Annotated in this window: 75 protein-coding genes, 2 tRNA genes, 1 pseudogene and 1 riboswitch; of the genes and pseudogenes, 41 read left to right on the forward strand and 37 right to left on the reverse strand. The window is 70.5% G+C overall.

The annotated features are described in order from the left end of the window. Positions 1-142 precede the first annotated feature (142 nt). The 3 genes from ABD732_RS16215 to ABD732_RS16225 form a co-directional block, all read right to left on the reverse strand. Positions 143-1,768, reverse strand: coding sequence for a DUF5677 domain-containing protein (locus tag ABD732_RS16215; RefSeq protein ID WP_344785525.1), 1,626 nt, complete (start codon positions 1,766-1,768; stop codon positions 143-145). A gap of 122 nt (positions 1,769-1,890) precedes the next feature. Next, positions 1,891-1,964 (reverse strand) — tRNA-Pro (locus ABD732_RS16220). Positions 1,965-2,011: 47 nt separating this feature from the next. Then, positions 2,012-3,436 (reverse strand): amidase, encoded by a 1,425-nt coding sequence (locus tag ABD732_RS16225; protein ID WP_344785526.1) that lies wholly within the window; start codon positions 3,434-3,436, stop codon positions 2,012-2,014. 56 nt (positions 3,437-3,492) lie between these two features. Between ABD732_RS16225 and ABD732_RS16230 the strand changes: the two genes are divergently transcribed. From ABD732_RS16230 to ABD732_RS16255, 6 genes are all read left to right on the forward strand, one after another. Next, on the forward strand, positions 3,493-4,674 hold the full coding sequence (locus ABD732_RS16230) for an acyl-CoA dehydrogenase family protein (RefSeq protein WP_344785527.1): 1,182 nt from the start codon (positions 3,493-3,495) through the stop codon (positions 4,672-4,674). 29 nt (positions 4,675-4,703) lie between these two features. Beyond that, positions 4,704-5,822 (forward strand): acyl-CoA dehydrogenase family protein, encoded by a 1,119-nt coding sequence (locus ABD732_RS16235; protein WP_344785528.1) that lies wholly within the window; start codon positions 4,704-4,706, stop codon positions 5,820-5,822. A gap of 40 nt (positions 5,823-5,862) precedes the next feature. Beyond that, positions 5,863-6,318 (forward strand): DUF350 domain-containing protein, encoded by a 456-nt coding sequence (locus tag ABD732_RS16240; protein ID WP_344785529.1) that lies wholly within the window; start codon positions 5,863-5,865, stop codon positions 6,316-6,318. 102 nt (positions 6,319-6,420) lie between these two features. Then, positions 6,421-6,879: an SRPBCC family protein gene (locus tag ABD732_RS16245; protein ID WP_344785530.1), complete on the forward strand. Its 459-nt coding sequence runs from the start codon at positions 6,421-6,423 to the stop codon at positions 6,877-6,879. A gap of 7 nt (positions 6,880-6,886) precedes the next feature. After that, the gene (locus ABD732_RS16250) at positions 6,887-7,597 is read left to right on the forward strand and encodes a phosphatidylserine decarboxylase (RefSeq protein ID WP_344785531.1); all 711 of its coding nucleotides are present in this window, start codon (positions 6,887-6,889) and stop codon (positions 7,595-7,597) included. Beyond that, the gene (locus ABD732_RS16255) at positions 7,594-8,577 is read left to right on the forward strand and encodes a CDP-alcohol phosphatidyltransferase family protein (RefSeq protein WP_344785532.1); all 984 of its coding nucleotides are present in this window, start codon (positions 7,594-7,596) and stop codon (positions 8,575-8,577) included. The genes ABD732_RS16250 and ABD732_RS16255 overlap by 4 nt, the downstream gene beginning before the upstream one ends. A gap of 24 nt (positions 8,578-8,601) precedes the next feature. Here ABD732_RS16255 and ABD732_RS16260 read toward each other — a convergent pair whose 3' ends face one another. Together ABD732_RS16260 and ABD732_RS16265 are read right to left on the reverse strand one after the other, a co-directional pair. After that, positions 8,602-9,054: a hypothetical protein gene (locus ABD732_RS16260; RefSeq protein WP_344785533.1), complete on the reverse strand. Its 453-nt coding sequence runs from the start codon at positions 9,052-9,054 to the stop codon at positions 8,602-8,604. A gap of 174 nt (positions 9,055-9,228) precedes the next feature. Then, positions 9,229-9,645, reverse strand: coding sequence for a hypothetical protein (locus ABD732_RS16265; protein ID WP_344785534.1), 417 nt, complete (start codon positions 9,643-9,645; stop codon positions 9,229-9,231). A 77-nt stretch (positions 9,646-9,722) separates the two neighbouring features. On the opposite strand from ABD732_RS16265, the gene ABD732_RS16270 reads away from it, so the two are divergent. Genes ABD732_RS16270 through mnhG form a run of 6 tightly spaced genes read left to right on the forward strand, consistent with a single transcriptional unit; the run spans position 9,723 to position 16,434 of the window. Next, complete coding sequence (locus ABD732_RS16270; protein ID WP_344785535.1) at positions 9,723-12,614, forward strand: Na+/H+ antiporter subunit A; 2,892 nt, start codon at positions 9,723-9,725, stop codon at positions 12,612-12,614. Further along, positions 12,611-13,420, forward strand: coding sequence for a Na(+)/H(+) antiporter subunit C (locus tag ABD732_RS16275; protein ID WP_344785536.1), 810 nt, complete (start codon positions 12,611-12,613; stop codon positions 13,418-13,420). The genes ABD732_RS16270 and ABD732_RS16275 overlap by 4 nt, the downstream gene beginning before the upstream one ends. Beyond that, on the forward strand, positions 13,417-15,024 hold the full coding sequence (locus tag ABD732_RS16280) for a Na+/H+ antiporter subunit D (RefSeq protein WP_344785537.1): 1,608 nt from the start codon (positions 13,417-13,419) through the stop codon (positions 15,022-15,024). Before ABD732_RS16275 ends, ABD732_RS16280 begins: the two co-directional genes overlap by 4 nt. Further along, a complete protein-coding gene (locus ABD732_RS16285; RefSeq protein WP_344785538.1) occupies positions 15,021-15,833 on the forward strand; it encodes a Na+/H+ antiporter subunit E in 813 nt (270 codons plus the stop codon). Before ABD732_RS16280 ends, ABD732_RS16285 begins: the two co-directional genes overlap by 4 nt. Further along, on the forward strand, positions 15,830-16,090 hold the full coding sequence (locus ABD732_RS16290; protein WP_344785539.1) for a monovalent cation/H+ antiporter complex subunit F: 261 nt from the start codon (positions 15,830-15,832) through the stop codon (positions 16,088-16,090). Before ABD732_RS16285 ends, ABD732_RS16290 begins: the two co-directional genes overlap by 4 nt. Beyond that, positions 16,087-16,434, forward strand: a complete 348-nt coding sequence (gene mnhG / locus ABD732_RS16295) for a monovalent cation/H(+) antiporter subunit G (RefSeq protein ID WP_344785540.1) — start codon at positions 16,087-16,089, stop codon at positions 16,432-16,434. The genes ABD732_RS16290 and mnhG overlap by 4 nt, the downstream gene beginning before the upstream one ends. 4 nt (positions 16,435-16,438) lie before the next feature. Here the strand turns inward: mnhG and ABD732_RS16300 are convergent, their stop codons facing one another. The 4 genes from ABD732_RS16300 to napA form a co-directional block, all read right to left on the reverse strand. Continuing rightward, positions 16,439-17,578 carry a glutamate--cysteine ligase gene (locus tag ABD732_RS16300; RefSeq protein WP_344785541.1) on the reverse strand — a complete coding sequence of 380 codons (1,140 nt, stop codon included), beginning with the start codon at positions 17,576-17,578 and terminating at the stop codon, positions 16,439-16,441. A 38-nt stretch (positions 17,579-17,616) separates the two neighbouring features. Beyond that, entirely contained in the window at positions 17,617-18,174 is a 558-nt protein-coding gene (locus tag ABD732_RS16305) for a superoxide dismutase family protein (RefSeq protein ID WP_344785542.1), read from the reverse strand. Positions 18,175-18,235: 61 nt separating this feature from the next. Next, positions 18,236-18,760 carry a LytR C-terminal domain-containing protein gene (locus ABD732_RS16310; protein WP_344785543.1) on the reverse strand — a complete coding sequence of 175 codons (525 nt, stop codon included), beginning with the start codon at positions 18,758-18,760 and terminating at the stop codon, positions 18,236-18,238. Between the two features lie 45 nt (positions 18,761-18,805). Beyond that, entirely contained in the window at positions 18,806-19,123 is a 318-nt protein-coding gene (gene napA / locus ABD732_RS16315) for a nucleoid-associated protein NapA (protein WP_344785544.1), read from the reverse strand. Between the two features lie 162 nt (positions 19,124-19,285). Between napA and ABD732_RS16320 the strand changes: the two genes are divergently transcribed. The 7 genes from ABD732_RS16320 to ABD732_RS16350 are packed head-to-tail and all read left to right on the forward strand — an operon-like array spanning position 19,286 to position 24,847. Further along, positions 19,286-19,879: a peptide deformylase gene (locus ABD732_RS16320; protein WP_344785545.1), complete on the forward strand. Its 594-nt coding sequence runs from the start codon at positions 19,286-19,288 to the stop codon at positions 19,877-19,879. Between the two features lie 27 nt (positions 19,880-19,906). Further along, positions 19,907-20,545 carry a GNAT family N-acetyltransferase, cg3035/Rv0428c family gene (locus ABD732_RS16325; RefSeq protein ID WP_344785546.1) on the forward strand — a complete coding sequence of 213 codons (639 nt, stop codon included), beginning with the start codon at positions 19,907-19,909 and terminating at the stop codon, positions 20,543-20,545. Positions 20,546-20,578: 33 nt separating this feature from the next. Further along, positions 20,579-21,094: a guanyl-specific ribonuclease gene (locus ABD732_RS16330; RefSeq protein ID WP_344785547.1), complete on the forward strand. Its 516-nt coding sequence runs from the start codon at positions 20,579-20,581 to the stop codon at positions 21,092-21,094. Positions 21,095-21,099: 5 nt separating this feature from the next. Next, on the forward strand, positions 21,100-21,603 hold the full coding sequence (locus tag ABD732_RS16335) for a barstar family protein (protein ID WP_344785548.1): 504 nt from the start codon (positions 21,100-21,102) through the stop codon (positions 21,601-21,603). 4 nt (positions 21,604-21,607) lie between these two features. Next, on the forward strand, positions 21,608-22,420 hold the full coding sequence (locus ABD732_RS16340; RefSeq protein WP_344785549.1) for an exodeoxyribonuclease III: 813 nt from the start codon (positions 21,608-21,610) through the stop codon (positions 22,418-22,420). 46 nt (positions 22,421-22,466) lie between these two features. Further along, complete coding sequence (locus ABD732_RS16345) at positions 22,467-23,453, forward strand: ABC transporter substrate-binding protein (RefSeq protein WP_344785550.1); 987 nt, start codon at positions 22,467-22,469, stop codon at positions 23,451-23,453. Continuing rightward, positions 23,450-24,847 carry a SagB family peptide dehydrogenase gene (locus ABD732_RS16350; protein ID WP_344785551.1) on the forward strand — a complete coding sequence of 466 codons (1,398 nt, stop codon included), beginning with the start codon at positions 23,450-23,452 and terminating at the stop codon, positions 24,845-24,847. Before ABD732_RS16345 ends, ABD732_RS16350 begins: the two co-directional genes overlap by 4 nt. A 17-nt stretch (positions 24,848-24,864) precedes the next feature. On the opposite strand, the gene ABD732_RS16355 is transcribed toward ABD732_RS16350, so the two are convergent. From ABD732_RS16355 to ABD732_RS16415, 13 genes are all read right to left on the reverse strand, one after another. Next, positions 24,865-29,445 carry an amino acid adenylation domain-containing protein gene (locus tag ABD732_RS16355; RefSeq protein ID WP_425553074.1) on the reverse strand — a complete coding sequence of 1,527 codons (4,581 nt, stop codon included), beginning with the start codon at positions 29,443-29,445 and terminating at the stop codon, positions 24,865-24,867. Next, on the reverse strand, positions 29,427-34,727 hold the full coding sequence (locus tag ABD732_RS16360) for an amino acid adenylation domain-containing protein (protein WP_344785553.1): 5,301 nt from the start codon (positions 34,725-34,727) through the stop codon (positions 29,427-29,429). Before ABD732_RS16360 ends, ABD732_RS16355 begins: the two co-directional genes overlap by 19 nt. Positions 34,728-34,778: 51 nt before the next feature. Then, positions 34,779-35,582 (reverse strand): MTB12 C-terminal domain-containing protein, encoded by an 804-nt coding sequence (locus ABD732_RS16365; RefSeq protein ID WP_344785554.1) that lies wholly within the window; start codon positions 35,580-35,582, stop codon positions 34,779-34,781. 107 nt (positions 35,583-35,689) lie between these two features. Beyond that, positions 35,690-36,496, reverse strand: coding sequence for an MTB12 C-terminal domain-containing protein (locus ABD732_RS16370; RefSeq protein ID WP_344785555.1), 807 nt, complete (start codon positions 36,494-36,496; stop codon positions 35,690-35,692). A gap of 151 nt (positions 36,497-36,647) precedes the next feature. After that, positions 36,648-41,114 carry a beta-ketoacyl synthase N-terminal-like domain-containing protein gene (locus ABD732_RS16375; RefSeq protein WP_344785556.1) on the reverse strand — a complete coding sequence of 1,489 codons (4,467 nt, stop codon included), beginning with the start codon at positions 41,112-41,114 and terminating at the stop codon, positions 36,648-36,650. Further along, the gene (locus tag ABD732_RS16380) at positions 41,111-41,863 is read right to left on the reverse strand and encodes a thioesterase II family protein (protein WP_344785557.1); all 753 of its coding nucleotides are present in this window, start codon (positions 41,861-41,863) and stop codon (positions 41,111-41,113) included. The genes ABD732_RS16375 and ABD732_RS16380 overlap by 4 nt, the downstream gene beginning before the upstream one ends. Continuing rightward, a complete protein-coding gene (locus ABD732_RS16385; protein WP_344785558.1) occupies positions 41,860-42,492 on the reverse strand; it encodes a GNAT family N-acetyltransferase in 633 nt (210 codons plus the stop codon). Before ABD732_RS16385 ends, ABD732_RS16380 begins: the two co-directional genes overlap by 4 nt. Further along, positions 42,489-43,820 (reverse strand): SidA/IucD/PvdA family monooxygenase, encoded by a 1,332-nt coding sequence (locus ABD732_RS16390; RefSeq protein WP_344785559.1) that lies wholly within the window; start codon positions 43,818-43,820, stop codon positions 42,489-42,491. Before ABD732_RS16390 ends, ABD732_RS16385 begins: the two co-directional genes overlap by 4 nt. Then, positions 43,817-47,329 (reverse strand): non-ribosomal peptide synthetase, encoded by a 3,513-nt coding sequence (locus ABD732_RS16395; RefSeq protein ID WP_344785596.1) that lies wholly within the window; start codon positions 47,327-47,329, stop codon positions 43,817-43,819. Before ABD732_RS16395 ends, ABD732_RS16390 begins: the two co-directional genes overlap by 4 nt. A gap of 28 nt (positions 47,330-47,357) precedes the next feature. Further along, a complete protein-coding gene (locus ABD732_RS16400; RefSeq protein WP_344785560.1) occupies positions 47,358-48,185 on the reverse strand; it encodes an ABC transporter permease in 828 nt (275 codons plus the stop codon). Then, positions 48,185-49,018 carry an ABC transporter permease gene (locus ABD732_RS16405; protein WP_344785561.1) on the reverse strand — a complete coding sequence of 278 codons (834 nt, stop codon included), beginning with the start codon at positions 49,016-49,018 and terminating at the stop codon, positions 48,185-48,187. The genes ABD732_RS16400 and ABD732_RS16405 overlap by 1 nt, the downstream gene beginning before the upstream one ends. Beyond that, on the reverse strand, positions 49,015-49,944 hold the full coding sequence (locus ABD732_RS16410) for an ATP-binding cassette domain-containing protein (protein ID WP_344785562.1): 930 nt from the start codon (positions 49,942-49,944) through the stop codon (positions 49,015-49,017). Before ABD732_RS16410 ends, ABD732_RS16405 begins: the two co-directional genes overlap by 4 nt. Further along, positions 49,941-51,287 carry a salicylate synthase gene (locus ABD732_RS16415; RefSeq protein WP_344785597.1) on the reverse strand — a complete coding sequence of 449 codons (1,347 nt, stop codon included), beginning with the start codon at positions 51,285-51,287 and terminating at the stop codon, positions 49,941-49,943. Before ABD732_RS16415 ends, ABD732_RS16410 begins: the two co-directional genes overlap by 4 nt. Before the next feature lie 157 nt (positions 51,288-51,444). Here ABD732_RS16415 and ABD732_RS16420 point away from each other — a divergent pair, with 157 nt between their 5' ends. The 5 genes from ABD732_RS16420 (at position 51,445) to thiD (ending at position 57,003) form a co-directional block, all read left to right on the forward strand. After that, positions 51,445-53,091 carry a (2,3-dihydroxybenzoyl)adenylate synthase gene (locus ABD732_RS16420; RefSeq protein WP_344785563.1) on the forward strand — a complete coding sequence of 549 codons (1,647 nt, stop codon included), beginning with the start codon at positions 51,445-51,447 and terminating at the stop codon, positions 53,089-53,091. A gap of 80 nt (positions 53,092-53,171) precedes the next feature. Next, positions 53,172-53,522, forward strand: coding sequence for a GNAT family N-acetyltransferase (locus ABD732_RS16425; RefSeq protein ID WP_344785564.1), 351 nt, complete (start codon positions 53,172-53,174; stop codon positions 53,520-53,522). A gap of 43 nt (positions 53,523-53,565) precedes the next feature. Continuing rightward, positions 53,566-54,324: a siderophore-interacting protein gene (locus ABD732_RS16430; RefSeq protein ID WP_344785565.1), complete on the forward strand. Its 759-nt coding sequence runs from the start codon at positions 53,566-53,568 to the stop codon at positions 54,322-54,324. Between the two features lie 12 nt (positions 54,325-54,336). After that, positions 54,337-54,449: riboswitch (TPP riboswitch) on the forward strand. Further along, positions 54,440-56,119 carry a phosphomethylpyrimidine synthase ThiC gene (gene thiC, locus ABD732_RS16435; RefSeq protein ID WP_344785566.1) on the forward strand — a complete coding sequence of 560 codons (1,680 nt, stop codon included), beginning with the start codon at positions 54,440-54,442 and terminating at the stop codon, positions 56,117-56,119. It overlaps the preceding riboswitch by 10 nt. After that, complete coding sequence (gene thiD / locus ABD732_RS16440) at positions 56,119-57,003, forward strand: bifunctional hydroxymethylpyrimidine kinase/phosphomethylpyrimidine kinase (protein ID WP_425553073.1); 885 nt, start codon at positions 56,119-56,121, stop codon at positions 57,001-57,003. The genes thiC and thiD overlap by 1 nt, the downstream gene beginning before the upstream one ends. On the opposite strand, the gene ABD732_RS16445 is transcribed toward thiD, so the two are convergent. From ABD732_RS16445 to ABD732_RS16470, 6 genes are all read right to left on the reverse strand, one after another. Continuing rightward, positions 56,963-57,937 carry an AraC family transcriptional regulator gene (locus ABD732_RS16445; RefSeq protein ID WP_344785567.1) on the reverse strand — a complete coding sequence of 325 codons (975 nt, stop codon included), beginning with the start codon at positions 57,935-57,937 and terminating at the stop codon, positions 56,963-56,965. The two genes, thiD and ABD732_RS16445, sit on opposite strands and share 41 nt — an antisense overlap. 109 nt (positions 57,938-58,046) lie before the next feature. Then, positions 58,047-58,742: a hypothetical protein gene (locus ABD732_RS16450; RefSeq protein WP_344785568.1), complete on the reverse strand. Its 696-nt coding sequence runs from the start codon at positions 58,740-58,742 to the stop codon at positions 58,047-58,049. A 102-nt stretch (positions 58,743-58,844) separates the two neighbouring features. Then, the gene (gad, locus tag ABD732_RS16455) at positions 58,845-60,224 is read right to left on the reverse strand and encodes a glutamate decarboxylase (protein ID WP_344785569.1); all 1,380 of its coding nucleotides are present in this window, start codon (positions 60,222-60,224) and stop codon (positions 58,845-58,847) included. Between the two features lie 85 nt (positions 60,225-60,309). Continuing rightward, positions 60,310-62,190 (reverse strand): YhgE/Pip family protein, encoded by a 1,881-nt coding sequence (locus tag ABD732_RS16460; RefSeq protein ID WP_344785599.1) that lies wholly within the window; start codon positions 62,188-62,190, stop codon positions 60,310-60,312. 2 nt (positions 62,191-62,192) lie between these two features. Beyond that, positions 62,193-62,972, reverse strand: coding sequence for an ATP-binding cassette domain-containing protein (locus ABD732_RS16465; protein ID WP_344785570.1), 780 nt, complete (start codon positions 62,970-62,972; stop codon positions 62,193-62,195). Positions 62,973-63,230: 258 nt separating this feature from the next. Next, positions 63,231-64,478, reverse strand: a complete 1,248-nt coding sequence (locus ABD732_RS16470) for an alpha/beta hydrolase family protein (RefSeq protein WP_344785571.1) — start codon at positions 64,476-64,478, stop codon at positions 63,231-63,233. Positions 64,479-64,614: 136 nt separating this feature from the next. Here ABD732_RS16470 and ABD732_RS16475 point away from each other — a divergent pair, with 136 nt between their 5' ends. Then, positions 64,615-65,400: an HAD-IIA family hydrolase gene (locus ABD732_RS16475; RefSeq protein ID WP_344785572.1), complete on the forward strand. Its 786-nt coding sequence runs from the start codon at positions 64,615-64,617 to the stop codon at positions 65,398-65,400. Between the two features lie 97 nt (positions 65,401-65,497). After that, positions 65,498-66,013, forward strand: coding sequence for a hypothetical protein (locus tag ABD732_RS16480; protein WP_344785573.1), 516 nt, complete (start codon positions 65,498-65,500; stop codon positions 66,011-66,013). Here the strand turns inward: ABD732_RS16480 and fgd are convergent. Next, the gene (gene fgd, locus ABD732_RS16485; protein WP_344785574.1) at positions 66,010-67,032 is read right to left on the reverse strand and encodes a glucose-6-phosphate dehydrogenase (coenzyme-F420); all 1,023 of its coding nucleotides are present in this window, start codon (positions 67,030-67,032) and stop codon (positions 66,010-66,012) included. The genes ABD732_RS16480 and fgd overlap by 4 nt on opposite strands. A 153-nt stretch (positions 67,033-67,185) precedes the next feature. Here fgd and ABD732_RS16490 point away from each other — a divergent pair, with 153 nt between their 5' ends. After that, on the forward strand, positions 67,186-71,076 hold the full coding sequence (locus ABD732_RS16490; RefSeq protein WP_344785575.1) for a Pls/PosA family non-ribosomal peptide synthetase: 3,891 nt from the start codon (positions 67,186-67,188) through the stop codon (positions 71,074-71,076). Positions 71,077-71,147: 71 nt separating this feature from the next. Beyond that, positions 71,148-72,515 (forward strand): M1 family metallopeptidase, encoded by a 1,368-nt coding sequence (locus ABD732_RS16495; protein WP_344785576.1) that lies wholly within the window; start codon positions 71,148-71,150, stop codon positions 72,513-72,515. A 103-nt stretch (positions 72,516-72,618) separates the two neighbouring features. Here ABD732_RS16495 and ABD732_RS16500 read toward each other — a convergent pair whose 3' ends face one another. Together ABD732_RS16500 and rfbA are read right to left on the reverse strand one after the other, a co-directional pair. Further along, entirely contained in the window at positions 72,619-73,236 is a 618-nt protein-coding gene (locus tag ABD732_RS16500) for a dTDP-4-dehydrorhamnose 3,5-epimerase family protein (protein WP_344785577.1), read from the reverse strand. 26 nt (positions 73,237-73,262) lie between these two features. Further along, the gene (gene rfbA / locus ABD732_RS16505; RefSeq protein ID WP_344785578.1) at positions 73,263-74,138 is read right to left on the reverse strand and encodes a glucose-1-phosphate thymidylyltransferase RfbA; all 876 of its coding nucleotides are present in this window, start codon (positions 74,136-74,138) and stop codon (positions 73,263-73,265) included. 57 nt (positions 74,139-74,195) lie between these two features. On the opposite strand from rfbA, the gene rfbB reads away from it, so the two are divergent. Together rfbB and galE are read left to right on the forward strand one after the other, a co-directional pair. Continuing rightward, complete coding sequence (rfbB, locus tag ABD732_RS16510; RefSeq protein WP_344785579.1) at positions 74,196-75,200, forward strand: dTDP-glucose 4,6-dehydratase; 1,005 nt, start codon at positions 74,196-74,198, stop codon at positions 75,198-75,200. Positions 75,201-75,211: 11 nt separating this feature from the next. Then, positions 75,212-76,228 (forward strand): UDP-glucose 4-epimerase GalE, encoded by a 1,017-nt coding sequence (galE, locus tag ABD732_RS16515; RefSeq protein ID WP_344785580.1) that lies wholly within the window; start codon positions 75,212-75,214, stop codon positions 76,226-76,228. On the opposite strand, the gene ABD732_RS16520 is transcribed toward galE, so the two are convergent. Beyond that, positions 76,216-77,505, reverse strand: coding sequence for an MFS transporter (locus ABD732_RS16520; RefSeq protein ID WP_344785581.1), 1,290 nt, complete (start codon positions 77,503-77,505; stop codon positions 76,216-76,218). The two genes, galE and ABD732_RS16520, sit on opposite strands and share 13 nt — an antisense overlap. Further along, a complete protein-coding gene (locus tag ABD732_RS16525) occupies positions 77,502-78,140 on the reverse strand; it encodes a GntR family transcriptional regulator (protein WP_344785582.1) in 639 nt (212 codons plus the stop codon). Before ABD732_RS16525 ends, ABD732_RS16520 begins: the two co-directional genes overlap by 4 nt. Positions 78,141-78,289: 149 nt before the next feature. Between ABD732_RS16525 and ABD732_RS16530 the strand changes: the two are divergent. The 5 genes and pseudogenes from ABD732_RS16530 to ABD732_RS16550 all read left to right on the forward strand — a co-directional run bounded on the left by ABD732_RS16530 (position 78,290) and on the right by ABD732_RS16550 (position 82,006). Beyond that, positions 78,290-79,479 (forward strand): annotated as a pseudogene (locus ABD732_RS16530) (NAD(P)-dependent malic enzyme). 63 nt (positions 79,480-79,542) lie between these two features. Next, a tRNA-Thr gene (locus tag ABD732_RS16535) sits at positions 79,543-79,615 on the forward strand. A gap of 158 nt (positions 79,616-79,773) precedes the next feature. Beyond that, on the forward strand, positions 79,774-80,787 hold the full coding sequence (locus ABD732_RS16540; protein WP_344785583.1) for an Rv2578c family radical SAM protein: 1,014 nt from the start codon (positions 79,774-79,776) through the stop codon (positions 80,785-80,787). 44 nt (positions 80,788-80,831) lie between these two features. Continuing rightward, positions 80,832-81,761 carry an LLM class F420-dependent oxidoreductase gene (locus ABD732_RS16545; protein ID WP_344785584.1) on the forward strand — a complete coding sequence of 310 codons (930 nt, stop codon included), beginning with the start codon at positions 80,832-80,834 and terminating at the stop codon, positions 81,759-81,761. Between the two features lie 98 nt (positions 81,762-81,859). Then, positions 81,860-82,006: a hypothetical protein gene (locus tag ABD732_RS16550; protein ID WP_344785585.1), complete on the forward strand. Its 147-nt coding sequence runs from the start codon at positions 81,860-81,862 to the stop codon at positions 82,004-82,006. Positions 82,007-82,012: 6 nt separating this feature from the next. Here the strand turns inward: ABD732_RS16550 and ABD732_RS16555 are convergent, their stop codons facing one another. Then, a complete protein-coding gene (locus ABD732_RS16555; RefSeq protein ID WP_344785586.1) occupies positions 82,013-83,287 on the reverse strand; it encodes a DNA polymerase III subunit delta' in 1,275 nt (424 codons plus the stop codon). An 84-nt stretch (positions 83,288-83,371) separates the two neighbouring features. On the opposite strand from ABD732_RS16555, the gene ABD732_RS16560 reads away from it, so the two are divergent. Together ABD732_RS16560 and ABD732_RS16565 are read left to right on the forward strand one after the other, a co-directional pair. Beyond that, positions 83,372-84,931 carry an adenylate/guanylate cyclase domain-containing protein gene (locus ABD732_RS16560; RefSeq protein WP_344785587.1) on the forward strand — a complete coding sequence of 520 codons (1,560 nt, stop codon included), beginning with the start codon at positions 83,372-83,374 and terminating at the stop codon, positions 84,929-84,931. A gap of 155 nt (positions 84,932-85,086) precedes the next feature. Beyond that, complete coding sequence (locus ABD732_RS16565; RefSeq protein WP_344785588.1) at positions 85,087-85,962, forward strand: DUF559 domain-containing protein; 876 nt, start codon at positions 85,087-85,089, stop codon at positions 85,960-85,962. Positions 85,963-86,048: 86 nt separating this feature from the next. Here ABD732_RS16565 and topA read toward each other — a convergent pair whose 3' ends face one another. Further along, positions 86,049-89,075 (reverse strand): type I DNA topoisomerase, encoded by a 3,027-nt coding sequence (gene topA, locus ABD732_RS16570; protein WP_344785589.1) that lies wholly within the window; start codon positions 89,073-89,075, stop codon positions 86,049-86,051. Between the two features lie 129 nt (positions 89,076-89,204). Further along, positions 89,205-89,720 carry a helix-turn-helix domain-containing protein gene (locus ABD732_RS16575; RefSeq protein ID WP_344785590.1) on the reverse strand — a complete coding sequence of 172 codons (516 nt, stop codon included), beginning with the start codon at positions 89,718-89,720 and terminating at the stop codon, positions 89,205-89,207. A 654-nt stretch (positions 89,721-90,374) separates the two neighbouring features. Between ABD732_RS16575 and ABD732_RS16580 the strand changes: the two genes are divergently transcribed. From ABD732_RS16580 to ABD732_RS16590, 3 genes are all read left to right on the forward strand, one after another. After that, entirely contained in the window at positions 90,375-90,938 is a 564-nt protein-coding gene (locus ABD732_RS16580) for a hypothetical protein (RefSeq protein ID WP_344785591.1), read from the forward strand. Positions 90,939-90,992: 54 nt separating this feature from the next. Further along, a complete protein-coding gene (locus ABD732_RS16585) occupies positions 90,993-91,481 on the forward strand; it encodes a hypothetical protein (RefSeq protein ID WP_344785592.1) in 489 nt (162 codons plus the stop codon). 347 nt (positions 91,482-91,828) lie between these two features. Continuing rightward, the gene (locus tag ABD732_RS16590; RefSeq protein WP_344785593.1) at positions 91,829-92,386 is read left to right on the forward strand and encodes a hypothetical protein; all 558 of its coding nucleotides are present in this window, start codon (positions 91,829-91,831) and stop codon (positions 92,384-92,386) included. A gap of 21 nt (positions 92,387-92,407) precedes the next feature. Here the strand turns inward: ABD732_RS16590 and ABD732_RS16595 are convergent, their stop codons facing one another. Next, positions 92,408-92,989: a hypothetical protein gene (locus ABD732_RS16595; RefSeq protein ID WP_344785594.1), complete on the reverse strand. Its 582-nt coding sequence runs from the start codon at positions 92,987-92,989 to the stop codon at positions 92,408-92,410. A gap of 127 nt (positions 92,990-93,116) precedes the next feature. Between ABD732_RS16595 and ABD732_RS16600 the strand changes: the two genes are divergently transcribed. Beyond that, positions 93,117-95,441, forward strand: a complete 2,325-nt coding sequence (locus tag ABD732_RS16600; RefSeq protein ID WP_344785595.1) for a DEAD/DEAH box helicase — start codon at positions 93,117-93,119, stop codon at positions 95,439-95,441. The last annotated feature ends 97 nt before the right edge of the window (positions 95,442-95,538 follow it).

Below are 95,538 nucleotides of genomic sequence, written 5' to 3' on the forward strand. Positions count from 1 at the left end.
CTGCACTCGGGTCAGCTCACCGAACGAGTCAACGCACTCTGAAATACGAAGAGCCCGAGATGTTGCGGACCTATACCCACGCCCAGCCCGATTCGCTCAAGGCCGTCGGCAGCACGATCCTGGGCGGCGACGAGGCGCTAGCTCAATTTTGCTCCGGATTCGTTGCCATATCGCCGTTCGTCCACGCGAACGCCGACTCGACGGCAGCCGGATCAGTACCCAGCAGGTCGAGACTGCGGCGCATCAGAGCGTTCAGAGTACCGATCCACGAATCGGCCAGAGCAATGTCCGCACCCACTGGCAGCGAAAGACTTGGGATCAGATGCCCCCGATGAAGGATGTTCATGCATCGTTCCATGGCATGCATCTCGACCGACCACCACTCAGAGTGCGTCACCCCGCTCGCCACCGAGTAGGCGTGCCGGTAGTAATCCAGTAGACCTGCTTCCTCCGCCATTTTCCTGAGAGACACCGCAGCGAAGGTGTCCCGAGTATCAACTGTTCGCAGATCAATTCCCGAGTCATTGTGGCCGAGCGCAGCCACCGCATCAATAGACTCACGCACCGCCGGGGTCTTGTAGCGGTCTGGCAATTCTTCGGCTATAAGCGCATTGAGCTTCGCTTTGCCCTCCCCATATTCTTGATACTTGCGGTATATCAAGTGGTCTTGCAGCGCCATCCACTCGATGTAGATCCGGACCTCCACGAGCGTCCGACCAACATGCGCGCCGAACTCGAAGCACCAAAGGTCTGGGCTTCCAAGGACTGCGATAACTTCGCGCGCCGCTCGCATGACCAAACCGGACGTCACCTCCTGTCGCGACGGTTCATGAAGATGTTGTGGCGCAGTCTCGATTGCTTCAGCGAAGCTGCTAGCCAAGTCCATGGCTAGCTGCCTCTTGTCCTCCGGCTGATCGCTGTAGCTGCCCGGAACTGCCGAGTCTTCGTCGCCAGGAGCGGCGTCATTGGCCGAATTCATTTCCTCTGCCCCCTTCAAAGATCGCTCACGGACGCACGGGGTGATGATTGAGTTCACGCCCCAGAACTGGCGTGCCCAGCGGATCGACTGGTCATAGTATTCGGGGTCCTCGTACTGGTTGAGCCCGCGAAAAGAGCCCCAGGAAGCCCGCACCACTGTCTCCGCTCGCGCCCTGGTTTCCGGATCGTTTGGGAACTTCCTGAGGACTTCAATCATCGCTGAATCAGAGGTCTTGAAGACGCCAACCTGGACCATGCCCCAGATAGTTAGGCACTTCACCAACGCCTCCCAGTGCCCTTTGCCGATGACCTCAAGGAGCCCCCGTGACAACAGGTTCACGCCCGCCTGGGTGGGCGGCTCGATATCAGTACCGATCAGCCACCGCGCCGGAACATCGGGATAGACCCGGAGCACACCAACCACTGATTCAGGGAGCAGGCCGTGCTCATGTGCACGCGCACACGCGCTCTCCATCAGCGCCGGATGCGAACTGAGCACAGCATCCAGATTGGTAAGACGCCCGTCTATCGCCCTGGCCAACTCCTTGGGCGTTAAGGCGTCCCCGACGTCAGCAATCACTGACTTCTGCCAGCGGACAAAATCCATCACGCGGTTTGGCCCAGTGTCTGCCATGACAAGAATCGGCCACAGGAGGTCCGGCACGTCGTCTCGGACCCAATCACCCACCTCAATGCCCAGCGCGATCATCGGCGGAGCATAGACCCGGCTTCCCTGCTTGACATGGCCCGCCATCGGGCCAGAACGCTCGATGGGCTGCTGCTTCGCCATTGCTGCAAGCTACTCCAAGCCCCGGACATCTCACCGCGCCTTGGCCCACTGCGGTTCTGCGGGCCGCTGGCCCACCAACGACGAAACCCCCTCCGAGTCTGGTCAGAGGGGGTTTCTGGTTGTCGGGCTGACAGGATTTGAACCTGCGACCACTTGACCCCCAGTCAAGTGCGCTATCAAGCTGCGCCACATCCCCTTGTCTAGTTCTCGGACAGTCCCGCCACGCTAACTCGCCTGCCCCAGTCAGGCGTCCCCTGACGAGGCGTCCTGAATCCGGTAGAACGGCCGGGCGGCCTCGAGCTCGTAGGCCAGCTCCAGGAGCTTGCGTTCCTCGCCCAGGTCGGCCGAGAAGTGGATGCCGATCGGCATGCCGTCGGCCGAGCGGCCGATGGGCACCGAGATCGCCGGGGTGCCGGAGGTGTTGTTGGCCGGGGTGAAGGCGACGTAGCGGATGAGGCGGTCGAAGACCTCGCCGAACGGGACGGCCGGATCGAGGTAGCCGATCTCCGGAGTGGCGTGCGCCAGGGTCGGCGAGACGATCACGTCGTAGTCGGCGAAGGCCCGGCGGAACTTGGCGGTGGATCGTTTGAGCCCGATGATCGACGACGGCAGACGGTAGAACCGGCGCGCGAAGTGACGGGACAGACCGCGGGTGAGCGGATCGAGTTTGGTGCGGTCGAATCCCGGACCGGCCACCTTGCCGCCGAAGCGGTCGAAGGAGAAGGCCAGCAGCGCCCAGTAGTCGGTGAAGTGGTCGATGTACGCCCGATCCACCGGCAGCGGCACCTGTTCGACTCGGTGCCCGAGTTCTTCGAGTAGATCGGCGGCCGCCATCAGTTCGCGGTGGGTGTCGGTGTCCAGCGGCTGACCGGTCACCGAGTCGGCGATCAATGCGACCCGCAGCCGTCGCGCCCCGGGCCCCTGCACCAGCCCGACCGGGTCGAGGCCGGCCACACGGCGCTGTCGTTCCAGGTCGGCCAGGAAGTAGGCGGTGTCCCGCACCGACCGGGACACCACCCCGTTGGAGACCAGGTCGATCGGCGCGTTCGCCGAGGCCGGCAGGCCCGCGGTGCGGCCGCGCGTCGGTTTCAAGCCCACCAGACCGCACGCCGCCGCCGGGATCCGGATGGAACCGCCGCCGTCGTTGGCGTGGGCGATCGGCACTGCGCCCGCAGCCACCAGGGCCGCCGATCCGCCGGACGAGGCGCCGGCCGAGACGTCGGTGTTCCACGGGTTGCGCGTCGGCTCGCGGTCGACGAACTCGGTGGAGGCGTTCAGCCCGAACGGCGGCAGTGTGCTGGCGGCCACCACGTTCACGCCCGTGCCCAGGAACTCGCCGGTGAACGGCTCGTGCGCCGCGGCCGGACGGTCGGCCACCGCGGCCGATCCCTGCCGCGTGGGCAGCCCGGCGTAATCGGTGTTGTTCTTGATCAGCGTCGGCACCCCGGCGAAGGCCCCGGAGAAGCCGTTGGCACCGGCCCGCGCGCGGGCACGTTCCCGATCGTCGACGGCGATCGCCGCCAGCTGCCCGTTCACCGCGTCGATCCGCGCCAGCGCCGCCGCGGTGGCCTCGGCCGCCGTGAATTCGCCCGCGGCGATCCCTCGCGCCACCCCGACCGCATCGCGTTCGCCCAGGACGTCGTCGGTGAAGGCGTGAACGTGTTTCATACCCTCCGAAGCTACTCAGTGCACCGAGTGAGCGGTCGATCAGGTAGGAAAGAACCATGCAGCTGCGTTTCACTCCGGAAGAAGAAGCCTTCCGCACCGAGCTCCGCGAATACTTCACCACGGCGATCCCCGAGGACATCCGCCGGCGATGCGAGGACGGGGAACTGAACTACCCCGACGACGTCGTGGCCACCACCCGGATCCTCAACGAGCGGGGTCTGGCGGTGCCGCACTGGCCGGTCGAAGTGGGCGGTGCGGACTGGACCCCGGTGCAGCACCACATCTACCGCGAGGAGATGGCGCTGAACTTCGTCCCGGACCTGCTGCCGTTCAACGCCGGCATGGTCGGCCCGGTGATCGCGCACTTCGGCACGCCGGAGCAGAAGGAGAAGTTCCTGCCGGCCACCGCGAACCTCGACATCTGGTGGTGCCAGGGCTTCTCCGAGCCCGAAGCCGGCAGTGACCTGGCATCGCTGAAGACCCGCGCAGTCCGCGACGGCGACGAGTACGTGATCAACGGCCAGAAGACGTGGACCACCCTCGGCCAGTTCGCCGACTGGATCTTCTGCCTGGTCCGCACCGACCCGGACGTGAAGAAGCAGGCCGGCATCAGCTTCGTCCTGTTCCCGATGGACACCCCCGGCGTCGAGCTGCGCCCGATCGAGCTGATCGACGGCAGCTACGAGGTGAACGAGGTCTTCTTCAACGACGTCCGCGTCCCGGTGGAGAACCTGGTGGGCGCCGAGAACGACGGCTGGACCATCGCCAAGTTCCTCCTCGGCAACGAGCGTTCGGGCATCGCCCGCGTCGGCTGGACCAAGACCAAGCTGGCCAAGGCCAAGCGGCTGGCCGCACAGACCCCGGCCGCCGGCGGCGGCACCATGCTCGACGATCCGCTGTTCGCAGCGCGCCTGGCCGGACTGGAGAACGAGCTGCTCGCCCTCGAGGTGACGCAGCTGCGCGTGGTGGCCTCCTCGGCCGACGGCAAGCCGAACCCGGCGTCGTCGCTGCTGAAGCTGCGCGGCTCGCAGCTGCAGCAGGAGGCGCTGGAACTGCTCACCGACCTGGCCGGCGCCGACTCGCTGCCGGTGGCTCCCGTCGACCCCGACGAGCTCGGGGACCTGGACTGGGCCGCACACGCCGCACCGGAATACCTCAACTACCGCAAGGTCACCATCTACGGCGGCTCCTCGGAAGTTCAACGCCAGATCATCGACAAGGCCGTTCTCGGGCTCTGACCGAGCGAGAAGACACCAGAAGGAACATCATGGATTTCGAGCTCTCCGACGAGCAGGTCATGCTTCGCGACACCGTGCGCGAGGTGCTGACCCGCAAGTACGACATCGAGACGCTGCGCGCGACCACCGACTCCCCGCTCGGCTGGAGCCGGGACGTGTGGGCCTCCCTCGCCGAGATCGGCGTCCTGGGCCTGGTCTTCAGCGAGGCCTACGGCGGCATGGGCGCCGGTCCCGAAGAGCTGGCCGCGGTGCTCGGCGAGTTCGGCGCCACCCTGGCGCCGGAGCCGTTCCTGGACTCCGTCGTTGTGCCCGGCCTGCTGGTGGAGCGGTCCGGCGCCGATGACGAGACCAAGGCGTCGCTGCTGGCCGCCCTCGCGAGCGGCGAGCGCCTGGCCGCCTTCGCCCATCACGAGGAGGGCGACCGCTGGCCGTCGTACGCGGTCGGCACGACGGTCCGCGACGGTGCCGTCACCGGCACCAAGACCCTGGTGCCGCACGGGGATTGCGCCGACGTCCTGGTGGTCTCGGCCCGCGACTCCGACGGCACCGTCGGCCTGTACCTGGTCGACGCCGGCGCCGACGGCGTCACCCGGACCCCCTATCGCACGCACGACCGCAGCCGTGGCGCGCGGATCGGTTTCGCGGGCGCTCCCGGCGTCCGTCTCGGCGACGGTGACGCCACCGAGCTGATCGAGGACGTCTCGATCAGCGAGCAGGGTGCCCTGTGCGCCGAGGCCGTCGGCGCGATGACCAAGTCGCTGCAGCTGACCACCGAATACCTGAAGCAGCGCAAGCAGTTCGGGGTACCGCTGTCGTCGTTCCAGGCCCTCACGCACCGCGCCGCCGACATGTACGTGGCCCTGGAGCTGGCGAGCGGCATGAGCGTCTACCTGACCGCCGCCCTGGCCGAGGGCAGCGCCGATGCGATTCTCGCCTCCCGGGCGAAACTGCAGATCTGCCGGTCGGGCCGGCTGGTCGGCCAGGAGGCCATCCAGATGCACGGCGGAATCGGCATCACCGCCGAGTACCCGGTGGGGCACTACGTCAGCCGGCTCACCGCGATCTCGCACACCCTCGGCGACGCGGACGCCCACCTGTCCCAGCTGTCGGCGCACCTGCGCGACTGGGACATGGTGAGCGTCGGCTGAGACGCCGCTGCGCGCAGGTCGCGCACAGTAGGGTGAGCCCATGGATTCCCTGACCCTGCTGCGCGAGAACCTCGCCGACCTCACCTCGTACGGCCTGCTGTCCGTCGGCCTGCTGATCCTCGGGTTCGTCGGCCTGGACCTGGTGACCCCGGGCAGCCTGCGGGACAAGATCTGGCGCGAAGGCAATCGCAGCGCGGTGATCCTGGCGGTGGCGCAGGCGCTGGGACTGATGCTCGCCGTCGCGGCCGGAATCGCGGCCAGCACCGCCTTCGAGCTGTGGCGCGGGGTGGTCAACACGGCCGTCTACGGCATCGTCACCATCGCGCTGATGATGTTCTCGTTCGTGCTGATCGATCTGCTGACCCCCGGCAAGCTGGGTTCTCTGCTGCTCGACGGCGAAGACACCGTCGAAGGCAGGCACAACCCGGCCGTCTGGCTCAACGCCGTGACCTTCCTGGCCATCGGGATCTTCGTCAGCGCCGCCCTGTCCTTGTAGGGCCCGGACGACGGGCAGTATTCACCGGACGGGTCTTGTCGCATAGGGTTTGGAACACAGACACCGACCGTCCCCGGTCGGCCGACCCAGGAGTTACCCACCATGGCCGCACCCCTCATCGAAGAATCCATCGACGTCGCCGCCACCCCCGCGCAAGTCTGGTCCGTGGTGTCCGACCTGGCCCGCATGGGTCAGTGGAGCCCGCAGTGCAAGAAGATGTTCATCTTCGGCGGCCCCGTGAAGCTGGGCACCCGCACTCTCAACGTCAACCGCCGCGGCCCGCTGGTGTGGCCGACCTCAGCCAAGGTGGTGGCCTTCGAGCCCGACCGCGAGATCGCCTGGCGAGTGGCCGAGAACAACACCGTGTGGGGCTTCGAGATCACCGAGTCCGGCGACGGCGTGACGGTGACGCAGCGCCGCTCGGTCGCCGGCGGCGAGACCACCAAGGTGTCGTCCTTCCTGGTCGACAAGGTCTTCGGCGGCAACGACGACTTCGAGGTGGAGCTGGCCGCGGGCATGCGGGAGACCCTCGGCAAGATCAAGCGCACCGTCGAGAACTGAGCCGGGCGTGGCACGTCGTCCCTCCCGGCCCGGTGATCGCACCGGGCCCGCCCATCTGATCGACCTGGTTCAGGAGACGGTGCCGCCGATCCACCCGCAGGGTTTGCCTTTCGTGGCCGGTCCGGCCGCCGTTGCACTACTCGGGCGCCGCAGACCGTGGATCGCCCGGCCCGCACTGGCCGCCGCCTCCGCCTCCGCCTTCTTCTTCCGGCATCCGTCCCGGGTCCCACCGCTCACCGCCGGTGCGGTGGCCGCCCCCGCCGACGGCACCGTGGCCCTGGTCGACACCGCCGTCCCGCCCGCCGAGCTCGGCCTCGGCGACCATCCGCTGCCCCGGGTGAGCACCTTCCTGTCGGTCTTCGACGTGCACGTACAGCGCATCCCGATCAGCGGCGTCGTCGAGGCGGTGCAGCACACGCCCGGCGAATTCCTGTCCGCAGACCTGGCCGAGGCCAGCGAACGCAACGAGCGCACCTGCGTGCGACTGCGCACCGACGCCGGCGAGGCGATCGGCGTGGTGCAGATCGCCGGGCTGATCGCCCGGCGCATCGTGTGCGACGTGACGCCCGGCTCCGCGGTGACGATCGGCGAGACCTACGGGCTGATCCGGTTCGGTTCCCGGGTGGACGTCTATCTGCCCGCCGGCACCGAAGCCCGGGTGGCGGTGGGCCAGCGGACCGTCGGCGCGGAGACCGTCCTGGCGGAGTTGCCTCGATGACACCCCGCGAGCGTTCCCGCCGCCGTCAGCGACTCGCCGGCCGTGGACGCCCGCGCCGCCCGCGCGCCGCCCAGGCGGTCAACCGGTCCGGACGGCTCTTCCTCCCGTCGGCGCTGACGATCCTGGCGATCTGCGCGGGTCTGACCGCGATGCGGATGGCCACCACCGGCAACGTCGACCTCGCCTTGATTCTGCTGGTCACCGCGGCGGTACTGGACGGGTTGGACGGGCGCGTGGCCCGGATGATGGACGCCAGCAGCAAGATCGGCGCCGAACTGGACTCGCTGGCCGACGCGATCAACTTCGGGGTGGTCCCGGCGGTCATGGTCTACGCGATCCTGCTGCCCGACACCTCCGACAGCGCCCAGGGATTCGGCTGGGTGGCCGCCCTGATCTACTGTTCGGCGATCGTGCTGCGGCTCGCCCGGTTCAACACGCTGCTCGACGACGATTCGGCTCCCGGCTACACCAAGGACTTCTTCGTCGGAGTGCCCGCACCGGCCGCCGCGGTCACGGTGCTGCTGCCCATCGGCCTGCTCGAGCAGTTCGGTGAGGGCTGGTGGACCGGTCCGGTGTTCGTGAGCTGCTGGCTCCTGTTCATCGCGCTACTGGCTGTGAGCCGGGTGCCCACTCTCAGTTTCAAGTCGGCCAAGATGCGCGCCCGGGTGCTGGCGCCCGGCCTGTTCCTGGTGGCCGTGGCCGCGGCCCTGCTGTTCACCTTCCCGTATGCGCTGATGATCCTGGTGGTGGCGGGCTACCTGATCCACATCCCGTTCGCCTGGCGGATGCAGCGCTGGGTGAGCACGCGCCCGGAGTACTGGGAGTACCCGCCGCGTGACCGCCGCCTGCAGCGCCGCGACGACCGGCGCGCCGAGGTGGCCGCCGGCACCCGCCGCCGGGTGATCCCGGTGCGCAGGTCGTCGGCCCGCCTGGGGCTCCGCCGCCCGCCGCGGCCCGGCGGCGACGCGCCCCGCACCTGACCGGCGCGTCGGCGCCGGCCCGACTCAGCTCGAGGTGGTCGGCTGCTGGGTCTCGCCTGTCGGGGCCTGCTGGTCCGGCATCGGAATGTTCGGGGTCTGCCCCCGCTGCCCCGGGTACTCGCGGCCGCTGCCGCCGCGGGGACCGACCAGCATCGGATCGCCGCCGCGATCCCGGCCGTCCTGCGAGATCCCGCGGGGCCGGTCACCGGTGCCGCCGACCTGGTCGCCGGTGATGTATCCGCAGCCGAAACCGATCAGGAAGACCGCGGCCCCGGCCGCGACCGCGCCGCCGATCAGCCACTTCTTCTTGTCGCCGGCGCCTCCCGCGGCCGCCGGGGCCGCGGCCGGGGCGGATTGCTCGATCGGTTCGATCGGCCGCGCACCGGACTCCCCGGCGGACGCGGTGGAGCCGGCGTCCGGGGCGCCGTCGCCGGATTCGGTCTTCTCGGGGTTCTCGGGGTTCTCGGGATTCGTCACGGGCGTTCCTCGCGGGTCGGTGTCGACCTGTTCGACACGTTGACGCCACGGTGCCGCCGTTTCCTGGGAGGTCGCTGTCCGCCCGGTGGCAGACTCCTGCCAGTTCCCGGCCCCCGACTCCCGGTGCTCAGCGGACGGTGACTGCTATGTGTGGTGACTGCTGTGTACTGACAACTAGGTGACGGTGACCGAATACATGATGGTGGTCCGCGACGCCGAGGCCGCCGCCGAGATGCCGACGGTGACCCAGTAGGTCTTCCCGCCGGTCTCCCGCGACAGCAGCACCGACTTCTCGCCGGTGGTCTCGCTGCGGCTCGACTCGACGTAGGAATCCTGCGTTAGCTTCGTCACGGCGTTGTCGAAGGCGTTGCCCTCGTTGGCCGGCGCCTGCACGGTGATCTGCCATTGCGGGTCGGCGCCCTCGGCACTGAGCACCGCCCCGTCCACCAGCGGGACCTGCGCCGTCGGGAAATCCTTCGGCAGTGGGACGCCCTGGTTCGCAGGCTCCTCGTCTCCACCGCACGCGGTCGCTCCGACCAGCGTCACCACCGCCAGCAGGACCGCGAACAGGACTCTCCGGAAAGACCACATGCCTGGAACGGTAAAGTAAAGCGGGTAATAGTGCCTCCCTGACACCCCGCCCGCCACTCGACCGACGGAGTGCCCTCTTGATCCAGGTCCTGATCGCGCTGGGTATCGGTGCGCTCGCTGCGCCGCCGATCATGCGCGGACTCGGGACCCGTGGCTTCTACGTTCTGGCCCTGATGCCGCTGGGCGCACTGGTCTGGCTGCTGCTGAACTGGCCTTCCGACGGCGAGCCGCTCACCCAGACCTTCGCGTGGGTGCCCAGCCTGCAGATGGACATCGTGCTGCGCCTGGACACCCTGGCCGCGGTGCTGTCGGTGCTGATCCTCGGGGTCGGCGCACTCGTTTTGGTCTACTGCGCCAACTACTTCAACGAGATGCGCCGCCGCGTCGAAGTCTTCGGCGGCGAACTGGTCGCCTTCGCCGGCGCCATGTTCGGACTGGTGCTCAGCGACAACATGCTGGTGCTCTACGTCTTCTGGGAGGCCACCACGGTCCTCTCGTTCATGCTGGTCGGCTTCAACGCGGTCCGTGCCACGTCACGCCGGGCCGCCACCCAGGCGCTGCTGGTGACCACCTTCGGCGGCCTGGCGATGCTGGTCGGCATCATCATGCTGGGCGAGCGCACCGGCAGCTACCTGCTGTCGGAGCTGATCGCCGCCCCGCCGGACGGCACCTTCGCGGCGATCGCGGTGGCGCTGATCCTGGTCGGCGCACTGAGCAAATCGGCCATCGTGCCGTTCCATTTCTGGCTGCCCGGCGCGATGGCCGCCCCCACCCCGGTCAGCGCATACCTGCACGCCGCCGCCATGGTGAAGGCCGGCATCTACCTGGTGGCCCGGCTGGCACCGGCCTTCCACGCCCAGATCAGCTGGCAGGTGATCGTCGTCGGACTCGGCCTGCTCACCATGATCCTGGGCGGCTGGCGTTCGCTGCGCGAGCTCGACCTGAAGCTGATCCTGGCCTTCGGCACCGTCTCCCAGCTGGGCCTGATGATGGTGCTGGTGGGCGTCGGCGACGCGAACGTCGCCATGGCCGGCCTGGCGATGGTGATCGCCCACGCCCTGTTCAAGGCGAGCCTGTTCATGGTCGTCGGCATCATCGACCACTCCACCGGCACCCGGGACATCCGGCGCCTGGCGCGCCTCGGGCATCGCCTGCCGGTGCTCGCGATCACCGCCGCCGTCTCCGGCGCCAGCATGGCCGGGCTGCCGTTCACGCTCGGTTTCGTCGGCAAGGAGACAGCCTTCGCCTCGCTCTGGGACACCGGGGCGTACACGCCGTCGCTGGCCGCTCTGGTCGACCTCGTCGTGGTGCTCGGTGCGATCATCACCTTCGCCTACACCGCCCGCTTCCTGTGGGGCGCCTTCGGCCGCAAGGTCCGTTCCCTCCCGACACGGCCGGTCGCCCAGCTGCACCCGCCGTCGGTGATGTTCCAGGCGCCCCCGATGCTGCTCGCCGCCTTCGGCGTGGCAGCGGCGCTCGTCGCCCCGTGGCTCGGGAACATCCTGGAGCCGTATGCGGAGACGCTGCCGGCCTACGGCCACCCGATCGAGCACCTCGCCATGTGGCACGGCTTCGGTCTGCCGGTGGTCCTGACGATCGTCGTCTACGTCGCCGGACCGGCCCTGTTCCTGATCCTTCGCCGGATCCGCGATCAGCTGTTCGACCACCCACCGCGCCTGAACGCCGACCACGTCTACGACCGCGTGCTGCGCGGCGCGGACACCCTGTCGCTGTGGGTCACCCGGAACACCCAGCGCGGCTCGCTGCCCATCACCCAGGGCGTGATCCTGTCCACCGCGGTGCTGGTACCGCTGGCCGTGCTGTTCCTCGGTGCGCGCCCCGACCTCGAGTTGCACGGCTTCGACAACGTCGAGCAGGCCGTGATCGGCGTCGTGATCATCTGCTCGGCGATCATCGCGACCGTCCTGCGCAACCGACTCGCCGGGGCCCTCACCGTGGGCATCACCGGCTACGGCTGCGGCGCCCTGTTCGCCATCTACGGCGCCCCCGACCTGGCTCTCACCCAGTTCCTGGTGGAGAGCCTGACGCTGGTGATCTTCGTCCTGGTGCTGCGCAAACTCGCCTCCGAGCCGCAGCCCCGGCACAAGACCGGTTTCCGCCCGCTGCGCGCCCTGATCGGCATCGCCTTCGGCACCACGATGGTCCTGGTGGGCCTGTTCGCCGCCGCAGCCCGGTCGACGCAGCCGCTGTGGGTCGACCTCGGCGAGGCGGCATACAAGTACGGGCACGGCGGCAACACCGTGAACGTGCTGCTGGTCGACATCCGCGCCTGGGACACCCTCGGCGAGGTCTCGGTGCTGATCGTCGCGGCGACCGGTGTGGCGTCGATGGTCTTCCGCAGCCGCCGGTTCGGTGCCGCGCCCCGGATCACCGACCTGGCCCGCAGCGAAGCCGGGCTGGACGACGACGACACCATGCCCGAACGCACCACCTGGCTGCGCGGCAGCGAACTGGGCAATCCCAAGCACCGCTCGATGGTCCTGGAGGCCACCACGCGCCTGGTGTTCCCCACTCTGGTGGTGCTGTCGCTGTACTTCTTCTTCGCCGGCCACAACGCGCCCGGCGGCGGCTTCGCCGGCGGCCTGGTGATGGGTCTGGCCCTGGTGCTGCGCTACCTGGCGGGCGGCCGATACGAGTTGGGCGAGGCCCTCCCGGTGGAACCCGGCACCATTCTGGGCGCGGGCCTGCTGGTCTCGGCGACCACGGCCATCACCTCCCTGGTGCTGGGCGCCCCGGCGCTCTCGTCGGCGGTCTTCGAACTGCACCTGCCGGTCTTCGGCGAGGTCCACCTGGTCACCGCGATGTTCTTCGACGCGGGCATCTACCTGATCGTCGTCGGTCTGGTGCTGGACGTGCTGCGCAGTCTCGGCGCCCGCCTGGACTCCGGCGACGCACCGACCGCCCGGATGGCGCCCGCCGCCGGCACCACCGAGGAGGTCGGCCGATGACCGCGAACCTCGGACTGCTGATCGTCGCCGGTGTCCTCGGCGCGACCGGCGTGTACCTGCTGATGGAACGCAGCCTGGTGCGGATGCTCCTGGGCCTGCTCCTGGTCGGCAACGGCGTCAACATCCTCATCGTGACGCTGTCGGGCCCGCCGGGCCGGCCCCCGGTCCGCGGCGCCGAATCCGTCGGCGCCACCGGCGACGCCGATCCGCTGGCCCAGGCGATGGTGCTCACCGCGATCGTGATCACGATGGGCGTGGCCGCCTTCGTGCTCGCCATGACCTACCGGCTGTTCGTGATCAACCGTCAGGACGACGACCTGGAAGACGACTCCGAGGACGTCAAACTCCTCAAGGGCTCGCTCAAGGACTTCCCGGACCGGGACCGCAGCGACGACCCGGAGACCGGCGCCGACACCCTTGCCGGCGACCTCTTCGACTCGCACGGCAACCCCCTCACCCCCGAGGAGTTCGCCGCCGCCCACCGCGGCGTGATCGAGACCGACCTGATGCCCGAGGACGCCGCCGTGATCGTGCGGCTCCCCGAGTTCAGCCCGGACGAGATGCCCGACGAGGACGAGGACGAGGACTACGACGGCGACGAGGCCGACGGGGACCGGGTGGACGGCGACTGGGACGACGACACCGTCGACCTGGAACCGAGCACCCCCGACGAGGACGGCGACTACATCGACGAGCCCCCGCGGCAGAGCGACCACCAGCAGGACGACGACCCGCACGACACCGTGCCGGGCACCGACCCGCCCGACGATCCGGAGTCCCCGGACGAGCCCGGGGGGAAGCCGTGATCCCACAGTCGTCCTGGATTCCGGTCCTCATCGCCCTGCCGACACTGGTGCCGCTGCTGGCGGCGGCACTGACGCTGCTGCGCGGCCGCAGTCCGCGGTTCCAGCGCTCGGTGACCGTCGGCGCGATCGGCACCGCCCTCATCGCCTCGTCGATGATGCTGTACCTGACCAGCACCAACGGCCCGTACGCCGTCAAGATCGGCGGCTGGGGCGGCAAAGGCTATCCCAACGGTCCGCTGGGCATCACGCTGGTCGTCGACCGGCTCGCCGCGCTCATGCTGGTGGTGTCGACGCTGGTGCTGCTGTGCGTCGTCGTGTACGCCATCGGTCAGGGCATCCGGGACGGCACCACCCAGCAGCCGGTGTCGATCTTCCTGCCGTCGTATCTGATCCTGACCGCCGGTGTGTGCAACTCTTTCCTGGCCGGCGACCTGTTCAACCTGTACGTCTCGTTCGAGGTGCTGCTCGCCGCGAGCTTCGTCCTGCTGACCCTGGGAGCGAGCGCCGACCGGGTGCGCGCCGGCGCCTCGTACGTGATGGTCTCGATGGTCTCGTCGCTGATCTTCCTGGCCGGCATCGCCTTCGCCTACTCCACCACCGGCACGCTGAATCTGGCGGAGATGGCGGTGCGGCTCGACGACGTGCCCTCGGGCACCCGCAACGCGCTGTTCGCCGTGCTGCTGGTGGCCTTCGGGATCAAGGCCGCCGTCTTCCCGCTCTCCACGTGGCTGCCGGACTCGTATCCGACGGCACCGGCACCGGTCACCGCGGTCTTCGCAGGCCTGCTGACCAAGGTCGGCGTGTACGCGATCATCCGCGCCAACACGTTGCTGTTCCCGGGCGGCACGCTGGACAATCTGCTGATGGTGGCCGGGCTGTTGACGATGCTGGTGGGCATCCTGGGTGCGATAGCCCAATCCGACATCAAACGCATGCTGTCGTTCACGCTGGTCAGCCACATCGGCTACATGATCTTCGGCATCGCGGTGGGGTCGGAGATCTCCATGTCCGCGGCCATCTACTACGTCGCGCACCACATTCTGGTGCAGACCACCCTGTTCCTGGTGGTCGGCCTGATCGAACGTCAGGCCGGGTCGGCGTCCCTGCGTCGTCTGGGCGGGCTGATCGCCAGCCCGGTTCTGGCCGCGATGTACCTGATCCCGGCGCTGAACCTGGGCGGCATACCGCCGTTCTCCGGGTTCATCGGGAAGGTCGCCCTCCTCGAGGGCGGTGTCCGCGACGGCTCGGTCCTGGCGTGGCTGCTGGTGGCCGGTTCGGTGATCACCAGCCTGCTGACCCTGTACGTGGTGGCACGCGTGTGGACCAAGGCCTTCTGGCGGCCGCGCGCCGACGCCCCCGAGGGCGGCATCACCAACAGCACCGCCTCGGCCCTGGTCGAGGAGGGCGAGGACGTGCTCCTGGAGGAGCGGGAGGACGTCGGCCGGATGCCCGCCACCATGGTGCTCCCGACCGGAGCGATGGTGGCCGCCGGCATCGCCCTGACCCTGTGGGCCGGACCGATCTTCGGCTTCACCGACGACGCCGCCCACGACATCCTCGAGCGGGGCCCGTACATCGGTGCCGTCCTGGGAGGTGAGCGGTGAGCAACACGCCCTACCCCGACAAGCCGCGGCCGAAGCCGGTCGGCAAGCGCCCGGTGCCCGCCTTCTTCGGCACCCTGTGGCGGATGGCCGTGGTCTACTTCGCGTGGCCGCTCACCATCGCGATCGTCTGGCTGAACAAGCACCTCGGGCTGCCGAAGTGGCTCGGCAGCAATCTCCGCGAGTTCGGGATCCGGCTGTGGGGCCTGTTCTGGCTGACGTTCGTGTGGGTGCTGCTCTGGGGCGACGTGACCTGGGGAAACATAATCGTGGGCTTCGTGATCGGCGTGATCGTGCTGAGCGTACTGCCGCTGCCTCGCATTCCGGTCGAGGGCCGGATCCATCCGCTGGCGGCACTGAACCTGCTGATCTCGCTGATCGTCAACTTCCTGATCTCGTCGGCACAGGTGGCCTGGGCCGCGGTCCGGCCGGGTCCGCCGCCGTTGGGCTGCGTGGTCCGGGTGCACCTCGCGATCAAATCCGACCTGGTGCTCACCCTGGCCGTGGACTACATCAACCTGGTGCCGGGCACCATGGTGGTGGAGATCGACCACGTCCACCGCATCCTGTACATCCACGTCTTCGATGTGCGGACGCAGAAGCAGGTCGATCACTTCCACAAGCAGATGGCGTACGTGGAACGGCAGTTCATCAAGGCCTTCGAGCGCGACAGCGAATGGCATCCGAGCCCCTACCACGGCATCGACGACGATTACCATCACGTGCCCTACACCGATCGCCGCCGCGTGGCCGAGGCCGACGCGACCAACCGGCGCGTTCGGCGCAACCGGAAGGAGCGTGCCGACCAGTGAACGTCGTCTGGGCCGTCAGCGGCGTGATGCTGCTGACCGCCGTCCTCCTGACCCTGTACCGCAGCCTGCGCGGGCCCACCACCCTGGACCGGCTGGTGGGCATCGACACCCTGATCGCCCTCACCATCTGCGGTCTGGCGATCTGGGTGGCCGCCACCTACGACACCACCATCGTTCCCGGCATCGTGGCGCTGTCTCTGGTCAGCTTCATCGGGACGGTGTCGGTGGCCCGCTTCCGTGTGAGGGACGACGAATGATCAGCGACGTCTTCTCCGCGGTGCTGGTGCTGACCGGCAGCCTCCTGGCCCTGACGGCCGCGCTGGGGCTGGTCCGGTTCCCCGACACCCTGTCGAGGATGCACGCGGCCACCAAACCGCAGACCTTCGGTTTGACCCTGGTGCTGGCGGGCACCCTGATCCGGATCGCCGGTCACCCCGACGGCGGCATGCTGGTGCTGACGGCACTGTTCATGCTGATCACCGCGCCGGTGATCGCGCAGCGCGTGGGCCGGCTGGTCTATCGGGAGCAGCGCGGCAGCGGCGGCAAGCTGATGGACGAATCGCAGCTGCACGTCCAGCACCGCGACGGGCCAGGGGCCTGAGCGGCTATTCGAGTTCGCCGACCACCGAGTCGACGACGGCGCGCAGGTTCTGCGCCCCCCGGTGGATCGCGCGCTGACGCTGATAGCTCGCCCCGCCCGCGACGATGTCGGCCACCGAGGCCAGTTCGGCGGTGCAGCCGAGCCGGGCGGCGACCGGTTCCAGGCGGACCAGAAGTTCGGCGAGGTCGTCGGTCACCAGCCGCTCATCGCACGCCTGGTTCCGGATGATGATCGCGTCGAGTCCGTAGCGGGCGGCCCGCCACTTGTTCTCCTGCACCAGCCAGGGCGCCATGTGCGGCAGCTCCTCGCCGGCGGACAGACGCTGGTCCAGGTCGACCACCAGGCAGTGCGTGAGCGCCACCAGCGCGGCCAGTTCACGGCGGTTCGAGACCCCGTCGCACACCCGGACCTCGATGGTGCCCAGGTGCGGTGACGGCCGGATGTCCCAGCGGATCTCGTTGAGGTGGTCGATGATCCCGGTGGTGCGCTGATCGTGGACGAAACCCTCGAACTGGGACCAGGTGTCGAACTGGAAGGGCAGCCCGGCGGTGGGCAGCTGCTGGAACATCATGGCGCGGTTGCTGGCGTAGCCGGTCTCCTGCCCGGCCCACATCGGCGACGACGCCGACAGCGCGAGCAGATGCGGGTAGTAGTCGAGCAGGCTGGACAGGATCGGCAGCACCTTGTCGCGGTGGTCGATGCCCACGTGCACGTGCACCCCCCAGATCAGCATCTGGCGGCCCCACCATTGGGTGCGTTCGATCAGTTCGGCGTACCGGCTGCCGGCTGTGAGCTGCTGACCCGACCACTCGGCGAACGGATGCGTCCCGGCGCCGTAGAGGTCGATGCCGAGCTCGTCGGTCAGCTCGCGGACCTGCTCGAGGGTGGCGCCGAGGTCGTCCATCGCCTCACCGGTGGTCCGGCAGATCCCGGTGACCAGTTCGACGGTGTTGCGCAGCAGTTCCTTGTGGATGCGTTCGGACCGGCTCAGGCCGCGCCGGGCGATCAGTTCGAAGAGCGGGTCGGCCGCGTTCACCAGATCGCGGGTGTCGCGATCGACCAGGGCGAGTTCCCACTCGACCCCGAGCGTCGGTTCCGGGGAGGCCCGGAACTCGATCGGTGCGATCGGCGACGTGCCGGTCATGGCGCGACCCGTGTGCTCGATGTCGACTGAAAGGCTGCTCAGTTGGCCATGATGATGCCGCAGGCGATCGGGGTGTTCGAGTCGAGGATCACCATCGCCTTGCCGTCCAGGTCGCCGATGGTGACCGCGACGGTCTGGTTGGCCGAGCCGTTGCCTTCGGCGCCCACCGAGATCCCCGGCAGCGAACCTCCGGCGATCGCATTGCCGGTGCCGGCGAACTCGTTCGGGGCGTCGCAGTTGGTGCCCGTGCGCACCTCCACCTTGTGCTGTCCCGGCTTCAGGCCGCTGACGCGCAGGTTCATCTTGGCGCGGTCGCCGTCGGCGACGAAGCTGGCGGCGCCGACGCTGTCGCCTTCGGTTCCTGCGAGGGCGACGGTGCCCACCGCCGAGCCCGGCTCGGCGGCGATGCCGTCGGCGTTGACCAGATCACCGGGAATCACCTGGTTGCCGGTGATCACCGGCGGCGTGGTGCCCTTCTCGCTGGTGGGGTGCTCGTCCGGGGTGCAGGCCGTCAGGGCCACACCGGCCAGGCCGGCCGCGGCGAGCGCGGCCAGTACACGCGTCCTCGAGGCGCGGGGGGTGGGGCTGGCGGTCATGTCGGCTCCTTCGGCAGGGTTTCGGCTGGGCTGGAAATGTTCGGGTGGGCTCGAGCCGGGGTTATCGGCTCACCACGACCACGGCGAGCTCGCCGGGGCAGCGGGAGAAGGCGGCGGGCCGGGCTTCGGTCGACGCGCCGCCGGGCACCGCTTCGGCGACCTTCTCGGCGGCGTCGGCTTCGCCCTCACCGTAGAAGATGGTGTTCTCGGTGACGCTGCTGGTGGTCAGGTTGCCCGGGTCGGTGCCGATCGCGAAGCCCGCGGACTTCAGCTCGTCGGAGACTTCCTGGGCCAGGCCGGTGGTGGTGCCGGCATTGAGCACGCACAGCTTCGGGGAGTCGCCGGCCTGCGCGCTCGTCGAATTCGGCGCCGAGGAGGGGCTCGATGCCGTCGTCTCCGAGGCCGGGCTGTCGGTGGCGGTCGCCTGAGCGCTCTGTCCCGCTTCGGCCAGTCGATCCCTCGGGCTCTCGTCACCGCTGCTCGCGGCCGAGTTCCACCCGAGGGCAATGAAGACCACGGCGACGGCCAGCAGCAGCATGGCGCCGGCGCGCAGCGGCAGGCGGTTGGGTTCGCGGTCAGCTTTCATCACGGCAACTCTAACTCACGCACCCGACCCGGCCGCGCCGAGATGTCAGGGATGCTCGAAACCGAGGCGCCGCGCGGCCCGGGCCTTCTGCCGGGAGGCGCGCAGCCGGCGGAGCCGCTTGACCAGCATCGGGTCGGCGGCCAGGGCCTCCGGCCGGTCCACCAGGGCATTGAGCACCTGGTAGTAGCGCGTGGACGACAGTCCGAAGAGCTCTTTGATGGCGTCCTCTTTGGAGCCGGAGTACTTCCACCACTGACGTTCGAAGCCGAGGATGTCGTGCTCCCGGCGGGTCAATCCGTCTGCGCCGACCTCGTGCGGGTCGGGCTGAGCCGACTGCTGCTCTGCGGCTGCGCCGTTCGACACCGGTGGAGTCCCCTTCCTCAGTACGCACGCCTGGCGCCGTCGTTCCTCTTCGCCTCTCGATCGGGCGAATGACAGCGGTGTGGTTCGCTCAGTATCTAATCACGACTCGGGGGTACCCGGCGCGGGGACTCACCGGTGCGGCGCGCAGTAGAGTTCTTATTCATGGCGATTCTCCCCATCTGCATCGTCGGCGAGCCCGTGCTGCATCAGCCGACCACCCCGGTCGACCTCGACGAGACGGGTCGACCCGCGCCCGAACTCGTGACGCTGCTCGACGACATGTACGAGACCATGGACGCCGCCAACGGCGTCGGACTGGCCGCGAATCAGGTCGGCCGCGGGCTGCGCATGTTCGTCTACGACTGCCCGGACGGCCCGACGCGGCGGCGCGGCGAGGTGATCAACCCGGTCCTGGAGACCTCGGAGATCCCCGAGACCATGCCGGACCCGGACGACAACGACGAGGGCTGCCTGTCGGTGCCCGGCGAGGGCTTCCCGACCGGCCGCGCCGAGTGGGCCAAGGTGACCGGCACCGACCGCAACGGCGACCGCGTCGAGATCGAGGGGTCCGGCTTCTTCGCGCGCATGCTGCAGCACGAGACCGGACATCTGGACGGCTTCCTCTATCTGGACGTGCTGCTGGGCCGCAATGCCCGCGCTGCGAAGAAGACGGTCAAGCGCAACGGCTGGGGTGTCCCGGGGCTCACCTGGATGCCGGGCGAGGTGGCCGACCCCTTCGGCCACGACGACGACTGACGACCTCCCGTCGTGGAGCCCTCGAGGTTGGAACCCCTGCCCGGTGACCGCGTCGTGGTCCGCTACCGCCTCGGCGCCGGCGGCCCGGACGACTGGCGGGCCGCGTCGGGCCCGAATCCGGCGTTCGAGCGGGCCCCGACGCTGTCGGATCTGACCGGCATCCTGGCGTCGGCGACCCCGGACGGGTTGGTGATCGAACGCGACGGCGTCCCCGAGCACGTGCCGGCGGCCGCGGTCACCTCGATCCGGCAGCTGTCGGCCCGCGTCGTCCGCAATTCGGAGATCCGCGCGGTGGAGCGGATCCTGACCGATGCCGTGGCGGCCGCCGAGCGGGCGGAGGTCGACGGCTGGACGGTCTCGGCCGATCCGTCGTCGGCGGCCGTGCGTGCCAACGCGGCGGTGCCCCTGGAGTTCGGCGCGAACGCCGCGGGCCTGGATCGCGTCCGCGACTGGTACACCTCGCGGGGGATCGCGGCGCGCGCCGTGGTGCCCGAACGCCTGCTGCGCACCGCCGAGGCCTCCGCCTCGGCGGGAGCGGCATACGAGGTGCTGGTGGCACCGGACGGGACGCCGGTGGAGGTGCCCGGCGTCGACCGCGGCGAACGGCTGCGCCGGCGCGCGGACGGGTACGCCCTGCATCACACGTTCCGCCTGATCGATCTGTGAGTTCGGCCCGCCGGTCGCCTACGGTGTACGACGATGACCTCCACGCCCGACTCCCCTCGTTCCGCGCGCCGCAGACTCTCCGCCGTCGCGAGCGTCGTCGCACTGATTCTGGTGGCGGTGCTGTCGTGGTGGCTGAGCACCGGCGACACCGACGGCAGCGACGGCACCGCGGCCGGCATCTCCGTCAGCCACTCGGCGCCGTCCTCCGCTGCCCCGTCCTCCGCCGCGCCGGCGCAGGGGCCCGGCGGTCAGGCGCAGGCCCCGGCTCGCGTGCTGGCCACCCTGGAGCTGATCGACTCCGGCGACTGGCCGGAGGCCGCGAACGCCCCCGGTACCCGCGGCGGCCAGACCTTCCGCAACAACGAGGGCCTGCTCCCGGCGACCGGTGCGAACGGCGCGCGTCTGCGCTTCCAGGAGTGGGACGTGAACCCGAAGGAGCGCGGCCGCGGCCGCGATGCCGAACGGATCGTCACCGCGAACGACGGTTCGGCCTGGTACACCTTGGATCACTACCGCACCTTCGTCCAGATTCGGGGGCCCGCACGATGATCACCATGACCACCGCCGCCTTTCTGCGAAACGCCGCCCGCGCCGGTTCCCCGGTCGGCCTGTGCACCTCGCAGGTGCGCACCTACGGTTCCGAGGTGGTGACCCGGCGGATCGACGGCGCCGCCGCCCGCACCCTCGACGGACTGTTCGCGGCCTTCGCCGCGGCGTGGGACTTCCCACCGCACTTCGGCGGCAACAAGGACGCCTTCGACGACTGCATCCGCGACCTGAGCCCGCATCTGCGCACCCCGACCGGCGCGCCGGCGACCGGCTACCTCACCGTCGTGGAGAACGCCCCCCAACTGCTCGCCGCCGCCCACGACCGCGATTTCCGCTGGTTCGCGACGTCGCTCAGCTTCTACCGGGACTCCTACCGCGACGACCCGGACCACCCGCGCGGCTTCACCCTGGTGCTCGTGTGCCCGCCCGCCGAGGCCGACGCGACCCGCGAGCGCTGGGCGGAAGCCGGGGTCCGGGTCGTCACCGTCCACGACCGAAGAGGATTCTGAGCCGATGCGGCTGGCCACCTGGAACGTCAACTCCATCCGCGCACGCAGCGAGCAAGTCGTGTCGTGGATGACCCGGCACGCCATCGACGTGCTGGCCATGCAGGAGACCAAGTGCCGGGACGACCAGTTTCCGGTGATGAGTTTCCTGGCCGAGGGCTACGACGTGGCGCTGCACGGCGACGGGGGCTACAACGGTGTCGCCATCGCGTCCCGGATCGGCCTCGACGATGTGCACCGGGGCTTCGACGGCCAGCCCTCGCTGCGTCCGGGCGAGGCACCCGAGGCCCGCGCGATCTCGGCCACCTGCGGCGGAGTGCGGGTGTGGAGTCTGTACGTCCCCAACGGTCGGGCCGTCGACGACCCGCACTACGCGTACAAGCTGTCGTGGCTGGAGGCGCTGGCCGGTGTCACCCGGCTCGAACTCGGCCACGACCCGGCCGCGCAGATCGCGCTCGCCGGCGACTGGAACGTGGCACCCACCGACGACGACGTCTTCGATCGCGACTTCTTCTCCGGCCGCACCCACGTCACCGACCCCGAGCGCGCCGCCTTCGGCGAGTTCCTGGACGCGGGCTATCTGGACAGCGCACGGCCGTTCGCCCCCGGCCCGGGCGTCTACACGTTCTGGGACTACACGGCCGGACGGTTCGCGAAGAACGAGGGCATGCGGATCGACTTCGCGCTGTGCTCGCCCGCCCTGGACGACCGGATCTTCGACGCCTTCATCGACACCGACGCCCGGGCCGCCGACGGCGCGAGCGACCACGCCCCGCTGGTGCTGGACTTGTCGTCGCCCGCCTTTCCCATCGAACTGTGACGGACACCCCTCGATCGGTTAGGTAAGCCTCGGCTACTGTAGCCACATGGTCACGCGCTTTCCCCGCCGTCTCGCGGTCGTCTTCGCCCTGCTCGCCTCGCTGGTGCTCGCCGTCAGCGCGTGCAGCGCACCCGACGAGGAGGGCGGCGAGGGCGGCCCGATCCAGGTGAACACCCCGCAGGGCCCGGTGATGATCCCGAGCACCCCGACGCGCATCGTCACCCTGGGCTCGCAGTGGATCGACACCGCGCTCGCCTTCGATGTCACGCCGGTCGCCTACCTGGACCAGAGTGAGATCCTGACCAAGAAGTCCTCCCCGTGGGTCGGCGACAAGCTCGAGCGTTCCACCTCGCTGAGCATGGAGAACATGGTCGCCGAGATCGCCAAGGCCGACCCGGACCTGATCCTGGCCGAAGGCTTCATGGCGACCGCGCAACCGGAGATGTACGCCAAGATCAAGGAGATCGCGCCGACCATTCCGGGCGTCACCGGCAAGCAGGTCGATCCGTGGGAAGACCTGGTCACCCTGTTCGGCACCATCACGAACAAGGCCGACAAGGCCAAGGAGATCACCGATCGGGTCAACGGCGCCATCGACCAGGTCAAGACCGACCTGCCGGGCCTCGAGGGCAAGACCTACTCGCTGGCCTACATGTACTCGAGCGAGCAGATCCAGGTGATGGCCGATCCGAGTGACGGCGCCGGGGTGCTGTTCGGTCAGCTCGGCCTGAAGGTGGCCCCGAAGCTCGCGGCCGCCTTCGCCAAGAACCAGCAGCCACGTTTCCCGATCTCCACCGAGAACGTGCCGATGCTCGAATCGGACTTCCTGGTGGTGACCACCGGCAATGAGGCCATGCATTCCGAGCTGGTGAAGCTGCCCGGCTACAAGAACCTCAGCTCGGTGAAGGACGGCGCAGTCGCCAACCTCAGTCTCGCGGAGATCACCGGCCTCAACCAGCCGACCCCGCTGGCGATCCCGTATCTGCTGGACCAGCTGCGGCCGCAGCTCGAGCGGGTCGCGAACACCCGATGACCCCGGCGGTGCAGACGCGCACCGCCCCGGTCGCCGTCTACCGCTGGCAGCCGCCGGCCTCCGCGGTGCTGGGTGCGCCGGGCACGGCCACCCTCCTGCCGTCCGGGGAACGGCTGACCGGGCTCTCCGGCGCCCAGGGAGCGGCACTGCGCGCGCTGGGCACCGGCCCGATCCGTTTCGATCAGCCGCCGCCCGAACCCGTGGCCGCCCTGCTGGACCGGCTGCTGACCGCCGGTCTCGTGACCGTGTCGGTCGGCGACGCCGGCCGCGAGACCGCCGAGTACACGCTGCGGCCGTTCCGCAGCGCCCCCTCGCCGCGGGCCGCCGCCGAGAGCGGCGTCCTGTCGAAGTTCACCGTGCTGCATCGGGTGGGCGACGAACTGATCGCCGAGAATCCCCGCGCCTGGTGCGACGTCGCCCTGACCGGGCCCCGTGCGATCGGCCTCGTCACCGGCCTCACCGGCCCCGAATCCGATGCGCCCGGCGACGACGACGGCTTCGCCGCGCAGCTCTGGTCCGATCTGCGGTGGGCCGGCCATGCGGTCGCCCCCGGCGACGACGAGGACGCCGACCTCGCCACCGCGGCCTGGCGTCCGCACGAACTATGGTTCCACCGGCGCAGCACGGTGGGCGACCGGGGCTCGTCATGGACCGCCTTCGGCCCCACCCGCTGGGCGGACGGGCGCTTCGAGCCGCTGCCCGCGCGCCCGGAGCCCTATCCGGGCGAGCCGGTGCCGCTGCCGGTGCCCGACCTGGAGGCACTGCGCACCGGCGATCGGCCGCTCACCGAAGTGGTCGAGGACCGGGTGTCCACGCGCACCTTCGACGAGGCGCACCCGATGACCGCCGCACAGCTCGGCGAACTCCTGTTCCGCTGCGCCCGCACCCGTTCGACGCGCGTCACCGATGCCGCCCGCCCGGTCCCGGAAGAGCTGCCGTCGCGTCCGTACCCGTCCGGCGGCTCGCTGTACGAGCTCGAGGTGTACCCGGTGATCCGCCACGTCGACGGCATCGCCGCCGGCATGTACCACTACGACACCGTCGATCACGTGCTCCGTCCGGTGGCCGCCTACGACGACGCCGCCGTCACGCGCCTCATCGCTCCGGCCGCGCTCACCCTGGCCGACGGCCGCGTCCCGCAGGTGCTGCTGGTGCTGGCTGCCCGCACGGGCCGGCTGATGTGGACCTACGAGGAGATGCCGTACGCGGTGATCCTCAAGCACGTCGGCGTGCTCACCCAGACGCTCTATCTGACCGCGACCGCCATGGGCCTGGGCGGCGTCGCCCAGGGTTACGGCGACACCGCCGCCTTCGCCGCCGCCACCGGCCGCGACGAGCTGGCCGAGTGCAACGTCGGCTCCTTCGTCGTCGGCTCGCTCCCCGCCTCCCCCTGACGCGGGTCGCGGCCGCACTACGACGACAGCGCGTCCACGGCCTCGGACCACAGCTCGCCCAGGCGGGTCACCTCCTCGGCGCTGATCGCGCCGGAGGCGTAGCGCCAGTTGGCGACCAGCTGCGGCCCCTGGGCCGTCGCCCGCACCACGCACACCAAGTCGATCGTGTAGCGCAGCGGGAGGTCGGGTTCGGGGTCGGTGGGCAGGGCCTCGTTGACGTCCAGGTCGGTGATCGGCGCCCAGTGGGCGCCCTCGGCCCCGACCGGGAGGCCGAGATCGAATCGGCCGAGGTAGTTGAACTCCAGCTGCGGTCCGGCGGCGGCCGCGAGGACCTCGTCTCGCCGTGTCCGTCCGTACCGCAGCAGTCCGTAGTCCAGGCCGCTGTTCGGCACGGCGGCCACCTGATCGGCGACGGTGCGCAGCAGGCCGGCCCGGGCCGCAGGATCCGAGCGCAGCCGGTCGAGACCGGACGCGTCGCCCGCACCGAGCCGGACGGGGAAGACGGTGGTGAACCAGCCCAGGGTGCGGCCGGTGTCCACGTCGGCGTCCAGGGGCTCGTCGCCGTCGGCGCCGACCACCCGGTCTTCGCGGCCGTGTCCTTCGAGCGCCACGAGCGCGCCCGCGCCGGCATCCTGCCCGCGCTCGGCACGCCACGCGGCGACGGTGGCCGTCACCGCACTGAGCAGGAACTCCCGCACCCCGAGCTCGCGCCCGGTGGCGGCCAGCAGCCGCGCGGTCACCGCGACCGGCGTCAGGACGGGGTGCGAACGCAGGTCGCTCCAGGTGTCGGTGCCGAGCGCGGTGCGCCGCGCGCCCAGGACCGGGTCGTCACCGGTCACCTGCTCGCGCCAGAAGTCCCGCTGCGCCGCCACCGCCTCGCTGCCGGCCCGTTCGGCCATCAGGACGGACCAGCTCCGGTAGTCGGTGTACTCGGCCATCAGCTCGATCTTCTGCCCGGTGCTGGCGGCGATGCCTGCCTCGAACAGGTCGGTGAACAGCACCTGCCAGCTGACCGCGTCGACCGCCAGGTGATGGATCGCGAGGAGCAGGACGTGTTCGTCGCCTGCCGTCAGCCGCACGGCCGACAGCATGGTGCCCGCCGCGGGATCGATGTGGTCGTTGGCCTGCCGCGCCGCGGAGGTGATCGCCTCCTTCGCCACCCGCCCGGTGCCGTCGTCGGCGCCCACCGTGTCGATCACTCCGGCCGCCATCAGCTCGGCGACGTCGACCGATCCGGGCTCCCGGGTCACCAGGGTCTCGCCGGTCAGGACCGCCCGCAGCATGTCGTGGGTGTCGACCACGGCCTGCAGCACGTCACGCAGCCCGCCCGGCGTCAGCGACGGCGGGATCGCCAACAGCACCGTCTGGGTGAAGCGGCGGTAGTCGCCGCCTTCGTACATCCACTGCACCACCGGCAGCGGCGGCACGGTGCCGTACTCGCGGGCGGCGGCCCGTCGCTCGGCGCGTTCGCCGGACTCGATCGCCGCGGCCAGATCGCGGACGGTGGGGTGCACCAGGACGTCGCGGGCGGCGACGCTCATGCCGCCGTCACGCAAGCCGGTCACCAGTGCCATCGCGACGATGCTGTCCATGCCCAGATCGAAGAAGTCGTCGTCGGGGCCCGGTCGTGATCCCAGGACCCGGGTCACCGCCTCCGCGACGGTCTCCTGCAGCGGTGTCAGCGGCGTATCACCGGGCCCGGCCGGGGCGAAGGCCGCTTCGGCCGACGCGGTGAGCGCGTGGACGTCGAGCTTGCCGTTGACGTTGGTGGGCAGCACCGGCAGCACCACGATGCGGGCCGGAATCAGGTGCGCGGGCAGGGTCTGCGCCAGGCGGCGGCGGACCGCCGCCGCCTCGAGTCCCGACCCGGAGACGAAACCGACCAGCGCCGGACCCGTGGGCCGCCGGGTGACCAGTACCGCCGCGGCACGCACCCCGGGCAGCCCCCGCAGACCGGTCTCCACCTCGCCGAGCTCGATGCGGTACCCGCGGATCTTCACCTGGTCGTCGCTGCGACCCAGGAATTCGATCTCCCCGGACGGCCGGTACCGCACCAGATCGCCGGTGCGGTACATCCGCGCACCCGGCAGGTGGGGGTCGGCGACGAACCGCTCGGCGGTGAGTCCGGGCCGGCCGGCGTAGCCGCGCGCCACCTGAGCGCCGGCCAGATACAGCTCCCCGGCCGCCCCGTCGGGGACCGGACGCAACGCCGAGTCCAGGACCCGCGCCGCCATCCGGTCGGTGGGTCCGCCGATGGTGGGTGACGGCGTGTCGGCGATCCGCGCGACCAGCGCCTCCACCGTGGTCTCGGTGGGGCCGTAGCAGTTGTAGACGGTCGTCTCGCCGAGCGCGCCGAGCTCGCGCCAGAGTTCGGGTCCGATCGCCTCCCCACCGAGGGCCAGGGCGGTGAGCCCGGCGGGGCCTGCGGCGGGGTCGGCGACGACGGGTGCGTCGCTGCCGGCGGCGCCGGCCACCAGCCCGGCCGCGGCCAGTTGGCCGAACATCGACGGCGTGGTGTCGATCAGGTCGATGCGCCGCTGCCGCAGTGTCTGCACCAGCCGGCCCGCGTCGCGCATCTCGCGCTCGCCGAACAAGTGCACCTCGTGGCCGTCGAGCAGCGCGGCCAGTGGCTGCCAGGAGGCGTCGAAGGAGAGGGTCCAGGCGTGCGCCACGCGGAGCGGGCGGCCGAGCCGGGCCTGCGCCGGCGCCAGCACCCGGTCCCGGTGATCGCGGGCGTAGCTCGCCAGCGCACCCTGCGTTCCCACCACGCCTTTGGGTTCACCGGTGGAACCGGAGGTGAAGATCACGTACGCCGCCGATTCGGCCGTCGGCACCCAGCCGGCGGGGGCGGCTCGTCGATCGAGCGGAGTGGAGATCGGGTCTCGGCCCGGGCCGGGTTCGACGATCGGGCGCCCGTCGGGGCCGGCGGTCAGCACCAGCGCCGCTCCGGAGCGTTGCCGCAGGAACTCGGCGCGTTCGGCCGGCAGCGCCGGATCCACCGGCACGTAGGCGGCACCGGCCGCCATCACCCCCAGGATCGCCGCGATCGACTCCGCCGACCGCGGCAGGCCCAGCGCGACGACCGTCTCCGGACCGGCTCCGGCGGCGGTCAGCTCGCCGGCCACCCGCCGGGCTTCCTCGTGCAGTTCCCGGTAGGTCCAGCGCTGCTCGTCGGTCACCAGAGCGACCGCCTCGGGGGTCGCGGCGACCTGCCGGTGGAAGCGGCCGATCGCGGTCCGCTCCCCGGCGGGCAGCGCGGCGCCGCGGGGCCCGGCGCCGGCGCGGGCCCGCTCGTGCTCGAGGAGGGCGTCGACCGCTGCCGGTGGACTGTCGGCGAGGCCGGGCAGCGCCCGCAGCACGGCGAGCAGACGCGCCACCACCTGCACCGGATCGATGCCGCCGAGCGCGTCGGCCACGGATTCGGTCATCACCACCAGCTCGCCGTCGAGCAGGTAGGCGGCCACCGTCAGCGGGTAGTGCGCCAGCGACTCCATCGCCAGCGGCAGGAACCGGGCGCCGTCGGCGGCGCTCACCGGGGCGGTGGCGGTGCCCAGGGGCGCGTTCTCGAAGACGAAGAGCGTGTCGAACAGGTTGCCGGTGCCCGTCGCGCGGGCGATGTCGGCCAGGCCGACGTGGCCCAGATCGCGCAACCGCGCCGAGGTGCGCTGCAGGTCCCGGCAGGCGTCGGCGACGGTGCCCGGGCCGTCGATGCGGATCCGCGTCGGCACGGTGTTGATGAACAGGCCGACCATCTGCTCGGCGCCCGGGAGCGACTGCGGGCGGCCGGAGATGGTGGTCCCGAAGATCACGTCGGACCGGTCGGCGAGGCGGCCGAGCACCAGTCCCCAGGCGTACGCGGTGACCGTCGCCGGGGTGAGGCCCAGGGAGGCGGCCCAGCCGGTCAGTCGCGCGGTGGCCTGCGCGTCGAGCGTCTCCCGGTGCCGCACCGGTTCGGCGGCCGGGGTGCCCGGGGCCCCGAGCAGCAGCGGCTCGACGCCGGCCAGTTCCTGCGCCCACGTCTGCAGGGCGGCGTCGCGGTCCTGCCGGGCCAGCCAGGCGATGTAGTCGCGGTAGGGCCGGGCCGGCGGCAGTGTCCGCGCGGAGCCGTCGGCGTCGTAGACGGCCAGGAGTTCGCGGAAGAAGATCGCGACCGCCCAGCCGTCCATGAGAATGTGGTGCGCGGTGAGCAGCAGACGGCGGCGCCCGTCCCCGAGTTCGGCGAGCACCACGCGCAACGCGGGACCGCGGCGCAGGTCGAAGCGTCCGGCCCGTTCGGCGACGGCGAGCGCGTCGAAGCCCGCCGGATCCACCTCGACGGTGCGCCACGGTACCTCGACGCTCGTCGGCACGATCTGCACGGGCTGCGGCACATCGGAGTCCCACAGGCTGACCCGCAGGTTCGGGTGCCGCTCCAGCATCACCTCGACGCTGCGGCGCAGCACCTCCGGCCGCAACGGCCCGGTGATCTCCACGACGAACTGCATGCTGTAGACGTCGAGGCCGTCCCCGGCCATCTCCGACAGCGAGAACATCCCCGCTTGCAGCGGGGAGAGCGCCAGGACGTCTTCGATCTCCGCGGTCATCGCCGGGCCTCCCAGGACGCGCCGAGCGCGCTCAGCGCCTCGGCGCTCAGTCCCGATGCGCTCATCGGCGCGCTCGGCGCCGGCTCGTTTGCCGGGGCGTCGGACTCGGCCGCGGCCTCGGTCGCCGCGTCGACGGCCTCCGCCAGCTCGGCGATCGTGTAGCAGTCGAAGACCTGCTGCGGGTCGAGCGCGATGCCGGCGGCGGCCGCGCGGGCACACCACTGGATGGAGATCACGCTGTCTCCGCCCACCGCGAAGAAGTTGTCGTCGACGCCGAGGCCGTCGGCGTCGACCAGTTCGGCGAGGATCGTCACCAGGGCGCGTTCGGTCGGGGTGCGCGGTTCACCGCCCAGGGCCGGCATCGCGGCGGCCGCCGCCGGCTGATGATCGCGGTGGTGGTTGTCGATCACCAGCGACTGCGGCGCCAGTGCGCGCAGCGTCTCGGCCAGGCCGTCGGCGGCACCCGGGCCGTCGACGATCCACGACTCCACCGACGGGCACTGGGTGAGCCCGCTGTGCGGGAGCGCCGCCAGCGTCGCCGGCCGGGCCTGGACGCGGCGCGGCGCACGCTCGGCGATCAGCGCGGCGAGCCGGGCCGGGTCGTCGCCGTGATCGGCGGGGTCCACCGTCGCGGGCAGTCCGGGCAGTTCCAGCTCGCTCAGGTGCGTCTCGGGCGCATCTGCGAGGACGGCGAAGATCGCGGCCAGCCGTTCGGCGACGGCCTGCACGGTGTCGTCGTCGTACAGGTCGGCGGCGCCGACCAGCCGCAGGTCCAGTCCGCCGTCGGCGGTCACCGAGGCGATCAGATTCAGGTCCAGGAACGACGTGTCCATCACCATCGGCAGCATGGCCAGAGTGACGCCGCCGTCGGCGGTCAGTGCCCGGGCACCGTCGTTCGCGCCGCGGTCCCGGAAGTGGATCATGCTCTGGAACAACGGATTCCGCGCCCGGGTCCGGCGCGGGTTGAGCGCCTCGACGAGCCGTTCGATCGGGGTGTCCTGGTGTGCGAAGGCCTCCAGCACCGCGTCGCGCGCGGTGTGCAGCACCGCCGTCAGCGTCGGATCGCCGGACAGGTCGGTGCGCAGCGCCACCATGTTGGCGAGCAGTCCCACCAGGTTCTGCGTGTCGGGGTCGTCCCGGCCCGCGGCGGGGGTGCCGACCACCAGATCGGTGCCGCCGCCGAGGGTGGCGAGGGTGACGGCGAAGCAGGCCTGCACGGCCATGAACTCACTGACGCCGGCGGCCTCGAGCACTCCGCGTACGCGGGTGCGCACCGGCGGCGCGATCGCGGTGTCGGCGATCACCGCCCGCCGGGAGAGTCCTCCGGGCCGCGGGCGGTCGATCGCCACCGCGATCTCGTCGGGGATGCCGGCCAGCCGCTCGCGCCAGTAGCCGAGCTCGGCCGCCCCGTATCGCCCGGACACGGCGGCCGGGTCGGCGTTCACGCCGAACAGCTGGTGCTGCCAGGTCGCATAGGCACCGTAGGAGGGCCCCTCGTACGGCGCGAGCCCGGGACCGCCGTCCACTTCGGCCCGGTAGGCGGCGACCAGATCGCCGACGATCAGCTCGATGCTGGCGTGGTCGACGACGAGGTGGTGGAAGACCAGCGACAGGCGCGTCTCATCGCCGGCGCGCAGCAGCTGCGCCTGCACCAGCGGCGGCCGTTCCAGGTCGAAGACGGTGTCCGCCGCAGCCGACAGCGCCCCGTCGAGGTCGTCCACCTCGAGCACCGTCAGGTCCAGGTCGGCACGGTCGGCGACCGTCTGCACCGGCAGTCCGGCGTGCTCGGTGAACGAGGTGCGCAGCGCGGGATGGCGACCGATCACGCCGTTGATCGCGGCGGCGAGCGCTCGTTGATCGACCGGACCGGTCAGGGTGAAGGCGAGCGGGATGTTGCCCGCGGCGGTCGGCCCTTCGAAGCGGTGCGCGAACCACATGGCCAGCTGTGAGAAGGCCAGCGGCGCCGGCGACTGCGCCACCACCTCCCCGAGTGGCGGCCGCGGTGCCGGCAGCGCGACCGGGTCGGCGGCGGCCACCGCCACCCCGCCGAAGTCGGCGTCCGCCCAGTCGCCCCAGTCGTCGGCGCCGACGGCCGGTCCGTCGAGCTCGATGCCGTGCGTGCTGCGGGCGAGCTCCACCAGCGCGGCCGCCAGGGCGGAGACCGTCGGATGGTCGAACGGCAGCCGCACGTCCACCGGCAGACCGAACTCGGCGGTCAGGGCGGTCACCAGGCGGGCGGCCAGCAGCGAATGCCCGCCGAGGGAGAAGAAGGAGTCGTCGGCGCCGATCCGGTCGGTGCCGAACAGGGTGCCGAAGACGGCCGCCACGCGCTGCTCCGTCGGGGTGCCCGGGGCGCGGAAGACGGGCTCGTTCGCGGCCGGAACCGGCAGCGCGGATTCGTCGAGTTTGCCGTGCGCGGTCAGCGGCACCTCGTCGATCAGGACGACGGCGTCGGGCACCAGCGGCCCGGGCAGCGCCGAGCGGGCATGGGCGAGCACCGCCGCCTCGTCGAGCTGCGGGTCGTCGGCGATCACGTAGGCCAGCAGGCGATCCCCGGTCTGGGCGCGGTCGAGGCGCGCCAGGGCCCGGGCGATACCCGGCTGCGCGGCCAGCACGGCCTCCACTTCGCCGAGTTCGATCCGGTGACCACGGATCTTCACCTGCCCGTCGGCGCGGCCGACGAACTCCAGGTCGCCGCCCGAGGTGCGGCGCGCGAGATCGCCGGTGCGGTACATGCGGGCACCGGGGACGAACGGATCGGCGACGAAGCGCTCGGCGGTCAGGGCCGGACGGCCGAGGTAGCCGCGCGCGAGTTGCGTTCCGCCGAGATGGATTTCGCCGACCACCCCGTCGGGCACCGGCTGCAGCGCCGCGTCGAGCAGGTATGCCCGCACGCCGGCGTTCGGCCGGCCGATGGGCACCACGCGCCCGCCCTGCGGACCGTCGATCGGGTAGTGGGTGGCGGCGACGACGGCCTCGGTGGGGCCGTAATTGTTGCTCAGCGCCGCGGTGAAAGCGGTGGTGAAGGCGTCGGCGACGTCACCGGCCAGCGCCTCGCCGCCCACCGGGACCGTGGCCAGCGTGGTCCACTGCTTCACCTCCGGGATCAGCAGCAACGTGGACAGCAGGCTGGGCACCATGTGCATCACGGTGACCTGTTCGCGGACCAGGATCGAGGCGATGTATGCGATGTCGGTGAGCGCTTTGGGCCGCGGCAGCACCAGGGTGGCACCCGCGGTGAGGGTGGCGAAGATCTCGAACATCGAGGCGTCGAAGCTGACCGACGAGGTCTGGATCAGCCGGTCGTCCGGGCCGACGATGCCGGTGACGCCGACGGCCCGCAGGTGTTCGGCGATCGCCCGGTGCTCCACCCCCACTCCCTTCGGGGTGCCGGTGGAGCCCGACGTGTAGATCACGTAGGCCAGCGAAGCCGGCGCTACCGGCCCCCCGCGTTCGGCGTCGGTGAGCGGGGAGGTGTCGCCGGCGGCGGGCTGGGCGGCGTGCTGGTCGAGCACCAGTTTCGGTGCGGCGTCGGCGAGCACGAAGGCGATGCGCTCGGCGGGGTAGTCGGGGTCGACGGGCAGGTACGCGGCCCCTGCTTTGAGCACCGCCAGGGTGGCGGTGATGAAGTCGGCACCGGCCGGCAGCACCAGGGCGACCACGTCACCGGGCCGCACTCCCTGCGCGAGCAGGTGCCGGGCCTGGGCGTTGGCCCGCCCGTCCAGGTCGCGGTAGGTGATCACCTCGTCGTCGGTGACGACGGCGGGGTGATCGGGGCGCTCGGCGGCAGCGGTGGCGAACAGGTCCACCAGGGTCTGCGAGCCCGTCGGCACCGCGGCGCCGACGGCGGCCGCGAGCGCGGTCTCGCGCGCGGCCCCGCTCAGCAGCGGGAGCGTTCGCAGCGGCGCTGCGGGTGCGGCGAGGGCCGCGGCCAGGAAGGCCACGTACGCCTCCACCAGCCCCTGGGCGACGTCGGTGGGCAGGCGGGCGGGGTCGTACTCCAGTTCCACCCGGCCGGCCGGACCGTCGACGAGCGCGAACTCCAGCGGCAGCTGACTGTGCACCGCCGTCAGCTCGGGAAGGTCGGTGGCGCTCACGCCGTCCAGGCGGAGGCCGTCGAGGCCGCCGCGCACCGACAGGCTCGCCGAGACCAGCGTGGACAGGCCGTTGCCGCCGGTCCGATCGTGGTCGAGGCCGGCGACCACCTGGTCGATCGGGGCGGACGCGGCCGCCAGCCCGGCGGCCAGCCGCTGCGCGGTGGCGGCGGCCAGATCGCCGAAGACCGTCTGCCCGGTCATGGTGCCGCGCAGCAACAGCGTGTTGCCGAAGTAGCCGATCAGATCCTGCGCGCCGGCCGGGCGGTCGGTGGTCGGCACCGCGAGCAGCAGGTCGTCGGCGCCGAACGCCCGATGCAGGAAGGCCATGGTGGCCGCGGCGGTCACCGCGAAGGGGGTGGTCTGCAGGCTGCGGGCCAGTTCGGCGGTCGCGGTGCGGATACCGGCCGGCACCGGGGCGCTGACCAGAGGGTCGGCGGCGCGGCCGTCGGCGCGGCGCCCGGCGGCCGGCAGGTCGAGGGGCGCAGGCGGCGGTGTCAGCTCGTCGCGCCAGTAGGCGAGGTCGGCGGCCACCCGGCCGGGATCGCTTTCGGGCAGGTCGGCGACGGCTACCGCCGGCGGCGTCAGCGACTGCCCGGCGTAGGCGGCGGCCAGGTCGTCGAACAGCACGCGCCAGGACTCGTCGTCCCAGGCGATGTGGTGCACGGTGAACAGCAGCACGTGGTCGTCGGCGCGGCGGATCAGGGCCACCCGCAGCGGCGGCTGCGTCCGCAGGTCGAACGGCGTCGACTGCTCACGCCGGGCGAGGACCCGCAGCCGACGGCCGGCGGCCTCGCCGGACAGGTCGACCAGATCGTGCTCGGTCCAGGTGAAGTCGGCGGCGGCGCGATGCCGGATCACCGGCGTCCCGGAGGCGTCGACGTCGTAGGCGGCGCGCAGCGGCTCGTGCTTGCCGACCACCGACTCGAAAGCGGCGCGGAGCCGCTCCGGGTCCAGATCGCCGGACAGCGCGAAGGCCACGCCGACGTTCAGGGAGGTGTCGTCGCGGTCGCGATGCCCGATGAACCAGAGCCGCTGCAGCGCGGCCGGCATGGGAGTCTCGTCGCCGTCCTCGCGCGCCGCGACGGGGACTCCGATGCGCTCCGGGCGGGCCGACTCGTCGAGTCCGCCCGCCCGGAGGCCACGACCTTCCAGACGCTGCCGGAGCAGTTCCTTCTTGCGTGTGGAAAGATCATTCGCCATTGGCGCAGTTTAGCAAAGGCTTACCTTATTGGGTTGTCCAGGCCCGGCTGATCAGCGCAGGTTACACGGGGCCTGGATGTAGGCGGCGAGTTCGCAGACGGACCGGTTGGTCAGCTTCCAGCGACCGTCCTTCCACACCCAGTACATCGTCGAGTACGCCGGCTCGTAACCGGGACCGGTGAGCTTGAAACGCGCCGTCGCCGTGGTGCCGTTCTGCTTGACCGGCCCGGTCACTTCGTACCGGACACCGGCCGCCTGGAACTGGTCCGCCATCTTGAACAGACTGTTGATCGGCCCCACTGCCGCGGTACCGCCCTCGAGGGCCTTGCCCTTCTCGGCAGTCGACGCACCGCTGCGCAGCAGCTTGAGGTCGGACTGGAACTGCCCCAGCGTGGGCGCGGTCGGTGTCGAACTCGCCGCCGAAGAGGTCGGTGCGGTGGCCGCCGGCGCCTCCGCGGCCGGGGCGTCCGCTGCCGGGGCGTCTGCGGCCGGAGCCTGCGCGGCAGGCGCCTCGGGCGCGGGAGCGTCCGCCGAAGGCGTCTCGGCCGCCGGTGCCGGTGCGGCCGCGGCCGGCGCCTGGGCCAGCGGCTGATTCGCCGCACCCAGGTTGACCACGGTCGGCGTCTGCTGCGCGGCGTTGTTGCCGCCCCCCACATCGGTCAGCAGCAGGCCCACCAGACCGATCGCCAGGACGATCGCCGAGACCACGGCGGAGATGCCGCTCGCCATCATCACCGTCGGCCAGTTGATTCCGCCCTTCGACGGCGTCTGCTCGGGTGCGGCCTCGGCCTGCTCGGTCCCGTCCCCCTCGGGAGCACCGTATTCGGCGCCGTAGTACTCATCCGTTGTCGACATCTCGCCCAACTCTCGTCGTCGATGGTTCACCGTCGGCACCGAAGTGCGGACGGTGTCGTCCACCCTCGGTCACCGTCGCCGGCGGTACAGCGGACCGCCGCCCCTTCTCACCGCAGGTTGCAGGGGATCTGCGCGTATGCGGCGATCTCGCAGACGGACCGATTGGTCAGTTTCCAGCGGCCGTCTTTCCACACCCAGCGCATCGTCATGTACGCGGGGTCGTACCCCGGCGACGTCAGCTTCAGACGCGCGGTCGCGGTGGTCCCGTTCTGGTTCACGGGCCCGGTCAGCTCGTAGCGGAAGCCCGCCGCACGGAACTGATCGGCGTAGTTGAACAGCCTCACGATGGGAGTCACCGCAGCGGCGCCGCCTTCGAGGACCTGCCCCTTCTGCTGGGTCGAACCGTTGCCGCGCAGGAGCGCCAGATCGGACTGGAACTGGCCCAGCGTCGGCGCGGTCGGCTGGCTGGACGCGGCCTGGGCCGGGGCGGCGGCCGCGGGCGCCTCTGCGGCGGGGGCGGCCGGAGCCGCCGGCGCAGCGGGGGCGGCTGGAGCATCCACCGCAGGTGCGGGGGCGTCGGCGGCCGGGGCCTGTGCTGCGGGCGCAGCCGGGGCCGCGGGCGCCGCGGCGTACGGCTGGCCGGCGGCACCGAGATTCACCACAGTAGGCGTTTGCTGCGCCGCGGTGGTGCGGCCGCCCACGTCGGTCAGCAACAGACCCACCAGCCCGATGGCCAGGACGATCGCCGACACCACGGCCGAGATGCCGGCCGCCGTCATCACGGTCGGCCAGTTGACTCCCTGGCCCGCCGACTCGTCGTCGTGCGCGACCGGCGCCGGCTCGTGCGCGGCCGGCGCGGGATCGCTGTCGTATCCCTGCGCCTGCACGACGTCGGTCTGACTGTCCTCATACATAGAGGTCATTGAACCAACTAAGTAGTAGGTAAGTCTAGCCTTATAAATCTGCTATGGGGCACGTCACTCCACCGGCGATCGCCGGACCCGGCGGAACTTCGGCGCTGTGACCGACCTCCGGGGTCGGTCGAAGCGCCGAAGCAGCCGGGCCTCATGCCATCAGGTCGACGACCTCGTCCAGGCTGGCCCCGCCCAGGATCGCCTCGACCGGCAGATCCCGTCCGAGGGACCCCTGGACCCGTTTGCGGAAGTCGAGCGCCTGCAGGGAATCCAGGCCCAGTGCGACCAGCGGAAGCTGCGGATCCAGTTCGCCCGCGGACATGCCCATCGCCGCCGCGAGTTCGGCGACGAGCGCCGTGACCAGGTCGGTGTCGACGGACTCGACCGGAGGGGGAGGCTCGACCGGCGGGGACAACTCGGCCGAGGGGGTGGACTCGGCAGGCGCCACCGGTGGCACCGCGTCGACCGCAGCGGCGGCCGGCACCGGCGTGCTGGGCTCCGGCGCGTCCACCTCTCCGAACAGGCCCTCGTGGCCGGCCAGCACCAGCAGCTCACGCAGCTGCGGCCAGTCGGCGCTCATCACGACCGGGTCGTAGTCCCGAAGCCGGGCACCGGCGGCCAGCGCCGCGTCCGGAGCCATGGGAATCACGCCGGTCGCGGTGACCCGCTCCACCTCCTCGGCCGTCAGCGGCCCCACCGCGCGCCACAGCCCCCACGCGACGGCGGTCGCCGGAATCCCGCGGCGGCGCAGCGCTGCCGCCTCGGCGTCGAGCAGGGCGTTGCCCGCGGCGTACAGCCCCTGCGCGCGACCGCCCAGAGTGCCCGCCAGCGAGGAGAACAACAGCACCCCGCGCAGAGCGCGGTCGTCACCGGCGTCTCCGGCGGGAGGTACCAGCGCCTCGAGTACCCGGTGCAGCCCGCCCACCTTCGCCTCCAGTGCGCGCTCGACGGTCGACCGCCCGCATCCCTCGAGCGGAGCGGCGACGTAGTCGAGCGCCGCGTGCACCAGCAGCGTGACCGGCTCGGCGAGCACCTCGGGGAGGGTCGCGACGTCGGCGGGTTCGGTCAGATCGATGCGGCGCACGTCCACCGGCACCCGATGGCGCCGGGCGATCCCGGCGAGGCGGCCGCGGACGGCCTCGTCGCCGCCGGACCGGGACACGACGGTGATCCGCCCGGCTCCCCGCGCGGCGAACCAGTCGGCGAACTCGACGCCGAGACGTCCGGTCCCGCCGGTGATCAGGACGTGTGCGAGCGCTTCGGGACCCCAGGAGTCGTCGCCGTCGTCGCCGGACGGCTCCAGCGTCTTGGCGTACAGCCCGTCGGCGCGGACGGCCAGTTCCGGCGCGTCCACGTGCAGCGCCGAGACCAGCGCACGACCGTCCACCGGATCGGCCACGTCCACGCGCCGGAAGCGCGTCCGGCCGTACTCCACTGCGCCGCAACGCAAAGCCGCCGCGAGCGCGGCGCCGACCGGATCGACCCGATCGTCGCTGTGCGTCGCGACGGAGCCGGTGGTCACGCAGATGAACTCGCGCGGCAACTGCGCGCCGTCGCGCCAGGCGTCCTCGGCGAGCAGGTCGGCGACCAGCCCGGTGACGCCGCCCGCGGCCTCCCCGGCCGGCGGCACCAGCAGCACCGCGGTGTCGACGTCGTCGGGCACCGCACCACCGGAATCCAGGACGGCGGCATGCGCACCCTGGTCGGCGGCCGCCGCGCACAGGGCAGCGGCCTGGTCGGCGCTGCGCCCGTGCGGATCGATCACCACCATGCGGCGCGGCGGCAGCAGCGTGCGCTGGGTGAGACGCCTCCACGAGGGCGCGAACACTCGGACGTCGCGGCCGGGCGCCGTGGCACCCCAACCGGGGGCGTTCACCTCGTCGGACAGGCCCGCGTCCCGGTCCGCCCACAGGTGCATCGCCCGCAGCGGCGTGTTCGGGAAGTCCTCGAGGGGCAGCCCGGGCCGCTCCTGCGGATCGTCCACAGCCAGTGCCGCCCAGTCGAAGTCGCGGTCGGTGACCGCCAGCGCCTGCACATTACGGGTGAAGACCGTCAGGTCCTCGCAGTCGCGCCGGCGGGTGCCGAGCACCGTGGTCGGCCGCGGCACGTCCGACAGCGTCTCGGCCATCGCCAGCGCCAGGGTCGGGTTCTCGGCCATCTCGATGAAGACCTCCACCCCGTCGTCGGCGGCAGCGGCGATCGCGAGGTCGAACCGCACGCGATTCCGCAGATTCCAGAACCAGTAGTCGCCGAGCGTCATCGACGAATCGATCGCCTCGCCGAGGGTGGCGCCGTAGCAGCCGATGGCGGTGTCGGCGAAGCACTCGCTCATCGGGTAGCGCGCCAGCGCGGTGAGGAACTCGCCCTGGAATCGGCTCACCACACTGGTGTGCGCCGGGTACTCGACGCGGATCTCCCGTGCGAACTTCCCCTGCTCCTCCAGTTCTTCGATGATGCGCAGGACCGTGTCGCGGGTGCCCGAGATGCAGATCAGGTGAGCAGAGTTGACCACTGAGAGCTCGGCCCAGCCGGAGTTGCGGGCGAGTATCTTCTCGCACTCCTCCTGATCGATGCCGAGGACGGCCATCGTGTAGCCGCGCGGCGACAGTTCATGCACCAGTCGCGCCCGTTCGGTGACGATCACCAGTGACTCGTCGAGCGTCATCGCACCGGCGCGCAACGCCGCGGCGATCTCCCCCTGACTGTGGCCGATCACCGCGCTCGGGCGGGCGCCGGCCGCGTCCCACATGGCCGTCAGACCGACCATGTGCATGAACAGCGCCGGCTGCACCACGCGCACGTCCGTGGCGCCCGGATCGTCGGCGGCGAGCGTGCCGAGGACGTAGTCGCGCGGCGACGACGAGAACAGCCGCAGCGAGGCCCGGTGGCACTCATCGACCGCGGCGCGGTAGGCCGCCGAGGTCCGGTAGTCCAGAGCACCCATACCGGGGCGCTGACTCCCCTGCCCCGGGTACACGTAGGCCACCCGCCGCCGCGCGGCGGTGCCGGCCACCGTATCCGGATGGGGGGCGCCGGCGGCGACCGCGTCCAGCGCGACGAGCAGATCGTCCCGGTCGCCGGCGGCGATCACCGCGCGATGCCGGAGCAGGCGGCGGGTGGTGAGCAACTGGTCGCCGACGTCGGGGACCGACACCTCCGGACGGGCGCGCACGTACTGCGCCGCCTCGGCGGCAGCGGTGGCCAGCAGTTCGGGACTGTCGCCGGTGATCAGTACCGGCACCCGACCGTCGGGGAGCCGGTGCGCGGCCCGCGGCACCGGCGCCGCCTCCACCTGGTCTCCGAGTTCCAGGATCACGTGGGCGTTGGTGCCCGAGACCCCGAAGCTGGACACCGCGGCAAATCGTCGGCCGTCGCGGGCCGGCCAGTTCCGGGTACCGTTCGCGAGGGCGAGACCCGCTGCCTCCCAATCGAAGTCGTCGGCGGGTTCGTCGGCGAAGCGGGTTCCCACCAGTTCTCCGTGCCGGGCCGACTGCAATACTTTGATCAGGCCGAGCATGCCCGCGGCGGCCTGCGCGTGACCGGCGTTCGACTTCACCGAACCGACCAGCGCCGGCGCCGTCCGGCCGTCGGCCGCGCCGTAGGTCTGGCCGAGCGCCTCGAGTTCCAGGGCGTCGCCGAGGGTCGCGGTGCCGTGCCCTTCGATGTAGTCGACCTGTGCCGGGTCGACCCCGGCGGCGGCGAGCGTCCGCTCGATCAGCCGCCGCTGGGCCTGCGCGCTGGGCACCACGATCGGGGCGCCGGCGCCGTTGTGATTCACCCGCGAGCCGCGCACGATCCCGTAGACGCGGTGCCCCCGCGCACGCGCGCGGGAGGCGCGTTCGAGCACCACTGCGCCCGCTCCCTCGCCCCACACCGTGCCCGCCGCCGAGGCCGCGTACGAGTGGCAGCGCCCGTCCGGCGCCAGCGCGTTGTTGCGGGAGAACTCGAAGAAGGCGGCCGGGGAACCCATCACGCACACGGCCCCGGCGATCGCCCAGTCGCACTCGCCGGCGCGAACCGCGTTGGCCGCCAGGTGCAGGGCGTTGATCGACGAGGCACAGGCCGAGTCGACCGTCATCGACGGCCCGACGGTGCCGAGCGCGTGCGAGATCCGCCCGGACACCGCTCCCAGCGCGGTGCCCGCGATGCGATGGCCGCTGAACTCGTTCACCGCCGCGGCCCGCGGTCCGTACTCGGTGATCGACGCCCCGAAGTAGACCCCGACCTCGGTGTCGCGCACCGACGACGGATCGATCCCGGCGTTCTCCAGCGCACGCCACGCGACCCGCATGGCGACGCGCTGCTGCGGGTCCATCGCGGCGGCCTCGCGCGGGCTGAGCCCGAAGAACAGCGGATCGAACTCGGCCGCCCCGGACAGGAAGCCGCCCGCGTCGGGTACCGCGCCCCAGCCGGTGACCGCGTCGATCGCGAGCAACTGGTCCACCGGCCAGCCGCGATCGCGCGGCAGCGGTCCCATCAGATCGGCGCCGTCGGCCAGCGCGCGATGGAACTCCTCGGGCGTCGTGATGCCGCCCGGCGCCTCCACGGACATGCCGGCGATCACGATCGGATCGTCGTGGTGGGCGGGCACGTCCGCGCCGGCGGAGGGCCCGCTCATGATGCGTAGTCCAGCAGGATCTGGGCGACGGTGCCGGGGTGCTCGTCGATGTGGAAGTGACCCCCGTCGACCACGGTGACCTCCACGTCGCCCGAGTGCGCCGACCAGGAGTGCAGCAGGTGCGGAGCGATCACCTGATCGTCGGCGCCGCCGATCACCCGGATCGGCACGTCCACCCGGACGTCGCCTGCGCAGCGGTAGGCGTCGAAGGCGGCGTAGTCGGCCCGCAGCACCGGCAGCGCCATCCGCATCACCGCCTCGTTGGCCAGGACGGTGCCGCCCGTCCCCTGGAGCATGCCCAGGTGCGCCAGCAGCGACTCGTCATCGCTCGGATGGCGCGGCAGATCGGCCACCTGCGACGGCGCGGTCGCCGCCGAGGCCACCAGCCGGGTGACCGGCGCCCCCGCCTCGGTCGCCAGCCGGGTGAACTCGAATCCGACGATGGCGCCCATGCTGTGCCCGAACACCACCGTCGGCCGTTGCCCGGCGCGGGCCGAGTACTCGGCGAAGGCTTCGGCGGCCAGGTCGGCCAGGGCCCCGGCCGCCGGCTCCCGCCCGCGGTCCTGGCGGCCCGGGTACTGCATGATCAGCACCTCGTAGCCGCTCGTCACCCGCGACGACAACTCCCGATACGCCGAGGCCCCGCTGCCCGCGTGCCCGAACACCAGCAGCAGCGGCGCCTCGTCGGCCGGCGGCCGGTGGAAGGCCCGCAGAACGGGAGCGGTGCGGCGGGGTGCGGCAGTGGTCATGAGAGATCCTCCGGTTCGGTGGGTCGGGGCAGCATGTGCAGGGCGATGCGGCGGTCCGGCCGGATGTCGTACTCGCCGAGATCGGTCCAGCCGTGTTTGGTGAGGGCCCGCCGGATGGGGCCGTTGTCGGCGGCCGGCTCGAGCGTGATGCGCGCGCAGTCGGGGTCCGCGGCGAACATCCCGTCGGCCAGGTCGCGGAGGAATCCGGAGATCACTCCCCGGCCGAGGAGTTCCGGATCGGCCGTCGCCACATGGAATCCGAGGTCGTGCGGGTGCGCGTCGTAAAGTTGCGCGATTTCGTCGCGAGCCACCCGGTACAGCTCCAGATAGCCCACCGGCCGGCCGCGGTAGGCGAAGATCACCGGCCGCACGTAGTCCCCGGCGAGCTTGTAAGCGGTGTCGGTGCGCCAGCGGTCCACCGGCCACACCTGCTCCCAGGTCTGCGCCAGGTGCGGCCGAGCGAACCATTCCGCAAGCAGGGCGGGGTCCGCCGAGTCCGGATCCACCAGCCGCAGCCCGAAGTCGCCCGGCACCGCCGGGAGCGGCGGCGGACCGGCCGCCGCGACGGCCGGATCGACGTCGGTGATCTCCCGGCCGATGCGGTAGCCGCTGAGGTCGGCGGCGCTCATCGGGCACCGGTTCCGGCGGCCGAGCGGTCGTGCACCCCGCGCTGCTGCGCCCCGCGCAGCACCCGGTTGGACAATTCCCCGAGGCAGCTCAGATTCGGGAATCCGGGCCCCTGGGCGAATCCTGCGAGGTTGGGCAGGTACAGCGGCGGATCCAGCCCCTCGACGGCCAGATCGTGACCGATCGCGTTCTCGGCGGCGACGGTGGTGGGCCGCGTCCGCAACGCCAGTTCGAGCAGATCCGCGGCGCCGGGAGAGAAGAGCTCCAGGAACCACAGCGGACGTCCGCCGGTGGCGTCGACGACCAGGTCGAAAGTGTGCTCGGAGACCGGGCGGCCCGGATTCTCCAGGGTGAGCCGGATACTGTCCCCGACACTCCGGGCACCGGTCACGCGGCCCTGCATGTGGTGGATCCTGTTGTCCTCCAACAGGTTCTCCTGGACTCGTACGGAGAAGACGCCCCGATCGGTGCGGCGGATCACGTCCCGGCGCTCGGCGGCGCTGAGCGCCGGCCAGCCCGTCGGGTCACTGAACATCGCGTTCTCGAAGTAGCTCTCGCCGCGCGTGTAGATGGTGGCGCCGGGTGAGATCGCCGAGATGGTCATGACGTCGTGGCGGGCGAGTTCGTCGAGCGCGGATCCGGCCGTCTCCCCGCCGCCGATCACCGCGGCGCGCGAGGATGCCGGAATCTCCCGCGCGGCCGACAGCTCCCAGAACCGGGCCACCGAGAGCATGCGCGGATGCTCGAGCATGGTCTCGGCGCTGGAACCGGGGCCGGTGATCATCAGGCCGTCGCCGGTCACCTCGTGCTGCGCCCCGTCCGGGGCGGTGAGTGTCAGCCGCCAGCAGTCGTCGTCGGCGTCGATCTCGGTGACCCGGCCGATCAGCACGTCGGTCTGCGCCCGGCGCGCCACCCATTCCAGGTACCGCGCCCAGACGTGGTGGTGCGGGTGCGGACGTCCCCGGTCGATCCATTCGGTGTACGTGTGATGCTCCACCAGGAACGACATCCAGCTGTAGTCGAGCATGCGGCGGTTCACCGCGGTGGCGTGCGCGCGGTCGGGGCCGTTGCGGTACGGAAAGCCGACGTCCTTCTCCGGGCTGGTGCCCAGCCGGTGCCGGCCGTCGGTCCAGCCGCCGACCGGGAGCCAGTGCGCGCCGACCGCGTGCTCGTCGATCAGCACCACCCGCGGGGCCGGCAGCCCGAGGTCGGTCAGCGCGCGCGCCTTGGCGGCGACCGCCACCCCCTTCGGGCCCGCACCCAGCACCAGCAGGGTGCCGCAGCAGGTGTCTGAACCGGGGGTGTCTGCACCGGGGGTGCCTGAGGTCATGCGCCCAGCCCCTCTTCCTCGTCGTCGATGGCGTCGTCGTCCAGGGCGGCGATCTCCAGATAGACGGCCGCCACCTCCTCCAGACGCCCCTGGCGCTGGTCCGCCGCGTCCAGCAGCTCGGCCAGCTCGGCCACCGTCCGGGCGGCGAACATGTCCGCGATCCCGGCCTGCGGGGCGTCCAGCAGTTCCCGGATCCGCGCGACCACCGTGGTCGCGAGCACCGAATCCAGCCCGGAGGCGAAGAAGTCGTCGGTCACCCCGAACGCGCCGGGGTCGGTGCCCAGGACACCGGTCACCAGGTCGGTCAGTGCGCGCTCCAGCTCGGTCCTGGGCGCCACCGTCCCACCGTCCGGGCCGGAATGCTCGGACAGCAGGCGGTCGATCGCACGGCGGTCGAGTTTGCCGTTGCCGGTCAGCGGCAGTTGCTCCACCACGAGGACGCGTGCGGGAATCATGTAGGCGGGCAGGTGATCGGCCAGTGCGGCGGTGATCGATTCGCCGGTGCCACCCGCCCCGCTGCCGGGCTCGCGGTCGACCACCGCGGCCAGCAGGCGGGTGTCGCCCTCGCTGACCACGGCCGCGACCGCGTTCCGGACGCCGTCGAGGCCGCGCAGTGCGCCCTCCACGTCACCGAGTTCCACCCGGAAGCCGCGGATCTTGACCTGATGGTCGGCGCGGCCGAGGAACTCGATGGTCCCGTCCGGCCAGTACCGCGCGAGGTCGCCGGTGCGGTACCAGCGCCGGCCCTGGTGGGTGACGAAGCGTTCGGCGGTGCGTTCCGGGTCGCCGCGGTAGCCGTGGGCCACCCCGTCGCCGCCGACCCACAATTCGCCGGTCACCCAGTCCGGGCAGTCGTGGCCGGACGCGTTGACCACCCGCGCGACCACATTGTTCAGGGGCGTGCCGAAGGGCACGGCCACCCAGTCCTCGGGTGGGGTGGCGACCTCGCAGACGGTGCAGTGCACGGCCAGTTCGGTGGCGCCGCCGAGGCCGGCGAACCGCGCCTGAGGCGCCAGCGCGCCCAGCCGCACCGGCAGGTCCACCCCCACCCAGTCGCCGCCCAGGAGAACGGCCTTCAGCCGGTCGCCGAGGCCGCGGGGATCGGTGGCGGCGGCGCTCTCGGCCGCGGTCAGCAGCATGTCCATGGCGCTGGGCACACAGGTCAGCACCGTCGCCCGGTGGTCGAGGAGGAGCCGGCGCCAGCATGCCGGGTCCCGGGCTTCGTCGGCGCCGACGGCCACCACCGCGCCGCCGGCGCTGTAGAGCCCGAAGACGTCGTAGACGGAGATGTCGAACTCCAGGGCGGCGACGGTCAGGGAGCGGTCGTCCGGACCCACGCCGAAGCGGTTGTTGATGTCGTCGATGGTGTTCATCGCCGCGCGGTGCGGCACCTCGACGCCCTTCGGCGTCCCGGTGGAACCGGACGTGAACAACACGTAGGCGACGTCTTCGGCGTCACCGAGGATCGGCGCGGCGGCGGGGGCGTGGGCGAGTGCCGCATCGAGAGTCAGGACCGTGCCCGGCGCCCCCTCGCGATCGGCCAGCACCACCGAGATCCGCCCGTCGCGCACGATCACGCGGCGGCGGGCCTCCGGAAGGTCCGCGGCGAGCGGAATCCAGGTGGCGCCCGCGGCGAACACGCCGAGAGTGGCGATCACCTGGCGGTGGCCCTTCGGCAACTGGACCGCCACCGAGTCGCCCGGCCGGACACCGGCGCCGGCCAGCGCGGCGGCGACGCGCAGGGCGCGGTCGGCGAGCCGGCCGTAGGTCAATTCCCCGTCACTCCAGATCAGCGCAGGCCGGTCGGGCTCATCGGCCGCCCGCTCGAAGAACTCCTGGTGCAGCAGCCGTCCGGAACTCGGCGCCGCGGTGGCGTTGACGGCAGTGCGCACCGCGCGCTGTTCGGCGGGCAGTTGAGGCAGCGCTTCGGCCTGCCAGCCGGCGGGGCCGGAGGCGAGCCGATCGACCGACGCCCGGTACTGACCGAACATGGCCTCCACCACACCGGGCGGGAACTGATCGGCGCGGACGTCCCAGTTGGTCAGCAGTCCGCCGTCGACCTCGGTGACCTGGGCGTCGAGCAGCACCTGAGGTCCCTGCGAGACGATCCACGCCGGTGCGCCGAGGCGGTCGGAGACCTCCGGGGCGAACAGTTCCCCCAGACCGAGGGCGCTGGTGAAGACCACCGGGGCGAGCACCTGCTCACCACGATGACGCCCCAGGTCGCGCAGCACGTCGAGCGCACCGTAGGCGCCGTGCGCGCCGGCCACATGCATGGTGCGCTGCACCTCACGGGTGAAGTCGAGGATGGATCCGGGATCGGTCACATCGACGTCGAGCAGGATCGACGAGCTGAAATCACCGGACACCCGGTCGATCTCCGGATGCACCGGGCGGCGCTGGAACAGCGGCACGTTGAGCAGGAAGCGGGGCTCGGCCGACCACGCCCCCACGGTCGCGGCGAAAGCGGCCGCGAGGGCGGCGGCCGGGGTGACTCCGTGCTCGCGCGCCGCGGCCAGCAGCCGCTCTTTGGCCTCCGGATCCAGCCAGTGGTTCAGCCGCTCGACGCGCGCGCCGGTGCTCACGGCCGGCGGTTTCGGCAGTACCGGTCCCCCGGGCAGCCGGTCGAGCCGCTGCGTCCACCAGTCGCGATCGGCCTCGGCGGCGTCGTCGGGGTGCCGGGTGCAGTGCGTCCGGTACTGGGCGTAGGTGACTGCGGGCGGCGCGAGATCGGCACCGTCGTAGGCGGCCACCAGCTCGCCCAGCAGGGTGCGGTAGCTCATCGCGTCGGCGGCCAGCATGTCGATGTCGAAGTGGACGCGATGGCCGCCGTCGGGCAGCAGAGTCAGGGTCAGATCGAAGACGCGGCCGGCGGCGACGTCGAGCAGCTGATGGCTCTTGTCCCCGCGCAGCCGGGCCAGCCGGGCCTGGATCTCCTCGGCCGGCGCGTCCCGCAGATCGACCACGGTGAGCGGCGGGTGGCCGAGCTCGGGCTGCACCACCTGTGTGCCGTCGGGCAGGAAACGTGCCCGCAGCATGGGATGGGCGGCCACCAGTGCGGCCGCCGCCGCGCGGAGCCGCTCGGCCTCGAGGCCGCCGCCGTCGAACTCCACGTACAGGTGCGCGGAGACCCCGCCGAGTTCGGCCGTCCGCGTCCGGCCCGCCCAGTAGGCGTGCTGCATGGGAGCCAGCGCGAACGGTTCGGCCGGATCGGTCTCCGGCAGATCGACCGGGGGCGGACCGGCGGCGGCCGGGCCGCCCGCGCCCTCCTGGTCGACGAGCGTGTCACCGCCCAGGAGCCGCGCCCAGGCCTCCAGGCTCGGTTCGGCCGACAGTCGCGCGAAGTCGATGTCGTGCCCGCGTTTGCGCCAGCCCCCGGCCAGCCGCATCATGCGGATCGAGTCCAGGCCCAGACCGATGAGGTCGGCGCCGTCGCCGACTTCGTCGGGTTCGACGCCGAGTTGCGCCGCGATGTCGGCACGCAATTCCTCGCGCAGCGGGGCGAGCAGGTCGCTGACAGTCATGCGAGTTCCTTCCTCACGAGGTAGCGGCGGCGCGGCGGAAGCCGCGGACCACCAGGGGGCCGAAGGCGGCGATCAGCACCACGGTCCAGGCGACGGTCCCCAGCAGCGGGGCGGTGATCGCGCCGCCCTCGGTGAGGGCCTTGATCGCGTCGACGGCGGGCGTCATCGGCTGATAGCGCACCACCGGCTGCAGCACGTCCGGGTATTCGGCGACGGGGGCGAAGCCGCTGTTGAAGAACAGCAGCAGCAGGGACAGGCCGCCGACCAGCTGGATGGTCTGCGCACCGTTGGTCCGCAGGGCCATCGCGGTGATCGGCGCGGCCAGCCCGGCGGTGAAGATCATCGGCACCGCGAGGGCGCCCAGTGCGGCGAGGAACCCCTGGTCGAAGCGGAAGCCCATGGTCATCGCCACCAGATAGAGCACCACGGTGCTCACTCCCACCCGGATCATCTCGGCGCACAAACGCCCGGAGAGGAATGCCGCGCGCGGCACCGGCAGCGTCCACTGCCGGGCCAGCACACCGGTCTCCCGCTCGGCCGCGAGTGCGATCGCAGTCGACAACCCGCCGAAGAGACCGCCGGTGAGCGCCACCAGACCGGTGTTGGCGTAGACGCTCTCGCCGCCGCCCATCGACGTCACCGTCTTGCCGAGCACCAGCTGGAACATGGCCAACAGGAACGCCGGGAAGACCAGGGACTGCACCACGATGCCCGGGTCGCGCACCCAACTGCGCAGCAGGCCACCGGCGATGCCGGCCACGGCGCGGGGCCACGGCACCCCGCGGCGCTGCACGGCGCGCTCGGTGCCGGCCGTCGGCTGCTCGGTGCGGGTCGTCGTCATCAGTCGACCTGCCGTCGTCCGGCGAGCACCACGGCGAGCACGCCTGCGGCCAGCAGTCCCAGCAGCCAGGCCAGCGGTGCGGTCCACTCGGCGGCCGTCCACTGCGCCGTCGAACCGTCGGAGAGCGCCCGCATGGTGTCGGCCAGGATCGACATCGGCTGATTCCGGACGAACGGCTGCACCCATTCCGGGAAGGCCGCCGCCGGCACCAGCCCGGTGGAGGCCATGGTCAGGATCAGCTGCGGAATCATCAGCACGTGAGCCACGCCGACGGCGTCACGCGCACCGGTCCCGGCCGCATCGGTGAGCATCGACAGGGCGATGGCGAAGACCAGCGGCACCACCACGAACGCGATCGCGGCGCCCACACCGCCGTGAAAGCCGAACCCGAGCGCCCAGCCCAGCAGCAGGCCCGCGGCCAGGCCGAAGGACATGCGCACGCCGGCCCAGCCGATCCGGCTCAGCAGCGGGGCGGTGCGGGGCATCGGCAGGCTCGCGAACCGTTCGGCGACGCCGGCCCGCGCATCGGCGCCGGCCACCTCGGTGGCCGCGATCGCCGTGAACAGTGCCGCCTGCAACAGGATGATGGGTGTCAGGAACTGGGCGTAGTCGCCGCCGCCGAGCTCGAAGCGACGGTGCAGCGGAATGTAGAAGCAGGCGAAGAACACCAGCGGACTGGCGGTCGCGATCAGCAGGTCGCCGCTGCGCAGCGCCGCGCGCGCCTTCTCGGTGAACATCACCCGCACCGCGCGGGTCAGCGGCACCCGCGCGCGGCCCGGCGCGGCGGCGAGCACCGGCACACCCGGCGGCGAGAGCAGAGTTCCGGTGCTCATCCGGCGTCCGTCAGTTGCAGGAAGACGTCGTCCAGCGACGGGCGGCGCAGACCGATGTCGGCGACGTCGACCTCCGCGGCGCGCAGCACGCCGATCACGTCGGCGACGGTCCCCATGCCGTCCGGGGCGCGTACGGCGAGGGCTCCGGTATCGGTGCGGTCCAGCAGCGTGAAACCGGTCAGCAATGCGGCCACGGCGTCCGGATCCGAACGCGGACCGACGGTCAGCTCGCAGGTGGGCGCACCGGCGGCGCTCTTGAGCTGTTCCGGCGTGCCGGCGGCCACCACGCGGCCCGACCCGAGCATCACGATCGAGTCGGCCAGCCGGTCGGCTTCTTCCAGGTACTGCGTCGTCAACAGCACGGTGATGCCCTGCTCCCGCAGGGTGGCGACGGTCTCCCAGACCGCGGTGCGGCTGCGTGGGTCCAGCCCGGTGGTCGGCTCGTCGAGGAACAGCACCGACGGACGGGTGACCAGAGCGGCGGCGATGTCGACCCGCCGCCGCATGCCCCCGGAGAGCTGCCCGACTCTGCGTGAGGCCACCTCGCCCAGGTCGAACAGGTCCACCAGTTCCCCGGTCCGCCGGGCGACGGCGGCGCCGCGCAACCCGGTGAGCCTGCCGAAGAAGGACAGGTTCTCCGCGGCGGTGAGCCCCTCCATGAGGGCCGCGTACTGCCCGGTGAGCGAGATCAGCTCGCGTACGCGGTCCGGCTCGGCGGTCACCTCGTGCCCGTCGATCCGGGCGGTGCCCGCACTCGGCCGCTGCAGGGTCGCCAGGATGGAGACCGTGGTGGTCTTACCGCTGGCGTTGGGCCCGAGCAGACCGAGGATCGTCCCCCGCGGCACCTCGAAATCGATGCCGTCCAGGGCGGTGACGCTGCCGTAGGTCTTGCCGAGGCCGGCGACCTCGATGGCCGGCGCGCTCACTGGGCGTCACCGGTCCGGGCCGGGACGACGAAGGGCGCGACACTGCCGAGCTTCTCGCAGGTCTCGGTGAACTCGCGCTCGGGCGTCGACTGCCCGACCACGCCGGCGCCGGCGCGCAGCCACGACCGGCCGTCCGCGGTGAAGATGCTTCGCAGGGCGAGGGTGGCCTCGAGGGCGCCGTCGGCGGAGGCCACCAGCACCGCCCCCGAGTAGAGCTCGCGGCGATCGGGCTCGAGTCGATAGATCGCCTCGACGGCGGGGGCCTTCGGAATGCCCGAGGCGGTGATCGACGGGAACAACACGGCCAGTGCGCGCCACGGCCCGGCCGTCGGCGCCAGTTCGCCGCGCACCGTCGAGGCCAGGTGCTGCACGCTGCCGCGGTCGCGGACCTGCATGAACTCACTGACCGCGGTGGTCCCGGGCAGGGACACGGAGGCGATCTCGTCGAAGCAGGCCCGCACGGACATCGCGTGCTCGGCGATCTCCTTCTCGTCGGCGAGCAGCTCTGCACGCGCCGCGGCGTCCGCGCCGGCCGAGACGCCGAGGGCGCGGGTGCCTGCCAGCGGCTCGGTCACCACCTCGCCGTCCGCCGAAGCGGCCACCACCAGTTCCGGGCTGAAGCCGGCCGCGGCGAGGTCACCGAGCCGCAGCAAGTACGACCGCGCCGGGTTGTTTCCCGCCCGGCCGCGGGCGTAGGTCTGCGGCATGTCGATGTCGAAGGGCACCTCGACGCGCCGCGACATGATCACCTTCTGGTAGTCGCCGCGCCGGATCTCGGCGATGGCGGTGCCCACCCGCCCCCGGTAGTCGTCGCGGTCGTCGTCCACGGCGATCGGCAGCGCCGCCTGCGGGGCCTGCGCCCGTGCGGCCAGTTCGGTGAGCCGGCCGGTGAGGTCCGGGTCGCCGCCCTCCACCTCCAGATGCACACCGTCCGGGCCGGTCGTGAGGTGCGCCTGCACGTGCGGAACGATGAAGTGCGCCAGCACCACGTCGGCGGGCACGTGGTCGGCGAGGCCGTGGTAGGGCGCGCAGAAGTCGAAACCCACCCATCCGTAGAGGCGCCAGTCGGGCAGCTCCAGGTCGGCCACCGCGGCCGCGAGCGCGGCGGCCGGGTCGTCGGTCCAGCCGTAGGTGCGCGTCCGGGCGCCGGTCTCCGGCTGCTCGAGGGTCACTTCCCCCTTGGTCAGCACCACGCGCGCCCGGGGGCGCGCCGCGAACGTCCAGCGGCCGTCCCGCTCGTAGACCACGTGGTCGCCGAACTCGCCCGAGGAGGCCCAGGCCGCACAGATCTGGGCGATCCGGGTCACTTGGTCGCGCCCGGTCGCCGCCACCGTGTCGGTCATCTGCAGGGGCACTGAGACCATGACCTGCTCTCCCTCGTACTCGTCGACTCCGTCCCACCCTCAGCCATTAGGGAAGGCTAATCTACTGATCAGATCGGATAGTAAAGACGATAGCTAAGGCTTCCCTAAAGACAACACTCAGGAGCAACGCAACCCGATGACCTCCACCACACGCCCCGACCTGATCGACGGCTATCTTCCGCCCGTCAGCGACGCGCAGCAGCGGTACCGCTCGGCGGGATCGTTCGACGAGGCTCCGCTCTGGTCGGCGGTGGAGCGGACCGTCGCGGCGACGCCGGCGGCACCGGCGGTCACCGATGCCACGACCGGCACCACCCTCAGCTACGACGAACTGTGGTCGGCCGCCGCCGCCCGCGCGGCCGGTCTCGCCGGCTCCGGCATCCGTCCCGGCGATCGAGTGGTGGTGCAGCTGAACAACTCCGCCGCCTTCGCGGTGACCCTGCTGGGTCTGCTGCGGGCCGGCGCCGCACCGGTGCTCACCCTGCCCGCTCACCGGATCAGCGAGATCGCCCACTTGGCGGCCGGCTCGGGCGCCGTGGCGTACTTCACCGAGGACGACCGCCGCGGCTTCGACTATCGCGCGCTGGCCCGCGACCTGCAGAGCCGGGTGCCCACGGTGCAGCAGGTCTTCGTCGACGGCGCCCCGGGCCCCCACTCCCCCCTGCCCGACGGCGACCCGCGGGACTGTCCCGACCACACCGCCGACCCGGACTCACCCGCACTGTTCCTGGTGTCCGGGGGCACCACCGGTCTGCCCAAGCTGATCCCCCGCTCGCACAACGACTACGCCTTCAACGCCCGCCGCTCCGCCGAGATCACCGCACTCACCGCGGACGACGTCTACCTCGCCGCCCTGCCTGCGGCGCACAACTTTCCGCTCTGCTGCCCGGGCCTGCTGGGCATGTTGCGAGTCGGCGGACACACCGTGCTGACGCCGAACCCGAGTCCGGACAGCGCGTTCGGGGTGATCGAGAAGCACCGAGTCACGGTCACTGCACTGGTGCCCGCACTCGCCCAGCTGTGGTGCGCCGCTACCGAATGGGAGCCGGCGGATCTGTCCTCGTTGCGCCTGCTGCAGGTCGGGGGCGCCAAACTCGCCGAGTCCGATGCGGCGGCCATCGACGCCGCCTTCGGGCCGGTGGTACAGCAGGTCTTCGGCATGGCCGAGGGGCTGATCAACTACACGCGTCTGGACGATCCTCGCGATCTGGTGCACCGCACCCAGGGCCGCCCGATGTCGGAGTTCGACGAGGTCCGCATCGTCGACGCCGACGGCGCGGACGTCCCCGACGGCACCGCGGGCGAATTGCTGGTCCGCGGTCCGTACACCATCCGCGGCTACTACCGGGCGCCCGAGCACAATGCCCGCAGCTTCACCGCCGACGGCTACTACCGCTCCGGCGATCGCGTCCGACGCCTGCCGTCGGGCCACCTCGCGGTGACCGGACGGATCAAGGACACCATCGTCCGGGGCGGCGAGAACGTCGCCGCAGACGACGTCGAAGAGAACCTGCTGGCGCACCCGGCGATCGGCCAGGTCGCCGTGGTGGGCGTCCCCGACGACGCGCTCGGCGAGCGGATCTGCGCCGTGGTGGTGCCGTCCGGCCCGCGCGCGGGGCTGGACCTGCCGTCGGTGCGCGCCTTCCTCACCGAACGAGGCCTCGCCTCGTTCAAACTTCCTGATCAGTTGGAGTTCGCGGGCAGCCTGCCGGTGACCGCCGTGGGCAAGATCGACAAGCCGGCGGTACTCGTCCTCATCGGCGTGGCCAGTGGGGAGTCGTAACGCAGTTGTGACTGGTGTGACTTGTGAACGCTCCCGCCGAGGGCTATACCTGATGTGAGGAACATCACAGGAGGTGAGCAATGCACCGGATATCGCGACGCCCCAAGCCGCCCCGGCCCGCCCGTGCGATCCTGCAGCAGATCTCCGAGGTCGTGCACAATCCGGTTCGGGAACGCTTCGAACTCTGGATCGCCGGCGACCTGGTCGGAGTGCTCGGCTACTCGGTCGACGAGACCGGCGGCCAACGGACAGCGACCATCCTGCACACCGTGCTCTACGACGAATACAGCGGCCACGGCCTGGCCACCAGGCTGACGGGCACCGCCGTGGACTTCATGCGCGAGAGCGGCATGCGCGTACGGCCCGTGTGCAGCTTCACCAAGCACTACCTGGCGTCCCGTCCGGGCGCGGCCACCTTGGCACCGGCCTGATAATTAGCCTAGGCTTACCTCGTTCAGCGACGAGGGAGCGGGTATGACGACATCGGTCAGCGGGCGCGGCTGGCAGGGCGCGGTGATGAAGCTCTTCAACGCCGACGACTTCGAGATCACCGTGACCCGCACCGAGGCGGTGACCGAGCACTACCTCCGACTCGGCTTCAGCGGCGGCGGCCTGCTCCAGAAGATCCCCGTGCATCCGACGATGTGGGTCCGGGCGTGGTTCGAAGCCGGCGGCTCCCTGCACCAGCGCGGCTACACGCTGGTGGACCCGGACCCCGAGTCCGACACCTTCGACATCGAGTTCGCCCTCCACGACGGCACCGCCGCGCACTGGGCGGAGCAGGCGGAACCGGGCGACGTCCTGCCGGTGACGGTGATGGGCAGCGACTTCGCGATCGGCGACCCGGCTCCGGCGGGGTGGCTGATCGCCGGCGACACGGCCTCGCTCCCGGCGATCAACTCGCTCCTCGACGCCCTGTCGGCGGCCGGGTCACCGGCGCCGGCGACCCTCTGGCTCGAGTACCAGCACGACTCCGACCGGGATCTGCCGCTGCATCGGCGGCCGCAGGACACCGTCACCTGGATCCCCCGCGAACGCGAGGGCGCGACGCTGGTGGAGACGGTGCGCGTGGCCGCCGAATCCGGAATGGACACCACCGGCTACCGCGGCTGGGTGGCCCTGGACAGCAAGAGCACCCGCGCGGTGACCGGAATCTTCCGCAGTGACTTCGGGCTCGGCCGCAAGGGCGTCAAGTCGATGGCCTACTGGAAGGTGGGCAAAGCCTTCGCGTAGGGTGGCGCTCACAACTGCACACACGGGGGCTCTCGCGAACCGAGGGCTGAGAGGGCGACAGGCGGTCGCCGACCGTACGAACCTGTCCGGATAATGCCGGCGTAGGGAGTTCCTCTTGAGCACGTCTGTCCCCTCTGCACGCCCCTCGGCCGATGAGCACACCACCGGTGGCGTCACCCTCGGCCCCATCGAGGGAAGCACCAAGCACTACCTGGCCGACGGCGACCTGCGTATCCCACAGCGCCGCGTCCACCTGACCAACGGCGAGCACCTCGACCTGTACGACACCTCCGGCCCGTACACCGATCCGGAGGTCGAGATCGACGTCGAACGCGGGCTGCCGCCGGTGCGCGGTGCGTGGCGACGGCCCGCACCCATCGACGGTGCCGCCACCCAGCTCGCTTGGGCACGAGCAGGTCTGGTCACCGCGGAGATGCGGTTCATCGCCGCTCGCGAAGGATGCGACGCCGAACTGGTGCGCAGCGAGGTGGCCGCCGGCCGCGCGGTGATCCCGGCCAGCCATCGGCACCCGGAGTCCGAGCCGATGATCATCGGCAAGGCCTTCGCGGTGAAGATCAACGCCAACATCGGCAACTCGGCGGTCACCTCCTCGATCGAGGAGGAGGTGGAGAAGATGGTCTGGGCGACCCGCTGGGGCGCCGACACCATCATGGACCTGTCCACCGGCAAGGACATCCACGTGACCCGCGAGTGGATTCTGCGGAACTCCCCGGTCCCGGTGGGCACCGTGCCGATCTACCAGGCGCTGGAGAAGGTCAACGGCGACCCGGCGGCCCTCACCTGGGAGATCTACCGGGACACCGTGATCGAGCAGGCCGAGCAGGGCGTGGACTACATGACCGTGCACGCCGGCGTGCTGCTGCGCTACGTGCCGCTGACCGCGCGGCGCGTCACCGGCATCGTCTCGCGCGGCGGCTCGATCATGGCCGCTTGGTGTCTGGCGCACCACACCGAGTCGTTCCTGTATACGCACTTCGACGAACTCTGCGAGATCTTCGCCCGCTACGACATCACCTTCTCGCTGGGCGACGGCCTGCGCCCGGGCTCCATCGCCGACGCCAACGACGAGGCCCAGTTCGCCGAGCTACGCACCCTCGGCGAACTCACCGCGATCGCCAAGAGCCACGGCGTGCAGGTGATGATCGAGGGCCCCGGGCACGTGCCGATGGACAAGATCGCCGAGAACGTGCGCCTGGAAGAGGAACTGTGCGAGGAGGCGCCGTTCTACACGCTGGGACCGCTGGCCACCGATATCGCACCGGCCTACGACCACATCACCTCGGCCATCGGCGCGGCGATGATCGCCCAGGCCGGCACCGCGATGCTCTGCTACGTCACCCCCAAGGAGCACCTCGGCCTGCCGAACCGGGACGACGTGAAGACCGGGGTGATCACCTACAAGATCGCCGCCCACGCCGCCGATCTGGCCAAGGGACATCCGCGCGCACAGGAACGCGACGATGCACTCTCCAAGGCGCGCTTCGAGTTTCGCTGGAACGACCAGTTCAACCTCGCCCTGGATCCGGACACCGCCCGGGAGTTCCACGACGAGACGCTGCCCGCCGAGCCGGCCAAGACCGCGCACTTCTGCTCCATGTGCGGGCCCAAGTTCTGCTCGATGCGGATCTCCGCGGACGTGCGCGCCTACGCCGAAGAACACGGCCTGGTGACCGCCGAGGACATCGACGCCAAGCTGGCCGCCGACATGGCCGCCAAGTCCGACGAGTTCCGCCGCTCCGGCGGCGAGGTCTATCTGCCGCTGGAAGCACTCTGATGATCCTCCCGGCGACTCCCCCCACCACTCCCACGCCACTGCCGCCACCGGAACCCGGCGCCGTGCCGCGCCGGGTGATGACCGTGGCCGGGTCGGACTCCGGCGGCGGCGCGGGCATCCAGGCCGATCTGCGCACCTTCGCGCTGACCGGGGTGCACGGCTGCGTCGCCGTCACCGCGGTGACCGTGCAGAACTCGCTGGGTGTGACGGGCGTGCAGGAGATCGATCCGGAAGTCGTCGCCGCACAGATCGATTCGGTGACCGCCGACATCGGCACCGAGGCGGTGAAGACCGGCATGCTGGCCTCGGCGCCGATCATCGAGGCGATCGCCGCCGCATTCGGCCGCGCCGGTATCGGGGCCGATGGGCCGATACCCCTCGTGGTGGACCCGGTGTGCGCGTCCATGCACGGTGACGCGCTGCTGGCGGCCGACGCACTCGGCACGCTGGTGGGCCGGCTCCTCCCGATGGCCACGCTGGTGACGCCGAACCTCGACGAGGTGCGGCTGATCACCGGGATCGACGTGGTCGACGACGCGACGCAGGAAGCCGCCGCCGCCGAACTCCATCGGCTCGGCGCCCGGTGGGCGCTGGTCAAGGGCGGGCACCTGCGCGGCAGCGAACGCAGTCCGGATCTGCTGTTCGACGGCGCCCGGTTTCACCGCTTCGACGCCCCACGCGTGGACACTCCGCACGACCACGGCGCCGGGGACACGCTCGCCGCGGCGGCCACCGCCGCACTGGCGCACGGACTCTCGGTCCCCGAGGCCGTGGCCTTCGCGAAGGACTGGGTGACCCGCGCCCTGACCGCCGCCTATCCGCTCGGCGCCGGCCACGGACCGGTCAGTCCTCTGTGGCGAGTGGCGGAATCGGCTGCCCGCTGAGCAGCAGCGCGCGGCACTCGGTGGGCCCGATGCCCACCTTGGCACGGAACCGGTTGCGGAAGGTCGCGACCGACGTGAAACCGGAACGCCGGGCGACGTTGCCAATCGGCGTGCGCGGTTCGGCGCGCAGCAACTCCAGCGCCGCCTGGATACGGCGGTCGGCGATGCGGGCGGCCAGCGACTGGCCGGAGTCCTCGAAGTACCGGTAGGCCTGACGTCGCGACAGATGCAGTTCGGCGGCGATGCTGTCGACTCCGAACTCGGGATCGGCGTAGCGCCGCTCGATCACGTCGACCACGGCCTCCCGGACGAAGATCGGGTTGTCGGTGAGCGAAGAACTGATGCCGGTCAGCTCACCGAGGGCCGAGACGATCAGATCGACTGCGGCCAACTCGGTCTCGGTACTCGGCTTCGGTCCCACCCCGGTCGCGGTGGGCACCGCGAAGCTGGTGATGAACGACGCCGTGGCGCGCGCCAGCAGACTGCCCGAGACGAACGGCTGCCAACTGCGCTCGATCGCCGCCCGGCGCTTGCCCAGCAGCCGCCGCGGGATCACCACCCCCACCGAGTCCACCGGATTGTCCGACAGCTGCACGTAACTGGTGGCGTTGCCGGTGAGGATCAGTTCGCCCGGCCGGTATTGGATGCGCCGGTTGCCCCGTTCAATGCGCGTGGTCGCATGGTCGATGACTGTACCGACCACCAGTTCGTCACTCGGCCGGGCCCGCGTCAGCGCTTCGCTGCGGGACAACGTCACCGGGCTCCGCAGCGCGGCGAAGGAGGAGCTGATCATCGAGAGCTTCGAGGTGTACATGTACACCTCGAACTCGTCGGGTTCGATGGTCTGCACATCCTGATCGAGCCGGTAGAGATCGATCGCTTCGCGGCCCACCAGATGCAGATCGGGGTCCCCTACCGGCGCTCCGGCGATCATGCTCAGCCGCTCCCGCCATGCGGCGACGGTGCGGTCGTCGAGGGCACCCGCGGTCGATCCCGCCGTCCCCCGTGTCGCCGTCCCGCGTGCTGTGGTCCCCCGCGTTGTTTCAGTGACCGGCGGGAGCATCGTGGCCCTCGCGGTTCCAGGGGAGCCGCGGCAGAGCGATCGCCGACGACACGAGGAAGCACAGGGCGCCGATGAAGGTCCCCCAATTGGCCATCGCCGCGTCCGCGGTGCTGCCGCTCTGGTTGATGAACGATCCGACGGCCGCCACCCCGAAGGCGATGCAGCCGAGCATATTGATGTGCCCGGCCCAGAAGTCGGGGCTGCCGGGCGACAGGAAGGCGTTGCCGGCTCGGACGAACGCGAGGATCACGAACGAGCCGCTCAGCAAGAAGGCCACCGAGCCGCCCGCATCCGGGTTCCACACCAGGTGCTGTTCGCCCTTGACGGTGTGGGCCATCAGCGCCGCGGTCGTGCTGACGTTGAACAGCAGGGTGCCCAGGAACTGCGTCGACCCGGCCAGCCATTCGGCGCGGAACATCTCGCCCGGCGAGTAGGAGACCTTTTTCATCATCGGGCCGCTGCGCACCAGCTGAACCAGCGCCGCTGCGGTGAAGAACCACGCGCCGAAGAAGTAGCAGAGGTTGGCGGCATTCGCGCCGGCGGCATCGGAGAAGCCCGGCGCGGCCCCCAGTGCGAACAGGGACGAACCGATGAGGAAGCCCCAGCACTGCTTCGCCAGGGTGGGGGTGAGGATGCGGCCGGCCAGGGCTGACTCAGGGTGCACCGCACTCGTCATGTCGTGAATCTCTTTCTACGGCGGCCCGCGCCCCCGCGATGCCGTCGTACCCGTTGCACACCGTGCCCGCCCGGTGCCGATCCGGGCGGGCACGGCAAGTGATCAGTGATGGAAGGACGCGCTCCGCTTCTCATGCGGCATGGGTCCGTCGAGCTGCTGCAGGAAGTCGACCTCGGTCTTGATGTCTGCCAGCAGTTTGGTGGCCAGGTCGTGGCTGAGCCCGTTCCGGACCACGATGCGCTGCAGGGTGACGTCGGAGAGGTTGTCCGACAGCGGGTAGGCCGGCACCTGCCAGCCCTTCATGCGCAGACGGTCCTCCAGGTCGTAGAGCGTCCAGTTGTCGCTGTGGTCCTTCTTCAAACGCCACGCGAAGACCGGAATGGTGTCGCCCTTGCTGATGAGCTCGAACGGCCCCATGTCGGCGATCGCGGCGGACAGGTACTGTGCCACGTCCAGGCACCCCTGCTGCACGGCGCGGTAGCCTTCCTTGCCCAGGCGCAGGAACTGGTAGTACTGCAGCAGCACCTGCGCGCCCGGGCGCGAGAAGTTGAGCGCCAGGGTGGGCATGTCACCGCCGAGGTAGGCGCAGTGGAAGATCATGCTCTCCGGCAGCCGCTCCTGATCGCGCCAGACGATCCAGCCGACGCCCGGGTACACCAGGCCGAACTTGTGCCCGGACGTGCTGATCGAGGCGACACGGGCGACGCGGAAGTCCCACTCGAGCTCGGGCTGACAGAACGGTGCGATGAAGGCACCCGAGGCGCCGTCCACGTGGATCTTCACGTCCAGGCCGGTGTCGGCCTGGATCTCGTCGAGCTTGGCGGCGATCTCCTTCACCGGCTCGTACGCGCCGGTGTAGGTCTGGCCCATGATCGCGACCACGCCGATGGTGTTCTCGTCGACGTACTTGTCCAGCTCGTAGCCGTCGAGGAACAGGTGCTCTTCGGTCACCGGGACCCAGCGCGGCTCCACCTCGAAGTAGTTGCAGAACTTCTCCCAGCACACCTGAACACCGGTGGACAGCACCAGATTCGGCTTCTCCACCGACTTGCCGGCCGCCTTGCGCGCCGCCTGCCAGTGTCGCTTGAGGGCCAGGCCGCCCAGCATGCACGCCTCGGACGAGCCGATGGTGGAGGTACCGATGGTGTCGCCGGCATCCGGCACGTGCCACAGGTCGGCCAGCATCCGCCAGCAGCGATCCTCGATGGCCGCGGTGGCCGGGTACTCGTCCTTGTCGATCATGTTCTTGTCGACCGTCTGGGCGTAGAGGAGCTTGGCCTCCTTGTCCATGTACGTGGTCACGAAGGTGGCCAGGTTCAGACGGGATGAGCCGTCGAGCATCGCCTGATCGTGCACGATCTGATAGGCGGTCTCTGCGGGCAGCATGCCCTCGGGGATCTCGTTGCGCGGCAGGCTCGTCGCCTCACCGCGCTGGGTGAAGACCGGGGGCAGCTTGATGTGGCTGCTGTCGAGATCGGTCATTTCTCTCTCCGTTCTGGGTGTGCTTTTGAAGAATTGATGTCAGTGAGGTGCGGCCGGGTACTCCAGAGGACGTCGTGGCTGGCGGTCAGACCTCCACCGGCGGATACAGGCGGTCCATGGTGTACTGCCGGTTGCGGTGCGCCGCCCACGTCGAGATCGCCAGGAAGATCACGATCAGACCGCTGATCACGGCCAGCGCCACCCACAGCCGGTAGTCGATGCCACCGACGGTCAACTGCCGCAAGCCGTTCACCGTGTACGTCATCGGATCGACCCAGTGGATGTACTGGAACGGTTTGGTGGTGGTCTGCACCGGATAGATGCCGCCCGCGGAAGTCAGCATGATCATCAGGAACGCCAGCGTCACCACTCGCCCGACCGCTGCGCCGAAGAGCGCGTTGAACATCTGGATCATCGCCATGAACATCGCGACCATCAGGACCATGAAGCCGTAGGTCGCCCACGGATGCACCGGCTTCAGCCCCACCGCGAAGACGGTGACCAGGAACAGGATCGCGGCCTGCAGAGCGCCGACCGCGAGGGTCGGTGCGAACGAGGCCAGCACCACGCGGAACGAGTTGAGTCCGTGCGCGATGGGCCGCGCCTGCAGTGGCGTGAACAGCATCCAGGCGATGATGCTGCCGACGAACAGCGCCAGACCGAAGAAGAACGGCGCGAACCCGGTGCCGAAGGTGGCGGCCCTGTTCTCGTAGCGCTCATCGAGGGTCACCGGCTGCCCGAGCACCTTGGCCAGCTGCTCCTGCTGCTGCTTGCTCCAGTGCGGGATCGCCTCGGCGCCTTCCTCCAGACCGGAGGCCAGTTCGTCGGCGCCGGAACTGAGTTCGGCCAGACCACTCGCCAGCTCGGCGGTGCCGTCGCTCAGTTCGGTGACGGCGCCGCGGACCTGCTCGATGTCGGTGACCAGGCCGCCGGACTCGAACAGGGTGAGCAGCGTCCGCAGCGGACTGGACGGATTGTTCAGCTGCTCCGACAGCAGGGCCGAATCGTTCTGGATCGCCGTCAGGTCGCCCGGGGCGTCGGGGCCGAAGCCCTGGGTGGCGAGGAAGTTCTTCACCGGTTCCAGCGCCGGCGCCAGGGACCGCACGGTCGGGTCCGGATTCGACCTGAGCTGTGCGCTGAGCGCGGTGATCGCCTGGTAGGCCTGCGACTGGGTGGTCGCCGCCGTGCCGAGGGTGGTGCTCAGTTCACCGATGTTCCGGCCCAGCCGGTCGGCGGTCGCATTGACCTCGGCGGCACTCGGACCGCCCTGATCGTGCGCCTGTGCCGCGGACAGCAGCGGATCGGTGGCCTCCATGACGCCGCTGGCGAGCTCCTGCACGCCGTCGTTCAACTCGTCGGCGCCGCTCTTGGCCTGCTGCAGGCCGGTGGCGAGCTCTTCGGCGCCGTCGGCGGCCTCGGTGATCTTGCCCATCATCGGGTCGACCTGCTGGAAGACCACGTCGAAGGTCTGTGCGCCCACCTGGGCGCCCACCATGTTGACCACCTGGCCGGCCGCGTCCTGGCCGATGATGGTCGCCAGGTAGTTGTTGGCGTCGTTGTAGGTGAAGATCAGGTCCGCCGACTTCGGGTCGTCACTCATCGGGGAGGCGAGCGACTCGCTGAAGTTCTCCGGCAGCGTGATCGAGAAGTAGTAGGTGCCGCGGGCCACGCCCTCGGCGGCCTCTTCGGGCGAGAGCAGATGCAGGTCCATCTGCTTGGAGGCGATCAGGCCTTCGGCGACCTGCTCGCCCGCTTCGAGTTTCTCGCCCTCCACCGTGGCGCCCTTGTCGGCGTTGACCAGGGCGACGGGCAGCTTGTTGACGTCGCCGAAGGGGTTCCAGAACGCCCACAGGTACAGCGCGCCGTACATCAACGGCATCAGGATGATGACGATGAGCGCGAGTCGGGGCATGCGACCGCGGTAGTACCGCTTGAAGTCGCTGCCCGGGGAGAAGGCTGCAAGCATCTTCACAGAATCTGGTCCTCGCGCTCGAGCCAGACGAACTCGTGGTCCGTCAGGTTGGTCACCTCGATGACATCGGTGATCCCCGGCCGGGGCACCACCCCGTTCACGTCGGCGGTGATAACGGTCTGTTCACGGCCCAGGTCGATGAGCCGGTCCAGCAGTCGCTCGGTGCTGGCATCCCGGGTCAGATTGTCCACCCCGCCGACCACCAGCAACGGGGGTTTGCGCATGTTGGCCATCGCGATTCGGAACAGTGCCGCGGTCAGTTCCGGGAGTTCCTCGACGTAGGCGTCGAGCGTCGGCAGCGTCAGGGGGCCGAAGGCCGGGCGGCACAGCCGCTCCAGGTCGTCCTCGTTGCCCACGCCGACGAACTTGTACCAGGGCGCCTTCCATCGGAGCTGCTCGGTCAGCACGTCGCGGACCCGGATGGTCTGTTCGATGCCGTCGACCTGGTCGATGAAGCCGATGGCGGCGTTGGTGAACAGGTTCTGCGCCTTGTTGGTGCGTCCGAAGGCCGTCAGCGTGCCGGTGCTGGGCTTCATCCGGCCGGCGAGAGTGAGCAGGAGCGCGGTGCGGCCCCGTCCACCCGAGCCGACCAGAACGCTCACCCCGCCGCGCCGGATCGTCAGATCGACGGGACCATAGATGTGGCCCCACGAGGCGTCCACCCCGATGCCCTCGGCATCCAACAGCACATCGTCCTCGCGCACCGGCGCGATGGGGGCCGTGTCTCCGGCGGCGTAGCCGGGATCGCCCAGTTCCCTCTCGGGGTCGGTCGACATCAGGTGTCTGCTCCTCGTTGTTCCCACTGTCCCCGGTGTGCCGTTGCGCCCGGGGCTGCGCACCATGCTAGTCAGCGCACCGCCCGGCACTGGCCATTACGTCACGAAGTCACCCGACTTCGAAACTTCCCCTTCACCTGCGGCGTTCCGCCTGCAATGATCGCCCGCTTCCATTCGTGACGCGCACGCTTTCGGTGCCGATGGCACAGAAGCGCGTCCACCTGGCACGAAATCCGGACTACCGCAGCATGATTCGAACTACCGCAGCACGCGCGCCAGCCAGGGGGTGGAGTCGGGCATTGAGGCGAGGACGGCGCTGGAGTGGTCGTCGTCGGGGTACACGTGCAACGTGACCGGCTGATCGTTGGCCTTCATCTGCGCATAGAGCGACAGTGCGGACGGGGCCGGGACGTCGACGTCGCGCAGGCCCTGACCGAGGAAGATCGGCCGGTCGTAGCCCTTGTACGGGGTCAACATGTACGACCGCATGGCCTGCGACAATCCGGGGATCGACATCAGCGGGGCGGAGAACCAGGTCTTGACGTCGTCACCGGCCAGCTGCTGCTTCAGCACCGGGTAGCAGGTGGACAGTCCCTGCTTGATCCGCTCCTTGCCGCGCGCCGTCATCACCCGGGTCAGGTGCAGGTCGGGGCGCGTGTTGTTGAGCCCGGCCAGGATGTACGCGGTGTAGGCGTTGAGGCTGCCGGGCAGGGTGACCGGAGGCATCGCCGGCCCCATCAGCTGGTAGAGGTTCTCCAGATTGGCCGGGATGCCGGTCGCGACCACGCCGCGGTAGTCGAGGCCGCGGCCGCGACTGAACTCGGTGGCGTAGCGGGCGCCGTTGAGGGCGGCGGCGGCCCCCTGCGACTGACCGATGATGGCCCAGCGCTTGCCCAGCTTCGCACCGGCCGGCAACTGCAGCTGCTGGGCGGCGACGGTGATGTCGACGATCGAGTGCGCAGCAGTCTTGCCGTTCAGGTAGGCCATGACGCCGGGGGTGCCCAGGCCGACGTAGTCGGCGGCGACCACCGCGTACCCCTGCTCGAGCCAGTGCCCGAGGTACTTCACGTCGCGGTCGCTGCGCGGGTGGGCCGAGGGCGTGCACTCGTCGTCCATGCCGACGGTGCCGTGTGCCCACGAGATCACCGGCCAGCCGCCGGCCGGAGCGGGCCCCTTGGGCAGGAAGACGGCACCGGTGCTGGTCGCCATCTTCCCGTGCTGGTTCTCACTGGAGAACTGGACGCGGTAGGCGGTGCTCGCGGCCGGCAGGGTCAGCGGCGTCGCCAACGGAACCTGCGCCATCAGCGAGCCCGCCCTGGCCGGGATCGGGCCCGAGTAGTCGGTGACGTCCAGGCCCGACCAGTCGGGGGTCCCGATGGAGACCACGTCGTCGGCGCGGGCGGGCCCGGCGGCGGAGACGGCGACCGGCAGCATCAGGGCGGCGGCGGCCAGGACGGCGATGGACCGGCGTCCGCGGCGGGGCGCCCGATTCGGCAGTTTGCTCATGGCGCGGACATTAGCGAGCGGTGTGCCCGGTTCCGTCGCTCCGGCGTGATCCTGGCGCTGATCGGCGCACCTCCGGCACGAATACCGTCTCCGGCGGGGCCCTGCGGCCCCGGGACGCCGGGCCTACTCTGGGTCCATGAGCCTGACCTACCTGATGGACATGGACGGCGTGCTGATCAGTGAGGAGAAACTGATCCCAGGCGCGGACGCCTTCGTCACCGAACTGCAGGACAACGACGTCCCGTTCACGGTACTGACGAACAACTCCATCCGCACGCCGCGTGACCTGCGTGCGCGGCTGCTGTCGACGGGGCTCGACATCGCGGAGGAGAACATCTGGACGTCGGCCCTGGCGACCGCCCAGTTCCTGTCCACGCAGCGGCCGAACGGCACCGCGTACGTGGTCGGCGAGTCCGGTCTGACCACGGCCCTGCACGACATCGGTTACGTGCTGACCGACGTGAACCCCGACTACGTGGTGCTCGGCGAGACGCGCACCTACTCGTTCGAGGCCATCACCACCGCGATCCGGCTGGTCGAGCGCGGCGCACGCTTCATCGCGACCAACCCGGACGCGACCGGGCCGTCGTCGCTGGGGCCGCTGCCGGCCACCGGGGCGGTGGCCGCGCTGATCAGCCGGGCGACCGGGCGCGACCCCTACTACGTCGGCAAACCGAATCCGCTGATGATGCGGTCGGCGCTGCGCCGGATGGGCGGGCATTCGGAGTCCACGTTGATGATCGGCGATCGAATGGACACCGACATCGTCTCCGGCCTGGAAGCGGGACTGCGGACCGTCCTGGTGCTCTCCGGTATCTCCACCGCCGAATCGGTGGAGGCCTACCCGTACCGTCCCACCCGGGTGATCCGCTCCGTCGCCGACCTGGTGGGGCACACCTCGGATCCGTTCGGCACCGACTGATCAGGCCCGGCCGGCCGGTTGCGGCGGCCGGGCGCGGTAGCGTGGACAACCGACCATGATCCCACCCGGTGCCCCGCCGGACGCGTGAGGAGTTTCCGTGACCACGCCCCCGCCACCCGAGCAGCCCGAAGGCTCGCCGTCCGGCGCCCAGCAACCGCCCGGGTCACCGACGGAGCCGCCGTACGGCGATCCGACCGTCAACTACGGCCGGCAACCGCTGTACGCCGACCCCGATCAGCAGCAGACCACGGCCGTCGCGGCGGCGGGCGCCGAAACCGCGATCCGCCGCTGGCAGGTGATCGCCGCCCTCGCGCTGGCCGCCGCGGCCGTGGTGATCATCGGCTTCTTCCTGCTCGGCCAGAACCGGGGCTCGTCCGCGGCGCCGGTCACCTCGACGGTCACCGAGACCTCCGAGATCGAGGGCGCCGAGACCACCCGTACCGACACCACCACGGTCACCGGCGAGCGGCAGACCGCGACGCAGACCGAACGCGAGACCGAGACGCAGACTCAGACGCGCACGGAGACCGAACGCGAGACGGTCACCCGCACGGCCACGGTGACCCGTACGACGACCGCGACCGTGACGGCCCCGGCCGACGACGAGGGTTAGCCGGGCAGACCGAGTTCCCGCAGCCCCGGCACCACCTCGGCGGTGAAGGCCTCCAAGAAACGTCGCTGGTCGGCGCCCGGATTGTGGAAGACCAGGTGGTTGAGCCCGGCGTCGAGGTAGGGCTTGATCTGCGCGATCGCCTCGTCCGGGGTGGAGGCCACGATCCACCGCTTGGCGACCTGCTCGATGGGCAGTTCGTCGGCCAGACGCTCCATCTCCACCGAACTGTTCACCGAATGCTTCTGTTCCGGAGTCAGCGACAGCGGCGCCCAGAAGCGGGTGTTCTCCAGGGCACGTGCGGGATCGGGGTCGTAGGAGATCTTGATCTCGATCATCCGGTCGATGTCGGCGAAGGGGCGGTCGGCCTTCGCGGCGCCTTCGTGCACGGCCGGAATCAGCTTCTCGGTGTACAACTCCATGCCCTTGCCGGAGGTGCAGATGAACCCGTCTCCGGCACGGCCGGCGTAGCGCGCCACGACGGGTCCGCCGGCCGCGATGTACACCGGGATCGGTTCGGCGGGAACGTCATACATGTACGCGCCCTGCGTGTGGTAGTACTCCCCGTCGAAGTCGACTTGTTCACCGGTCCAGAGTTCACGCATCAGCCGCACGGCCTCGCGGAGCCGCGCGAAACGCTCCTTGAACGCCGGCCACTCCCCCTGGAAGCCGGTGGCGTACTCGTTGAGCGCCTCACCGGTGCCCACGCCGAGCATCACCCGGCCCGGGTACAGGCAGCCGAGGGTGGCGAAGGCCTGCGCGATCACCGCCGGGTTGTAGCGGAAGCTCGGGGTCAGCACCGAGGTGCCGAGCTGGACGCGCTCGGTGCGCTCGCCGACGGCCGCCAGCCACGCCTGGGAGAAAGGCGCGTGCCCGCCGTTGTGCCGCCACGGCTGGAAGTGGTCGCTGACCGTCACCGAGTCGAGGCCGAACTCCTCTGCCGCGACTCCGATCTCGACCAGGTCGCGCGGCCCGAACTGCTCCGCCGATGCCTTGAGTCCGAGCTTGAGTTCCGCTGCCATGTGTTTCCTTCCGAAGGTCTGTGATCCACCTTACGACGGCCCCGTCAGCGTTCACGCCGCCACCCGGCGCTGCCTCCGGAGCAGCGTCCGGCGACCGGTGGACGCGGCCGGTGAACCGCACGAAGTCCGGCCTCCTGGTGCACAATCGACGCTGTGCCGATTCCACCGGAATTTCTGCGCGCCGATGAGGCGACGCCGCCGCGCACGCTGATCGACATCCTGGCCGCCACCGCCGCGGCACACCCGGACGCACCGGCGATCGACGACGGCGATCAGATCCTCTCGTACTCCGAACTGGTCGCGGTGGTGCGGCGGACGGCCGGGCGGCTGGGAGCCCTCGGCATCGGCCGCGGAGACCGGGTGGGTATCCGGATGCCGTCCGGGCACCGGGACCTGTACATCGCGATCCTCGCGACCCTGTACGCCGGCGCCGCCTACGTTCCCGTCGACGCCGACGACCCCGACGAACGCGCCGATCTGGTCTTCGGCGAGGCCGAGGTGGATGCGGTGATCGATGTCGACGGCATCGACTCGCGCGCCGGCCGGCACCGCGCGACCGGCTCCGGGGAGGCGCTGGAGCACTCCCCGGCCACCGTCGACGACGACGCCTGGATCATCTTCACCTCCGGGTCCACCGGTAAACCGAAGGGCGTCGCGGTGACCCACCGCAACGCCGCAGCCTTCGTCGACGCCGAGGCCGTTCTGTTCCTGCAGGACCGGCCTCTCGGACCGGGCGACCGGGTGCTGGCCGGGCTGTCGGTCGCCTTCGACGCCTCCTGCGAAGAGATGTGGCTGGCCTGGCGCAGCGGCGCCTGCCTGGTGCCCGCGCCGCGGGCTCTGGTGCGCAGCGGCATGGACCTGGGGCCGTGGCTGGTGATGCGCGACGTCAACGTGGTCTCCACGGTGCCGACGCTCGCCGCGCTGTGGCCGGCCGAGGCGCTGGAGGCCGTACGGCTGCTGATCTTCGGCGGCGAGGCCTGCCCGCCCGAGCTGGCCGACCGACTGGTCACCGACGACCGGGAAGTATGGAACACCTACGGCCCCACCGAGGCCACCGTGGTGGCCTCGGCCGCGCTCATGCACAGCGGCGAGCCGGTGCGCATCGGCCTTCCCCTCATCGGCTGGGACCTGGCGGTGGTCGACGCCGCCGGGCGGCCGGTGGCCGTCGGCGACACCGGCGAACTGGTGATCGGCGGCGTCGGTCTGGCGCGCTACCTGGATCCGGAGAAGGACGCCGAGAAGTACGGGCCGCTGGAATCGCTGGGCTGGCAGCGCGCCTACCGCAGCGGCGACCTGGTGCGCCTGGATCCGGCCGGACTCGTGTTCGTGGGACGGGCCGACGACCAGGTGAAGATCGGCGGGCGCCGCATCGAACTCGGTGAGATCGACAACGCGCTGCAGAACCTGCCCGGCGTGAGTGGCGGTGCCTGCGCCGTCCGCGAGAACGCCGCCGGCCACTCCCTGCTGGTCGGCTATCTGGCCTCCACCGACTCGGCCTTCGACCTGACCGCCGCGCAGGCACGGCTGCGCGAAGAGCTGCCGGCGGCGATGGTGCCGCGGCTGGTTCTGCTCGACGAGTTGCCCACCCGCACCTCCGGCAAGGTCGATCGGGCCGCGCTGCCGTGGCCGGTGCCCGGTGACGCCGGGGCCGGTGAGGACGCGGATGCGGCCGGCGATCTGACGCCCACGCAGGCGTGGCTGGCCGAGCAGTGGGCCGCGGTGCTCGGCACGCCGGCACACAGCGCCGACGCGGACTTCTTCGCCGCCGGCGGCGGGTCGCTGTCGGCGGCCCAGCTGGTCAGTGCGCTGCGCACCCGCTACCCGCAGATCACCGTCGCCGAACTGTACGACCATCCGCGTCTCGGCTCGCTGGCCGAGTTGCTCGATTCGACGGCCCCCGCCGAGGCGGCAGCTCCGCGCGCGGTGGCCCCGATCCCGGCCCGCGCCGGGATCGTGCAGCTCCTGGCCGCGGTCCCGCTGGCGACCCTGACCGGTTTCGCCTGGATGACCTGGCTCGGGGTGGCCAACAACATCGGCCGCGCGATCGCCGACTCCCTCGGCTACGCCGCACCGTGGCTGGTGCCGGTGAACTGGTGGGTGCTGGTGGTCGCCTTCCTGATCTTCGTGACCCCGTTCGGCCGGCTGCTCATCGCCGCCGGCGGGGCCCGGCTGCTGCTGCGCGGCGTGTCCCCCGGCGACCATCCGCGCGGCGGCGGGGTGCACCTGCGGCTGTGGATCGCCGAACGGCTGATGGTGGCCAGCGGCGCCCACAACATGTCGGGCGCCCCGTGGATGCCGTCGCTGGCTCGCGCCCTCGGCGCCACCCTGGGACGGGGCGTGGACCTGCACACTCTGCCGCCGGTCACCGGCATGCTGACCGTGGGCGACGGCGCCGCCATCGAACCCGAAGTGGATCTGGCGGGCTGGTGGCTCGATGGGGACGTGCTGCACCTGGGGGCGGTCGAGATCAAGTCCGGGGCCACCGTCGGCGCGCGTTCCACGCTGCTGCCGGGTGCGATGGTCGGCCGGGACGCGATCGTCGACCCCGGGTCGACGGTGATCGGGAGAGTCAAGGCGCGCCAGCGCTGGGCGGGGTCGCCGGCCACCAAGATCGGCAAGGCCAAGTCGCACTGGCCGCGGGAGCGCCCGCCGGTCCGACGCCATTGGGTGCCGATCTACGCCGCCAGCGCTTTGCTGATCGCCGGGATCCCGCTGATCTCCCTGGCCGCAGGCCTGGTGGTGACCTTCTCCTGGGCCCTGTCCGCCGACGACCTCGCCTCGGCGACACTGCGCGCACTGGCGCTGAGCCCGGCCGGGATGCTCGCCGCGCTCGCCGTCTTCGCGCTGGTGACGCTGATCGTCGTGCGCGCGTCGTCGATCGGACTCACGCCCGGCTGGTACGAGGTCCGCAGCCGTGTCGGCTGGCAGATGTGGCTGACCGAGCGGGTGATGGACGCCGCCCGGATCTACCTGTTCCCGCTGTACGCGAGCCTGCTGACGCCGTGGTGGTTCCGGGCGCTGGGGGCGCAGATCGGCAAGGGCACCGAGATCTCCACCGCGCTGGTGGTCCCCAAGTTCACCGTCGTCGGCGACGAGTCGTTCCTGGCCGACGACACCCTGATGGCCTCCTATGAGCTCGGCGGCGGCTGGATGCGGATCGGGCAGGCCCGCGTCGGCAAACGCGCTTTCCTGGGCAACTCGGGCATGGTCGCCCCCGCACGCAAGGTCCCCAAGGGCGGCCTGGTCGCGGTCCTGTCGGCGGCGCCGGCGAAGGCCAAGTCCGGCTCCAGCTGGCTGGGCAGCCCGCCGCAGCGACTGCGCCGCACCGCGGGCGAGGCCGACAGCGCCCGCACCTTCGCCCCGCCGCTGAGGCTGCGGCTGGCGCGGTCGGTGGTCGAGACCCTGCGCCTGGCCGCCGTGTGGGTGTCGTTCCTGATCGGGACCGGCGTGCTGCTGGCCCTGCAGGCGGTCGCGACGGCCTCGAATGCGGCGGTCGCGACGGCGGTCAGCGGGCTGGTGCTGCTGACCGCGGGCGCGGCGGCCGGGGTGATCGCGGCGGCGGCCAAGTGGATGGTGATCGGCCGTGTCCGGGCGGGCGAGCATCCGCTGTGGAGTTCGTTCATCTGGCGCAACGAACTCTCCGATGCCTTCGTCGAGACGGTGGCCGCCCCCTGGTTCGCCAACGCCGCCACCGGAACCCCCGTGCTCAACTGGTGGCTGCGCGCAATGGGTGCGCGGATCGGCCGCGGCGTCTGGTGCGAGTCGTACTGGCTGCCCGAGGCCGACCTGGTGGACCTGGGAGACGGCGCCAATGTGCAGCGTGGCTGCGTGGTCCAGACGCACCTGTTCCACGACCGCGTGATGGCCATCGACTCGGTCCGGCTCGAAGCCGGCGCCACCCTCGGCCCGCACTGCGTCGCGCTGCCGGCCGCGCAGCTCGGCACCGCCGCGACCGTCGGTCCCGGATCGCTGGTGATGCGCGGCGATCACGTGCCCGATCACACGCGCTGGCAGGGCAATCCGATCGCCCCGTGGCCACGCTGAACCAACCGCCCGACGCCGCGTCCGCACCGGTAGGGTGAGGACTGCGGAAGGAGACGAGAACGGAGGATTGAGTGCCGAGCAAGGGTAAGGACGTCAAGCACACCCCGACCCTCAGCGGCACCTCCCACGAGCTCGATCCGTATCTGCCGCGCAACGGGAACCTCGGCTACCGCATCTCCCGGTACGAGCTGGATCTGACCTACCGGGTGTCGTCGAACCGGCTGCGCGGAACCGCCACGATCACGGCGACGTCGTACCAGCAACTCAGTCGCCTCACCTTGGACCTGGCCGGTGGCATGCGCGTCGAGCGGGTGTCGGTGAACCACAAGCAGGCCCGGCATTCGCACCGCTCCGGGAAGCTGTCGATCACGCCGGCCCAGCCCATCCCGCCGGGCGGCGCCATCACTGTCGTGATCCGCTACGGCGGCAACCCGAGGCCGCTGCGCAGTCCGTGGGGGACGGTCGGCTGGGAGGAACTGGAGGACGGCTCCCTGTGCGCGAACCAGCCGAACGGTGCGCCGTCGTGGTTCCCGTGCGACGACCATCCCGAGGCCAAAGCGCCGTTCCAGATCAGCATCACCACCGACAGTCCGTACTTCGCCCTCGCCAACGGGGTGCTGATCTCCAAGAAGCGGTCGGCGGCGCAGACCACCTGGGTCTACGAGCAGGTGGAGCCGATGGCCACCTACCTCGCGTCGATCCAGATCGGCCAGTACGAGCACCGTCGGCTGGCGACCGCACCGGTCCCGGTCTACGCACTGGCGCCGCGGCGGCTGCACCGTCAGTTCGGCGAGAGCTTCGCCAACCAGGTGCCGATGATGGAGTGCTTCACCGAGTTGTTCGGCCCCTACCCGTTCCCGCAGTACACCGCGGTGGTGGTGGACGACGACCTCGAGATCCCGCTCGAGGCGCAGACCTTCTCCACGTTCGGCGCCAATCATTGCGACGGCACCCTCACCAGTGAGCGGCTGATCGCCCACGAACTGGCCCATCAGTGGTTCGGCAACTCGGTGACCGTCGCGCGCTGGCGCGACATCTGGCTGAACGAGGGATTCGCCTGCTACGCCGAATGGCTGTGGAGCCAGCGCAGCGGGGGACGCTCGGCCGAGGAGTGGGCGCGGCACTACTACGCCAAACTGGCGGCGGCCCCGGTGAAGGTGCCGCTCGCCGACCCCGGCCCCAAGGAGATGTTCGACGACTGGGTGTACAAGCGCGGCGCCATCACGCTGCACGCGCTGCGCCTGCGCCTGGGCGACGGCTCCTTCTTCGCGTTGCTCCACCGCTGGACCGACAAGTACCGGTACCGCGCCGCCACCACCGAGGACTTCATCGCCCTGGCCAGCACCTACATCGGCGAATCGCTCAACGACTTCTGGCGGGTCTGGTTGTTCGTCCCCGAACTCCCGCCTTTCCCCGAGCCCGGTGTCCGGGCGCGCTGAGGCCCGCCCCGACACCACCGGCGTCCGCACGACAGCGGCGCCACGGCCGCCACAAAGGGAGATTCTCCGTTTGTCGGCGCCATACGGCCGCTCTCCGTCCGGGTCAGCCGCGCAGGTCCCGCAGGTAGGCCTCGACCCGGTCCGCGCGCGGGAGCAATCCGGCCTCGGCGGCCTCCCGAAGGTTCGGCGCATCGCGATCCTTCTCCGACAGCACCAGTTCCAGCGGTGCCCCGTCGCGGCCCACCGACGGCCAGCCGATGCCCAGTTCCTCGTCGAGCGGGCTGACCCCGTGTTCGCCCGTCGGGTTGTAGCCGGTGGAGCACAGGTAAGTGACGGTGGAACCGTCCTGCAGCGAGCAGAACGCATGCCCGAGGCCTTCGGAGATGTACACCGCCTTGCGGTCGGCGTCGTCGAGCAGCACGGCATCGTGAGCACCGAAGGTGGGCGATCCCACCCGCAGGTCCACCACCACGTCGAGCACCGCACCGCTCGGGCAGGTGACGTACTTCGCCTGTCCGGGTGGCACGTCGGCGAAGTGGACGCCGCGGATCACCCCGGCCGCCGACACCGAGGTGTTCGCCTGCGCGAGGGTGAACGCGTGACCGATCGCCCCGGCGACCTCTTCGGCCTTGAACGCCTCGAAGAAGAGACCGCGATGGTCCTCGTGCTGGGCGGGGGTGAACTCCCAGGCGCCGGCGATCGACAGTTCTCGTACCTGCATGTGGTCCTTCTGTGGTCGGGGGGAGGTTACAAGTCCGGGCCGCGCTGGAGGAGATGCAGCAGGTACGTCCCGTATCCGGACTTGGTCAGGGTCTGGGCGCGGGCGCGCAGGTCGTCGTCGCTCAGATAGCCCAGGCGCCAGGCGATCTCTTCGGGCACGGCGATCTTGAGGCCCTGCCGCTGCTCCACGGTGCGCACGAAGTTGCCGGCATCCAGGAGCGAGTCGAAGGTGCCGGTGTCGAGCCAGGCGGTGCCGCGCGGCAGGACGGTGACGCGCAGTTTCCCGCGGCGCAGGTACTCGGCGTTGATGTCGGTGATCTCGTACTCGCCACGCGCCGACGGGGTCAGGCCGCGGGCGATGTCGACCACGTCGCCGGAATAGAAGTAGAGCCCGGGCACCGCGTAGTTCGACTTGGGCTCCGCGGGCTTCTCCTCCAGGGAGATGGCGTGGCCGGTCTCGTCGAACTCGATGACGCCGTAGGCCGACGGGTCGGCGACCCGGTAGGCGAACACGGCGCCGCCGTCGACGTCTTCGAAGCCCTGCAACCGACTGCCCAGTCCGGGGCCGTAGAAGATGTTGTCCCCCAACACCAGCGCCACGGAATCGTCGCCGATGTGGTCGGCGCCGATCACGAAGGCCTGCGCCAGACCGTTCGGCTCGTGCTGCACCGCGTACGACAGCGAGATCCCGAACTGGGAACCGTCCCCGAGGAGTTCCTCGAACGCCCGGCGGTCCTGCGGGGTGGTGATCACCAGGATGTCGCGGATCCCGGCGAGCATCAGGGTCGACAGCGGGTAGTAGATCATCGGCTTGTCGTAGACCGGGACCAGTTGCTTGCTCACCCCCTGGGTGATCGGGTGCAGGCGGCTTCCGGTGCCCCCGGCCAGGATGATTCCGCGCATGCGATCACCCTATCGGTAGAGTCACCGGCAGTGACGGACTACCAAGGGGAACCTTAGATGCGCGTACTGGTGACCGGTGGTGCCGGTTTCATCGGCGCCAACTTCGTGCTGACGACGCTGGCGAACCGGCCGGACGACCGGGTCACGGTGCTCGACAAGTTCACCTACGCCGCCAACCCGCACACGCTGGACCCGGTGGCCGACCGGATCACCGTGGTCCGCGGCGACATCGGCGACGCCGCCCTGGTCGACCCGCTGGTGGCCGCCTCGGATCTGGTGGTGAACTTCGCCGCCGAGTCGCACAACGACCGCTCCCTGGACGACCCGTCGTCGTTCGTGCACACCAACCTGGTCGGCACCTACACCCTGCTGGAGGCGGTGCGCCGCCACGGCGTTCGGCTACACCACGTCAGCACCGACGAGGTCTACGGCGACCTGGATCTCGACGATCCGGAGCGGTTCACCGAATCGACCGCCTACAACCCGTCGAGCCCGTACAGCTCCACCAAGGCGGGCAGCGATCTGCTGGTCCGGGCGTGGGTGCGATCGTTCGGGGTGACGGCGACCATCTCGAACTGCTCCAACAACTACGGCCCGTATCAGCACGTGGAGAAGCTGATCCCCCGCCAGATCACCAACGTGCTCACCGGGATCCGCCCGAAGGTCTACGGCGACGGCGCCAATGTGCGCGACTGGATCCACGTCGACGACCACAACGACGCCGTCTGGACCATCATCGAGCGCGGCATCCCCGGCCAGACCTACCTGATCGGCGCGGACGGCGAAGTGGACAACCGCACCGTCGTGGAGTCGATCCTGGAGCTGATGGGCCGGCCGGCCGACGCCTTCGACTTCGTCACCGACCGGCCCGGGCACGACCTCCGGTACGCCATCGACTCGACACGGCTGCGGACCGAGCTGGGCTGGAGTCCCCGCTACACCGATTTCCGGTCCGGGCTGGCCGCCACGATCGACTGGTACCGAACGCACAGGGACTGGTGGGAACCGGTCAAGGCGGGCGTGGAAGCCTCGTACGCGAAGACGCAGACGACACTCGACTAGAGGGAGACCACATGCGCGTTCTGGTCACCGGCGGCGCCGGTTACATCGGCTCGCACACGGTGCTGCAGTTGCTGGCCGCCGGACACCACGTGGAGATCGCCGACGATTTCAGCAACGCCAAATCGGCGGTCGTCGGCCGGTTGGAGGCCCTCGCCGGGCAGACCATTCCGGTGCACCGCGTGGACCTGACCGACCGGGAGGCGACCGCCGCACTCCTGGCCGCCGAGCCGGTGGACGCGGTGATCCACTTCGCCGGCTTCAAAGCGGTCGGCGAGTCCGTGGCCAAGCCGCTGGACTACTACGAGAACAACCTCGACAGCACGTTCTCGGTGCTGCGCGCGATGGATGCGGCCGGCGTCCGCAAGTTCGTCTTCTCGTCGTCGGCGACGGTGTACGGCGAGAACCCGGTGCTCGAGCGCACCGAGGACATGCCGACCTCGGCCACCAACCCGTACGGGTGGACCAAGGTGATGATCGAGCAGGTGCTGCGCGATCTGGCGGCGGCCGACCCCAGCTGGCGGATCGCGGTGCTGCGGTACTTCAATCCTGTGGGCGCCCACACCAGCGGCGACATCGGCGAGGACCCGAGCGGCTTCCCGAACAACCTGATGCCGTTCATCACACAGGTGGCCGTGGGACGGCGTGATCGCCTGTCGGTGTTCGGCGACGACTACGACACCGTCGACGGCACCGGCGTCCGCGATTACATCCACGTCGAGGATCTGGCGGCCGGACACATCGCGGCGCTGAACCGCCTGGACGAGATCACCGAGGCGTGGTCGGTGTGGAATCTCGGCACGGGGCAGGGCGTGTCGGTGCTGCAGCTGGTCGATGCCTTCGCCCGCGCCAGCGGCCGGGAGATCCCGTATCAGATCGCGCCGCGCCGGCCCGGCGACCAGGCCGCGAACTGGGCCGACCCGGCCAAGGCGAACGCCGAGCTGGGCTGGCGTGCCGACCGCACCGTCGACGACATGTGCGCCGATTCGTGGCGCTGGCAGTCGCAGAACCCGAACGGCTATCCGGACTGACCGACCCGCTCGGCCGGATTCTGCGCGCCGAGCACATCCTCTTCGTGGTGGCGTCCGATACCCAGCCGGGCAGCGACCGGGCCCCGCGAGCCGCCGAGCACCACCGCCAGGCCGATCAGCGCGATCACCGCGCCGAACAGCAGCATGGCCGGGTAGCCGATGTCGAAGCGGCCGTTGACCCACGCCAGGATCGCCGGGCTGGCGAAGCCCAGATACGTGAGGCCGTAGAAGACCGCGGTGAGGCCGGCCAGGTCGTCGGGTCCGGCGATGCGCTGGACCTCCAGCAGACCGGAGATCAGCGTCATCCCGTAGCCGCAGCCGAGCACCGCCGCCGCGAGGAGAGCCATCGGCACGGTGAGCACGTTCACGGCGACCGCCGCCAGCACCATGCCGGTGGCGACGAGGACCATCGAGATCGCCAGGGCGCGCGGCGAGCCGGGCCGGTCGACCTTGCGGCCGAGGGTCTGCACGAAGAACCCGGCCGTCAATCCCACCAGACAGCAGATGCCGGCGAAGACGATCTCCCAGCCGCCGGTGAACGGCGTGAGCAGCGCCGGCAGCACCGCGTAGGCCACCGCGCAGGTGCCGAACACCCACGGCGCCGTCGGCGCGATCAGCACCCAGAAGCGCAGTTTCCGGACCGACGGGATCTTCAGGTCGTCGACCAGGCGCCCCTGCCGGGCGCCGGTCCGGGTCTCCGGAGTGGGCAGCAGCAGCACCAGCGCGACGGCGGCAAGCGCGATGTTGACCAGGTACGCGAACTGGTTGGGCCACGGCCCCCATTGGGCGAGCAGCGCGGCGACCGCAGCGCCCAGACCGAAACCGGCGGTCAGGCTGAGGGCGGCCCGGCGGGCGCCGGCGGTGACGCCCGCGCCGTCGCGGTCGGACAGTTCCTTGATCCAGCTGCCGCCAACGGCCATGGCCAGCCCGAGGGCGATACCGCTGCACACGCGACCCACCGCCAGCAGCGCCACCGAGTGCGGTCCCGCCGCCAGCAGCGCCGAGCCGATCGCCGCGATCACCGGTGACGGCAGCATCAGCGGCCGGCGCCCGAAGCGGTCCGACAGCGGGCCGCCGATCAGCAGCGCCGGGACGATGCCCAGCACGTAGGTGAACAGCAGCGTGTCCACCACGACGGTCGACATGTGCGAGTGCTCGCGGTACATCACCAGCAGCGGGGTGAACTCGTTGCCGCCCCAGGCCGCGGTGAAGACCGCCAGGGAGACGCCGGGCCAGCCGAAGCGGGTGGCCGAGGCCAGTCGCTGTCGCGGGTTCATCGGCCCACCCCCGGAACCTCGTGCACGCCCGACAGGTGCGCGGTCAGCAGAGCGTCGAATCGAGCGGCGTCGCCGTCGTCGATGGCTTCCACCAGCTCCGCGTGATCGGTGTGGATCCGGTCGACGACCCGTTCGTCGCGGTGCATGCTCGCCGCGGTCATGCGGCGGCGGCGCTCGCCGAGCGAAGTGTAGAACTGCTCGAGCAGGCTGTTGCGGCCGGCTTCGACGATCAACTGGTGGAACTCGGTGTCGATGCGGGCGAATTCGTCGCTGCCGTGCGCTGCGCGATGTTCGGCGAGATTGGCACGCAGCCGGACCACCAGCGCCGCGGCAGCGTCCGGGCGGTCGACGATGCCGCGCACCGCGTGCCCCTCGATCAGCAGCCGGGCCTCGAGCACCTCGCGCGACTCCCGCTCGCCGACGGGCACGATGAGCGCGCCCCGCTTGGGGTACAGGCGCATCCAGCCCTCGGCGGACAGCCGCAGGAAGGCCTCCCGCACCGGGGTGCGGCTGACCTGGCAGCGCTCGGCGATCTCGCCCTCGCTGATGAGTTCTCCGCCGGGGAGTTCGCAGGTCAGAATGAGTTCCTTGACCTGGTCGTACACCCGCTCAGCGGCCGAATACGTCTTAGACACAAGATGTATTTTGCACGTTCGGCGCCGCTGGTGTCCACCGAGTTCTCCCCGTGCGCGCAGAACCGCGCGGCCACAGGTGCAGAATCAGAGGATCGAGAACCACTGATCGACCACCGCATGGCGGGCGCACCCCGCCGGAAGGAGTGACCGTGGCCAGTTCCGCGAACGCGCCCCGCACCGACATCCCCATCACCGATGAGCAGATCTTCGACGCCCATCAGGGCGGCAAACTGTCGGTGGAGTTGCGCAGCCCGATAGCGACGCAGCGCGACCTGTCGATCGCCTACACCCCCGGCGTCGCCCAGGTCTCCCGCGCGATCGCGGCCGACCGCGCACTGGTGGACGAGTACACCTGGACCGACCGTCTGGTCGCGGTGGTCTCGGACGGCACCGCGGTCCTCGGCCTCGGCGACATCGGCCGCGCGCCTCCCTTCCGGTCATGGAGGGCAAGTCGGCGCTGTTCCGTACCTTCGCCGGCCTCAACTCCATCCCGATCGTCCTGGACACCACCGATCCCGACGAGATCGTCGAGACGATCATCCGGCTGCGCCCGAGTTTCGGCGCGGTGAACCTGGAGGACATCTCCGCTCCCCGCTGCTTCGAGATCGAGCGCCGCCTGATCGAGGCGCTCGACTGCCCGGTGATGCACGACGACCAGCACGGCACCGCGATCGTGGTGCTCGCCGCACTCAAGGGCGCCGCCCGGCACCTCGACCGCGACGTCGCGGGCCTACGCGTGGTGATCTCCGGCGCCGGCGCCGCGGGCGTCGCCTGCGCCAAGATCCTGCGGGCCGCCGGTGTCGCCGACATCGTCGTCCTGGACTCCAAGGGCATCATCGCCGCCGACCGCCCCGACCTGAACGAGTTCAAGACCGACCTGGCTACCTGGTCCAATCCGCGGAACCTGCACGGCGGCGCCGCCGAGGCCCTCGACGGCGCCGACGTGTTCGTCGGTGTCTCCGCCGGCACCGTCGCCGAGTCCGCCGTGGCCACCATGGCCGACGACGCCGTCATCTTCGCGATGTCGAACCCGGATCCGGAGATCCACCCCGACGTCGCCGCCGAACACGCGGCGATCATCGCGACCGGCCGCAGCGACTTCCCCAATCAGATCAACAACGTGCTGGCCTTCCCCGGCGTGTTCGCCGGCGCCCTGGACGCCGGCGCCCGCCGGATCACCGAGGGGATGAAACTGGCCGCCGCCGAGGCGATCCTGGCCGTGGTCGGCGACGACCTCGCCGCCGACTACATCGTTCCGAGCGCCCTGGATCCCCGCGTGGCGCCGGCTGTGGCCCAGGCCGTGGCCGACGCCGCCCGCACCGAAGGAGTGATCGCCTGACCCGTTTTGCCCCCGCCCCGGGCTGCTCGGTACCATCGTGAGCGCTGTCGCACGCGACGGCACGCCGCCTTAGCTCAGTCGGTAGAGCGATTCACTCGTAATGAATAGGTCAGGAGTTCGATTCTCCTAGGCGGCTCCGACAAGGCCAGGTAGAAGATCTGATCGCAGATCTTCTACCTGGCTTCTCTCGTATCCGGGCACTGAGACCCGATTCGGCACGCTCCGGCACCATCGACGTCGATTCTCCAGCACCCTGCCTTGACGACCCGTCCGAACATATGTTCGGATTGAGGCATGCGATGGGCGAGCCAGGCGGCCGATGCCGACGACGGCGCACTGCCCGGCCTCGATCGGGCGGGGCTGGTCCGTTCGGTCCAGACGCCCGAGTTCGCCGGAATCACCTTTCACGAGGTCCTCTCGCGCAGCGCGCTGAACAAACTGCCCGAGGGCGCGCAGCTGCCGTTCCGGTACACCGTCAACACCATGCGCGGCTGCAGCCACGCCTGCCGGTACTGTTTCGCCCGGTCCAGTCACGAGTACCTGGATCTGAATCCCGGCGACGACTTCGACTCGCAATTGGTGGTGAAGCTGAACGTCGCCGCGGTCCTGCGGAAGGAACTGCGCCGGCGTTCCTGGCAGCGCGAAACCGTGGCCCTGGGCACCAACACCGACCCCTACCAGCGCGCCGAGGGCCGCTACCGGCTGATGCCCGGGGTGATCACCGCACTCGCCGAGTCGGGAACCCCCATGTCGATCCTCACCAAGGGCACTCTGCTGCGCCGTGACCTGCCGCTGCTGCGGGCCGCACGGCAGGCCGTCGACGTCCGGGTCGGCGTCTCGCTGGCCATGCTCGACGACGAACTCGGCAAGCAACTCGACCCCGGCGCCCCGTCGCCGCGGGCGCGCCTGGACCTGATCACGGCTTTGGCCGAGGCCGGCTTCGCCCCGCACGTCATGGTCGCGCCGGTGGTGCCCCACCTCACCGACGACCGGGCCCAGCTCGACGCGCTGCTGGCCGCACTGGCCGACGCCGGAGCCACCGGGGTCACCGCGCTCCCGCTCCACCTGCGCGGCGCCACCCGCGGCGTCTTCCTGGAATGGCTGGGCCAGACGCACCCCGCACTGGTGCGCCGGTACCGCACCCTCTACGGCCGCGGCGGCTACGTGCGGCCCGAGTACTCGGCACGCCTGCGCGAGCGGATGGCGCCGCTGGTGGCCCGGCACGGGCTCAGCCGGCCCGCCCCGCCGGCACCGGCGGCCGCACCCGCTGCCCCCGCTGCTCCCGCGCCGGCACTCACCCTGTTCTGACCGGGACTCGGCGCGATCGTCGGACGACGGGCATCATGGGCCGCATGGATCTCCGCATCTTCACCGAACCGCAGCAGGGCGCCACCTACGACGACCTCCTCCGCGTCGCGAAGGCCACCGAGGACCTCGGTTTCGACGCCTTCTTCCGGTCCGATCACTACCTGGCCATGAACGCCGACGGCCTGCCCGGCCCCACCGACGCGTGGCTCACTCTCGCCGCGCTGGCGGTGCAGACCGAGCGGATCCGGCTGGGCACCCTGGTCACCTCGGCCACCTTCCGGCACCCCGGTCAGCTGGCGGTGCAGGTGGCGCAGGTCGACCAGATGAGCGGCGGCCGGGTGGAGCTCGGGCTGGGCGCCGGCTGGTTCGCCGAAGAGCATGCGGCGTACGGCATCCCGTTCCCGGATCTCGGTGAACGCTTCGGCCGCCTCGAGGAGACCTTCGACATCCTCACCGGCATGTGGGCCACCCCGGAAGGGCAGACCTACGACTACTCCGGCGGGTACTTCACCATCGAGAACTCGCCGGCGCTGCCCAAACCGCGCCAGCATCCCCGTCCGCCGCTGATCGTCGGCGGCACCGGCCGCAAGCGGACGCCGGCGTTGGCCGCGAACTACGCGACCGAGTTCAACGTCCCGTTCGTCAGCCGCGCCAAGGCCGCCGAGATGTACGAGCGCGTCGGCGACGCCTGCGAGGCGGTCGGGCGTCTTCGCTCCGGCCTCACCTATTCGGCGGCCCTGGTGCTGTGCGTCGGCCGCACCGAGGACGAGTTCCGCCGCCGCGCCGCCGCGATCGGCCGCGAGCCCGACGAGCTCCGCGAGAACGGCGTGGCCGGCACCGTCGACGAGGCGCTGGCGGTGATCGAGTCCTTCCGGCGGATCGGGGCCGGCCGGATCTACCTGCAGACGCTGGACCTGTCCGACCTCGACCAGCTGGAGCTGGTCGCCGCCGAGATCGCACCGCACCTGCCCTGAGACCCGGCGCAGTCCTCACCGCACGCGACGCTTCCGGGCAGACTCCCTATAGTCGATGGCAACCGGCTGAGGATGCCGGGCGACGTCCAGGAGGGGCCATGTCCGACTTCACCGACAAGCTGAAAGAGAAGGCCGAGGCCGTCTCCGCCGCGATCGACAACGAACTCACGGTGCTCGAAGGCGCCGGGGGCGACGATCCGCTGGCCCACGAGGACTCCGACGACGACGCCGACAGCGACGCCTGAGCCACCTCAGGCCGGTTGGGAGCGCCGCGACAGTTCCTCACTCAGCCGCACCATCAGTGCGTCGACGGCGAACCGCGGTTTGACGTTCCGGTCGAGCTCCTCGCGGCACACCAGCACGGCCTCCACGCAGCCGAGGAGCCGCTCGGGGGCGGCGTAGGACGCCATCGGCGCGGACAGGTCTTTCGCCCGGTCGGGGTGCATCATCGCCACCGAGGCCCCCATCGACAGCGCCAGTGCGTCCCGGAACAGCGCGGCCAGGTCTACCAGCGCCCGGTCGAGGGTGTCGCGCATGATGCGCGTGTGCCGGGTCTTCTGGCGCTTCTCGAGTTCCTTGATCACCCCCGCGGTGCCGCGCGGCGGGCGGGCGGTGCCCTTGCCGGTGCCGCCGGCGCCGAGTGCGGTCATCAGCTCATCGTGTTCGGGGGCGTTGAGTTCGGCGGCGATCGCGTCGGCGGCCGTCTTCGCCGAGTTCACCAGCGTCTCGCCGGCCGCGTACATCTGGCCTTCGCGCACGGCGGCGCGCGCCAGCGACAGGGCTTGTTCGCGCTGCGCGCGGGCATGCTCGTCGGTGGCGAGCCGGCGGGCGCGCCCGATGTGGCCGCCGGCCACCCCGGCCGCCCAGCGCGCCTGCTCGGCGTCGATCCCGTCCCGCTCGATCAGCACCTGCGCGATCGCGTCGACCGGCGGCGCCGTCAGCGCCACGTGCCGGCACCGGGAACGCAGCGTCACCGAGATGTCCTCGGGCGAGACCGACGGCGCGCACAGCAGGAAGATCGTCCGGGCCGGCGGCTCCTCCACCGCCTTCAGCAGTGCATTCGCCCCCTGTTCGGTGAGCCGGTCGGCGTCTTCGACCAGAACCACCTGCCAGCGCCCCGTCGTGGGGCGTCGCGCCGCCAGCTGCACGATGTCGCGGATCTGGGCGACGGAGATGGTGAGGCCCTCGGGCACGATGTGCCGCACGTCGCCGTGGGTGCCGGCCAGCACCGTCGTGCAGGCCCGGCACTGCCCGCAGCCGACCTGATCGGGATCGCTGCACTGCAGGGCCGCGGCGAAGCTGGTCGCGGCCACCGATCGGCCGCTGCCGGGCGGACCGGTGAACAGCCAGGCGTGTGTCGTCGCCGAATCGTTGGCCGGGGGCAGATCGCCGTCGCCGAACATCGAGACCGCACCGGACTCGGCGTGGTCGAGCTCGGCGGCCGCGCCGCGAGCCGCTGCGGCGGCGGCGGTCAGCTCGGTGGCCAGCGCCTCCTGCCCGATCAGACCGTCAAAGACATTAGTCACAGTGTCCAGGGTAAGTCCCTGTTCAGACAGAGCCACTCCCGGCAATCTGTTTAACTATTGCAAGCACGCCGGTACGTTTGTTTTGTGGTCAAGCATCGGTCGCGACTGGCTAAGGCAGCGCACACTGCGCGCTGGCTCTCGCATACGCCGTGGCCCATTCTGGCCCTCGATCTGCTGCGCGCGAACCTGATCGGCGCCCTGTTCACTTTCGCTTTCCTGCGTTTCGGCATGCCGGCCCCCGACACGGTGTCCCTCAACCAGATCGACGCGCAGAACCAGCTGTATTTCGTCCTCTACCTGTTGGCGGCCATCGTGATCGGCGGCTGGGCGTCCATCCAGCTGTCCATGCCGGTGCTGATCTGGCATCGGCGCCGGACCCGGCTCGACGATGAGGCCGCCCGCCGGCGGGCCCTGCGGCTGCCGACCCTGCTGACGCTGGTGATCATCGCACTGTGGGTGATGGGCGGCGTGATTCTGTCGCTGCTGAGTCTGCGCGAGTCCGGCAAGGACGCGATCCTGGTGGCGCTGGCCAGCCTGGTCGGCGCGCTGGTCACCGGTGTCCTCAGCTTCATGCAGGCCGAGAAGGTGCTGCGCCCGATCACCGTCGCCGCCATGGCCAACGACCCCGACTCGGCGAAGGCCCCGGGCATCACTACCCGGATCGGCGTCTTCTGGGTGATCACCGTGGCCTTGCCGATGGTGGTGATCATCCTGCTGATCGTGCTGCAGCGCTACGGCGTGATCGACGCGACCCCGGCCCAGTTGCAGCGCCCGATCATCTGGATGGCGGCGGCGGCCATCATCTTCGGCCTGCTGGCCTTCCTGCGTCTGGTGCACTCGATCACCGACCCCATCAAGCAGTTGCGGATGGCGCTGAGCCAGGTCCGCGCGGGCAACTTGAACGTGGCGGTGAAGATCTACGACGGCAACGACCTCGGCCTGATGCAGGCGGGCTTCAACGAGATGGTCGACGATCTGCGCGAACGGCAGGAGCTGCGCAACCTGTTCGGCCGGTACGTGGGCGAGGACGTCGCCCGGCGCGCCATCGAGACCGGTACCGAGCTCGGCGGCGAGGAACGCTACGTCGGCGTCCTCTTCGTCGACATCGTGGGCTCCACCCGGCTGGCGGTGAACCGGCCGCCGCGCGAAGTGGTGGAGCTGCTCAACGAATTCTTCCAGGTGGTGGTCGAGGTGGTCGGGCACCACGGCGGCTTCGTCAACAAGTTCCAGGGCGACGCGGCGCTGGCGATCTTCGGCGCCCCACTGGATCAGCCCGACTTCGCCGGGGCCGCCCTGGCCGCCGGCCGCGAGCTCCGGGTGGAGCTGTCGCGCAGGCTCGGTGACGTCGACATGGGGATCGGCGTGTCCGCAGGCAAGGCCGTGGCCGGGCACATCGGCTCCCAGCAGCGGCTGGAGTACACGGTGATCGGCGATCCGGTCAACGAGGCCGCCCGGCTCACCGAACTGGCCAAAGACGAGCCGACGCGCGTCCTGGGCTCGGCGCGCGCGGTCTTCCTGGCCGACGACGCCGAGGCCGCGCACTGGCGGATCGGCGAGGGCGTGGAGCTGCGGGGCCGCGGCATCGAGACCCTGCTGGCCCGCCCCAATCTGGTCGAGACCGCCCCGGACGTGATCGCCAACTGACCCCAGCCTGACGTATGCCGCCGGGCCACGCCTGCCAGTGGACGCACCTGCGCATACGCAAGGGTAGGGACAAGGCCGCTGTGGACATCGCCGGACGTCCACAGTCTCCCGGCCGGGCTGGTCATCCCCCGGCGGCGGAAGCCGAGGGTGAAGTCATGGACGTCAACTCACTTCTCGCAGCCGAACACGGGGTCGCCAGCTGGGCCACGCTGCGTAAGGCCGGTGTCACCCGGACCGACCTGCGGCATGCTGTGCGTGACGGGGGCCTCCGCCTGCTGCGGCGCGGGTGGTACGCCACCGCCACCGCGGACGCGACGGTCGAGTCCGCCGTCAAGGCAGGTGGGGTCTGCAGCTGCGTGTCCGCACTGAAGCTCCACGGCGTATGGATTCCCGAAGGCTACGGGCGCACTCACCTCCGGGCCCGGCCCGAAGCTCACAATCAGAAGATGCCCGGTCTCTGCCTCCGACACGGCCGCCCGCTGCGCGAGGGGCGCGCCGTGGACGACGTCCCCACCGCCCTCACCCACGCGGTGCGCTGCCTCGACCCGGAGGGGATCGTGGTGGTGCTCGACTCGATCATGAATCTCGGGCTGATGTCGCGGGACGCCTTGGAATGGACGCTGCGCACCACCCCGAAGTCGATCCAGCGCCTGCTGGACCGGTGCGCGGCCGCCGAGTCCGGTACCGAGACGATGGTCAGGCTCCGCCTGCGCCGACACAACCTGCCGATCCGGACGCAGGTTCAGATCCCCGGCATCGGGCGCGTGGACCTCCTTGTCGGGAAGCGCTTGATCATCGAGGTCGACGGTCAGGAGCACCACCACTCCACCGAGCAGTTCCACAATGACCGCGAGCGAGATCTGGAGGCATTCCGGCTCGGCTATCTCCCCATGCGGCTCGCCTACCGGCATGTGGTCCACGAGTGGGAAGTGCGGAAGGGGGCCATCCTCGCGGTGGTCCGGCGTGGCGAGCACCTGGCCGCCCTGCCGACGGCGGAGCTGAATTCGGTCCCGGAACCGGAGTTCCCCTGACGCGCTGTCCCTACTCTGACGTATAGCGGCGGGCCCGCCTCAGCAGGGCCTGGTCAGCCGGATACGCCAGGGTAGGGACAAGTCCCTCAGTCAGCCGTCTTCTTCGCCGCGGTCTTCTTGGCAGTCGTCTTCTTGGCAACCGTCTTCTTCGCCGCGGTCTTCTTGGCAGCCGTCTTCTTGGCGACTGTCTTCTTCGCGGCGGTCTTCTTGGCCGGCGCCTTCTTGGCGGTCTTCTTGGCCGCCTTCTTCGCCGGTCCGCGCGCACGGCGCTCGGCCAGCAGTTCCATCGCCCGCTCCGGGGTGATGTCGGCGACCTCGTCGCCCTTGCGGAGGCTGGCGTTGGTCTCGCCGTCGGTCACGTACGGCCCGAAACGGCCGTCCTTGATCACCATCGGCTGGCCGCTGACCGAGTCCTCACCCAGCTCCCGCAGCGGCGGGGCGGCGGCCGCCCGACCGCGGCGCTTGGGCTCGGCGTACAGCTTCAGCGCCTCCTCCAGGGTCACCGTGAACAGCTGCTCCTCGGTAGCCAGCGACCGCGAGTCTGTGCCCTTCTTCAGGTAGGGCCCGTAACGACCGTTCTGTGCGGTGATCTCGTCGCCGCTGTCCGGGTCCACACCGACCACCCGGGGCAGGGACAGCAGCTTGAGTGCGTCCTCCAGGGTGACGGTGGCGATGTCCATGGTGCGCAGCAGCGAGCCCGTGCGGGGCTTGGGACCGGCCGCCTTCTTCTTGGCCGCCGTCTTCTTGGCGGCTTTCTTGGCCGGGGCCTTGGTGGCCACGGTGCCCGCGGCGACGTCGTCGAGGGCGACTACCTGATCGCCGCCCGCCGCCGCAGCGGGCACCGCGCCACCGTCGCGCGGAGTCGGCCCCGTGGGGATGGTGGCGGGAGCACCGGCGTCGCCGTCGTCGTCGTCCTCGGACGGCAGGATCTCGGTGACGTACGGGCCGAAGCGGCCCTCCTTGGCGACGATCTCGTGACCGGTCACCGGGTCGACGCCCAGAACCCGGCCTTCCTGCGGGGTGGAGAAGAGCTTCTCGGCCACCTCCACGGTCAGCTCGTCCGGGGTCATGTCCGACGGCAGGTTCGCGCGCTGCAGGTCCGGTTCGGCGTCCGGGGCGGCGACGTTGCGTTCCAGGTAGGGGCCGTACCGTCCGACGCGGACGTACACCGGCCGGCCTTCGAGGTCGTCGAGGATCTTGATGGAGTTCACCTCGCGGGCGTCGATGCCCTCCAGGTTCACGCCGACCAGCTTCTTGAGGCCGCCGAGGCGGGCGATCGCGTGGGCCGCGGCGTCGTCGTCCAGGTGGCCGTCGTCGCCGAAGTAGAACTCACTGAGCCAGCGGGTGCGGTCGGCGTCGCCGTTGGCGATCTGGTCCAGATCGTCTTCCAGCGAGGCGGTGAAGTCGTAGTCGACCAGGCTGTTGAAGTACCCCTCCAGCAGGCCGATCACGGCGAAGGCCACCCACGACGGCACCAGCGCGTTGCCCTTCTTGAGGGCGTAGCCGCGGTCCTGGATGGTGCCGATGATCGACGCATAGGTCGAGGGGCGGCCGATGCCGAGGTCCTCGAGCATTTTGACCAGGGAGGCTTCGGTGTACCGGGCCGGCGGGTTGGTGGTGTGCCCGTCGGCGGTGAGGTCCGAGGCGGTCAGCGCCTGGCCTTCGCGCAGGTTCGGCAGCCGGTTCTCGGCGTCGTCGGCCTTGGCATCGCCCTGGTCCTCGACGCTCTCGACGTAGGCCGACAGGAAGCCCGGGAAGGTGATGGTGCGGCCGGACGAGGCGAAGACCACGCGCTCGCCGCCGGCGGCGGTGCCGCTGATCCGCAAGGTCATCGTGGTGCCCTTGGCGTCGGCCATCTGGGAGGCGACGGTGCGCTGCCAGATCAGCTCGTACAGGCGGAACTCGTCGGTGTTCAGCGCCGATGCCAGCTGGCCGGGGGTGGCGAAGGTGTCGCCGGACGGGCGGATCGCCTCGTGTGCCTCCTGCGCGTTCTTCACCTTGCGGGTGTACTGGCGCGGTGAGGGGCTCACGTACTCGGCGCCGTACAGCTCGCGGGCCTGGGTGCGGGCGGCGTTGATGGCCGACTCGCTCAGGGTGGTCGAGTCGGTACGCATGTAGGTGATGTAGCCGTTCTCGTACAGCCGCTGCGCGGTGCGCATGGTGCGGTCGGACGAGAAGCGCAGCTTGCGGCCGGCCTCCTGCTGCAGCGTCGAGGTCATGAAGGGCGCGTACGGGCGGCGGGTGTACGGCTTGGACTCCACCGAGCTGACGGTGAGCTCGGCGTCGGCCAGACCAGTGGCGAGCGCGGTCGCCTTCGCCTGATCCAGGACCACCACGCCTTCGGTCTTGCGCAGGGCGCCGTCGGGGCCGAAGTCGCGGCCGGTGGCCACGCGGGCGTCGTCGACCGACAGCAGCCGCGATCCGAAGGTGCGCGGCGAGGCCTCCGCTCCGGCGTCCAGGGTGGCGGCGATGTCCCAGTATTCGGCGGAGACGAAGGCCATCCGCTCGCGTTCGCGGTCGACGATGATGCGGGTGGCCACCGACTGCACGCGGCCGGCCGACAGCTTCGGCATCACCTTCTTCCACAGCACCGGCGAGACCTCGTAGCCGTAGAGGCGGTCGAGGATGCGGCGGGTCTCCTGGGCGTCGACCAGGTCGATGTCCAGGTCGCGGGGGTTCTCGGCGGCGGCCCGGATGGCCGACTCGGTGATCTCGTGGAAGACCATCCGCTTGACCGGGACCTTCGGCTTCAGCGTCTCCAGCAGGTGCCACGCGATGGCCTCGCCCTCGCGGTCACCGTCCGTCGCGAGGTAGAGCTCGTCGACGTCCTTCAGGAGCCCCTTGAGTTCGGTGACGGTCGACTTCTTGTCCGCGGAGACCACGTACAGCGGGTCGAAGCCCTCGTCGACGTTCACGCCGAGCCGCGCCCACGACTGTCCCTTGTACTTGGCGGGCACGTCGGCGGCACCACGCGGCAGATCGCGGATGTGACCGCGGGAGGATTCCACGACGTAGTTGGCGCCGAGGTAGCCCGCGATCTTGCGAGCCTTGGTCGGCGACTCGACGATGACGAGTCGCCGCACGGCGGTGGAATCAGAGTCGGTGGCGGCCACGGGTGCCCTTCGGTAAGAGAATCGCTACTCGTTGCCGTTGTACCTTATATATAGGGGCTTCTGCACATCGGCGGTTGCCCATGTCTCGGTGATCACAGACCGCCGGTCGCCGAACACAGGCGACTGCTGTCAGCGCGCCTCTCCCAGTTCCCTGAGTGCGGTGGCCAGGTCCGCGCGAAGGCTGCCGCCGACCATACCGAGGTCGACCACCACCTCGTCGATGCCCGCTTCGTCGCGCTGCAGGGCCACCACGAGCTCGGCACTGCGGACCTGCTGACCGTCGGCGGCACCGAGGGCTTCGTCGAGCACCGCAAGCACCCGAGACAGCGTGAGGTCTGCGCCTGAAACAACCAGGTGCTGGGCTGTCGGACCGTCGGAGTCGTCGAGGTCGGCGGCCGCGGGCGCGAGCCGTTCCACCTCGTCGAGCAGTTCGGCGACAGTCCGGCCGAGCGGCTTCAAATACTCGAGCAATTCGACGACGTCCAGCCGCCGCTCCCTCGATTCGACCTTCGAGACGAGTGTCTGCAGGACGCCGAGCCTCTCGGCGAGTTGCTGCTGAGTGAGCCCGGCCTCCAGCCGATAGGTCTTGAGGATCCGGCACAGCGCCTCACTGCGGCGCACGTACCCGTCTCCCCGCAAGGCCATCCATTGATGATCCCCTCCCGCTACGGGGTACCCCAAGATCGGTTCCCCGTATGTTGTCGGCGGTCAGTCGCCTCGCTTCGACCGCCAATGTTCTCCCCGCCGGCGAATCCTTATAAGGCTCAACAACCGATTATCGGTTGTGCAACTCTATACCCGATCGCCCGATCTGAACGGATTGCCTGGCCGGGGGGCCGTGCGGAAGCACGCGCCAGACAGGGGGAGTACAAGCATGCCGCGATTCACTGGCTCGCCCAGTGTCAACATCTTCCGGCGAGAGCTCATCGGCGCGAACCCACGGTCCGACAATCGCCCGTCGCCCCGATATCCTATTATCGGATATCGGGGGGGGAGGTGCACCTCCGATCCGGGGAAGGGGGCCAACCAGTGATTCCACCTGCGCGACCGCTCGTGCCGATCCTGACCCAGGACGGCTTGGTGCAGTTGACGCCGGCCATGGCGCCACCGATGCCGCCACAGCCTCGGGCGCCAGGAGAGATCTTGCTGCCTGGCGCGAGTGAAGTCGAGCAGAATCTCGCATGGGTGTTTCCACAGTTCGCCCGAGCTCCTATCAGCCCGTCCACAGTGCGATACGGGCTGTACCGTGCATGGGACTGGGCGGTGGGCACAGCCTGTCATCGGGCGATCATCGAGACAGTGCGTCTCGACCCTCGCACCATCGACGACGACGTCCGACGTGTAGTCGACCGGATCGATCCACTCATCACCGAGTTCGGGACCAGCGGTCTCCCGCCCGCCGGGCTGCTCGCTGCACAGCTCGACCAGCACATCGACGTCTTCGGGCCGGCCGACGAATTGCTCTTCCAAGCCGTCCGGTGGGGACGCCTGGCCGAGTTCTCGCTGGCCACCGACCGAGGGCCGGAATCCTGGCAGGCCAGCACGCACGATCGCGTTCGCTATGAATCGCTGGAGGCCCTCCTCACGCTAGACCGCCAGTTCCTGTTGTCTCGAGCGAGCAACCAGGTGCAGTACTACGCTTTGCACGCCTACGACATCGCCGCCCTCTGGCGGGGTGCCCCCTCACTCGCCGAACTGGCTCGCGAAGGAAGCCGGTTGGCCCGCAACGCGAGCCTCCGGAAGGGCACAGCGGTCGCCGCCGGCTTCGTCGGTTCCTATCTCGAATCGAAGGCAGACCGGCGAGACAAGCGCCTGCACGACAACTACCTGCTTGCCAAGACGCGCTACCTCGACCGCCACTAGCGGGCGGTCGAGTATCCACAAGACCGATCAGCACCGGAGAAGCGAGTGCCAACGATGAGTTCACCATTCGACAACCCCTTTGGCGCGAGCCCGACTCCGCCCCAGCTCCCCCACGACCCGCGGCTGCCGGCACCGCAGTCCCACAGCCCCTATCCACGAGCCGCGTCACCCCTTGCGCCCATCCCCCAGAGCTATCTGCCGCACCAGCAACCCAAACCGGTGATGCCGCCGGTCGTCATCGCGGTCGTAACCTTCGGCTTCTTCTGCGGGCTGCTTCTCCTGGCCGCGTCGCTGTTCGCGACCCGGGAGTCGGGCGCAGTACTGATGTGGATTCTGACGGCTGTGACCCTCGCGGCCTCGATCGCCTTGATCGTCCGTCCCGGGAAGGAATCCCGGCTTGCGATGTCGATTCTCGCCGGGCTGTGGTGCTTGACGCTGGTCCTCGCCGTGTTCGGTATCGCGGTCATCTTGGCGCTCTGGCTGCCTGAATCGAGCAAGCGCTACTTCGCCGCCTGCGAGCAACGACTTTCTACGAAAGCCTGAGCGCCCGCCTTGACCACTCCTCCGTCGAATGACCCCAGAGCCAACGGCGACCAGACGCGTCCCCCTCAGCCGGGCCCCCGTCACCGACCACCGCCGCCTCACGGCCCCCACCTCCCGGCCCCGGTTCACTGGCTGACAGGCCTCCCGGCCCGGGTTGGCAGCAGAATTCACCTCCCGGCCGCGGAACGCCTGCAGGTCCCGCACAGCATCGTCCTCCGCCCCCGCCACACGCCGCTTACGGACGGGGCCGCAATCACCCGCCGCCCGGATACCCGGGCGGGGGATTCGCGCCACGGCCGCAGCGCCAGAACCCGTTCAGCTGGTTCCTGCACACGAGCAGGGGGCTGTTGACCGCGATCGTTGGATTGCTGGTTGTCGTGGTGCTTGTGGTCGTGACGGCGGTGAGCTGCACCGGCAGCGCCGAAGCGCAGTACGGGCCAGTGACGACCTACGATCTGGACACCTATTACTCGGTGCGCTTCGGGGCCCCACCGGGCTGGCACGTCTATCAGGAGACTCGCCATGCCCGTGTCCTACTCCTACCGGAGGGGGAGACGCGCAGCGCCAAGGACTACGACATAGACATCGATGCCGCCGTCCAGGGGCGTTCCAACAAGAATCTGACGCACATCGCGATCTTTCTCGACTGCCTCGACGGTGAGTCGACAGGCGACGACAACCCGGACATGATCAACGGCTGGCAGGCCTTCGAGACGGTGCAGGACGGCTCGGCCGAGCGCGATTACACCATGAACATCCTGACGGCGAAGCGACCTGATCTCAAGTGCAGAGTAGGTCTGCCGATAGTTCAGGCGGTGGACGGCGCACACGGCGACAGGGCACCCCTGACGGCGGTCGATACCGCCCGCACTCAGCTTCTGCCACAGCTGGAGATGCTGCCGTAGGCAACAACTCGATGCGTCTGGTCAGCGAGGGGTGGGCCAGGCGGCTTTCGCCTCGGAGTCGTCCGGCGGGCCGCCGACCGTCTCCAGCAGCCGGGTGCGGCGTTTGCGGCCGGTGACCCGGAGCGCGGGCTGACTCCCGCTGGAGCCGACCAGCGTGGGCGCGATGCCCACCCGCATGAGGGCGGTGGCCAGCGGTCCATGAGTCTCCGGGGCGTGCGGATCCAGGCCGAGGACGTAGTGCACGCCTTCGGGGCGGCCGGCGGCGAGCACCCAGAAGCGCAGCGCGCGCGGTGACGGGGTCCAGCCCTCCGGCACCGATTTCACCGCGCCGCTGGACCAGCGGCGGTGCAGTGCGGTCAACCGCGGGTTGGCTTCGGTCCGGGCGAGGGTAGAGCCCTCCTCGGAATGCGCCGTCTCGGCCTCGATACCGGTCTCCAGGATGTCGGCGCGGATGGCCTCGGCCCGCCATTGGGCGGTGACGACCACCGATACGCGGGCACCGACTGCGGTGTGCAGTGATTGGCCCTGTGCGGCAAGCAGTCCCGCCAGATCATCGATGGCAGGGTCCTCCGTCTCGGCAGAGAACAACGACATCTGGCTCACACACTCGACTTTACGGTGAACGGCAAACAGATTCCTTTCCGACAGGCACTATCCCCTCCGACCGTGACCTCCGCCGGTGCGCACCTAGGATGGACAGTCGGGCGCAACGAGGGGAAGGCGGGAAGCGATGGAGCATTCCACCTACGGCTCCGAGCTGCTGTCGAGGACCCTCGCCGGCGAGTCAGACCCGGAGACCAGCCCCCTCACTCATATGGCCGTGATCGACAGGCGCACCGCCGAATTCGCCGACTGGCCGGACTGGGTCGACGACGCGGTCCGGGCGGCATTCGCCGAGCAGGGCATCGCCAGGCCCTGGCGTCACCAGGTCGAAGCGGCCGATCATGCGGTCGCCGAACGTCACGTCTCCATCTGTTCCGGCACAGCGTCCGGGAAGTCGCTGGCGTACCAAGTACCGATTCTCAGCCGGTTCGCCACCGATCCCACCGCGACCGCCATGTACCTCTCGCCCACCAAGGCGCTCGGCACCGATCAGCTGCGATCGGTGGCCGGGCTGATCGCGGGCAATCCGGTCTTCGCACATCTGCAGCCGGCCATGTACGACGGTGACACCGACCACGAACTGCGGCAGTGGGCACGCCTGCATTCGCGGTGGATCTTCACCAACCCCGACATGCTCCACATCGGGATCAACTCGACCCACGCCAAGTGGCGCCAGTTCCTGGCCCGCCTGTCCTACATCGTCGTCGACGAATGCCATCACTACCGGGGTGTCTTCGGCTCGCACACCGCACTGGTCCTGCAGCGCCTGCTACGCCTGGCCCGCAGCTACGGCGCCGATCCCGTGGTGATCGGGGCGAGCGCCACCGTCTCCAACCCCGCCCAGGCGCTGTCGCGGCTGATCGGCGACGAAGTCGTCGCCGTCACCGAGGACACCTCGCCGCACGGCGAGCGCACCGTGGCCCTCTGGGAGCCGGCGCTACTGGAGGAGACCGGGGGCGAGCACGATGCGCCGGTACGACGTGCGGCCGCCGCCGAGGCGGCCCGCCTGCTGGCCGACTTCGTGATCGAAGGCGCCCGCACCCTCTGCTTCGTCCGCAGCCGGCGCGGCGTGGAGGTGACGGCCCTGCGCGCCCAGCAATTGCTGGACGAGGCTGCTCCGGCGCTCTCCGGGCGGGTGGCGGCCTATCGCGCCGGCTACCTGGCCGACGACCGGCGCCGTCTGGAACGTGCCCTCGCCGACGGCGAACTGCTCGGGGTCGCCACCACCAACGCGCTCGAGCTCGGAGTGGACATCAGCGGCCTGGACGCCGTGATCGTGGCCGGATACCCGGGCACCGTCGCCTCGTTCTGGCAGCAGGCGGGCCGTGCCGGCCGGCGCGGCGAGGGCTCATTGGTAGTGCTCGTCGCCCGCGACGACCCCCTCGACACCTATCTGGTCCACCACCCCGAAGCACTGCTCGAGCGCCCGGTGGAAGCGACGGTCACCGACCCCACCAATCCGTACATCCTGGGGCCGCACATGCTGTGCGCCGCCACCGAGGCACCGCTCACCGAGGCCGATCTGGACGCTTTCGGCGCCCACCGGGTAGTCGATGACTTGGTGGCCCAGGGACTGCTTCGTGCACGCAAAGCCGGTTGGTATCCCGCGCCGGGCGTCGACCCGCACGGCGACATCGACATCCGCGGCGGCATCGGTGGTCAGGTCCTCATCGTCGATTCCACCACGTCGCGCCTTCTCGGCACGATCGATACCGGGCGCGCCAAACGCAGCGTGCACCCGGGTGCGGTGTATCTGCACCAGGGCGAGAGCTTCGTGATCGACGAGCTCGACCTCGACGAGTGCCTGGCGCTGGCGCATCCGGAAGAGCCGGACTGGACGACGTCGGTCCGGGAGACGAGCGACGTGCAGGTGCTCGACATCCTGCGGTCGCAGTCGTACGGCCCGTTGACCGTGTCGTTCGCCGAGGTGGAGGTGACCGATCAGGTGATCGGCTATCTCCGCAAGGCCCGGTCCGGCGAAATCCTCGACTCGGTATCCATGGTGCTTCCCGAGGAGGTGCTGCAGACCCGGGCGGTGATGTACACCCTGGAGCCCGACGCGTTGACCGCCGCCGGGATCTCCCCGGAGGCCTTCCCCGGAGCTCTGCACGCCGCCGAGCACGCCGCGATCGGCATGCTGGGCCTGGTGGCCACCTGCGACCGCTGGGACATCGGCGGCCTGTCCACCAACCTGCACCCGGGCACCGGACTGCCCACTGTCTTCGTCTACGACGGCTATCCCGGGGGTGCCGGCTTCGCTGAACGCGGTTTCGAGGCGTTCGCCACCTGGATCGATGCGACCGCCGATGCCGTGTCGTCATGCGAATGCCGTAGCGGCTGCCCGTCGTGCGTGCAGTCCCCGAAATGCGGCAACGGCAACGAGCCCCTCGACAAGGCCGCCGCCATCACCGTGCTGCGGCTCATCTCTGCTCGCCTGCCACAGCCGGACTAGTCGGCGCCGGCCAGCGCGAGAGCGTCGCCGGCCTCCGTATGGGATGCGAAAGACCCCCTGAACTGGTGTGTTCAGGGGGTCTTTCAAGTGGTGTTCG

It is taken from the genome of Gordonia caeni (genome assembly GCF_039537105.1).
Taxonomy (GTDB): domain Bacteria; phylum Actinomycetota; class Actinomycetes; order Mycobacteriales; family Mycobacteriaceae; genus Gordonia; species Gordonia caeni.

Coding starts and splice junctions, on each gene's coding strand:
- ABD732_RS16215 (WP_344785525.1), bottom strand. CDS start 1,768: ATGGCGAAGCAGCAGCCCATCGAGCGTTCTGGCCCGATGGCGGGCCAT.
- ABD732_RS16225 (WP_344785526.1), bottom strand. CDS start 3,436: ATGAAACACGTTCACGCCTTCACCGACGACGTCCTGGGCGAACGCGAT.
- ABD732_RS16230 (WP_344785527.1), top strand. CDS start 3,493: ATGCAGCTGCGTTTCACTCCGGAAGAAGAAGCCTTCCGCACCGAGCTC.
- ABD732_RS16235 (WP_344785528.1), top strand. CDS start 4,704: ATGGATTTCGAGCTCTCCGACGAGCAGGTCATGCTTCGCGACACCGTG.
- ABD732_RS16240 (WP_344785529.1), top strand. CDS start 5,863: ATGGATTCCCTGACCCTGCTGCGCGAGAACCTCGCCGACCTCACCTCG.
- ABD732_RS16245 (WP_344785530.1), top strand. CDS start 6,421: ATGGCCGCACCCCTCATCGAAGAATCCATCGACGTCGCCGCCACCCCC.
- ABD732_RS16255 (WP_344785532.1), top strand. CDS start 7,594: ATGACACCCCGCGAGCGTTCCCGCCGCCGTCAGCGACTCGCCGGCCGT.
- ABD732_RS16265 (WP_344785534.1), bottom strand. CDS start 9,645: ATGTGGTCTTTCCGGAGAGTCCTGTTCGCGGTCCTGCTGGCGGTGGTG.
- ABD732_RS16275 (WP_344785536.1), top strand. CDS start 12,611: ATGACCGCGAACCTCGGACTGCTGATCGTCGCCGGTGTCCTCGGCGCG.
- mnhG (WP_344785540.1), top strand. CDS start 16,087: ATGATCAGCGACGTCTTCTCCGCGGTGCTGGTGCTGACCGGCAGCCTC.
- ABD732_RS16300 (WP_344785541.1), bottom strand. CDS start 17,578: ATGACCGGCACGTCGCCGATCGCACCGATCGAGTTCCGGGCCTCCCCG.
- ABD732_RS16305 (WP_344785542.1), bottom strand. CDS start 18,174: ATGACCGCCAGCCCCACCCCCCGCGCCTCGAGGACGCGTGTACTGGCC.
- ABD732_RS16310 (WP_344785543.1), bottom strand. CDS start 18,760: ATGAAAGCTGACCGCGAACCCAACCGCCTGCCGCTGCGCGCCGGCGCC.
- ABD732_RS16320 (WP_344785545.1), top strand. CDS start 19,286: ATGGCGATTCTCCCCATCTGCATCGTCGGCGAGCCCGTGCTGCATCAG.
- ABD732_RS16330 (WP_344785547.1), top strand. CDS start 20,579: ATGACCTCCACGCCCGACTCCCCTCGTTCCGCGCGCCGCAGACTCTCC.
- ABD732_RS16335 (WP_344785548.1), top strand. CDS start 21,100: ATGACCACCGCCGCCTTTCTGCGAAACGCCGCCCGCGCCGGTTCCCCG.
- ABD732_RS16340 (WP_344785549.1), top strand. CDS start 21,608: ATGCGGCTGGCCACCTGGAACGTCAACTCCATCCGCGCACGCAGCGAG.
- ABD732_RS16345 (WP_344785550.1), top strand. CDS start 22,467: ATGGTCACGCGCTTTCCCCGCCGTCTCGCGGTCGTCTTCGCCCTGCTC.
- ABD732_RS16350 (WP_344785551.1), top strand. CDS start 23,450: ATGACCCCGGCGGTGCAGACGCGCACCGCCCCGGTCGCCGTCTACCGC.
- ABD732_RS16360 (WP_344785553.1), bottom strand. CDS start 34,727: ATGGCGAATGATCTTTCCACACGCAAGAAGGAACTGCTCCGGCAGCGT.
- ABD732_RS16365 (WP_344785554.1), bottom strand. CDS start 35,582: ATGTCGACAACGGATGAGTACTACGGCGCCGAATACGGTGCTCCCGAG.
- ABD732_RS16370 (WP_344785555.1), bottom strand. CDS start 36,496: ATGTATGAGGACAGTCAGACCGACGTCGTGCAGGCGCAGGGATACGAC.
- ABD732_RS16375 (WP_344785556.1), bottom strand. CDS start 41,114: ATGAGCGGGCCCTCCGCCGGCGCGGACGTGCCCGCCCACCACGACGAT.
- ABD732_RS16380 (WP_344785557.1), bottom strand. CDS start 41,863: ATGACCACTGCCGCACCCCGCCGCACCGCTCCCGTTCTGCGGGCCTTC.
- ABD732_RS16385 (WP_344785558.1), bottom strand. CDS start 42,492: ATGAGCGCCGCCGACCTCAGCGGCTACCGCATCGGCCGGGAGATCACC.
- ABD732_RS16390 (WP_344785559.1), bottom strand. CDS start 43,820: ATGACCTCAGGCACCCCCGGTGCAGACACCCCCGGTTCAGACACCTGC.
- ABD732_RS16400 (WP_344785560.1), bottom strand. CDS start 48,185: ATGACGACGACCCGCACCGAGCAGCCGACGGCCGGCACCGAGCGCGCC.
- ABD732_RS16405 (WP_344785561.1), bottom strand. CDS start 49,018: ATGAGCACCGGAACTCTGCTCTCGCCGCCGGGTGTGCCGGTGCTCGCC.
- ABD732_RS16415 (WP_344785597.1), bottom strand. CDS start 51,287: ATGACCGACACGGTGGCGGCGACCGGGCGCGACCAAGTGACCCGGATC.
- ABD732_RS16420 (WP_344785563.1), top strand. CDS start 51,445: ATGACCTCCACCACACGCCCCGACCTGATCGACGGCTATCTTCCGCCC.
- ABD732_RS16425 (WP_344785564.1), top strand. CDS start 53,172: ATGCACCGGATATCGCGACGCCCCAAGCCGCCCCGGCCCGCCCGTGCG.
- ABD732_RS16430 (WP_344785565.1), top strand. CDS start 53,566: ATGACGACATCGGTCAGCGGGCGCGGCTGGCAGGGCGCGGTGATGAAG.
- thiD (WP_425553073.1), top strand. CDS start 56,119: ATGATCCTCCCGGCGACTCCCCCCACCACTCCCACGCCACTGCCGCCA.
- ABD732_RS16445 (WP_344785567.1), bottom strand. CDS start 57,937: ATGATCGCCGGAGCGCCGGTAGGGGACCCCGATCTGCATCTGGTGGGC.
- ABD732_RS16450 (WP_344785568.1), bottom strand. CDS start 58,742: ATGACGAGTGCGGTGCACCCTGAGTCAGCCCTGGCCGGCCGCATCCTC.
- gad (WP_344785569.1), bottom strand. CDS start 60,224: ATGACCGATCTCGACAGCAGCCACATCAAGCTGCCCCCGGTCTTCACC.
- ABD732_RS16460 (WP_344785599.1), bottom strand. CDS start 62,190: ATGCTTGCAGCCTTCTCCCCGGGCAGCGACTTCAAGCGGTACTACCGC.
- ABD732_RS16465 (WP_344785570.1), bottom strand. CDS start 62,972: ATGTCGACCGACCCCGAGAGGGAACTGGGCGATCCCGGCTACGCCGCC.
- ABD732_RS16470 (WP_344785571.1), bottom strand. CDS start 64,478: ATGAGCAAACTGCCGAATCGGGCGCCCCGCCGCGGACGCCGGTCCATC.
- ABD732_RS16475 (WP_344785572.1), top strand. CDS start 64,615: ATGAGCCTGACCTACCTGATGGACATGGACGGCGTGCTGATCAGTGAG.
- fgd (WP_344785574.1), bottom strand. CDS start 67,032: ATGGCAGCGGAACTCAAGCTCGGACTCAAGGCATCGGCGGAGCAGTTC.
- ABD732_RS16500 (WP_344785577.1), bottom strand. CDS start 73,236: ATGCAGGTACGAGAACTGTCGATCGCCGGCGCCTGGGAGTTCACCCCC.
- rfbA (WP_344785578.1), bottom strand. CDS start 74,138: ATGCGCGGAATCATCCTGGCCGGGGGCACCGGAAGCCGCCTGCACCCG.
- rfbB (WP_344785579.1), top strand. CDS start 74,196: ATGCGCGTACTGGTGACCGGTGGTGCCGGTTTCATCGGCGCCAACTTC.
- galE (WP_344785580.1), top strand. CDS start 75,212: ATGCGCGTTCTGGTCACCGGCGGCGCCGGTTACATCGGCTCGCACACG.
- ABD732_RS16520 (WP_344785581.1), bottom strand. CDS start 77,505: ATGAACCCGCGACAGCGACTGGCCTCGGCCACCCGCTTCGGCTGGCCC.
- ABD732_RS16540 (WP_344785583.1), top strand. CDS start 79,774: ATGCGATGGGCGAGCCAGGCGGCCGATGCCGACGACGGCGCACTGCCC.
- ABD732_RS16545 (WP_344785584.1), top strand. CDS start 80,832: ATGGATCTCCGCATCTTCACCGAACCGCAGCAGGGCGCCACCTACGAC.
- ABD732_RS16550 (WP_344785585.1), top strand. CDS start 81,860: ATGTCCGACTTCACCGACAAGCTGAAAGAGAAGGCCGAGGCCGTCTCC.
- ABD732_RS16565 (WP_344785588.1), top strand. CDS start 85,087: ATGGACGTCAACTCACTTCTCGCAGCCGAACACGGGGTCGCCAGCTGG.
- ABD732_RS16575 (WP_344785590.1), bottom strand. CDS start 89,720: ATGGCCTTGCGGGGAGACGGGTACGTGCGCCGCAGTGAGGCGCTGTGC.
- ABD732_RS16585 (WP_344785592.1), top strand. CDS start 90,993: ATGAGTTCACCATTCGACAACCCCTTTGGCGCGAGCCCGACTCCGCCC.
- ABD732_RS16600 (WP_344785595.1), top strand. CDS start 93,117: ATGGAGCATTCCACCTACGGCTCCGAGCTGCTGTCGAGGACCCTCGCC.